This is a genomic window from Bacillus sp. WP8 (assembly GCF_000800825.1).
Classification (GTDB): domain Bacteria; phylum Bacillota; class Bacilli; order Bacillales; family Bacillaceae; genus Bacillus; species Bacillus safensis.
On sequence record NZ_CP010075.1, the window covers coordinates 3,451,384 to 3,566,726 of the forward strand.

Below are 115,343 nucleotides of genomic sequence, written 5' to 3' on the forward strand. Positions count from 1 at the left end.
ACTTTAATGGAGCCGTGCTCGACCAATTGAAATGTGACATCTGGATATTGCTGGCGGAATTCTCCCATGACATTCGGGAAGAAACTTGACCCAATCATCGGGGGCAGTCCGATTCGGATATGCCCTTTTTTCACATTCATTAAATCATTTAATTCGCTCGTTAAATTCTGAAATGACTGCGTGATTTCACTCGCCTGTGTATACATGGTTTGGCCGGCATCTGTCATTTCAACCTGCCGTCCATTTCGGTAAAACAACTGCACCCCCAGCTCATCCTCCAGGTTTTTGACCATCTTGGAAATGGTCGGCTGTGATACGTAAAGGGACTGCGATGCTTTCGTGAAGCTCTTTAATCTTGCCACTTCTAAGAAATATGTTAAATGTCTAATGTCCACATGCTTCATCCTTTCTATAGACAAAAGGAATAATTACTATTCGATATATGTATTTTACCTATAACTAAACGTGCTGTACACTTTAAAGTAAGCTCATCAATTGGAACGTTGTCATGTTTTTGTGAAATAGTGAACAATTTATATAGAAAAAGGAGTGAACAGAAAGTGAAATTGCTCAAAAAGCCGCTGATTGCTGCCCTTCAGATTATGGTCTTGTTTATTTTTGCGAAATTCATGAATGTGCTGGCGGCCTTTTTGCATTTAAGAATCCCGGGCACGATCTTAGGCATTCTTGTCATTTTCTTATTACTTCATTTTAAGATCATTCAATTAAAATGGATAGAACTTGGCGCCGTATGGCTGCTCGGAGAACTGCTGCTTTTCTTTATTCCATCAGCAGTTGGTGTCATTGATTATGGAAAACTGCTTTCTCAATCTGGCACAAGTATTATCCTTGTCGTCTTAATTAGTACGTTTGTGGTCATGCTCTCAACTGGTATCATGACGCAAATGATTGCGAAACGAAAGGAGCGAAAAAAGCTATGTTAGTTGGCGGACTATTTCTGATCTTAACAGTTCTTTTATATCTCGGATCAAAAGCGGTGTACAAACGGCATCCAAAGGTTTATGTCTCACCATTACTTGTCACTCCGCTTGTTCTTGTCGTCTTGCTGTTAATCGTCAACATTCCTTACGATGCTTACAATCAAGGCGGGAAATGGCTCACGAATATGCTGCAGCCTGCGACTGTTGCTTTTGCCATTCCTTTATATAAGTATTTTCATATCCTGAAGAAGCATGCAGTGGAAATTCTTTTGAATGTGGCTTGCGGCTCTATCATTGCGATTTTATCAACGGCATTTATCGCCAAGTTATTTCATCTGGACACAGGCCTTATTGAGAGCCTTGTCCCAAGATCGGTCACAACACCTGTAGCAATGAGTGTGTCAGAAATGATCGGCGGCATGCCGTCCGTTACGGCTGTCTTTGTCATTTTAACCGCACTGTTTGGATCGATTATCGGTCCAATGGTGATCCGTTACTTCCGCATCGATAATGACATTGCCATGGGCGTCCTGCTTGGAACAGGTGCACACGGTGCAGGAACATCGAAAGCCTTTGAAATGAGCTCCGTCTCAGGGACGATCTCAAGTGTATCGATGATTATTTCAGCCATTATTACATTATGTGCAGCGCCGATCCTCATGTCGTTTGCCTTATAAAAAAAGCTATTTCCCTTATAGGAAATAGCTTTTAGATTGTTGACAAAATGCTAAAATGTTCTTTATTTTAGCACTTTGTCTTCTTTTCAGCATGATAGAAAACCTTTGCAGCCCTAGGAAGGACGAGTACCGGAGCGGAGCGAATTTGACATTCGTGAGCACCGGAGCGCAGACCTGCGGGCGAATGCGAGGGTTTGTCTACACGCTGAAAGCCATTCCTTATCGGAAATGGCTTTTTCTTATGTTTGTATGAAGACAACCTTTAAATAGTTTCCTTCGGGATAATTCTTCGTTGTACGAAAATCCTCAGGAAGTGTATATTCTTCAAGAATCCGATAGGTTTTCCCTGATTCTTTAAAGGCCTGCGCAATAAATCCTTTGAACTTCTTCATGCCAAATGCACTGCTATTCGTTGATGCCACAATGACGCCATTCTCAGCTGTAATTTGGATGGCTTCTTTTAATAGCTTCTTATAATCCTTCGCCGCACTGAATGTGTGCTTCTTCGTCCGTGCAAAGGATGGCGGATCTAAGATGACGAGATCATAGGTCCAGCCTTTTTTCGCTGCAAACGGAAAATATTTAAAGACATCCATGACTTTGATATCCTGCCCGTCCACATCAATATCATTGACTTCAAACTGCTCAGATGTTTTTTTCAAGCTACGGTTTGCAACATCCACACTTGTCGTACGGCTCGCTCCACCAAGCGCAGCTGCTACTGAGAAAGCACCTGTGTAAGAAAACGTATTGAGCACAGTCTTTCCCTTTGCATAACGATCTCGAATCGCTTTTCTCACATGACGCTGATCAAGGAAAATGCCCGTCATCGCACCATCATTTAAGTAAACTGCTACGTTCATGCCGTTTTCTTTCACAATGAGAGGAAATTCACCTTTCTCTCCCTTCACAAAATCATCATCTTCTATATACTGTCCAGACGTATCAAATCGTTTCTTCTCATAAATACCTTTATAGTCTGGATATACTTGCTCAAGTGCAGCCAATACTTCTGCCTTTAATGTATAGACTCCTTCGCTATACCATTGGATGAGGTAGAATCCGTCATAATGATCAATCGTGACGCCGCCAATTCCATCCCCTTCTCCGTTGAACACACGAAAAGCAGTCGTCTGTGCATCACGAAATAAATGCGTTCTGCTTTTTGCTGCCTGCTCAAGCCTAGAGACAAAAAAAGCTTGATCTATTTTTTCGTTTGCATCAAAGGTTAGTACCCAGCCAATTCCTTTGTTTTGCACACCATAATACCCTTTTCCTAAAAAAGCGCCCCGCTCATCCACCCATTCAATGAGCTCGCCTTCCCGTACACCGTTCACATTCGATACTGCATCTTTGGAAATGAGCGGATATCCCTTTTTCACTTGTTCCGCAAATGTTTGTTTTAATGAGATTTTTTTCATTTGTGTCATCCTTATCCTAAATTGACTCTCTCTATCCTACCATATGAATGTATACGTTACTTCTATTATGATAAGATGAGGAGAAAAATATCAACATGACATAGAGGAGGCACTTCTTTTGACGACATTACGCTTAGATCATACAGGTATTATGGTTTCGAATATTGATCAATCGATTGATTTTTATGAAAAAGTGGTGGGGATGAAATTAAAGGACCGCATCACTCATACAAATGGAGTGATTGAGCTTGCATTTCTCGGTTTTAAAGATGAAGCAGAAACGGAAATTGAGCTCATCCAAGGCTACAGCAGTGACCTGCCATCTGAAGGGAAGGTCCATCATCTCGCCTTCACAACAGACAATATTCATGCTGAATTCAATCGTATTCAAAAGCTGCAAATTGAATTAATCGATGAAGAAATCACGACATTACCAAATGGATATTGCTACTTCTTTTTCAGAGGACCAGATCAAGAATGGATCGAATTCTTCCAGCGCTAATATTTCCTAGGAAATCGTGCCGCTAAATCTATCTTCCATTTATTCATAAAGAAAAGAGTAAGAGCATATACATGCCCTTACTCTTTTTATAACACCTTACTAAGAAATGATTTTGTACGCTCATGCTGTGGGTTTCCAAAGAGGGCTTCCGGTTTGTCTTCCTCGACAATATATCCGCCATCCATAAAGATGACACGGTCTCCTACCTCTCTTGCAAAGCCCATTTCATGTGTCACCACAATCATGGTCATGCCTTCGACAGCTAATTGTTTCATTACAGCTAATACATCACCCACAACTTCAGGATCAAGAGCTGATGTCGGCTCATCGAATAATAGTACTTTCGGGTCCATTGCCAAGGCTCTTGCAATGGCGACACGCTGTTTTTGTCCACCGGATAATTGGTTAGGGTAGCTTTGGGCTTTGTCTTTTAAGCCGACTTTCTCAAGCAAGTCTAACGCTTTTTCGGCTGCTGCCTTCTTTTCAATGCCTTTTACCTTTATCGGTGCGATCGTAATGTTTTCTAAAACGGTTTTATGAGGGAATAAATTAAAGTGCTGAAACACCATGCCTACTTCTTGTCGTACTTTATTGATATTCACCTTTGGGTCTGTAATTGTGTGTCCGTGGACAACGACTTCTCCAGCAGTGATATCTTCTAATTTATTGAGGCATCTAAGAAACGTGCTTTTCCCTGATCCAGAAGGTCCAATGACACACACTACTTCCTTTTCCTCGATGACTGCATTAATATCCTTTAAGACTTCGTGATCGCCAAAGGATTTCTTTAAGTTTTTCACCGTAATCATACTCATTTGATATCAAATCTCCTTTCTGCGTAGCTAGCCAGTAGAGAAAGTAAATAAATGATCACGAAATAAATGACACCGACAATGAGCCAGACATTCAATGGATCAAATGTAGCCGATGCTTGAACTTGTCCTCGCTGCATAATATCGGCAATCCCGATAATAGATAAGAGAGATGTATCCTTCAAGCTGATGATGGCTTGGTTTGTAATCGCTGGGAGCATGCGGCGGAAGGCCTGCGGAAGGACGATAAAGCGCATGTTTTGTCCCCCTGTAAAGCCTAATGAGCGCGCAGCTTCTGTTTGTCCTTTATCAATAGACTGAATCCCTGCACGAATAATTTCTGAGAAATAAGCCCCTGCATTAATCGCTACTGTAATAATCCCTGCGGGCACTCGATCAAGCGAAATGAATTCAAGTGTATTTAAACCAAAATAAATGAAGAATAGCTGTACGATAAATGGTGTACCTCGAATGGCATTCACAAAGACGAGTGCGATGAAATTTAAAATTTTAAATGGTGACAGACGGAATAAAGCCACAATTAACCCGATGATAAATCCTAAAATGATGGCAACAACAAAGATATATAAAGTGGTTTGCAAACCATCCATTAAATACGGAAATGCATTAATAATTGTATCCATGTTTCTCCCTCCCTAATTCACATACGGCTGACACATAAAGAAAGCGCGCTCGGAGCGCGCCTCGCTTGTGTTATGACTTCAAATATTTATCAATAATTTTGTCATATTCACCGTTTTTCTTTAGGTTCTCCAGACCTTTATTGATTTTCTTCAATAGGTCTTGATTTTTCCCCTTCATGACAGAGATACCATACTGATCTCCATTCAAGCGGTCTCCAACTGTTTTCAATTTTAAATCTTGTTGTGCGATCGCATACGTAATGACAGGATAATCCTCAATTAAGGCATCTGCATTTCCGTTTGATACTTCTTGGAACATAGATGGGCTGTCATTAAATTGAACGACTTCATACCCATATTTATCTGCGTTATCAGATGCAAACTTTGCACCAGTCGTCCCGTTTTTAACAGCTAGCTTTTTCCCCTTTAAATCATTAATTGATTTGATGCTGCTGTCCTTTTTCACAACAACTGTCAGCCCAGCGTCAAAGTAAGGATCTGAGAAATCTACTTTCTTCTTACGCTCATCTGTAATACTCATCCCGCCCATTCCAACATCAAGCTGTCCTGCCTGCATTGCTGGAATGATACCTGAGAAGTCCATAGCTTCCAGCTTCACTTTGAAACCTTGATCTTTTGCGATTGCATTAATTAAATCAACGTCTATGCCTTCATATTTACCGCCCTTTTCAAATTCAAATGGCGGATACGTTGTATCTATCCCAATTTTATATGTGCCTTTGCCTTCTCCCGAACCACTGTCTGATTTTGATCCACAGGCTGCCATGACAAGCACAACAATTAGTCCCATGATCAATAACATCGATTTCTTCATAAAACACGACCCCCATTGTCAGTTTTGTCTAAATATTCGCAATAACAATAATACTATAACACGCTAAAGCTATAGTGTGTGATATTTTTTATCAATACCAAAGATCCATACAATTCTAGATCAATAGTCTCTTTAAATTTTACTTTTTTGCGAATAACTCATTTTATTCTAAAAGAAGAGTCATTCACAATTATAATGTAAGATAATCTTACAAAAAAATGAGGCATCACCTTGATTAATGATGTTTTTTTCTAGTATACGAAAGCAAACTCAACAACCGGCTTCCTCGCTTTATTGATATTGTAATATATTTTTTTCAAAACCCTCTTTTTACCTAAAAACATGTAAGCGTATACACAATGTCGCCTTCTCCCTATTTCTTTCACTACTGGTTGAATTTACATCAAAAAACATGTTTTACAAACTGCATGAGAGAGCTTAAAATATAAGAATATACTGGAATATGGAAAGTTGATTCAAAAGAACGGTTTTTAATAGATGAAGAAAGGAGGATATGAATTGGCAGAAGCAGGTGTTTTGTCGTCCGTTGATGTAGCAAATATGCTCAATGATTGGTATGTCATGATGAAAAAAAGAGAGATACAAGGTGCCATCCAGTTAAAAGAAGACATTCTTCAAGCGTTTGATCGAATGGAAGAAAATCAAGACGTCTTACTTTACTATCAACTGCTAGAGTACCGTTTTAAAGATCTAATAGAAGATACAGCTTCGTTAGATCATAGTCTTTTTGTTGATGAAAATGCCATCCGTACGGATGATATGCTCAGCTATTATTTCTATTTCTTTAAAGGGATGTATGAAATGCGCAGAGGCAATCAGGATACGGCATTTCACCATTTAAAATTGGCCGAAGATAAATTAGATCTCGTGCATGATGACATTGAAAAAGCCGAATTTCATTATAAAACAGGGTGTCTTTACTATAATATCAGGTCCACGCTTCTCTCCATCCACCACTTAAAGAAGGCTTCATCTATTTACGATGCAGATCCATGTTATGTGAAAAAATCAATCAGCTGTCAAATGATGCTTGCTTTGAATTATGCGGATCAGTCGAAATATGATGAGGCAGAATCGTTGTTCGAAGAAGTAATTCATTCACTAGAACAGATGGAAGATCCAGATTTGCTTGGACACGCCTATTGCAATGCAGCCTTTATTAAAAGTCTAAGAAATGAATACAGTGAAGCTGTGCCACTCCTAGAAAAGGCTTTAATGATAGAAACATTCGAAACTTCTTCTCCAGGCGGCTATTTACTTGCCATGTACGCCTACACAAAAGCACTATTTAAGCTGAAAAAGCCAGGTTTGTTCCACTATTATGTACAGCTTTCACTTCAAAAAGCAGAAAATTTAAAACAACGAAACATTTCACTTAAATTATCCATTTTAGAAACACTTATGATTCAGCCAGACAACATGATTGAGCAAATCAAGTCTTATTGTGATCAATTAGAATCGATGAATTTCCTTGTTGATCTTGAAGCTATTTGTCAGGATGCAGCTGCTTACTTAATGGATCTTGGACTTCATGAAGAATCCTCTTATTTTAGAAACAAGGCATTATCCTTAAAAACTTGTTAAGAATATGGAGTGATGTATGATGAAGAAATGGCTTATCACAAGTGCGATTTTTACCCTATTGATAACAGGTGTTTCTATTGGTGCTTCCGTTCAAAAAGACAGCAAATCTGCACAATCTCAAGATATCATTCAAAAGAGGGATCGTGGAACCAACCCTTAATATGAAAAAAGCAGCTGTGATCAAAACAGCTGCTTTTTTATGTGTTAATCAATTTCTCGTTTGATATTTTGCATTTTTTCATCTAAGTAATGGGCAATATCTGCGGCTTCCTTCAGTTCATCGGTCAACTGATGAGGAACATCGTTTTGCAGTTTATAATAGATTTTATGCTCTAGACTCGCCCAAAAATCCATCGCTATGGTCCGTACCTGAATCTCAACCTTCACATACTCCACACGATTCGTTAAGTAGACAGGAATCTCAACAATTAAGTGAAGGCTTCTGTAGCCATTTGGTTTCGGATGTTGAATGTAGTCTTTCACTTCAAGGATCTTTAAATCCTCTCTTTGCCTCAATACATCCATAATGTTATAGATATCTTGAATAAAAGAACAGATGATGCGGACACCTGCGATATCATGGATATGCTCCTTGGCACATTGTGTCGTGATATCGCATCCTTTTCTTGCTAGTTTATTCACGATGCTTTCAAAGGATTTGATCCGTGATTTTGTATGCTCTATAGGGTTATGTCCATGGATTAAATTATACTCCTGACTGATAATCGAAAACTTTGTATCCATTTCATCTAATGCAAATTTATATACTAATAGTTCATTTTTCCAGTCTTCCATGACATTTTTCAAATCTTCAACATGAGTTGCTGACATATTCATTTTCTTTGTCATCTCCTTTTGGGAAACGGCAGCTGTACCGCTTTCCGTTTACTAGACGGAGAGAGGACTCGAATGGTTTTAAAAAATACGCAGTTAGCCTCTTTGTTTGTAATAGGTCAGCGCCAGTGCAAGAGCCAGCACAGAACCTTTCACAATATCCATTGCATAATAAGGAACAGACATCATCACAAGCCCATTTTGTAAGATCCCGATGAGTACAGCCCCGATAAAAGTACCAAATGCGTTTGGCTTACCTGCTCCCATGACGGAAAAGCCGATAAAAGCAGCCGCTACTCCATCCATTAAATATGGTGCACCAGCATTAATTTCTGCTGTCATCACCCTTGATGCCAGCACGATACCTCCGATCGCTGCAAATAACGCAGAAAGCAGATAGGCCGCAATTTTGTATTTGTTCACATGAATGCCAGACAATCGAGCCGCTTCCTTATTCCCACCGATGATGTACATGAATCGGCCGTGCTTTGTATAGGTCATGAAAACATGCGCAAATAGAACAATGGCAGCCATAATGAGAATGATATATGGCACCTGTCCGATTTTGCTGAAAAAGGCAGGGATCGTTCCTGTTGAAAACGTACCATCAGGCAGCACCATATTTTCAGAAATGGTCGCCCCTTTCGTATACGTTTGAGCCAGCCCTTGAATGATAAACATCATGGCTAATGTCATGAGCATATCTGGAATTTTCATTTTGACGATCATCCATGCATTTAACAATCCAACAATGATAGAAGCCGCTAGTGCAGAAAGGATTGCAATCAGTGGATTTTGCGAGAACCATACGAACATAGAAATGACAATGGCATTTGACAGCGTAGCGACTGATCCAACTGATAAATCAAAACCGTTTACTGCCAATGAGATGGTTAAACCTACCGCAATGATGGTCACTATTGAGATAGACCGTAAAATATTGATGATATTTCCCGATTGCAAAAACGCTGGATTCGCTGCCGCAAATACCACAATCAACACGACAATGGTTAAAATCGTCCCATATCGATAAAAGAAATCAAACAGATGAAAGGATGGCCGCTGTTTTTTGATTTGCTGCACAGGGGCTGGAATTTGTTGTTCGCTCATGATTGTCCTCCTGTTGAATGATATAAAAGCTCCTCTTCAGTCGTCGGTGCAGTCATTTCCCGGGCAATGCTGCCATCATATAACACGTATACTCGGTCAGCGATACCTGCAATCTCTGACAGCTCACTCGACGCATAAATGACAGATTTTCCGCGGGCGGCAAGCTCTGCAATCAAAGTGAAAATATCTTTTTTCGCTCCAACGTCTACACCTTTAGTTGGTTCATCAAAGAGATACACATCTGCCTCAGCCAGCAGCCATTTTCCGATGGCAACCTTTTGCTGATTTCCACCAGATAGGTGCTTCACCTTTGCTTCAAGAGACGGCGTTTTGACACCAAGTCGTTTGACGATGTCGCCTGCACCCTGCTTTTCCTTCGAGCGATGTAAGAAGCTGAATATCCGTGAAAATGAATGAAGACTTGCAGCCGTTAAGTTCCACCCCACGCTCTCTTCGGTCAGAACCCCTTCTTTTCTCCGCTCTTCAGGCACAAGGGCTATTCCAGCTCTCACAGCTTGATGAGGCGATGTGATGTGAATGGTTTGACCATGCAGCTGCACAGTCCCCGTCTTTTTTTCTGAGGCACCGAAAAGGGCTTTGCACAATTCTGTTTTTCCAGCACCGACAAGTCCTGCGATCCCGAGAATTTCTCCTTTTTTGACATAAAAGTGAATGTTGTTTAATTTGTGTTGATCGTTTAGCTCTTTCACTTCAAGCACAATAGGTGCATCTTTCAAAGGTTTGCGAGACGGGAATTGTTCCTCTAATGGCGCACCTAGCATTTCTTCAATGACTTGCTGCGGATTTGTGTCTTTGACAAGGTGGGCTGCAACATCCGTTCCATTTCGCATCACTGTCAGTTCATCACAGATGGTGAAAATTTCAGGCATGCGATGGGAGATAAACACGATCCCTGTCCCATGCTGTTTCAGCCGATCAATCATGGAGAATAATTTGCTTGTTTCTGCATGACTAAGCGGAGCTGTTGGTTCATCTAAGATTAAAATGCTGCATTGAATGGAAACGGCCTTAGCAATGAGCACCATCTGTTTTTCAGCAAGGGTCAGATCGCTGACCAGTCGTTTTGTGGAGATGTCGATGTCCATTTCTTTTAATAACTGAGCCGCCTTGCGATGCAGCTCTTTCCAGCTGACAAATGTTTTTTTCTCAATCTCATGCATCATCATATTCTCGCCAACACTTAAGTAGGGGACAAGAGCCGTATCCACTTCTTGATGGACCGTCTGCACACCATATGAGGATGCATCCTTTGGGGTTTGAATAGTTGCCGCCTGGCCATTGATGTGGATGGTTCCGTCGAAGTGGGAATGAGCGCCAGAAAGAACTTTCATTAACGTGGACTTCCCAGCACCATTTGCTCCAATTAGTGCATGGACCGTCCCTTTTTTTAATGTGAAATTCACTTGATCTAAAGCTTTGACCCCTGGGAATTCAATTGAAATATTTTTCATACGAACAAGCGGCGCTGTCATAGGTGTCCTCCTTCTCTTGATATCATCTGAAAAACGAAACACCCTCTATGGAAAGAGAGTGCACGTCACTTATTTTGTATAATGCTTCTTCAAGGTCTTCATCCAATCTTCCTCAAAAGCAGTCGATGAACCGAATCCCTTCACTTCGTCTGCAAGATTGACCATGTTAATGGCTTTTCCTGCTTGTTGAAGCTGCTTTTGTGAGATGAGAGAGGCCTCAAGGTCATAGGAAGATGGTGTTTTCTCACCAGCTATTTTCTTCGCAAGAATCCTCACGTCGACTGCGCCGATGAGCTTCGGATCAACCGCTGCTGTGTACTTCCATGGACTGTCCTTCGCTGTCATTTCTTGAAGATCAGCATTTGACACATCAATCCCATAAATCTTCACTTCTGTTCTTCCTGCTTCCTTTAACGCTCTTGCTGCCCCAATGGCAAAGGCATCCCATGTAGCAAAAATAGCGTCCAGTTTGCCCTTTGGATACTTATTCAGCATGGCTGCTACTGCATTTTGCGTTTGAACAGACGTATCAGAAGAGGCTACACCAAAGCGGTCAAGCTCCTTGATCCCTGAATGTTGTTTAAGCGTTTCTTGATAGACCTTGTTTCGTCTCACCATTGGCGGGAATCCATCTACCCACAGGTACGCAATATTTGCTTTTCCTTTAAAATCAGCCACGAGCGCGTCTAATGATTTTTTCGCTAATTGTTCGTCATCTTGAGACGTCACTGTGACCCCTTTGATGTCCTTTAGCTTAGGATTCGAATCAAACGCTACAACCGGAATGCCTTTCGCTGTGATCTTTTTCACATCAGCGACTGTCGCCTCGTCGTCCCCGTGAGAGATGATAAAGCCATCATAATTTTCTTCCAGCGCCTGAGAGATGGCATCATGAAACTTCGCTGTATCACCATTGGCGGTGTAGACATCTACCGTAAAGCCGAGTGCTTCACCTTCTGCCTTCGTTCCAGCTAAAAATTGAGCTGTATGATCGTCTCCTCCAATTTTGCGGATCACTTTAATTTTTGCCCCCTGTCCCTTTGCAAATCGCTTCGGTACATTGTCAAAAGAGACTTTTTCGTTTGCATTTGCCTTTGAGCCTGCACTTGATCCAGTGCCGCAGCCTGTTAATAGGACGGTTAATGCCGTTAATAAGACAAGAAATGATGTAAAATGCTTACGCTTCATTGCTGTTCCTCCTCAAGTTGTTTTTATTTTTCACATCGGAAAACTAGGTAAAAATGTGGTAATACGCCTGTAAAAACAGGCATTTGATTCGAAAAAGAGACGAAAAAAAGCCTCTCTTGGAAAGAGAGGCTTGATCACCGTTGCATGAAACATGTATCGGGAAGTCTTCCTCTCTTATCTGTCAAAGCTGTAACAGCTTTGCAGGAATTAGCACCAATTTCTACAATAGAAACGGTTGCTGGGCGTCATAGGGCCAGTCCCTCTGCCTCTCTTGATAAGAGATCCGTTATGAAATTTGTTTTCGTTGAAATGTCTTCTTTACTTTAATGTGATGTCACATCAATGTCAATGACTTTTTTGAAAATTTCTAAAATATCATCAACTTCCGATAATTTTCTTAGCAGGTGATGATTTCTTCAGACGGAAATCATATTTTTTCTCATTCACAAATTGTGGGTTGAGATGTGCTGATCCTTTATCTTGACCGCTTTTAGAGAGATAGGTTTTGTAGCCTTCCATCCATTTCCCGCGCCAAATCCACTGTGATGCTTTCGCACCTTTGCGGTCATCATAAACGTTCTTCTGGAAGGTATTCTTTTGGTTCACTTGATAAAGATTCACGACTAAATAATGCGAGGCGCTAGCCGTCATGATATTATTCGTAATTCGATTGTTCACTGCTTGATACTGCATCAGCAATTGACCGCCTTCTAAGCCGGCTGTGTCATTTTTGTACAAAATATTATGTGAAATCGTCGTATTGGTTGTACCGCCACGCTTCGTATCATAGCCGCCAATAGATATGCCTGTATAACGGTTTAAATATACTTGATTGTGTTCGATGCGGATGCGATCTGCCATTTTTCCTTTATGTTCGCTTGTGACTTCAATCCCCAGGTCATTGTGATGTGAGATGTTATGATCGATCACAATGTCTTTTCCGCCATCAACATAAATTCCGCCAGCGGAGATGTCGCTTCCATAGGCTGGGTTCCCTGCACTCGTAATCTCATATACCTTGTTTCTAGAGACGACTCCATTTCTAACTTGATCATACTTTTTAGAGGGTGCTACGTTCTCGAAACCAATTAAATCAATGCCAATATTATCAGTGTGCCGGACCGTGTTATGTGTCACACGGAACTTTTTGACGTTTCCATTTAGCACAAGCGCTTCACTGAAGCCCAGTTTTAATTTTTCAACGGTATTTCCTTTGATTTCAATGTCTTCTATTGCTGCAGGAGCTTTTGTCCCATAGACAGCAATTCCATGTGCATTTCCATTTTCATGTTTCGTCTGAATGTCATACACTCGGTTATTGAGCAGTTTTACGCCTTTACCGCTTCCTTTGATGAAAATACCAACTGGTGTTAAATCTTCTTTATTCGTCTTAAGATGTCCTACAGTGAGGCCTTTGAGGGTGATGTAGCTCTTTTGATCGACCGTGACAAGACCGCCATCGGCTTGATTTCCTTTAAGGGATGCCCCGCTAATCACAGGTTTTTCTTTTCCGTAAGCTTGAAAGACAACGGGTGCTTTCTTTGTTCCAGAATGACGGACAATCAATTTCTCTTTGTATGTACCGCCTCTCATGTAAATGGTTGTCCCAGCCTTCGCCATACTTGCTGCTTTTTTCAGCGTGCGGAAAGGTTTTTGCTTTGTTCCCGGGTTTTTGTCGTTTCCGTTTACTGCTACGTAATAAGCTGTGCTTTGCTTAGCACCAGCTTCCTCTGTCATCGCCTGACAGCCAAAGCTGATCATGGACATGAATACAATGAGTAAAATGCTTGGTATCGCTCTTTTCATCTTGTTGTTTGCTCCTTTCCCTTCTCTTCTTCCTTTATCGGTTAAAAAAAAGAGGATTAAAATATGACAATGTCCCTTGCAATGTACTAGTCAAAAGGTGTATGGTTGAAAGAATATCTTACAGGAAAACCATTCGTTTTTAAATTGTCAGATTAATCAGTTAATAAAGTATTTGGATTTTATTTCTTTTTTAAAAAGGGGGGAGATGAGCCAAACTGACAGCAGAGAGAAGGAAAGCGCTTTAACAGATTTTTCTTGTCTGAATTCCAGAAAACCTATTGCTAATATTTTGTGAAGGTATAGAATAGAATCATAATTATTTCATATTATTAGAATTTTCAAATAATCAAACAGCAAGGAGATTTACAATGCCAAAACAACCCATCCGCGTTGAACTTAGTTCAACAAAAAAACCAAAACCTCAATCTGATCAACTTGAATTCGGAAAAATCTTCACAGATCACATGTTTGTGATGGATTATTCAATTGATAAAGGCTGGTATGATCCAAGAATTATTCCTTATCAGGCTATTCCAATGGACCCAGCTTCGATGGTCTACCATTATGGTCAATCTGTTTTTGAAGGCTTAAAGGCTTATGTTTCTGAGGATCAAAAAATTCTCTTATTCCGTCCGGAAAAGAACATGGAACGCTTAAACAGATCCAATGACCGCCTGTGTATTCCGCAAATTGATTCAGAAACAGTATTAGAGGGCTTAAATGAACTCATTCGCATTGATAAGGATTGGGTACCTGATGCAGAGGGCACTTCCTTGTATATTCGTCCATTCATTATTTCCACTGAGCCGTATTTAGGCGTTGCACCGTCTAGCACGTATAAGCTGATCATTATCTTATCTCCAGTGGGATCATACTATAAAGAAGGCATTCATCCGGTCAAAATTGCTGTTGAAAATGAGTTTGTCCGTGCCGTTAAGGGTGGAACAGGAAATGCCAAAACAGCTGGAAACTATGCATCAAGCCTTAAAGCACAGCAAGTGGCTGAAACGAAAGGATTTTCACAAGTTCTTTGGCTTGATGGAGTCGAGAAAAAATACATTGAAGAAGTCGGCAGCATGAATATCTTCTTTAAAATCAACGGAGAAATCGTGACGCCTGAATTGAACGGCAGCATTTTAGAAGGCATCACACGTAACTCTGTACTTGAGCTGTTAAAGCATTGGGGAATTCCAGTCACAGAGCGCAAAATTTCAATTGATGAGTTAATTGAAGCACATCAATCTGGCGAGCTTGAAGAAATCTTTGGGACTGGAACGGCAGCCGTGATCTCTCCTGTCGGGGAATTAATTTATCATGATCAGCCATATGTGATCCAAAATGGTCAAACAGGCGAAGTATCCAAAAAATTGTATGAAGCCATTACTGGCATCCAAAAAGGAACACAGCCAGACATCTTCGGCTGGACAGTTGAAGTTGACTCGGTCGTCAAGCAAGCATAATCATGTAAAAGAACCTTTCATTCACGAAGGGTTCTTTTTTGTTTATTAACCTCTCCAATATACCTTATAATGGTAATAAATTAAGGAGGGATGGTATGTTTTTTACTTATCTATTAGCGTTCATTGGGATCTGTATCGGATCGATGATTGTCGCTACTGGTTTCGACGATTCACCGTTCCTCACCCGATTTCTATTTAAGGCGCTTGGGATTTCTATCCTTGCTCTTTCCATCTCTTTTGTAAAGGTTAGACGAAAGAAGTTACAGAAACAAAAGGCGAAAAAGACTTAGTTGACTCGTCTGCTTACCATCAAATCGTGCACCAAAACAAGACCGATACCCCAACAATTGCCCCGACGTATATCCACTGTTTCCCCTTGATGCTCCGCTTTCTTTCGATCAGTAAAAAAATCTCTGGCAAAAAGATGATCATGATTTCTAGGATAAAGACAAGATAGTAAACAAGCGGCATCGGCTGGAAATCAAACTTTCTTGCATCTCCTCCAATCGTTGCGAAATACATCAATAGGTTGGTCACTGGAATGGTGAAACAAACAAGCAGACGGAGAACATAGATCCACACATATTCCTTATGCCGAATGAGGCCAACAAATGAAGCAATAAGACCATACAAAAACAAGATTACTGTGCCATAACTCATGATAGGCTGTACGACAAACCCGTAAAGCATTAAACCAATTGCAACCATATTCCAACAGTCCTTTCTTTGAAGCCATACATGCTGTTTTTTCTATCATACACTTCTTTCTCCAGTTTCCATATGAAGAAATCATAAAAAATGACCCCATAAAAGGGGCCATTTTTTATGTGTTAAGCATTGACTGATTTGAAGAATTGCGGTAAATATTCACGATGCGCTTCAAGCATTTCATCTAAAATTTGCTTTGCAATCTCGTCAGATGGGACGAGCGGGTTGATTGTCATCGCAACAAGAGCCGTCTCGTAATTTCCAGTTACAGCCGCTTCAGCTGCCACACGCTCGAATGATTTGATTTGTTGAACGAGCCCTCTGACAGCTACAGGCAGATCACCTGTCGCGATTGGCTTTGGTCCGTCCTTCGTAATGATACAGTTTACTTCAACAGCTGATTCAGCCGGAATGCTGGCAATCGCACCTCTGTTCACTGTATTGACTGGTTGAATGTCGTGCTTATCATTATAGATGGAGCTGATTAAGTTACAAGCCGCATCGCTGTAATAGGCTCCGCCTCTTTTTTCGAGCTGCGGTGGTTTAATCGACAAATCAGGATCTTTATAAAGCTCAAATAGTTCCTTCTCGACCTGCTGTACAACTTCCGCTCGAGTTCCTTTTTCTTGAGCCGCCTTTTGTTCTTCTTCCAGCATATCTTTCGTTTTATAGTAATAGCGGTGATACGGACATGGGATGACCCCTAATCCTTTCACAAAAGAAGGCTCCCAGTTTTTCGCTTCAATGTTTTTCATGGACCACTGGCTGTTCGGATTTCCTAGTTCATCAAGCACTTGATCCATAATGCTGACCCCGTCTAAATATACGTCTAATCCATAGACCATGTGATTGAGACCGGCAAACTGCACCTCAATGCGTTCTACATCTACTTCAAGCGCCTTAGCGATTCCCATTTTGATCCCAATCGGCACATTGCATAGACCGACGACTTTTTTTAGATTCGTGTAGCGTAAAACAGCTTCTGTAACCATGCCGGCTGGATTCGTAAAGTTCACAAGCCATGCGTCTGGGCAAAGCTCTTCCATATCCTTTACAATGTCTAAAATGACTGGGATGGTCCGAAGGCCTTTAAATAAACCGCCTGGTCCGTTCGTTTCCTGACCGATGACGCCGTATTTAAGCGGTATTCTCTCATCCTTTGCCCGTGCTTCCAGTAGTCCTACACGAAATTGTGTCGTCACAAAATCTGCGTCCTTCAAGGCTTCCCGGCGGTCAAGAGTCAGGTGTACCTCAATCGGCAGACCTGCTTTTTCGACCATACGTTTCGCCAGAGCGCCCACGATGTTTAACTTTTCCTGACCCGCTTCAATATCCACAAGCCATAATTCCTTTACAGGCAATTCATGATATCGTTTAATAAAACCTTCGATGAGCTCAGGCGTATAGCTCGATCCACCGCCTATTGTGACAATTTTGATTCCTTCTTTCATGAATTGACACCTCCGAGTTGCTTCATTTTTTCATGGAGCTCAATGATTTCTGCTGCGAGCTCCTTAACGGTCATTGCGTTCATGAGATGATCCTGCGCATGAATCATGAGGAGGCTAATATCCGTCTTTTCGCCCCTGATTTCTCCTTGGATCAGCTCTGTCTGTGCGTGATGCGCCTCATTTAACGCGTCTTGTGCTTCCTGCATTTTTTGCTTCGCCTCATCAAAATTACCTTGCTTTGCACACGTAATGGCTTCCATCGCTGAGCTTCTGCCATTTCCGCCGTGCAGGATGAGTTGAAACACAATTTGTTCCATTTCCATCGGCCGCATCCCCCTTGTTCCCTCTATTACATGCTGACAACATTTTCATCAGTTGATGCTTTTGTTTCTAGTTCACTTTCTTCTTTCAATTTCTGCTTATCCCACATTCTAAAGAATGGGTAGTATAGAGCAAATGACAACGCAAGGTTAATCAGCTGCATGACAGCACCAGAGATTTTGCCTCCTGTGGCGAGATAGCCTGAAATGATTGGCGGCATGGTCCATGGAACAGCAATCCCTGCAGGTTTTGCCACAAGCCCTGTGCTCATTCCGATATATGTGGTGATGATCATCATGATTGGCGTAAGGATAAATGGAATGAGAAGCATTGGGTTCATCACAATCGGCATTCCAAAAATGATCGGTTCGTTGATGTTAAAGATGGCTGGCCCAATGGCAAGGCGGCCAAGCTGTTTCATTTGTTTACTTCTGGCACGTAAGATCATGGTCAGCACCAAAGCAAGCGTTGCACCGCTTCCGCCGACGTTGATGAAGATTTCAAAGAACTGCGCTGTGAAAATATTCGGCAGCACTTCTCCTGCTTGGAATGCAAGACGGTTCTCATCCATTGCACCGAGCCAAATTGGCCCCATGACGCCCCCGACAATGGTTGCTCCGTGAATACCACATGCCCATAGGAGCATTTGCACACCCATCGCAACGATACTGCCGCCTAAGCTGCCACCAAGAATGGAAAGCGGTGTGCCAATTAAGACGGTGATGATATTATGAATACTCTCAAAAGGTGTCATCTCAATCACAAGTCTAGCGACCCAGATCAGTGTGATGACCACAAAACCTGGAATAAGTGCAATAAACGATTTACTGACTGCTGGCGGTACACCATCAGGCATTTTGATGACGATATTCCGCTGTACAATAAAGCGGTAAATTTCGGTTGAAAGCATGGCAATAATCATGGCAACGAATAAGCCTTTACTGCCCATCAGTGTGACAGGAATGCCCCCGCCTACTAGGATAGCTTCTGTTGAGCCTTCAGGTGTGAAAGGTACTTGATATGGAGTAGCCAACAGGAAAGCCGCAACAGCGATCGCACCAGATGATAGTGCATCAACGGCATACTTTTCAGCCAGCCTGTAAGCAATCCCGAAGGTTGCAACAAGTGCCATAATGTCAAAGGTTGCATTAACAGGATAGGATAGTTTCGTGGCCCATTCTGCTCCGAAGATACTTGCCATAAAATCGCTGTATCCTGGGATCGGAAGGTTGGCTAAAATGAGAAACAGTGAACCGACAATAATGAGAGGCATCGTTAAAACAATTCCGTCACGCAATGCTTGTAAATGTCTTTGAGCGGCAATCTTCCCTGCAAACGGCATGACCTTCTCTTCTAGAAATCGGTTGAATCCATTCATCCCCTCCGCCCCCTTTATCCGTTCACTAGCTGTTCAGCAGATTTTAAAACCTCGGCGCCATTACATACGCCATAATGCACGGTATTAATTACGTCTACTGGTATTCCTTTTTCTTCTCCGAGCTTTTTCATTTGCGGTAATAAATATCGAACCTGAGGTCCTAATAAAAGCACATCGGCTTGATCAATATGATTTTTCGCAGAATCTCCAGATACTGCCCAAATACGATAATCTTTTCCTTGTTCTTGTGCGCTTTTCTCCATTTTTGTGACAAGTAAGCTTGTAGACATACCTGCTGCGCAAACCAATAAGATGTTCATGTGTAAACGCCCCCTTTTCAAAGTGTGAAGCTATTCTTTACACATTCATCATATTATGAAACCGCTTTCATAAACACCCATACTTTTTCCTTTAGGAAGCGGAAAAAGTTAATATCACACAGTTAGTTCTTGTACGAAGGAGCCTTTTTATACATGATATCAAGCATGTCTTCAAATGTATCACAGGCGATCAGGTGCTGAATGAATTTCACATTATGCACAAGCTCCCCCAGCAGGCGGTACATGCCTTTTAAATCTTTGGCATTCTCTTTTTCGACACAAAGCAGGCAGACAAATTGAACCTTTTTCTCTCCCCAAATGATTGGTTTTTCTAATGTACATATCGCCCAAAACGTCTCATCTGTCAGCGGTGTCATCGGGTGCGGAATCGCCGTATAATGTCCGAAAGAGGTAGGAGCAGCCTCTTCTCTTTCCATGACAGATGGTGTGAGCTCAGCTGGCGCTAATCCCATATCGATGACTTTTTGCGTTAAAAAGGTGATGACCTCTTCTTTTGTGTGAAAGGCGCGTTTTGTAAAAACCAATTCCTTTTTCATATATTGCGAGGCCAATGTCACCCTTGTTTCACTCGTCAGGGCTTCTTCAATTTTTAAAAAATCGCCGCCTCCCAAAATGGTGTTCACTTGAATGACTGGAACCGGTAATTCCATATGAATTGGAATGGTTGTAATAATTAAATCCAGTGCATGTAAAGAGACATGCGGAAGCGAATATAGCTCTGCTGTTCCTAAAATAGTCAGTTTTGATCCAAATTGTGAACGCAAACGATCCTGCAGCAGCCTTGCACTCCCTGCACCAGACGCACAAACAATGAGACACCGCTTCGGCGGGATCTCCATTTTCCTCCGCTCTAAAGCCGCACCAAAATGAAGCGCCATATATCCGATTTCGTTCTCATGAATACTCAGCCCCTCCTCTTCTTCAAGGACCCTGCTGGCGATAATCCCCGCTTCAAAGGCAAGTGGATACCCTGCTTTTATTTCATCAAGCATCGGATTTCTTAAGTTCATTCCATATTTACATCGGTTGATGGCAGGCTTTAAGTGCAGACTCAATCCAATCATTAGTTCCGTATCGCCGGCTAAATCAAGCTGCAATTTTTGATCAATGGCCTTCAGCATGAGCTGTACAAGCCGACTCGTGTCATCATCGACAATTTGTTTTTGACCGCTCGAGGAAAAGGACTGTACCATTTTGGCTGTTCCTAGTAAATGAATGGTGATATAGACGATTTCCTCTTGTGGAAATGAGACATCCATCAGCCCTTCAAGACGCTCCACCATTTTTTTAGCGACCTTGTATTCTTTTGCCCGCGGAATTTCGCTGATTTCCTCTGGAAGAACAGATACATAGTTTCCGTGTCTAATTCGTTTGCAGGCAATAGCAACATGAACGATTAAATTATTCATGCAAATGTCTGATAGATTCATGCCTTCCTCATTGATATAATCTATCATTGTTTTCTGAAGCAATTCGAGTTCATGCTTTGGCAAAATGGTGACCGCTGTATTCAGCATCGTTTGATAAGAACGACGTTCATTGAATAAATATTCTGACATGCAATAACGAATTTTCATCTCTGATCCCTTGATCCGGCAGCCTTTGCTCGGCTTCGCTTCCAGCTTCAGATCAAAGGGCTCCAGCTTACGTTTGACCGATTTCACATCGTTGCTCATCGTCGATTTACTAATAAACAGCTGCTCCTGTAAATCCTCCAGCTTCACATAGGATTCTGCCAAAAGAAGCCTTTTTAAAATAAACCGAACTCGCTCCTCTGGCAGCACAGCAAGCGGCTCTTCCTGCTCAACCTCCTCCTTCATAAAACGGCGAAAGGCATTCTCATCGTTGATCAACAGCTCATAGCCAGCTCCTCTTACAGCTGTTACAGCTGCTTGATAAGGGGCAAGACGGTCGTTCAGTTCCTTTATGTCTGTACGAATGGTGCGGCTTGTCACTTGTAAACTGGCAGATAGTGCAGCGCTTGTGAGCGGGGTCTCAGCTGCCATGAGCTGACTTAAGATGTGCGCCAGTCTTTTACTCAGCATCAGATCGGCCTCCTTATGTAGGGGTGGAGAATCTGCCTTGTCTGGACAGGTTGTATACGCTTGCAGTTCTCTTCATTACTCATATTCTACTGAAAAGAAATAAAAATTGCCAACTCATTTATATGACAAATGCCCCTATTTATACAACTAACCATATCTAATGTCCTATGAATCTTTTTGAAAGATACTTGCGAAAACCACGAAAAAAAGGCGTACACCATCGTGTATCCGCCTTGTTTATCAAGAGATCATCTGGGTAAAGACAACCAATCTTTTTTCATGCGTGCCTGCTGCATGATCAAATGTCCCTGTACAAGTGATTAAATTGAGATTCCGTGTAAAGGCGTATCCAAAAAACGCATTAGGCTTCTCTTCACGCGGATAGCTTCTAACTTTTATGACTTCAAAGCTTCGCTTTTTTCCCGATGAGGACGTGACGATCACCTTGTCTCCCTTTTTCAGCTCCTTTAATCGATAAAAAACCGATGGCCCCCATTTATTATCTACATGGCCATTCATGACGGCATTCCCTTTATCCCCCGGTTTTGGACCATCTTCAAACCAAGCCGTGTTGTCTGTATCCTGAGGGACACCCATACTGCCATCCTTTAATAAAGCTGTTTTCTCCACTTTTGCTTTGACATCAATAGCGGGAATGGCGATTTCAGTGGGTACTATACCAGATGGCTCGTCTTTTAATGTATCGTGCGAGTGGTTCTGTTCCTCAGCTTGATGTGTGGTCATTTCCTTAGAAGCTGATATGTTTTTTGAGGATGACGATTCATCCATTGACTGTGATGAACAGCCTGTGATGATAAGAAATGAAAGAATACTGAGCAGCCAATTCTTCATCTAAGCCGGCCTCCTTTTGAAGAAAGGAACGGCACGATTGTGCACGTTCCCGTCTGTCTTTATGAGTTAGAATTTGATGCCTTACGGCGATTAAGGAAGAATGCACCTGCCACGCCGCCTGCGAGGATCAAACTTGCGATCATTCCCACAAATGCTTCATAGGACATGCCTAAAGGACCGGCTGAGCCTCCCATACCTGTTTTCGGCATTTCATTAGGCATGTTCGATTTGAACAGCTCAGGATGCTGATCAACAATCGCTGCTGCGACATCCTGACCAACCATGAACATATGACCATAAGCCTCTCTCACTGTCGGATAAAGCTGATCATATTCACCATTATGGTAAGACGTATACGTTTTGATCAGCTCATCAATATGTGTTTTCAAACCAGCTTCTAAATCAGCTGCCTTCAAACGTCCATCTGTCGCTTGATCTAGGAATTTCGCTTGCTTCATTCGATACGCATCTAAATCTTTGACAGCCTTTTCTTTTGCTTGATGATCCCCTGATGCATCCGCTTTGACATAATCAACTAAGTAACCGATATGGCTTGACCAAATGTCTTTGAATTGTTTGCCTGCATCCTTACCATAAACAGATGCAATTGCAGCAGATAAATCATTTGTGTTTTCATTTAAAGCCGCTGCTGCTTGCTCAAAGTCCTTACTGCCATCATTTCCTTTTTGCATGGCAACTACTGCGAGTGCCAAATGCTCTGAAAACAAGTAGTTTAAATCTTCACGAAGATCCGCTGCTGGTGTATCCACTGACTTTTGATCAAATTTCCCAGGAAATTGATCTGTGATGGCCCATGACACGCCTTTTCCTACCTCAAACATATGATGAATGGATTTTCTCACCGTTTCATAGGTCGTATCAAAATCCTTTTCATTATAGCTGTCAAACGCTTTTAGCAGTTCGTTCACATGCATCTTCAAGCCCTCTTCAAGCTCACTTGCTTTCAGTCTGCCGTCTGTTGCTTGATCGAGCATATCGGCTTGTTTCATTCGATATTGGTCAAGCTGCTTGATCGCTTTCTTTTTACCTGCTTCGTCTTTTTTCGCTGTGGCTTGTACATAGTCAACAAAGTAGCCGATATGACTTGACCAAATGTCTTTGAATTGTTTGCCTGCTTTTTTACCATACACAGAGGCTATTGCATCTGATAAGTCATTCGTGTTGTCATTTAAAGCCGCCGCTGCTTGATCGAAGTCTTTACTGCCGTCAATTCCTTTTTGCATCGTGATCACCGCTAAATAGGCATGCTCTGAAAACAGCTGATCTAGTGCTGCTCGAAGATCTGTTGCTTTATTTGATACCTCTTGTGACGAAGACGTCTTCTTCGCCTCCCCATGCATATGTCCTTCGTGTGCACTTGCGCTATGAGCCGCTGGGAATAGTAACGCTGCGCTCAGTGGAATGGTTAACATTGCTTTCTTCATGTTCATCTTTTATTTCCTCCTCTTTCCGTTTGTTATGTACTTAACGGAGAGAGGGAGAAAATAGATCATTCGATTCTATTATTTTTTTACAACACAGGATCTGTATGTTTGCATAAAAAAAGCCGGATTATCCGGCTGATACGTTACGACGTTTAGATGCTTTTCGCTCTTTATATATTTTCCTCACCACTGGATAAATCACAGGTGCCCATTTGACAATTTGTTTCAGCCATTTTTTCATTTCTCCCGCGCCTCCTTATTGTCATTCTTAAAGGACGATTCCCCATCTTGTCATGAAATAAACAGGTGCGGGAGAGCAGGAGTTAAATCACGCCTTGTGCAATCATGGCATCTGCCACCTTACGAAATCCTGCAATATTTGCTCCAACCATGATGTTCCCTGAGTGTCCATATTCGTCCGCTGTCTCTGTACACTGACGATAAATAGACTGCATCATTTGTTTCAGCTGATCATCTACTTCTTCAAATGTCCAAGACATTCTTGCACTGTTTTGCGCCATTTCCAGTGCTGAGACACCTACTCCGCCAGCATTCGCCGCTTTTGCCGGCGCAAACAAAATACGATTCTCTTCAAATACTTTGACCGCCTTAAGAGTGGACGGCATATTGGCTCCTTCTCCAACAGCGATGACACCATTTGCCACAAGCTGCTGTGCATGCGCCTCTGATATTTCATTTTGTGTTGCACATGGCAGCGCAATATCACAAGGAACGGACCAAATTTGTTCACAATCTTCAATTAATTCAGCATGCGGGTGAATGTCTATGTATGCCCCAATCCGCTGATTCTCGACTTCCTTCAGCTGCTTAATGGTCTCAAGTGATATCCCTTGAGGATCATATATTGCTCCGCTTGAATCACTGCAAGCCACAACCTTACCGCCTAATTCCATTACCTTTTCCATTGCATAAATAGACACATTTCCTGAGCCCGACACAACAACTGAACGCCCTTCAAATTGGAGCCCATGTGCTTTCAGCATTTCCTCCATGAAGTACACCAGTCCGTAGCCTGTCGCCTCTTTTCTCGCTAAGCTGCCTCCGAATCCAGGGCTTTTCCCCGTGAGTACACCCGCTTCATAAGCACCGCGCATTTTCTTATACTGTCCGAACATATAGCCAATTTCGCGTGCTCCTACACCAATATCACCTGCTGGCACATCTTGATCAGGTCCAATATATCGGCCGAGTTCACTCATAAAGCTTTGAACGAAACGCATGATTTCTCCATCAGATTTTCCTTTAGGGTCAAAATCCGATCCGCCTTTCCCTCCACCGATCGGCATACCAGTCAGTGCGTTTTTAAAGATTTGTTCAAACCCTAAAAACTTGATAATGCTTGCATTGACGGTTGGATGGAAACGAATTCCTCCTTTATAAGGACCGATGGCACTATTGAATTGAACCCTAAACCCTCGATTGACTTGTACTTTGCCCTCATCGTCTACCCATGGCACTCGAAATATCACAAGCCGCTCAGGTTCAATGAGCCGTTCTAAAATGCCCTGTTTTTCATACTCTGGATGCTTCGCAAAAACTGGGACGAGTGATTCCAGAATTTCTTTTACCGCTTGCTGGAATTCCTCCTCGCCGGGATTTCGTTTTTCCACCTCTTCTAACACACGGTGGATGTAGCTTTGTGCTGTTTGTGCTGCTCGATCTAAGGTCAACATGTCGCATCTGCCTCCTTGTAGATATCTCCAGACTTTTAATTGTTAGATTTTCTAACGCATATTGAGATTAATTTAACACCAATTGTAAAATCTGATCAATATTGATAACAGATGAAAATGATGCCGAATTGAGATAGATCAAGCAGCCTCAGCATTTAACTTTAAAAATAAGCGCTCAAGGAATGACTAATGTGCTAGAAACGAACAAGCGGATGTTTCTCATCCCGTTTTCTTTGACAAATACATGAATCATGATGAATTTCTAGCTTGTTTTCCAACGAAAAAAGGGTCAAAAGTTTGATCGGATGCACTCAATCTTTTCGGAGCTTCCCGCCTCTTTTTCGATCAGGTAGCACGACACAAAGCCAATATAAAATAGAAGACGATGGAAAGTTAATGAGACCGACAATACCCCAGAACCACTTGTAACGCCCTCTTTTCTTTGCATCCATAAATAAAAGAAAGCCCTGTGCAAACAATAACGGCAAGACGCACAATAAGATGATCATTTCTGTCTGACTCATAAGGAAGACCCTCCTTTGATATGTTGATATTCCTTGTAGCCAACAATAAAGCAGATGGGTACGCTCACTATTTGGAGAAGAATGAAGATGATAGGCAAATGGGTAATGGCAGCTGCAAAGAGGGCCAGAATGGTCAAACTGATCAAAACGTATGCCAGCACTTCTTGTTTAAAACGCCTTTTCTCTTGTTCCTTCGCCTGTTTCAACATCATCATGACAGCCTGCTCACTTGGCTTTTCCACTTCAATTTGTTCATCTAGCTGCTGCAGCTCTTCTTTTAAACGTTCGGTCAAACGATCTTCCTTCATACATCCCACTCCTTTCGAATTTTCTTTAATCCATGATGAACCCTCGATTTCACAGTGCCTTCTCTCATTCCGAGCATTGAAGCCATTTCTGGGTAGGTAAAGCCATAATAATAGTGCAGAATAATGGGTGCCCGCTCCTGAGCCTTTAATTCATTTAAAGCATCCCACATGTCATGCCATGTGTTCCCCTTTTGCTGAACGTCCCATTTGAAACGGCGTATGGCCTCCTGATTCGCTTTTCCTTCTCTCAATTGTTCACGTTTTCTTTTCTTCTGGTGATCTAAAAATTGCCTAGATGCAATCGAAATGAGCCAGGTTGAAAATAAGGCTTCTCCTCTAAATGAAGAAAGTTTCATATACGCTTTCAGCATCGTTTCTTGCATGATTTCCTCTGCCAGCTCTTGTTGAAGGGTCAGCTTCAACATATATCGGTAAAGAAAGGAATAATGATGCCGATAAAGGGCCGTAAACGCGGCATCATCGCCCTGTTTTGCCCGCTGAATCAATAATGTCTCTTCTGTCTGCTCCAAACACGTCCCTCCTTCCTTTTCTTCTCTTACTCATGAGACGACACGAATGACAATACCGTTTAAAATAGACCTTATTTTTTAGCATAACTTCTATGAAACCCATTTTATATGCCATTTTTTCTTATGTAATGATTATGGCATTCCTTCTTCTCTAACAAAATGATGCGTTCGTAATCATCTTGATTTTCTACGAAACGGAGAGCCTCCTCTCCATAATCATGATGTCATCCACATACCTATCGACAATGGTCCTTATCTCATGAAGATGAAATAAAATAATCATTGGCTTAGCTTCCTAGAAAATCATGGAATACGCTGCGCCTATCCTTAGCCGATGATACCTTTTTGCATGCTATGCTCATCCTACATTCCGAAAGAAGCAATGCTTGTGAAGGAAGGAGGATTGGTTGAATCACAGCTTATTTTGGAAACGTTTTCATTAAAATAAAATAGAATGGAGATGTTGACTTTGAAGAGAAAAGTTCCAATGTTAGCCGGTGTATTAGCTGTCGGTCTCGTCACTTCATTATTTGCACCAAACGGGGAGGCAAAGGCAGCAGCCAAATATCCAGAAAGCCCTTCTATTATGGCCAACTTTAATCAACAAGGCTTCTCCACATTAAATGGCGGCACAACAGGCGGTGAAGGCGGTAAAACCGTCACAGTCAAAACTGGAAATGAACTATTGGCTGCCCTCAAAAATAAAGGAACAAACGAAAAATTAAAAATTGTTGTCGACGGGACGATTACCCCCTCTAACACATCAGCCAATAAAATCGATGTGAAAGATACAAATAATGTCTCGATCGTCGGTAAAGGGACGAACGGCGAATTGAATGGGATTGGCATTAAAGTATGGCGTGCCAATAATATCATCATCCGTAACTTGAAAATCCACCACAGCAAAATCGGTGACAAAGATGCCATCGGGATTGAAGGCGGTGCTAAAAACATATGGGTCGATCATAATGAACTGTACAACACATTGAATTCCGGGAAGGATGACTACGATGGTTTATTTGATGTAAAAAATGACTCTGACTACATTACCTTCTCGTGGAACTATGTACATGACAGCTGGAAAACAATGCTCATGGGCAGCTCCGATAACGATAACTACAATCGAAAAATTACGTTCCATAACAACCGCTTTGAAAACCTGAACTCTCGTGTACCGTCTATGCGCTTCGGGGAAGGACATGTCTATAACAACTATTACAAAGACATCCTCACAACAGCGATTAACTCGCGTATGGGCGCGAAGATGAGAATTGAACACAACGTATTTGAAAACACCAAAAATGCGATCGGAAGCTGGGACAGCCGTCAAGTTGGTACATGGCATGTCATCAACAACTCGTATATTAACAGCACAGGCAGTCTGCCAACGTCTTCAACAGGTACGTATAACCCTCCTTATAACTACTCTTTGCTTAACGTGAACAATGTGAAATCAGAAGTGATATCAAATGCAGGTGTTGGGAAAGTAAACCCTTAAACCACAAAACGTTCGGGCAGAGATTTCCTGTCCGAACGTTCTTGTCATTTCATTCATTTATATAGTAGAAAATGGACGATCCATTTCATACAACTTTTGATAACGCGGGTTTTCTTTTAGTAAATCCTGATGCTGACCCTGCATCTCAATGCGCCCGTCTTCAATAAACATGATGCGGTCACATGCCTCACAGCCAGTCAGGTGATGGGTAATCCAAATAACTGTTTTCCCTTTTAACACACGGAAGATGGTTTCAAGCAATTCACGCTCTGTCCGCGGATCAAGCCCGACGGTCGGTTCATCTAATATAACTACCGGCGTGTCCTGAAGCAATATCCGAGCTAACGCCATACGCTGTCTTTCTCCACCTGAAAATCGAACCCCTGTCTCCTGAACACCTGTGTGATAACCTTCTGGCAAAGACTCAATGTAATCATGCAACTGCACTTGTCTAGCTGCTTCTTTTACCTGCTCTTCTGTCGCCTCTGGAGATCCTAAACGAATATTGTTTAAAACAGTCGTATCAAATAAATAAGGCTGTTGATTGAGCACAGACACATAGGCAGACACCTTCTCTTGAATGCTTTGAACCGGTTTTCCTTGAATGCTGACAGCTCCTTGATTTGGAACGACTGCCCCTTCTAACAATTTTAAAATGGTCGATTTGCCTGCACCGCTTTTTCCTAATAGTGCGAGTGATTCCCCTTGCTTCAGAGAAAAGGACAGGTCTTGAAGTACATATTGATGCGTGTCATACCGAAAGGACACTTGATCGAAACAGACAGCTTCATCGTGAGAAAGGATTGACTGATCCATTGCCTCGCTCTCAGTTTCTCCTTCATATGACTGCTTTTCATAATGATGTAATCTGTTGACAGCATGCTGATAGACAGGGATATCACCTGCCGCATCTGACAGCGGAAGAAAGGCTTCTGTTAATGGAAACAGCACAAGCACAAAGGCTGCAATCAGGGTGTGTGACATGGATCCTGACTGAACGACCGAGCCGCTCCAATACACGAAAAGCACGACAGCTCCTCCAATCAAGAGCTGTGCAAAAAATTGGCGCAGGCGGATAAACCGGTGCTTGGCTGATTCAAGCGCTAACAGCTGCGCTTCTTTTTGTTCATAACCATCAACAAAATCTTTCTGCCTGCCGCTGAACAGCCAGTCACTAACGCCCATGACTGCATCTGTTAAATGGCTGTACAGTTCATTTCTGCCTTTTTTCATTTGAATTTGTCTTGCCCGGTTCACAAGCACTGTGACGTATGGGAAGACGAAGACGAGAAGTGCCATATAAAGCAGCATCAGTCCAGCAAAAGGCCATGAGAAAAGGCCAAGTGCTCCAATGGATGCGGCATATAAAAGCAGTGCACCGATGGATGGAAAGATGGTTTTTAAATAGGCATCCTGCAGTCTCTCTACATCATCTGACAAGAGACCAAGCATTTCACCTGTCCCCAGCTTTGTCTGTTTGGCACTTCGTTCAGCCATGTCATACAGACGCACACGCATTTTTTCAATCATTGTCAAAATGAGTTGATGGCTCGCCAGCCTTTCTGCATAGCGTGCAGCAGAGCGCGAAATTCCAAAGGTACGTACAGCCACGATTGGGACGTAGACCATGAGTATATTCTCAGGTCTTGTCGCGGCTTTTGAAATGAGAAAGCCCGACGTGTACATCAGCATAGAAGCAGAGAATACCGCAATGGCTCCTAAAAATAAAACCAAGGCAAACAGCTTTCGATTCTCCTTGATATAAGGTATAAACCAGCCTTTACTGATCATGTGTGACCGCCCCCATTTGCTCCTGTACCAATTGATAATACACGCCTTTTCTTTGCATTAATGATTCATGTGTCCCCATTTCTGCGACGGTTCCTTGATCCATGACAATGATTTCATCCATGTCCGGCATCCAATGGAGTCTGTGTGTCGCTAAGAACACAAGTTTATGTTCAAACAGTGGAAGCATTGTTTTTTTCAATTCATACTCTGTTTCAATATCGAGATGCGCCGTTGGTTCATCTAACAGCATAATCGACCGCTGGCCCAGCACAGTTCGAGCAAGGGCAATTCTTTGCGCCTGTCCGCCGCTTAGCCCTCTTCCCTGTTCTCCAATGACCTCATCCAGGCCATTTGGCAGCTGTGTGACAAGCTGAGTTAAACCAGCCTCATGCACAGCTCTTTCCACTTCTTCATCTGTTGCATTCGGTTCATAAAAACGAATGTTTTCTCTTAATGTCATGTGAAATAAATAGGGGTGCTGCGGCATATAGACAACTTCCTTTTGCCATTCCTTCATCTGTAAATGAACAAGCGGCTGGCCGTTTAGCGTGATTTCACCCGAAGACGGTTCAACAAAGCCGCCAAGGACATCGGTTAACGTCGATTTCCCTGAACCACTGGCACCAATAATGCCGATTTTTTTCTTTCCTTTGACAGTGAGATCTACATCCTGAATGGAATAAGGGGCATGTTCATCATGCTGGACACAAACATCTTGCAGCGTGAGCACGGATTGTGCATCCCACTTGCCTAGCTGCACAGATTGTGTCTCCTGCGTGCGAAAGCCCTTTTCTTCTAAAATGACCTGCATAGCTTCATTCGCTTCTTTTCCATTTAACGTCGCATGATAATCATTTCCTACTTCACGTACCGGCAGGAAATACTCCGGTGCCAGCATAAGCGCCGTCAAAGCCGGCAATAAGAGAAGCTCTCCTTCAATTAATCGCAAGCCAAGAAAAACAGCGACGGTTGCAATCGATAGCATGGAAAAGAAATCGAGCGCAAACGATGACAGAAAGGCGACCTTCAGTGTGCTCATGGTCGCTTTTCGATATCGCTTTGACACCTCTGCAATATTACGGGAGTGCTTTTTGCTGATACCTAAGTAACGAAGCGTCTCAAGGCCGCGGAGAGAGTCAGTAAAATGATTGGATAATTTCTCATACGATCTCCATTGTTTGGCCGCTTTACGCTGAGCAACAAGGCCTAGCAAAATCATAAAAATAATTAAAATAGGCAGCGTCACAATTAAAATGACGGCCGATGTTTCATCTAATGTCCACACATAGATCAGGACCATTGCCGGAATCACTGCCATGTTCACCATTTTCGGCAAAAACAGCTGTAAATACTGACGGTATTGAGCAATTCCTTCCATTGCTAATATGACAAGCTTACCTGTCCCCTTTTTCTTTGCGAAGGCAGGCCCTAATCGAAAGAGTTGGTCTAGCAGCTGCTTTCTGACGTCTGCTCCAATTCGGGAAGAGTACGTAAACATGACCTTCTCCCGAATCAAGGTGAGACCGTGCCGCACAAGAAAGGCAGCAAGAAATAGCAGGACATATGGCGTTGCCTGCGAGAGGCTTTTCCCGTCAAACAGCGTTGTAATGGCATGTGCCAGCCACTGTGCTTGGAAAATAATACTTGCTCCTTGGATGAGTGACACAATACCTAAGAGGGCAAGAAGCCCTCTCATTCCTTTTAGTTGAAGCAAACGTTTATCCATTAGTAGGTCATTGGCTCCTTACCGCTTACACGTTTACGGAAGACGTAATAGCTCCAAATTTGATACCCAAGCACAAAGGGCAGCAAAGAAATGGCCACAATCGTCATGACCGTCAGTGAATAAGATCCAGATGCAGCGTTTTGAATCGTGAGATCAAATGAATGGCTGATTGAACTAATCATGACGCGCGGGAACAATGCAGTGAACAGCATGGACACCGTCACCATGATGCCTGCGCCTGTGAATAAGAATGTCCAGCCATCACGTTCTTTTCTCATCAAAACAAGAGCAGCTATATAACAAGCCACAATCAGCACAGTTAACGGAATGGTGATGATCGGGCGTACGGTATAAATGTCTGTTTCTATGATGGACACACCGACAAAGATGACAAGAACAGGGAGTGCAATAAGCAGGACACGCTGGCCCAGTTTTCTTGCACGATCTCTTAATTCACCCTCTGTACGAAGTGTGACGAAAATCAAGCCATGCAACAGGCAAAGAACTGTCACAGCTACCCCGCCGATCACTGAATAAAGATTCACAAAGTCCGTAAAACCAGCGTACATGTTCATGTCTTGATCAATTGGCATCCCGCGTAAAATACTCGTGAATAATACACCTAGTAAAAATGGCGGAAGCAGACTGCCAAAGAAGATGACCCAGTCCCACACCTTGATCCAAGAGGCTTTCTCAACCTTCCCTCGGAATTCAAAGGCGACCCCGCGCCCAATGAGCGCTAAGAGGAGAACCGCAAACGGAATATAGTATCCGCTGAACATCGTGGCATACCAGTGAGGAAATGCAGCGAAAATAGCGCCGCCAGCTGTAATCAGCCAGACCTCATTCGCATCCCAGAAAGGACCAATCGTATTGATTAAAATGCGGCGCTCGTGCGCGTCCTTTCCAAGCAGCTGCATGGACATCCCGACACCAAAATCAAATCCTTCTAAGAAGAAAAATCCAACAAACAATACTGCGACAAGAATAAACCAAATCTCGTTAAGATATGCCATGATATGCGCCTCCATCAAATGGATCTGTAGACAGGTCCGTTTCATCCTTTTGATCTGTATCTTCTTCAGAATGTGCACCTTTTTTAATTTCTCGAATGAATAAGTAAGCGAGCACAATAGCAAGAATCAGATACATCGCCGTAAAGCTAATGACTGAGAATAACAGCATACCATACGATACGTTCGGTGAAATCGATTGAGCCGTCGTCATCATGCCAAAGACGGTCCACGGCTGACGCCCGATCTCAGTCATGATCCAGCCGGCTGAGTTCGCAATAAACGGGAACGCAATCATCCATACCATGAAGCGTAAATACCATTTGTTTGTTTCAAGTTTCTTTCTAAAGCTTAAGTACAAGCCAATCATACTAGCAAAAATCATCAGCATGCCTGCACCGACCATGATTCTAAAGCTCCAGAATGTTGTTTTCACTGGCGGAATGTAGTCTCCAGGGCCAAACTTGGCTTCATATTCTTTTTGAAGTGTCAGCATACCTGGAACGTCTCCACTGAACTTCGAATAAGCCAAATAACTTAAGGCAAACGGAATATTGATCTCCGCAGAGTTTTCTTTTTTATCTGTGTCAATGTTGGCAAATAGTGTCCAAGCCGCTGGATCTCCACTATCCTTCCAAAGGGCTTCACTTGCTGCCATTTTCATTGGCTGTGATTTCATTAAATGCTTCGCTTGATCGTGTCCAGAGAACGCCACACCTAAGCCAGAAATTAAAGCGAGGACCATCGCAATCTGGAATGACTTTTTGAAAAAGGCGATTTCTTGCTTTTTAATCATTTTATAGGCACTAACTCCTGCAATAAAGAAAGCTCCTGTTGCCAGTGCACCAAACAGAACGTGCGGGAATTCAACCCAAAGCTGCGGGTTCGTTACAAGAGCGCCAAAATCATTCATTTCTGCACGACCATTTTTAATGGCAAATCCAACTGGCTCCTGCATAAATGAGTTGGCGAGTAAAATCCAAAACGCCGAAAAGATCGTACCAAGGGAAACAAGCCAAATGCACAATAAATGAATCTTCTTCGGCAGACGATCCCAGCCGAATATCCAAAGTCCAATAAATGTAGATTCAAGGAAAAAGGCCAAAAGCGCTTCAATGGCAAGCGGTGCACCAAAGACATCACCGACAAACCTTGAATAATCTGACCAGTTCATCCCAAACTGGAATTCCTGCAGAATCCCTGTTACCACACCTACTGCAAAGTTAAGTAAGAACAGGTGACCCCAAAACTTCGCCATCTTTTTATAGATGTCTTTTTTCTTGACGACATAAAGGGTCTGCATCAATGCGACGATAAACACCAAACCTATTGACATAGGAACAAAAATAAAATGAAATAATGTCGTTGAAGCAAATTGAAATCTTGCTAAAAACAGCTCACTCACAGCCTTACATCCTCCCTTACTTTCACATGCCGAACGATTCATGCTCACCATTTCACAAAATGTTCACTATTTGTTCAATGTTTCACAAATAAAAGTCCATTTGAAATGGTTCACTCGGTGAAATTTTACTCTTGATTTTCATTCGGTTAGTTATTTATACCTGTACTTTACACCCATACGCTTCAAAAATAAAGTAAATTTTACCTAAAAATTGGATGGTATTGTGTCAGTTGTTTGAATACTTTGTCAAAAATATGTGACGGAAAATAAAAAAGCGAAAAAAATAGCGCTGCATGTGGGCCGCAGCGCTGTGTTTCTTTTTTAGGCTTTTTTCTGTAAAGCAGGTCTTGTCACTTGTACTTCATAGTACGTAATTTTGTTTTTTAATAGTCCTTCAGGTTTCGCTTTTCCATGAGCGTGTGCATCTCCAAATGCCTGAGATTTTGTCCAGTTCACAAAATCTTCTTTTCGATTCCAGCGGGTATGAATGGTCACTTCATCGTAATCGGTTGTCTGCTGTGTGACCCAGACTTCCATGCCTAAAAATCCTTCCATGAATTCTACTTGTCCCTGCTTGTTAAAACGCTTAACGAGGTGGTCTGCACTGCCTTTTTCTACTCTAACCTGGTTGTTTACAATGATCATGTTTGATTCATCTCCCTTTTGTTGTTGGATCGAAGCGATTGGGATAATGAGCGGATGCTCTCCATCTAAGTGAACCTCTGCCTGAATCCCAAAGACTTCTTTGAAAAAGTTTTCTGTTAATACTTCGTTCGGTGTCCCTATTTGGTAAACCTGACCACGCTTCATCGCAATCAGGCGATCACAATATTTTGCTGCCTGCTGCAGGTCATGAAGAACCATTAAAATGGTGATCCCATGCGTTTCATTCAGCTGTTTGAGCAGCTCCAGTAAATCAAGCTGGTGCGCAATATCTAAGAAAGTGGTAGGCTCATCCAGAATAATCGTCTCTGTCTTCTGAGCCAGTGCCATTGCAATATACGCCTTCTGCCTTTCTCCGCCTGACAATGTATGCAGCATCCTGTTTTCATTTACGCGGCTATTGGTCACATCAAGCGCCCACTCTATCGCTTCCTGATCTGTCTGCGAGCTCTTTTTCCAGATAGAACGATGCGGACTGCGTCCAAGTGCAACCAGCTCACGTACTGTCATCGATGGGATGGCAGTTCTCGTCTGCATTAGAACGGCGATTTCCTGTGCAATCTCCTGCGCTGTCATTTCTTTTTGCGGGATATCGTGAATATAAATCATGCCGCTTTCGATCGACGTAAGGCGTGCGGCCGCTTTAATAAACGTCGACTTCCCTGACCCATTCGGTCCAATAATTCCTGTTACACTCCCTTTAGGCACAGCTGCTGAAATAGACGACAGCCGAAAGCCTCCTTGACTGAGGCTCACGTCATCCATCGCAATCACATCCAACTTAACCCCTCCCTTTCTTTTTTAATAAATAGAGGAAGAAAGGTGCACCGATACAGGCAAGCAGAATACCCACAGGCAGTTCAACCGGTGTAAACCATACCCGTGCCGCTGTATCAGCAAAGACCACAAGTACGCCGCCGCCAAGCATTGAGATCGGAAGCAGGTACCGGTAGTCATCTCCAATTAAAAGGCGGATAAAATGAGGGACGACAAGACCGACAAATCCAATTAAACCGCTCACGCTTACCGCCGCACCCGCCAAAAGCGCCGCCAGTGCAATTAAGAAAAATCGGGTTCGCTCCACTCTAAGGCCAAGCAGCTGCGCTGAATCATCACCAAGCAAAAGGAGATTTGCCGGCTTGATTGCAAAAAAACAAAGACACAATCCAGCAAGCGCATAAGGTGACACAAAGCTCAGATGATGCCAGCTCCGTCCATTTAATCCTCCTGATAAAAAAGGCAGAACAGCCTGCACACGCTCACTATAAAGCACCATCAACCCATTCATGACCGCACCAAGCAGGGCATTGACTGCCACTCCCGCCAGAATCAATTTCAGTGGCGAAACCCCTTGGTCAAACGACAGGATATACACAACGAGTGCCGCTAATAAAGCGCCAAGGAAGGCAGCCGCTGGAAGCAGATACGTGAATTGTGGAAACACAATCATGCTGAGTACAGCAGCTAACCCACCGCCAGCGGTCACACCGATAATGCCAGGATCAGCGAGTGGATTTCGGACGACTCCTTGTAAAATCGCTCCTGATGCTGCAAGGCAGGCCCCAACGATGAAGCCTATGAGAACGCGCGGCAGGCGTAAATCCATGACGATTTTTTCATGGACAGGCTGGCCTGATCCCGTCAAAGCAGCGATCAAATCTGGCAGCGATAATTGAACAGAACCTAATGCAAGCCCTAGACATATGCCCACACCTAGCGAGAAAAGCAGTCCCGGTATCAGCCATCTTCTTCTCGACTGTCTTTTTTGAAAATCTAATTCTGCATTCACCTTCATGATGACAATCGCTTCAATCTCTTCTCTAATTCATCAATCGCCTTGATGACGTCTGCGCCTGGGTTCGTCCCGAATAAATCACTAGGCAGAATCTCCACGCGGCCATTTTTGACAGCTGATACATCGTGCCATGCTGCATTCTGTTTCATTTCACTCATAAAGCCCGCTTTCACATCTTCAGGATTGCTGTGTGTCATGAGCAGAATAAGATCGGGATCTGCTTCGATCACCTTTTCTGCATTGATTTGTGCGTATTGAGGGAATTTTTCGAGTGCTGGTTCATTCTCAGCGATGTTTGCACCCCCAGCGATGTGCAGCAAATCTCCGCTCAAAGATTGAGGAAGTGCCGCCATATATGTGCCGGGTGCACCGTACACAACGAGTGTTTTCACTTTTTTCTTAGGCTGCTTGACCTGCTTTGTCCGCTCATCAATTTGATCATTGAGTGTTTTAGCCTTTTGCTGCTTCCCAAGCAACTCCCCAAATAACGAGATTTGACGCTGGATGTCCTTCACAGAATTGGCGCTTGTCAAAAGAAGCTGTGAACCAATTCCTTCTATTGTCGAGATGTCCTTGCTGTTTAATTGTTCATTTCCAAGCACAACATCAGGGTTTAAGCTTGTGATCAGCTCTACATCAAATTGATGCGTTGTGCCAATCGTTTGTACGGACTTTGCCTTTTGTAAGCTGTCTGGTAACTCGGCAGTTGGCCTGCCGACCGCCTCACCGCCTAAAGCATATAGAATGCTCATGTCCCCGGTCGATAAGGCGACGATACGCTGAGGGGATTCATCAAACGACAGCGTTCTTCCGGTAAAATCCTTTATCTTCAGCGCTCCTGCCGCGCTTTCTTTCTCTACAGGTGCTGCCTGACTGCATCCGCCGAGGAGAAGCATCAAGACGAGTCCCGCCAAGATCACATGTGAAAATTTCAACCGTCTGTCTCTCCTTTTCTAGTAAACTTTCTTTAGCTTTGCCTGTACCACGAGACGCCCGTTTTTAGGTGCAAGTACATGATCACAGGTCGATAAGGTGAGGATGAGGTCATCTGTGGACACGTCTGTCTTCGTTTGATAGATTGATTTCTTTCGCACAGCTTGCAAGTAATGCGCATATTCGCCAAGATCCTGAAAATCGGTTTGAATATAATCGAAGTCAACCGTCGTTTCATACACAGCAAAAATCTCCGCTTCATAGCTTTGATACAGCGTATCGTACTGAAATGTCCGGTGCTCATGGAAGAAATCTTTTTTTAGATAGTTTGTGAGTCCAGCAAACATGGATCCATCCCTCATCCGATGGCCGTACACCACTGTATTTGGGCTTTCATGCAGGACATCATTACGATAATCCATAAAGATACTGCCTGCCCGGGTGTCGTTTTTTAAATAATTACGAGTTAAGTAGAACGCATTATCGCGAGATTGAACGATCGGATACTGAATCATCGTATCCTCCATATTGATCCAGCCGACAATGTCCTCATTCACCTTCCGCAACTCATCAAATGACGAACGGATATTTCCCGACTCCCGTTTTTCATTCATTTCTTCATGTCCATACATCGTCTGGGCCTTTGCAAGCACCTGGCGATTTTGATAATAACCGAAAAGCTCGAAGCCGATAGCTGTACCGCTATAAATAAATACGCCTAAACAAACAATCGTCAGCATCCGCTGCCAGAGCTTTTTTCCTCGTTTCACACTGTCTCACCTGCTTTTTACCCAGCTTATATGCCAACAGGCACGATGTACATTCCTGTTTCTGCATCCTGTCTAATCGTCACGGACACATCATAAATGTGCCGCACGTTTTCCTCTGTTAACACATCGTTTGGCTGTCCTTCACTGATAATCTGTCCATCCTTCATCGCTATGATGATATCGCTGTAGCGGACAGCCTGATTCATATCGTGGAGCACCATGACAATGGTTAATCCATGCCTGGCATTCAGCTCACGAATCAGCTCAAGAATGTCAAATTGATAGTAGATATCCAAATAAGTTGTCGGTTCATCTAAGAAAAGGATCGGTGTTTTTTGCGCAAGTGCCATCGCAATCCATACACGCTGCCGCTCTCCACCTGACAGTGAGGCGAGCGGCACCTTTCGTTTGTCCGTTAGCTTTGTACTGGACAGCGCCCACTCTATCGCTCTCTCATCCTCTTCCTTGTCTCCTCCGCGCATTGTCTGGTACGGCGTTCTGCCGAATGCCACGACCCGTTCGATCGTTACATCAAGCGGTGCTTCATTTTGCTGATGGACGACAGCCAGCTTTTTCGCCAGCTCCTTTGGCTTGAACGCATTCAGCGCTTGCCCGTCTAAGTGTATCTGCCCTTTATTTGGACAATGATTATTTGCCATTAAGGAAAGCAGTGTGGATTTTCCCGAGCCATTTGGACCGATAATGGTTGTGATTTTCCCCTTTTCAATCTGTGTTGTGACCGATTGAACGATGTCCTTCTGCTGGTCATATGAGAATGACACCTCACGAATGTCCATGGAGACGGTCCCCCCTTCTTAATAAAAAGATCAGAAACGGCCCGCCAATCACGGCCATGATCGTAGAAGCAGGAATCTCATTTGGCGCCACAAGCGTCCTGCCAAGCGTATCAGCCGTCAAAATAAGCAAAGCCCCGCTTAACGCAGAAAATGGAATCAGTACCCGGTGATCCGAGCCGACAAGCCTTCTTGAAATGTGCGGAATGAGCAAGCCGACAAAGGCTATTACGCCCGCTACTGCTGCTGTCACTGCCGCAAGTAAAACGGCTGTGATGGAAATCAAAAGGCGCATTCTAGTCACACGCAATCCTAAGTTTTTCGCTGTCTTGTCTTGAAGAGCCAACAGGTTACACCATCTGCTGAAGAAGAGTGCCACGACAAGGCCAACGACACCATAAACACCGATTAAACGGACATCTCCCCACGTTTTCATCGTGAGATTCGACTGTCCTGACTGATTAATTGTGATATTGAAATAGCTGCAAATGGTCACAAAAGCTTCAGCCATTCCAGTAAACATGGCATTGATGGCGATCCCAACTAAGATCATGCGGATCGGGCTTAAACCACCCTTCCAAGATAGAACGTATACGAGGAAACACGCAATCGCCCCGCCTAATACCGAAAATAAAGGTGAGTAGAAATAAAATTGAGGAAGCGCTGTAATCGCCATTAATGAAAAGAAGCTGGCTCCTGATGAAATCCCAATGACGCCGGCATCAGCTAACGGATTCCTCATGACCGACTGCAGCAGTACACCGGAGACAGATAAGGCGGCCCCTGTAAACATCGCGATGAGCACGCGGGGGATTCTCAAATCTTTAATGATTTCTACCTGTGCATGTTGACCGGTGATGAGCCCTTCTAATAATTCAATTGGGGTCACATGAATGCTCCCAGTAATGGCTGAATAAATAAACACGCAGACCAGTAAGAGACTGACTATCAAAAATAAAAATCCTGTTTTTTTCATCTTGAACGTCCTTTTATCATTAAGATTCGCAAACTTATGACGGATACAACATACGAGTCAATTCATCTAATGCCTCTGCTGCCTTTAAATTGCCTGTTGTCCCGAATAAGCTTTCTTCGAGGTCATACACCCGGTCTTGTTTGACTGCATTAAAATGTTTCCAGATGTCATTTTTTTTAAATTCTTGATCAAACATTTTGACGACTTCATCCGGCATCCCATGTGCGGCTCGGAGTATGATATCTGGATTCGCTTTTTGTAAATACTCCGTATTGGATTCCAAATACTCCATTTTCTCGCCTTCCACAATGTTCTTTCCTCCTGCGATACGTACAAGATCACCAATATATGAATTTTCTGTCGCCACCAAATAACTTCCTGGCACACCAAGCAAAATCAGAACGGACGGCTTGCGTTTTCCTTTTGTCTTCTCTTGTATGTCTTTCTTTTTTTGCTCAAACGCAGACACAATGCGCTCAGCCTGCTTCTTCCTGTCATACTTATCCCCAAGCTTCGTGATGGCCTTCTCCATGTTGGCCATACTCTCGAGATTTAAGTATGTGGCAGGGACACCTGCTTGCTGAAAGGGTTTCTCTAAATCATATTGAAGGGTTGTGACAGACAGGACATCTGTCGGTTGAAGTGATTGGATGATTTCCATGTCCGGGCTCATGGGATTGCCGACTTCTGGCAGTCCTTTGTAACGAGCTGGCAAGGATTTTTGACTTGTTGGCACCCCGACAAGATCAACCTCTAAAGCATCCATGATCTCCGCGGCAGCTACAGTCGTTGCTACAATACGCTCACTTGATTCAGCGCTTTTTTTGCCTTTTGCTGAGCTTTCAGCTGACTGTGAGCAGCCCGATAAGATCATGCACACACTGAAGGCAGCGATCAAGGTACATAACATTCGATGCTTCAAAAACAGAAGCCTCCTTTCGAAAAAAGAGAGTGGATGCGCCGAGGAAAAAGGCGCATCTCACTTAAAATAAAACGAACTATCTTGTCCGTGTTTGATATTTTCTGACGAGTACGAATAACGAACCGCCGAATAAAAGAATATACACCCAAAGAAGAGAAGTATCTCCCGTTTTCGGATTCAGCTGTCCAGACTCAGATTTGGTTTGGTCATCTGATGGCGTAAATGTCATCTGCTCCGCACCCGTTTCCTCTGGCGCTACATTCTCAAGTTGAGTTGTTTGAGAATCGTGATCATTTGGATTTTTGACAAATCCGATACTCTCATCGTCTCCAATGACCGTTGAAATTCCGCTTCCCTCACCGAGAGCGATTCCTTTTGTGTCATAGACAAGTTTGACATCGTACTGCTCATGATAGTTCGCAGCTGGAATATCAATTTTTACGCGTGCAGCCTGAGCACTGCTTAAACTTTTTGCTTCATATTGAATGACACGTGTATCTGCTTTTTGATCTGTTTTCGCGACAAGTGTCTCTTCAAATTTTCCGCCTGTTCCTACTTGGAATGACGTGATGGCTGAGCTGTTTTTCACTTTATATGAAACGAAATGGCGGCCATTTTTCACAACCAGTGTCGCAGGGCTCACGACGTAATCGTTCATGCGGGAAAGCTCATCCTTGTCTGCTTTCTTCATTGAGAAAGGAAGCTTGTATACACCATCTTTTAGCTGAGTAGTCTCTTGATCAGCTCCGCTGTTATTTGTTTCTGGTGATGGTGTATTTGGTTTTGGCGTTTCTGGTGTAGCTGGTGTTTCTTCCTCTACCACCTGCCCGTCCTTCACTGGAGCGATACTCTTTGAGTCAAATTGAAAACGAATATCGTAGGTTTGGTCATAGTTAGCGGCTGCTACTACAATGTGCACTTTTCCTTTCACCGCTTTTTTCAAATCAGCAGTATCAAATGAAACCACTCTTGTATTCTTCGCTTCATCTGTGCTCACTGTCTTTGCTTCTTGATAAGAACCGTTTTTCTCTGTTTTCAAAGAAGCGACAGACTTATGATCCTTCACTGTAAAGGAAATGGTCTGCTTTCCATTTTTGACGGTTAAGGATGCGGGATGTGAGAAGTATTGATTCATTCGAGATGCCTCATCCGTATCCCCTTTTAGCACACTGTAATTGATACGATATACGCCATCTTTTAATTGATTTTGCGCAGAATCATCTGGTTTTGTGCCATTGTTATTGCCTGGTGTTGTCGATTGATCGTCTGGTTTTGTACCGTTTTGATCATCCGGCTTTGTTTCGTTATCATCTGGCTTTGTACCGTTTTGATCATCTGGCTTTGTACCGTTTTGGTCATCCGGTTTAGTTTCATTGTCGTCTGGTTTTGTACCGTTTTGATCATCTGGTTTTGTTTCGTTATCGTCTGGTTTTGCAGGCGTAACGAGTGTTAAGCTGCTTTGATCGAATGCAAGCTGTACGTCATATGCTTCGTCATAAATAAAGCCGCCTAAATCCCAGTAAATTTTCACCCAGCCGTTTAATTTCGCTGATAAGTCGGCGACATCAAATTTGATCACACGTGTATTGGCTGTTTCGTCCTCACTGACCGTTTCAGTGGTAACGAGAGCACCATTTTGTTCAACCTTGAAATCTGTTATTTCTTTGCTTTGCTTCAGTGTGACATAAGCTGTTGTCTTGCCATTTTCCACAATCAGCTTAGCTGGCTTTTCTGTATAGGTATCCATCATAGACGCTTCTGAGGTACCATCTTTTAAAATGGTGAATCCGACTGTGTATTCCCCATCAACGAATGATGCCGCTTGAGCTGTTCCTTGAGGAATCTGAAACGCAGTCAACAAACTGAATAAAACAAGCAGAATGGCTGCCTTTAGATGAAAAAGACGTTTCAAATGGTGACACTTCCTTCCGTTAATGCTTGATGATCCACTTTCTTGCTAAAAACCCGCCAGAACATAAGACAAGCACAAGGAGCCACCCTGTTTGGCTTGTATCACCCGTTTGAGGATTTTCTTCTTGTTTCGTTGTGGATGAATCAGCTTTTTTCGTTGATTCTTTTGTTGGCTGCTTACTTTCTTCTGCACCCGTTGATTGATTTGCACTGTTAGACGAAAGTGACTTGATGCTGCTTTCATCGAATTTCAGCTGAATGGTGTAATCATGATCATAATCAGCAGATTTTACAGTGACATGAATTTTTGACTTGATCGGTTTAGACAAGCTCTGAGCTTGGAACTGAACGAGTCTTGTATTGGCTTTTTTATTTGTTGAGAGAACAGTTGTATCAACATAGCCGCCATTTCCCGGCACTTTAAATTCCGTTACCCAGCTGCTATTTTTAATCGTCATTTGTACTGTCAGGTTCCCATTTTTCGCTATCACTTTTGCTGGCTTAAGCCAATAATCATTTGCCATTGAGACCGCATTTCCTTCAGCTTTTAGCACTGTATAATTGACGGAGTATGTACCATCCTTTAATGCAGCAGCCTGTGCGTTTGAAAAAGGCAGCATAAGTGCCAGTAAAAAAACCGCCATGAAGACTGACAGCCTCATTCTTTTTTTCATCAAGCGAATTTCCTCCCTTTCTATTGAACAGATGGCGCATCAAACTTGAGGCGAATGTCGTAATTGCCTGTATATCCGATGGCTGGTACAGTCACACTCACTTTTGCTGGTAAGACCTCAGTCAGGCTGTTCACATTGAATTCTACGGTTCTCTTATTTGCAGCTGTATTTGTACTGATCACCTTCGCATCTTTGTAGACACCTTGATCGAGCGTTTTAAAGCTTGTGATCCAAGAGCTATTCGTTAACGTGACTTGCGCTTTGATTTTTCCATCCTTTACGACAAGCTTGGCTGGTTTTTCAAAATACGTATTCGCTGTTGAAGTCGAATCGCTATCTGCCTTCCATACCACATATTGCGCTGAATATTGACCATCTGCTAAGCCAGCTGCTGAGGCCGAGCTAACAGGAGCTAGAGCAAATAATAGAACAAAACTAAGGAATAATAATACGGGTGATGTTGAACGAATGACTTTCATGTGAACCCTCCTAAATGATATTGATAATTATTCTCAATAGATAATAAAAAAAATAACCTTCACAAGTGCTGGAACACACTTATAGATGATTATGATAATCATTATCAATTGAGTTAAAAAAATAAATCTTTGCTTCCTAAAAGTCAAAGATGTCTGCTTCTAAATGATGGATTGATACGAGTTTTAGGCAATCTGTCCCATTTATAATACCATGGCATAACCTCCATTCCATTACAGGGAAAAGAACCCTCTTCTCCTTGATATTATATAATGCATGAAATGATTGTCAACATCATTTTTCATACTATTGTCTTAGTTTTCTGGAAAATCACACAAAAAAATTTCGATCAGACACACTGATCGAAATGGATTAAGATGAAGCATGTTCCTCTATTTTGCTGTGTTTACGATCTAAAGACCAAGCATACATTTCACGAATAATCGGTTCAATTTTCTTCCCTTGAACTGTTAATTCGTATTCAATCCGTACTGGAATATCGGGGTATACTTTTTTCTCAACAAGTCCCTCAGCTTCTAAATCCTTCAGCCTTTCTGATAGTAATCTTCCGCTGATGTTCATTTCATTTTCAAGCTGACAAAAACGCTTAGGCCCTGTCAGAAGCTGATTGATGATGAGAATGACCCACTTCTTGCCTAGAATCTCCATGGCATCTGTAATTGGACAGCCATCTACTTGAGCCATATCTTACTCCCTCCTGCTTTTTTCTCTTTTTTTTATTATAACACAATTAATTACTTGAAATAAGTCACTAACTATTATATAGTTTAGTTACTAAAAGTAACAAGGTATTCATTTTTTATAGATTTTCAAAAACATTTGAACATGCCGATGCATATATCATGAAGGAGATGACCGAGCTTGAAGACAATTGAGCAGCTAAGGCTGGGTGTAACAGAATTACATGTGTCCAGCTTTGATCGTTCTTTACCTTTTTATACAGACATTTTAGGATTTTCTATATTAGAAAAGACAGATTCCACGGTGACACTTGGCAGCAATGCAAAGGAACCGATTCTTTTGTTAAAAGAAGATGCACAACTGAAAGAAAAGCCTGATCATGAGCCAGGACTTTATCATTTTGCTGTTTTATTACCTACCAGAAAAAACCTGGGCACATGGCTGGCACATGTAATCAAAAAAGGCTATCCTTTAATTGGAGCAAGCGATCACTTTTTCAGTGAAGCCATTTATTTAAGTGATCCTGACGGCATTGGCGTAGAAATTTATGCTGACCGTCCTCAGGACATTTGGGTCGGTGAGCATGGAGAACTGAAAGGTGGCGGAAATGCACCGCTTGATGGAGATGGACTCCTGCAAGAAGCTGCTGATACCACATGGGAAGGACTCCCTGCCGGTACAGTGATGGGACACTTGCATTTCCATCTCAACCCAGAAGAAGCGGATTCCTTTTATGTCAATACGCTCGGTTTTCATATCCGAATGGCTCCACCAGCAAGCGTATTTATCGCCGCTGGTGTGTACCACCACCACCTTGCCTTTAATGCATGGGGACGCGGACCAAAAGGAGCCATTGATCCACGTTTTTCAGGAATTAGAAGCTATACACTGGTTTTCCCAGAAGAAGCAGACAGACAATCCGTCGTCGAACGTCTGACAAAAGCAGGCACTCAAGTCAACACGACAGGAAAAAGCAGCGAATTTGTTGATCCATTTGGCGTTCTCGTTCGTTTACAGATTGAAGAAACAGACTAAAAAGAAGGTGCAGAATATGGACAAACACACAGAGCTTAAAACAGCCATATTAAAAGATAAAATCAATCGAGTACAGCAAGAAGACGGGTATATCTATATCACTGGACCCATTAAACTGCCAGTGAATTTAGACGGAAGAACCGTGATGTTTAACTGGTATTCATGGTTAAAAGACGATGGAAAAGAGCCACTGTCAGATGAAGCTTTAATTGAAAGCCTTTCGTCCCGCCAGCTGGCTGATCATCAGCAGTCAAGCGTTCTTGTGTATGGGGATTTCGAGCACGCTGACGAAGCTCTTATCCGTATGCATTCCATTTGCCACACTGGCGATATTTTCGGAAGCAAGCGCTGCGACTGTGGATTCCAATTGAAGCAGTCTATGCGAATGATTGAGGACAATGGCGCAGGAGCCCTGTTTTACTTAGCCAATCATGAAGGCCGCGGCATTGGTCTTTTCAGTAAAGCCATGGCTTATATTCTTCAAGAAAACGGCTATGATACAGTAGAAGCGAACGAAGCACTTGGTTTTGAAGATGACACACGTCAATACGAAGAAGCCATTGCTGTTCTTCAAACACTTCGTACAAAACCGGTCAGACTCATTACCAATAACCCGAAAAAGACAGATGCGATCAGCCATGCAGGTTTATCTCTTTCTGGACGCATTCCGCTTTGGGGAGATATCTCTGAATTTAACGAAAAATACTTGCAAACAAAAATCAACCGCTCAGGTCACATGAAGGCGGAGCAAGAGGTGCGTACGATTGCCACATCATGAGCGATATATGAAGCTAGCCCTTGATAATGCACGGGCAATGAAAGGTCAGACATCTCCGAATCCGCTCGTCGGGGCTGTGATTGTGCGAGAGAATGAGATTGTTGGAGTCGGCGCTCATATGAAAGCCGGTGAACCGCATGCTGAAATTCATGCACTCAACATGGCTGGAGACAAGGCAAAAGGAGCCACGATTTATGTGACCCTTGAGCCTTGTTCCCACCATGGGCGCACAGGCCCTTGTGCGGAAGCACTTGTGAAAGCCGGCGTCGAAACCGTTGTCGTCGCGGCACTTGATCCGAATCCACTTGTCGCTGGCCGCGGGATAGCCATTTTACAAGACGCGGGCATCCAAGTCATCACGGGCGTACTGGAACACGAATCCATACTGATGAATGAAGTATTTAATCACTTTATTACGAAAAAAACACCTTTCGTGACGCTCAAAGCGGGCATTACCTTAGATGGAAAAATCGCCTCTGCCACGTCTGACAGCAAGTGGATTACATCTGAGACATCCCGTTATGATGCTCACCATATCCGCAGTATCAATGATGCGATTTTGGTCGGTGCTCAAACCGTCATTCACGATGACCCTTCATTAACTGCGCGGATTCCAAATGGAAACAATCCGATTCGAATTGTCTTAGACTCTAAGCTGTCTACACCACTGACAGCAAAGATCGTCACAGATCAGATGGCACCTACATGGATTTTTACAACAAAGCAAGCCGATGAGGAAAAACGAGCGGCTTTAGAAGAAGCTGGCGTCCGTGTCTTTATGACTGACAGCGACACGCGGGTTCTCCTGCAGGAAGTGCTTCAAGTGCTGGGAGAAAAAAATATCTCCTCCCTCATGATTGAAGGCGGCGGCCAGATTAACGCCTCTTTCTTAGAACAGCAGCTTGTAGATAAATTGGTCATCTATATGGCGCCTAAACTCATTGGCGGACGACTTTCCCCTTCCTTTTTCGGAGGCGAAGGCATACGCCTCATGAGTGATGCCATTGAACTGGATCAACTCGCCGTGGAACCACTCGGGAAAGATATCAAAATGACGGGCTATCCCGTTTATCAATAACAAATAGGCTGTCGAGATTTCCTCGACAGCCTTATTTTTGTCTTCTAGTCTCTTCTCTCTAAAAACTCAATTCGATTCCCAAATGGATCTTCTACATAAAACCGATTGGCTCCCTCCAATGGCTCATCTTCTTTTATACTAATCTGATGCTTCAATAATACCTCTTTTAATTCTGATAGGCTCTTTACAAGAAAAGCTGGATGAGCTTTCTTTGCAGCTTGAAAATGTTCTTGAATGCCAATGTGAAGCTGATGATGACCGCATTGGAACCAGACACCTCCTCGTTTAGCTAAATTACTAGGCTTAGGTATTTCTTTCATCCCTAAAATTTCACCAAAAAACAAGCGAGCTTTCTCTTCACTGCCTTTTGGGGCAGCTAGTTGAACATGGTCGATTCCAACAAAGTTTGACATATTTCCCTCTCCCTTTCTGTTCTCAATTGGTTTTTCAATGTAGTGTTTCTTCAGTTTTTTGTGATGCTCAACAAATTTGATTGTTTCTTCATTGGTGGGCTTGATACTTGAAGATTTTCTTTGAGGTGTTTCATAAGATGTAGTGTTTGAATGCAGTATTTTTTTCAAAAACAGAACTCCCATGGTCATGAAAGTTCTGTCCATCTAAGTGTCTCTTGTCATGACATTTGAGACCAAGATATATCATGATTCATTTTGATGAAACTTGTCGTAAAATGTTTCATGTGAAACATTGATCGTTACTTCGCTTCAACCAGCCTGCCAAAGCTTTCTGGTGAAAGTCCCGGTGAAATGCGGATGCGGTGCAAGGACATCATGCCTTGTTCCTTCTTCGCATGTCCTGGTTCAGTGGTAACAGCCATTTGGTATCCGGCTTCCTTCGCCAGCTTCAACGTCTCTTCATTATAGCGCCCGACAGGATAGCTGACCATTCTCGTACGCTGAGAAAATCGCTGATCAAAGAATGTCTTTGATCCTTTTAACTCCTCTTCCTGCTGCTGCTTTGATAATTGATTGAGCTCTAAATGATGAATCGTATGACTCTCAATCGAGATCCCATGTGCGATCATCTCATCCATTTGCTCATCCGTTAAGTGATTCGGACGGCCAATGGATTGCTCAATCATGAAAATCGTTGCTTTCATTCCATACTGCTTTAAAATCGGAAATGCCTTTGTATAGTTATCCGTATATCCATCATCAAATGTAATGAGGACACTCTTCTTACTTGGCATCGAATTTGTTGTGAAAACGCGGTACACCTCTTCTGGCGACAGTGTGACATAATCGTTGTCCTTCAGCCATTTCATATGAGATGCAAATTCGCTCTTTGGCACACGTAACGAGTTACCGCTTGAGATGCTGTGATACATCAAAATCGGAAGCTCGACCGGCTCCTTTTGCTTCATCCAGTTTTGTGTCTTTATCACTGCCGTTTCTTTTTTCTGATGCATATCTTTTGTTTGTAATGGACCCTTTTCCTCTTTGACGACTTGCTGGCTTCCTTCCGCCTGCTCCTTCATTCCCATACAGCCCGAAATGAGCAGCAGCATAAGACCAACCGTCATCAGCATACATGTTTTCTTCATTCACCAATCCTGCTTTCTCTTTATCTACCGAATGATTATAACAGAAATTGGTTATTCATTGATATCTATTTTGACAGGGTATTCATTTTTTTACACATTTCGATCATCTCGATGGCGAGCAGATGAATGGTCTCTGTTGTGAGCATTTGATCTTCTGCGTGTATCAGCAGTAAAGAAAACGGAAGCTGTTCACCTGCCGCTTCTTTTTGAATCAGCGACAAGTGCAGGTTGTGGATGCTTCGAAACGCTTCCTCCCCTTTTTCGATCAACTGCTGCGCTTTTTCAAAATCATCAGCTCTTGCTAGGCGAATCGCTTCTACATAATGACTTCTTGCCTCGCCTGCATGGGCAATGATTTGAAAGGCTGCTCCCTGCATTTCCTCTAATACCGTCATCTGCTTCTCCTCCAATTACTCAAGATTCATTTGCTAGTTTCAGTGCATGATCTAGGATTTTTTCTCCGTTTGCTGTTCCGTATAACCTCACATTGACGACATCGATAGGGATTTGATAAGGTGCCGCTGTTTTTTCTGCTGCTTTTTTCATAAAACTTACTTGCGGTCCAAGTAAAATCGCCTTTACATCCTCTCCATGCTCTTCTAGTTCATCCGCAATGGCTCCTTCAGGTATAGCATAAATATAGTAATCCAGCCCTTTAGCTTCTGCGGCGGCCTTCATTTTCGACACCACAATGGACGTCGACATTCCTGCTGCACAAGCGAGAATGATTCGTTTCATATCCCATCACTCCTATTGATAAATGACTTCTGTTTCAACTGTCAGTTCCCTAGTTTTGATTAATGTCTGGTACCAATACGCAGATGCTTTCAGCTGTCGATTTCGTTCATTTTCCAGCTGGATTTCGACTAAGCCGTAGCGATTTTTAAAGGCATTCATCGGTGAGACATTGTCTGTAAATGCCCAAAGCATATAGCCCGTGCAATTTGATCCTTCTGCTTTCGCTTGAAGTGCCCGCTTCAAATGCTGGCTGATAAATGAAATGCGATACTGGTCATCAATGATACCGTCTTCTTTTTTAAACCGTTCTTCCTTTTCTACACCCATGCCATTTTCGGCCACAAACCACTCAATATTTCCGTATTCTTCTTTTATCCTCATCCCCATATCGTAGACAATCTTCGGGTAGATTTCCCAGCCTCTAAAAGGATTCATTTTTCTCCCTGGAAGCTCAAACATATCGTAATAATAGGATGGATGAAAAGGCGTCCCTTCGTTCCAAGCCTTACTCGGCGCCTTGACACGATGCGGATAGTACAAGTTAAGTCCGACGACATCTACCGTATGATTCTTGATGATTTGAAGCTCTTCCTCTGTGGAATCGAAAAGAATATCATGCTTTTTCAACACATCGATCAGTTCCTCTGGATACTCCCCTTTGATGGAAGGATCTAAGAACACTCGATTAAAAAACAAATCATACATACGTGCCGCTTCTTGGTCATGCGGAGCAGACGATCTTGCATACGTCACTTCTGGATTGAGAATCACCCCAATTTTGGCTCCTGTCGATTCCTTCAAACCCATCTCCTGAAACAGCTTCACCACTTTTGCTGTTGCCAGTGCTTTATGATAGTTCCACTGCATCCATTTCTTCGTATTTTGCTCATACGGATATCGGATAGCATCTAGATAAACGCGTGTCTGGACAACAATCGGTTCATTAAAACTAAACCAATGCTTGACCCGGTCTCCGTAGCGCTCAAACACTTTTTCTGCATAGAGAACAAACAGATCAACGACATGCTTTGATGACCATCCGCCGTACTTCTCAAGCAAAACGGCAGGAAGCTCATAATGCTCTAAGCAAAACATCGGTTCTACACCTGCTGCGATTAATTCATTGATCAGATCATCAATGTAACGAGCGTAGGCCTCATCCACTATCCCATTCTCGTAATCTATGAGAAATCTCGACCAATTGATCGATGTCCTGTAATGTGTCAGCCCAATCTCTTTCATTAAGGCTACATCCTCAGGATAGCGCTCGTAAAAATTCGTTGCACCAGCCGGCCCATAGCCTTCGTGCCATACGTGATACCCTTCCTTATACCATAAATCGATGTACGAGTCCTGATGCGCCCGCTTTCCCTTCCAGCCCTCCGTCTGCCATGCAGAAGCCGCAGCACCTAGGATAAAATCTCTTGGAATCTCAATGCTGTTCATGTTGCCGCCTCCCTTTTCTTTGTCTGAATGTTTATTCTGAATCTGGTGCTGCTTCTGGCTTGCGGTTAGACAAGAGAACAAACGGTAAATAGATGAAAACAGCAACCACAATGCAGATAAGCTGTGTGATGACGGCTCCCATGCTGCCAGCGGTTGACAGCCATGCATTCACAAGCGGCGGTGTCGTCCACGGCACCATCACGACCGCTTTTCCAGCGAATCCTGTAGCCGTCGCAATATAACCAATCGTACCTGTCACAAGCGGTGTGACGATAAATGGGATCGCCATCACAGGGTTTAGCATGACGGGTAATCCAAAAATAACGGGTTCATTGATGTTGAACAGTCCGGGTCCTGATGAGAGCTTGGCAATGCTTCGCATCTCTTCCCTTCTCCCAGCAATAAAAATCGCAATCAAAAGACCAATGGTCACACCTGAACCGCCGATGCTCATATACACATCCCAAAACGGCATCGTGATAATATTCGGGATCTCTTTTCCCTCTTGAAATGCAGTCATATTCACTGCAATTGATCCTAATAAGAGCGGCTCCCGGATCGGCTTAATCATCTGGTTGCCATGGATGCCGATCACCCAGAAAAATTGTGCCACAAACATCAACGTTAAAATCCCTGGCAGCCCCTGCACAACACTTTCTAGCGGACGCTGCACAACGTTATACACTGCTTCATGCAAATAAATGCCTGTCACACGATGAAATGCAAACCCGAATGAACTAATGATCGTAATTGTAATGATAGAAGGAAAAAGTGATGAAAAAGACGTTGCCACATTCGACGGAACCGAATCTGGCATCTTGATTTGCAGCCATTTCACCTCAGTCAGCTTACAAAAGATTTCCACAGATACGATCGCAATGATCATCCCTAAAAATAAGCTTTTTGGATCGGAAAATTGTCTTGCCAACACGTCTACAACCTCACGCATCGATCCATCAACTTCAAGAAGAAGTGTCGTTGGAATAACGGATATAAATGAAATCAACGCCATCAATCCTGGGAACAGCGACTTGTGCCCGTTGATTTTCCCAAGCTCAATCCCAATGAGAAACACAGCCCCAATGGTTAAAAAGTTCAGCGTGGCATAATTGATTGCCTTCATAATAGGCTGAAGCTCTGCTAAAAACCTGAATATCTCAAAATGAGCAAGCCCTGTTTCCGGGCTCATGATCATATTCGCCACCAGTACAGCAAAAGCTCCTGTAATGATGATCGGCATCAGTGTGACAAATGCCTGTTTAATCGCCATAATATATTTCTGATTGGTGATGCGATAAGCCACATGCCCCATGACATCTGCCGCTTTCTCCTTGAAGCTCATGATCCGTCTCCCCCTTTGCACAAACTCGTGATCATCCTCCTTTTTGATGTTATTTTAAAAGCGCTTTCATTAACATCTAATCTTTTTCCTCACAGATGCGGAAATGGGTGTCGCGTTTTTTCATTTGGCTGCTCCAATACTTGAAGAGCTGCTGTCAATTCTTCAAATGAAGAGGCTTTGATAAGCTGCTCCACCACTTCCTTCCGTTCTGTCAGCCGCACAAGAAATTGATAAAGCGACTGTAATTCTTTTTGATACGTCTTCTGGATGCTTAATAAGCAAACGACTTGTACTCGATCTTCTCCCCACAGCACCGGCTTTTTTAACGTACAGATTGCACAAAACGTGTCATCTGTTGCTGGTTTAATTGGATGAGGAATCGCAACCAAATGACCGAAAGAGGTGGGTGACACTTGCTCTCTTTCTAGCAATAATTGTTCAAACTCGTCTGGGATTCGATGCTGCTCCTTTAACACGTTCACGAAAAATTGAAGAACCTCTTCCCTTGATTGAAGGTCTTGCTGAAAAAATGTCAGCGCCGGACTCACATACCGTAAAACCCCTGTATCCTGTGAATTTTGCACAAATCGTTTCAGCCGGACAATATCATCGTCACTTAGAATCGTATGTACATCAATTACTGGTACCGGCAATGTATTCTGTAGCGGAATGGTACTAATAATAAAATCAATGCTTCTCAAATCATATGAAGGAAGTTCCCCGACACTTGCAGTTCCAGCGATCTCCAGTCTTCCGCTAAAAGCCGCCGTGAGCTTATGAAGAAGAAGCTGACTGCTGGCGACACCCGTCGCACACACAATAAGACATGTCTTTCTCACATGCTGTGTTTTTGTCCGCTCGATTGCAGCTCCAATATGAAGTGCCAAATATCCGATTTCATCCTCAGGAATCTCAACACCCTCTTTTTCCTTCAGCCACCTGCCCATATAAACACCCGCCTCAAACGCAATGGGATAGTGCCTTTTAATGTCTGGTAAATAGGGATTTCGAATATTCATATCGTATCTAAAACGATGAATGGCGGAACGCAAATGAAGACTTAAACCAACGATCAGCTCCTTATCAAACTGAATATCAAGTGACATATGCTCCTCCACATAAGCAAGCAATTGGTGAGTGAAACGAAAATGATCTTCGTCCAGCAGATGAAATAGCGTATGGCCAGCCTCTCCATATGCCATCATCTTTGCCCCCATTAAGTGAATTGCGATGTACGCCATTTCAGATAACGGAAAATCAATCGCTAATACGCGGCGAATATCTTCTGTCATTTGTTGAGCTATCTGGAAAACTGGCTGCACTTGAATTTCTCTCAATTCCGCTTCTGGCATCTTAACCAGCTTTTTTTCTTCTATTCGTTTGCATGCGATGGCAATATGGGTCACTAAATTACTTAAACCGATTTCTGATAAATGAAGCCCGGTGGCTTTTGTACGTGAACGCACGATGTCCTGAATCAGTTGATACGTTTCTTCAGGTAACAGTGCAGAGTTCGCTTGATCCTGCTGAAATACATGCTCTGCCATACAATATCTTAATTTCATTTCATCGCCTGTCAGACGCAGTCCATATTTAGGGCGGTGCGATATAGAAAGTCCATGCAATGAAAACAAATGCCTGACAGCTTTTAAATCATTTTTCACTGTGGATTCACTCACAAATAATTCCTCTGCCAATCCCTCTAATTTGATATAGTCTTCTGACAAAAGCAGCCTTTTCAATAGATAAGCCACGCGGTCCTCAGGCTGATTGGGAATGAATTGTTCCTTTTTCTCATTTCTTTCTCTCAATGATTTTTTCAAAAATGTACGAAATGCCCCATAATCTTCAACACTCAATGTATACCCTGCCCCGCGTTTAATATGCAGTGCGGCACCATGTTCTTCTAAGATTCTTTTAAGCGCTTTCATATCTGTGCGGATGGTTCGTGATGTGACTCCGATCACACGGGCAATTTCTTCACTTGTCAGTTCCTGCTCCGCTTGCATCAATCTTTTCAGAAGCTCCTCCTGACGTAGAGATAGCATGGGCTCTCCTCCCTTGGCATTTACTTTTGCCTATCATCATAAACGAAAATAGAACTCTTTGCCCAGTTTTTCTTTCAAATCGGGAACCTAGATATGGCTCATTCGTATGAATATGAAACTAGAGGAGGGATGCTTTTATGTTTGTTGTCATTATCATATTAGCTTTTTTAGGAGCCATCATTGCCAGCTTGTTCACACCAAAGGATAAACGTGCATCTGCTAAGCGTTCTGCACATCATAATTCAACGACAAGTACATATACTGATTCGTATACCCATCACGCTTCTGACGCCTCCTGCGGGAGTGATTCAGGTGATAGCGGCGGTGGTGGATGTGACTAAACAAAAAAACAGCCGCCCTTTAATGAGACGGCTGTTTCGTTTATGGTTTTAAAGAGCTTTCCAGCCCCGTTCAATCAAATGTTTAACGTCCTTTGCAAAATCCTCGCCCTTTTCCATCACGTCCTGAGCTCTTCCTGCAAAATTACTGGCAACGGCCAGCTCCATTTTTTTCAATTCAAAGTGTAAGATTTTTTGGTCAATCTCTGTTATATATTTTTCATATTCATCGTTGACGATGTCGTGCATCACGCTGTAAGCGTCTTTTCGGTGGCGATGAAAGTCGGTTCCTCTCTCGCCTTTCCATGACGAATCTAGAGCAGGCTTCTTGATTTCTTTGATATCTGACTGGGCAAGATCTTGTTCTGTTCGAATATTGCTTTTGGCTGTCTTTAACCGAGAGATCATTTCGTCAAATTCTGCACGTTTGTTCTCAATTCCCATATGCAGATGGTGCAGCATCTCGGATAAACTCATGTCATCCACCTCTATCTGACCTCATACGAAAGCACGGCGTGAGCACCTTTGGAAACCATCGACTCACTTGATTTTTCCAATCCTGACATTTCTATCGTTCTGCTTTCATTAAGTATAGTATAAGGTGAAAAGCCTCAGGCTTAAATAGGGAAAAGGTGTCCTTTTAGCGACGCGTTTGGAAGAAAAACGGAATAATACAAGGTCTTACACCCTGTATTTTATATGAGTCTTTGTAACTATAATTACTTCATGTAAATGATATCCATAAATAAAAGCGATTGTGCTGATTATTTTGCAGCAATCGCTTCGTCTTGTTCTTTTAATGTTTTCACGTTAGAACGTGTATCCTGAACGTTTTTGATTAGGGCTTCTTTAAAGCTTGAAACCATTTCGCTCACCTCTGCTTCACGTGCCGTCCACTTGCTTACAAATTCAAGGCTGTTTTCACCCGCTTTATCTGCTGCTTTTTTCATCGCTAAAGCTTCGACTGCTTGGGAGACTTCATCTAGTTTATCCATGACTGTTTGGTAGTTTAACTTAATTTGTCCCATTGTGATATCCTCCAGATTTGTTCAGCATGAAGCTTGCTTACAAGCTGCTCCATGCTTTTGAGATCAAGCGTTTTGCGTCCTCTACTGCGTCTTCTCCTTTTTCGGCAAGGCGTGCGGCGTCTCCAGCTAAGGAACTGGCAAAGGATAACGCAGCTTGTTCTGCTTCTAATGTACTGATTTTGAATTCGATACGGCTCACATAGCGTGGGTATTTATCGTTCACGATCGTTTGCAGCGCATCATGTGCTTCATTTCGGTCTGTTTTGAAATCCTGGCTTCGCTCACCTTTCCAAGAGGTCCCAAGCTTTGGCTGCTTGATTTGCTTTAAATCTGTTTCTGCCGCATCTTGTTCACGTTCAATCTTGCTTTTCGCCTTTTTGAGCCGAGCGATTTTCTCTTCAATTTCTGCTTTTTTATTTGAAATGCCACCGTTAAGGGCAGACAGCATATCCGATAAGCTCATATGGGTTCCTCCTCCTGTCAAAAAATAAAAACGCTGCTTAGAGTCCCTCTAAACGAGCGTAAGGTGAATAGCACTTTTTCCAATATTGTTATTATAAGGTTCAAAGACTCATGTTTGAATAGGGATTTGTGCCCTTTTTATGGGATAAATATGCTTTCACTCTGCTTCACACTCCCCCTTTTGACCTCTTTTATAGGAGGCCTAAATTCCTGTTCGTTTGCTATATGTCACATATAGTCTCTCGGTCCTAGGACAAACAAAGCCGCCCCGTGCAGGAGCGGCTTTTGCAAACGGCTTATGAGGCCGATTCTTCTCTTTCTTGTTGATCTTTCACGTACCAAATGAATTTGCCCGTATATCCGTAAATGATCGCAAGACCAATGGCGACAAAGCTCAACCACATAAATGGTAAATAAGAGAATGTCGATACGCCAAGAATTCCTGCCATGTAAATACCGTTATCTGACCATGGAACCATACCAGAAGTAAGCGTACCACCGACCTCAGAGTTTCTGGATAAAACTCGTCTGTCTAACTTTAATTTATCGTAGCTCTTTTCCATAATTTTTGGTGTAAGGATAATTGATACGTACATCGCACATCCAAAAATGTTAGCAAAGAATGCGACAAGAATAGTGGAAAGAGTAACATTTCCCGCATTGTGCAGTTTTTTCTCAAAGGTTGAGACAATGACTTTCAATACACCCAGATGTTCTAAAACTCCCCCGAAACCAAGCCCAAGGATAATCACTACCAAAGAGCCAAGCATGTTGACCATTCCACCACGATTGAGAAGCTGGTTTAGAAAGTCTACATCTGATTGAATTGAAAATCCATTGTATGCTGCACCAATTGCATCACTAGGATTCGCACCTTGAAAAGCAAAGGCCCAGATCGCCCCAAACAAAGCACCGATTGCAATAACCGGCAGAGCAGGCTTTTTCATGACAAGTAAAACGACAACAATTAGAGCTGGAATGAGCATCCATACATTAATATTGAATGTATCGAGCAACGCATTCTTTAAGTATTCAACCTTTTCTTGATCAATATTACGTCCTCCATAGATAAAGCCGGTGACCGTAAACATAATAGCTGTAATAACAAAGGCAGGTATGGATAACACCATCATTGCTCTTACATGCGCCAGAACTTCTACCTTTGATAAGGACGAGGCGAGAACTGTACTGTCTGACAGTGGAGAAAGCTTGTCTCCAAAATAAGCACCTGACAAGACGGCACCTGCAACGATTGGAAGAGGAATCCCTAAACCTTCACCAATGGCAATCATGGCAATACCAGCTGTACCAACTGTTCCCCAAGATGTCCCTGTTGCGACAGACATAATGGCACAAATAATGAGTGTTGCCAGTAAGAAGATATTTGGATGAATAAATTCAAGACCATAATAGATCAGTGTCGGTACGACCCCGCCAGCGATCCAAGTTCCAATTAAAGCACCTACAGCAAGTAAAATCAAAACAGCATCTAATCCATTTGATATCCCTTTTGTAATAGCACCCTGTAAATCCTTATATGAGTATCCTAAATGAAGACCAAGCCCAATTGCTAAAAACCAAGAAATAAATAAAGCCAGTTGAATATCCAAGTCAAAATAAATAGTAAATGATAAGACAATCGCCAAAAATAAACCTAGTACGGCGATGATCTCCACCATAGATGGCAAGCGAACCGATTTCAATGTTGTTTCCTCCCTTTGTGCGTGCGTTAAGCGTTTTCAAAATATTGTGAAAAAAGTGTGTCAATTCGAAAGAAAGTGAATTGCCTGTTTTTTCTCTTTTTCACAGGCAATTCCACATATTAATAAAATAAAATTTTTGATAATATTATCGCTCTAGGAGCTCTGCACCCGCAATGCCAGGCTTTGTCATCTCAAATGGATTTAAGATAATATCAAGTTCTTCTTCCGTTAAAACATCGTTCTGCAAGCAAAGGTCTCTGATCGATTGACCTGTTAAAATGGCTTCTCTTGCAATTCTAGCGGCTGCTTCATAGCCTAAGTGAGGGTTCACGGCAGTGATTACGCCTGCACTTTTTTCTACATATTCTTTCAAACGTATTTCATTTGCTTCAATGTCCACTAAGCAATGATCTGTGAATGAGCGGAATCCGTTATTCATTATACTAATAGACTGAAGCAAGTTAAAGACCAGAACTGGCTCCATCACATTTAACTCAAGCTGGCCTGCTTCAGAGGCAAGACAGATCGTGTGGTCGTTCCCAATGACCTGGAATGCGATTTGGTTAATGAGCTCTGCCATGACTGGATTGACTTTCCCAGGCATAATGGATGATCCAGGCTGACGAGCTGGCAATGCAATTTCAGCAAGACCTGCACGCGGACCAGATGCCATTAAGCGAAGGTCATTGGCAATCTTAGACATGTTCATCATACATACTTTTAAAGCGGCGGATACTTCTGTGTAAGCATCTGTATTTTGCGTTGCATCCACGAGATGCTCTGCCCCTACAAGAGGAAGACCAGAAATATCAGCGAGCTTTTTCACCACGATCTCAATATAACGAGGATCTGCGTTTAAGCCCGTCCCAACAGCTGTCGCACCCATATTGACTTCATATAAATGCTGCTTCGATTGGTTGATCCGCTTAATATCACGGCTCAGCACGCGGCTGTAAGCTTCAAATTCCTGTCCCAAACGGATTGGAACAGCATCCTGCAAGTGCGTACGGCCCATTTTGATCACATGATCGAATTCTTTTGCTTTCTTTTTGAAGACGTCCTGCATGGCTTGCATCGTTTCAAGCAGAATGTCTAATTGCTTGAGCACAGCAATATGAATCGCCGTTGGGAATGAATCATTCGTTGATTGCGACATATTCACATGTGTGTTTGGGCTTAAATGGATGTATTCACCCTTTTGATGTCCCATGATTTCTAGCGCTCTGTTTCCAATCACTTCATTGGCATTCATATTCATGGACGTTCCTGCGCCGCCTTGAATTGGATCGACAATAAAGTACTCGTGCAGTTTGCCTTCAATGACTTCGTCAGACGCTTGAACGATGGCATTTCCAATTCCTTCATATAAACGTCCGACTTCCATATTGGCTTGAGCTGCTGCTTTTTTCACGATGGCAAAGGCTCTGATTAGTTCCTCGTGCATCCGATATCCTGTAATCGGGAAATTCTCTTTCGCACGAAGGGTTTGAACCCCATAATACACGTCTGCTGGAATTTCTTTTTCACCAAGAAAATCCTTCTCATAGCGATAAGTTGCTTGAACCATCTCTTATGACCTGCTTTCTATAGAATAGTTAAATCACTAAATCTTCTGCGATTGGCGTTTCCATAATCTTTTTGACTTCTCTTGGATCTGTTGTTTTGCCTAGTGCCCACATCAGTTTCGGCACGATAGCTTCTGTATTCATATTTCTTGAACGTGCCACCAATTCTTGATTGATCTTGCGTCCTACCTCATACACACTCATGTCTTCGCCTTCTTCAAGACACTGAGTGGTGATGACAACAGAAATGCCTTCTTCCAGCAATTCGTTGATCTTTTCTAAAAGGTTTCTTCCTTCGAAAGGAATTCCGCCGCTGCCGTAGCTTTCAATGACAACGCCTTTGTACATGCTTTTGACTGCATCTAAAAACTCAGGCTTCAGGCCTGGGTGCAATTTTAACAGACACACATCAGTGTTCAAGGATGCATCTAATTTAAGCGGTTTCATTGGTGTTCTTTTTACTTTGCTATTGTATTCAATTTGATGGTTTTCAATTGATGCAATATATGGGTAGTTAATGCTTTCAAATGCATCATAGCTTTTCGTTCTTAGTTTGATCGCACGTGTTCCTTGGATGACTCTGCCATCAAACACGACATATACGCCGCCAACACCGTCACATGCAAAACGAATCGCATCTGTGATGTTTTTCTTCGCATCTGTTTTCTTAAAAGTAATCGGAATTTGTGAACCTGTAATCACGATCGGCTTATCAGGATTTTGCAGCATATAAGACAGCGCTGCTGATGTATAGGCCATTGTATCGGTTCCGTGAGTCACAACAAACCCATCATACTGATCATAATTCTCATAAATGGCTGTTGCGATATCAACCCAGTATTCAGGCTGCATATTTGTACTATCTATACTCATTAGGGACTTTGTGTCCATTGTATATTCTGCATTAATTTCGTTTAAATAGCTCAAAAGATCCTCAGCTTTAACACCTGGAGCTAATCCATTTTCACTCTCTACAGATGCTATCGTCCCACCAGTCGTTAAAAGCAATAATTTCTTCAACAGGTCCACCTCTTTCGTAAAATTACTTCGTTTGTCACACATATTATAAGCTAGCTTGTGCTATTCTATAATATACGCTTTACGCGTACCTTCATTGCCATTATAGTCACATAACGCGAATTAATCAAGAAATTGTTACGCATAACGCGTACATTCTATGCCAAAATATGATATACTGTTGTTGTAAATAAAGGAGCGTTCATGTATGATACTCGATCGTTTAACCACTCTTAGAAAAAAGAAAAAATGGTCTCTCCAGCATACGGCAGATCGCCTAGGTATCGCCAAAAGCACCTATGCCGGTTACGAATCTGGGTACCGACGACCTTCGCTTGAAGCAGTGAAGCTGCTGGCTGATTTGTATGATACGTCCATTGATTTTTTACTTGGTAGAACGGACGAGCCAGAGATACAACGCAAAATCTCTGATATCAAAATTGAACTGACGGAAGCAAAAGAAGGAACCATTCATGTAGACGGTGTTCCCCTAAATGATGAAGAAATCAAACAGCTTGTTGCCTTTATTCGGGCGAAAAACACTCTAAAAGTATAAACACAGAAAAGAGAGGCACCTATCAAACAGGTGCCTCTCTTTCCTTTTCCAATCTCAATATGGAGAAGACAGCTGGCTTAATTCCTCTAGCCGCCGCTTCGCTTCTTCTTTATTAAAAGAACTATAATAGCGATAATTCTCCTCATCTAAGATGCGGTAGTGCTGACTAAGTACATTTTGCTGAAGGCGAAACGTGCCTTTTTTGACAGCCGTCCTCCACCAAACCTTTCCGCCAATCGTACGCTCAACTGATAGATGTAATTCATCATGTGCCACAACTTCCAAAATCTCAAGCGGGTCATCCCCTAGTGTCCCTTTCAGAATGTCACTATCTCTGAATAATGCACATACGGCCGCGGATTGCGTCCAATTGAGACGCAGCCTGTTTTTTTCAACCTGCTGTAAATGCCGTTTCGATAGACCAAGTACCTCCGCCATGCGATCCTGCGTATAATCCTTTTCTTTTCGAATCCGTGCCATTTGTTCTGTGACGAGGTCGATTACCATCTCTTTATCCATATCTCATCACCTCTTTCGAGTGTTCAGTCTTTACTGACATCATACACGATTTTTTCGAAAAAGGGGCGCCTCATCCTATACAATTCTGATAAAACAGCTTAGTCGGTCTTCTCTTCTCCCTGGCCATGCTGCTGTCTCCAATTTTCTTGGGCTGCCTGATGTAAATATGGATAGATCTCCTGTTTGACGGTCTGCTCAAATACTTCTTCATCTAAAATGCTGTACGCCGGAATTTTGATCAATTTCCCATCTACTTTCCGAATGAGCACATCCATAAAAAGAAATCCTCTTATACTGTAACGATGCCTGCGCATGTCGATTGATTGAATATCTTGAAAAGGAATCGTTCGCTCCCGGTGCAGCACAGCACCATTCTCTCCGCGCTGAATGCGAAAAATCACATTTCCCCTCTTCGTAAAAGCAGGCAAAATCATCAAAAAGGAGATCCAGCCATAGACAATACCTAATAGTCCGCCTAAAAATAAAAACAATGTATAGTTCGATTCAAATGTAAGAGCTTCTGAAAATAACCAAATACCGATGATACCGAAGCCGCCCGTTGCTAAGAATGCCCATACTCTTAAAAAAGGTCTGCTCCTTACTTCTATTACTTCACTTGGATTCAAGCGTCATTCTCCTTTTCTCCATTAGAATATAGAACGGAACCCGTCTCGATGAGCCGTCTCAATGCGAAATTGATTTTCTTTTACTCCTGATACAAGCCAAGATCGGTTCTCACCTGGAATGACAAATATCATCGACTCCACATCAGGCGTATTATTTTTGTCATAGACGACCTTCATGAGGGAATCCATCTTTCCTTTTCTCTTCTGTACATCAGAAACAAATGCCTTCACGAGCTCTTGGTTCTCTGCTTGATTCAGAAAAGATGGCCACTCATTTTTTGCTTCGCTTGCTTGCTCTAACAGCATTTCAAATTCGTCTGCCTGGAGACTGATGACAGGTTCAGGGTGATCATTCATCTGTATATTGAAAAAGGCTGTCACTTGCTCTTCTGCCTGCTGATCGCCGCTCAGTTTACGAATTTGATGCACTTGTTGATCATAAAGCGTATGATGCGCATATACACCCGCCTGAGTTATGTGAAAGGAGGTGCTGATTTCTTCATCTAAATCTCCAAATCTAGACGCCTTGACGGTGTAAGAGGCATCATTCATCGCCTGGATGAAATGACGGTATTCGGCTTTATAACGGTATTGTCTGTTTCGAAATTCCAGTACACCTTTTGCGAGCAAAGAACGGCACGCAATTTCAAATAAAAACCCAAGGCGCTCATCCTCAACATCAGGATAATACGCTTCCTTTAAGGACATGCCTTGTTCAAAATAGCCTTCACTGTAAAAACTAAAGATGAGTTCCTCAATACTTAGACTTAGCTGATCCAACTTGATCTCTCCTTATCCAAAAGAAAATGCACCCTTAAAGAAATCGCCTGCACCCTTTATGAGCGAATCTGCGGTTTCTTTTGTTTTTTCTAACCCTTTATGTATCACCTGATTTGCCTGATCAATGGTATCATTGACAGCTTTCACACCTTGACCCGCCAGTTCGAATGCTTTTTTCCCTTTATCCACGACCGCATGAATCGGGTCCTTTAATTTCACTGCCATCTGTTCAGCAAAACCGGATGTCAGCTTGGCGACTTTTTCTCCAATAAATCCACCTACCGCTGAACCAATGGCTCCGCCAACAACGGTACCAATCGGGCCTGCGAAGCTTCCTAGAGCGCCGCCGACAACGGCACCTGCGACAGAACCGCCAGCGATAAAGACCGTATTGTTCACTGCATTTCCAACAGCTTTTGCATTTTCACGCTTAAGAACTTCTGGCTGATCACCGAATTCTGCATAGTTCTCGGCAATTTTCAATCCACAGCCCACTGTTTCTGTTGCACCAGTGACAACTGTTGCAATGATGGCATTTCCTTTCGCAAACCTTGCACCATTTTTCAGAACAGACTTGATCGCAGCTGTGTCCTTCCAATTAATACTTCCTTTTGTAAAATCACGGACACTGTTTGTGAACGCAACTGTATCGTCAGGATAAAATTTTGTGAATTTCTTATGGACCAAGTCAGCCATCGGCCAGTTCGATCGTTTTAATAATTCTTTTTTACTCAGCCAAATCCTTGCTAACCGGTCAAATCTCGTTCCTTCTACCCGGCTGGTCAGATCAAGCAGCAGCTTCGAATGCTGCGCTGCATATCGGCCATTTTCTTTAATGAAGGTCGTCATTCCAAGCCCGTAATATTTCGCCTGCATCATCACGATACCTGCTAAGCTCGTGAGTGTACCATATTGATCATAGATGCTGTACAATTTCCGCAATATATCATCTGCTTCGACCATTTTATCTGTTGCATGACGAATGGCAATATCATCGCTGCTCAATTTGCTGATTAACGCTTGTCCTGCTCCCCATGCATCCCCGACACCAGAAAAACAGCTTCTATACCGAGGATCGCAGCCTAAAATCAGCCCGTCCAGTTCACTATGTAAATCGCGGTGCTTCGTTTCAATGGCTGACAGCTCGCCTACAAAATCATTCGCCAACCCTGTCAGCTGATCTGGATCAACCACAATGTCACGTGCCATCACATCATCTCCCTTCTCTGTTTCTTTCTCTCCGTTCTTCTCGTCTCTTTCGCTCAAGCTCTTCCATTCTGGCAATTTCAGCTTTACGCTCCTCAATTTTGACCGCTGCATCACGCAGTTCCTGACTTGTTTCAAGCAAATCCTTTTCAAATTGATCATAGCGTGCCGTTGTTTCTTCAAAGCTTTGATCAAATTTATCTCTTGCTTCTCCCTGCCAGCCTGATCCTACTGCCTTCAGCCGATTTTCCAGCAGCTGCTTTGACTGCCGAATCTCATCAGCCGCTTCCTGAAACTTTTGAGCGAGTGCCAGCGTTTGACTAGAATCCAACTTTCGCACCCCTTTCTCCCAATTTAACGTACAAATGGATGATTTTATATGTCCTCATTATAAATAAAAAGACACCCAAAAAAATCACCCTAAAGAACCATTCAGCACATCACCTAATGAAAGTAGGCCTTTTTCCTCTCTAATTGCCAGAGAAAGCCTTTCTTGTTATGAAGCGCATTCAAGACGTGATAAAATGGACGTATTCTACAAAAGGAGTGACGTATAGATGAAAGAGGAAATGATTCAGCGTTTCACAAGCTATGTGAAGGTAGATACGCAGTCAGATGCAGAAAAGGAAAGCTGCCCATCTACTGAAGGACAATTGAACCTGGCGAGACAGCTTGTTGAAGAAATGAAATCCATCGGGATTCAAGAAGTGACAATGGATGAAAACGGCTATGTCATGGGAACGATTCCGTCTAACACAAACAAAGACGTGCCGACCATTGGCTTTTTGGCTCATATCGACACAGCCACTGACTTCACCGGCAAAAATGTAAAACCGCAGCTTCATGAGAACTATCAAGGCGGCGACATTACCTTAAATGAAGATCTACATATCGTTTTATCTCCACAACAGTTTCCAAATTTACAAAAGTACCAAGGACATACGCTGATCACAACAGATGGCACTACCCTGCTTGGTGCAGATAACAAAGCTGGTATCGCAGAAATTATGACAGCTATGCATTACCTAATTGAACACCCAGACATTAAGCATGGAAAAATCCGCGTCGCTTTTACGCCAGATGAAGAGATTGGCAGAGGGCCGCACAAGTTTGATGTTGATGCCTTTGGCGCTTCCTATGCTTACACAATTGACGGCGGACCGCTTGGCGAGCTGCAATATGAAAGCTTTAACGCAGCAGGTGCGAAAGTATCCATTAAAGGAAACAACGTCCACCCAGGAACAGCTAAGGACAAAATGGTCAGCGCTGCGAAAATCGGGATGCTCTTTCATAACAAACTTCCTTCTGACGAATCTCCGGAGTATACAGAAGGCTACGAAGGCTTTTTCCACCTGACGAAATTTGTAGGAGAAGTAGAAGAGGCGGAGCTGCAATATATTATCCGTGATTTTGATAAAGAGAAATTCAACAATCGCAAGGCATTGTTTGAAAAAATAGCAAATGACTTAAAAGCCACCTACGGAGAAAACAGCATCACCCTCAGCATTCAGGATCAATATTATAATATGAGAGAAAAAATTGAGCCGGTGAAACATATTGTGGACATAGCTCATGAAGCTATGGAAAATCGCTCAGTCACACCGGTCATTGAACCAATCCGCGGCGGCACAGATGGCTCCCAGCTTTCATATAAAGGTCTACCAACGCCAAACATCTTTACTGGCGGGGAAAACTTCCACGGTAAATATGAATTTATTTCCGTTGAAAACATGGTGAAAGCAACCGAAGTTATCGTTGAAATTGCCCGTCTATTTGAAGAAAAAGCATAGACATGTTTACAACCGTTCCTGTTCGGGAACGGTTTTTTAATAAAAGTTTACAATTTTCTGAAACTTTTATGACACTTATTCGTACTAATAGAGACAACCCCAGAAAAAATTCTTCTTGACGAGTGAAATAACTGGAAATATAATAGTTAAAAACAACCAGTATTTTAGACCTAAAATAGCAGATCGAATGAACCTTAAGGACTAAACCGATTCTGCTGCTTATTTTCAGTTATAAACATCACTCACCCTGTCTACACTTAAAGAATAGGATGAATTGGAGGAATGTCATATGATGATTTTATTGATTATCGCTTCACTTTGCTGCTACTTACTATTCTCTTTCAAAAAAGATAACCGCACCCAAAAAAGAAAAAGCGCAGAGCTTTCGGAGTTTGAAATCTTTCGTATGCGCCGCCACTACAACGGAAAACGCCGTCACCCACTAAACGAAGCACCTAAACAAGTATAAATCCAAATAAAAGAGCCTCATGAGAGGCTCTTTTTTGTGTTGGCATAGATAGCAAAAAACGACCAGATTCAGTGGTCGTTTTTCTTTTTATTTATATACCTTCGCAGGAACTTGAATCATAGGAATTCCAACATAATAAGGTGAAATTTCATATGGCTGGAAGACAACAGCAATTCCCTTTTTCGTGAAGTAATACTGTGTGTTGTAGTTGATTTCAATGTCACTTTTTTTCAGGTTCGCATAGAATTTGCTTTTATGTTTCTTTGTGTAGTTATAAATATAATCTCTTACTTTCGTACGCTTTTTCTTTGTTTTCACAACGTCAGTCAAGAACAGCTGCTTTGTTTTTTTCTTTGTTAACACATAGTTCATGCTGGAAACCATTGTGTCCCCGTGCATGCTGCCATCATTCATGTAGTCATAGTTTAAGATACTTAGTTTCTTCCCATTGTTAAATTTCGTTTTAAACGATCTCTCGTACGTGATCTTCCCAAAGCCTTCCTTTTTCGCTTCATCCTTTAAGAACAAGTAAGTAGAATAAGAGAAAGCAATATCTTCTTTTAAATCACGATTGATGGTTTTCATATGCGCCTTGCTTAGGTTTTTCACCTGTGCATATTTGAACGTTTTTTTCTTTTTATAATAGTGTGTACTTACTTTTGCTTTTTTGGCTTGTTTGGCATCCGCAGATCCAACTGGCGCAAACAAGGAAACAATCAGTGAGAAAATAAGCAGGCTGATCGTTAGGCCTTTTTTCATTGTCATAGTAAAAACCCCCATTTTTGTCTATTACCAGATGAGTATACCATGACAAAAGAACCAAAAGAAGTATTTTTTCCATATTATTCTTCATTTTTCCACATCTGGTTTGTTTACCGTTTTCATAAGTTCCTGTATGCTTAATGTAGAATGCTAGATGAAGTGTGGTGTTTATCATAGAAGAGAATATTTTTAGTCACATTCGGACGACGTTTCATAGTTTGTCCCCAACCCAGAAAAAGATTGCCAATTACATCTTACAAAACCCTCAAAAAGTTGTGCTTCATTCTATCAGTGCACTCGCTGCTGAATGCAGCACAAGTGAAACGACGATCTTTCGTTTTCTAAGAAAAATTGGCTATGAATCGTATCAAGTGTTTCGTGTCCATGTTGCACAGGATATCGCGACCAATACGCCTCAATCCATATACGGCGAGATCGAGGCATCAGATAGTGTAGCTGACATTAAGCATAAGGTCATAGAGTTAACAACAAACTCTATCCAAGATATGAAACATATTTTAGAGGATCATGCCGTCACACAATTCATTGAACACATGAAACAGGCACATAAAACCGTCTTTTTTGGAGCAGGTGCGTCCAGCTTTATTGCTGGTGATGCTTATCATAAGTTCCTGCAGCTTGGTTTTGAAGTGAGCCTCTGCAGTGATCCGCATATGATGAATATGATTGCAACACACGCCACGGAACACGATTTTATCGTCGCAATCTCCCATTCAGGAGAAAGCAGAGAAATTCTTGACGCTGTACAGTTTGCAAAAGAAAAAGGGGCAAGGGTTGCTTCTATTACCAGCTATCCGAAATCTGAGCTCGCAAAACGGTCTGATTTTCATCTGCTTAGCTCTTCCAGAGAGACAACCTATCGATCGGACTCCATGATCTCCCGTATCAACCAGCTTGTGATCATTGATGTACTATACGTCGCCGCTGTTTTAGAGCTAGGATCAAATGCCATTGAAAACGTGAAACGATCTCGATTAGCTGTAGCTAAAAATAAAACATGAACGCAAAAGACCGGAGCTGATTCCGGTCTTTTTTTGTGACTTTTTTCATATTTTCCGTTGACACGTTCCTATCACGTCATGTACATTAAATGAACAATAGTTTATTTCCTACTATTAAATTTAAAAGATAGTATATATACTAACAAAAAGAAAAGAAAGCGCTTTTTGTAAGGGTTTTCTATATAGGAGGCGGACAACGTGACAAAGAAGATTGGATTTATTGGACTAGGTATTATGGGAAAACCTATGGCACTCAATCTATTAAAAGCCGGTCATACTTTAACGGTTTTTGACCTAAATGAGGAAGCGATTCGATCGTTACAGAAAGCCGGAGCAAAAGGTGCTGTTTCAGCAGCTGAGGCAGCTTCTGAAAGCGATATCATCATCACAATGCTTCCTAAAGGAGAGCATGTAGAGGCAGTCGTTTCAGGTGATCATGGCATTTTAACGACAGCCGCACCTGGCACTGTCATCGTAGATATGAGCTCAATTTCTCCTGTAACCTCCAGGGCTTTAGCTGCTCTTGCCAAACAGCATCAGGTGGAATTTATCGATGCACCTGTCAGCGGCGGAGAACCGAAGGCAATAGACGGAACACTTGCCATCATGGCTGGCGGCGAAGAATCCATCTTTGAGCAAGTAAAGGATGTCCTGCTTGCGATGGGCACTGAGGTCGTATTAGTTGGGGCAAATGGCAGCGGGACAACAGCGAAGCTAGCCAATCAAATCATCGTCAACTTAAATATTGCGGCCATGTCCGAGGCGCTCGTTCTAGCTGCTAAATCAGGAATTGCCATTGATAAGATGTATGAAGCTATCCGCAGCGGACTGGCAGGAAGTGCCGTTCTCGATGCAAAAGTTCCTCTCATCTTAGAACGAAATTTTGAACCTGGTGGACGCATCGACATCAACTTGAAGGATTTAACCAATGTCATGGACACTGCTCATGATATCGGTGTTCCTCTTCCCCTTTCTAGCCAGCTGCTTGAAATCTTCCACGCCCTCAAAGCAGACGGAAAATCTGGGCTTGATCATGGCGGCATCGTTCAATATTACGAAAAAATGGCTCATGTCGAAGTAAAGAAAGGATGAGATGGTCATGAAGCAAAGTACTGACATATTGAATGCCATTCCGAAAGCAGATTCAAAGGCCATTCAATCAGCATACGAACAAGCAATCAGCAGCTTTCAACATAAAGTCATTGCATTAGACGATGATCCAACAGGGATTCAAACCGTACATGGCGTCTCTGTTTTCACCGATTGGTCAGAAGAAAGCATTGAGGCTGGTTTTCTTGAAGACAGCCGCATGTTCTTTATTTTGACCAATTCTCGCAGTATGACTGAGAAAGAAACTGCCGCTGCGCACGAAACCATTGCTGCAACCATTGTAAAGGTGGCTGAACGGCTTAATCAGGAATTCATCATTGTCAGCCGAGGAGATTCTACTCTTCGCGGACACTTTCCGCTTGAAACTGAGGTACTCAAAACGACCATTGAACAGCAAAGCTCCCGCCAGTTCGATGGAGAAATCATTCTTCCTTTTTTCCAAGAAGGCGGACGCTTTACGATCGACAATATTCATTACGTACAGGAAGGACACGAATTAATTCCTGCTGGTGATACAGAATTTGCAAGAGACCGTACATTCGGTTTTCAATCCTCTCATCTAGGAGAATGGATTGAAGAAAAGTCAGAGGGATTGTTCACAAAAGAGAACACGACCTACATTTCGTTAGCTGATCTGCGGGCTTTACGCATCGATCAAATCAAACAACAGCTCATGGGTGTGAAGGATTTCAAAAAGGTGGTTGTAAACGCAGTGGACTATGACGATGTCAAAGTCTTTGTCACCGCTCTCATTGAAGCCATTCAAGCAGGACAGCAGCTGATGTTCAGAAGTGCGGCGGCGCTCACAAAAGTACTTGGCGGTATAGGGGATCACGCCTTATTAACAAGAGGTGACTTGATACAAGAAGAAAGCCCTCATGGTGGTCTCATTATGATCGGTTCTCATGTGAAAAAAACAACAGAACAATTAAAAGCGCTTGAGCAAAATAAAGAGATGGCTTTTATTGAATTTAATACCCACCTCGTGTTAGAGCCTGATGCCTTTCGCAAAGAAATTGACCGTGTCATTCAGCAAACTGAAGCACTGTTGGCAGCAGGTCAATCTGTGGCTGTTTATACAAGAAGAGAACGGCTTGATCTTGGGGATGATCGCCAAGAGGAAGAATTAAAGCTCTCTGTACAGATTAGTGATGCTGTGACAAGTATTGTCCAGCGCCTCAACATTCGTCCTAAGTATCTCATTGCCAAAGGCGGAATTACTTCCAGCGATATTGGGACAAGAGGTCTTAGCGTGAGACGTGCGACCGTGGCAGGTCAAATCAAACCAGGGATCCCTGTTTGGCAAACAGGAGAAGAAAGTAAATTCCCTTTCATGTCTTATGTGATTTTCCCGGGAAATGTTGGGTCAAAGGATACGTTAAAAGAAGCTGTAGACATACTTGAAGGATAAGGCATAGGGGGTGTTTGCGCCCCCTTATGCACCACAAAGGAGGAAAGATCATGTCGTTAGTGTTTATTGGACTTGGCGTTTTGTTATTGCTTTTACTCATGGTTGTCTTTAAGTTAAACGCTTTCATTTCTTTGATTATTGTCTCTTTAATTGTTGCTGTGTTAGAAGGGATGACACCACTAGAAGCGATTGCTTCCGTCGAAAAAGGACTTGGCAGTACGCTCGGACACCTGGCACTCGTTCTCGGTTTTGGAGCGATGCTTGGGAAATTGATGGCTGATTCTGGCGGTGCTCAGCGTATCGCGATGACACTCATTGACCGATTTGGCATCGGAAAAATCCAATGGGCGACGATGCTGACTGGATTTGTGATTGGAATTGCTCTATTTTATGAAACCGGATTCATTATTTTAATTCCATTAGTCTTTACGATCGCTCAGGCTGCAAGACTTCCTGTGCTGTATGTGGGTATGCCGCTTGTCGCTGCTCTCATCACCACACATGGCTTCCTCCCTCCTCACCCAGGGCCGACTGCCATTGCGAATGTCTTTCAAGCAAACATGGGACAAACCTTATTGGTTGGGATTATTTTAGCGATTCCTGCTGTTTTAGTAGGTGGACTTCTGTTTACAAAACTATTTAAAAAAGACCAGTTGCACGCACATATCCCAAAGAACTTATTTAATCCAAAGGAATTCACAGAAGAAGAAATGCCTAGCTTCGGCATTAGCATTTTCACCGCTGTTTTGCCTGTATTGCTTATGACTTTCAGAGCATTTCTAGAAATTTTCTTCCCTTCCTCCCCATTGCTGCCTACCGCTGAGTTTTTAGGCGAACCGGCGATTGCACTATTAATCTCAGTGCTGCTTGCCATCTACACGTTTGGGCTTGGAAGAGGAAAGAGCATGCAGGACGTGATGAAGTCCATCACGGATTCTATCGGCTCCATTGCTATGATTTTATTAATTATTGCGGGCGGAGGCGCCTTTAAACAGGTGCTCATTGATAGCGGCGTCGATCAATATATTGCAGGTATTATGCAAGGAAGCACACTTTCTCCCCTGCTTCTGACTTGGCTCATTGCTGCTGTCCTTCGTGTCTCTTTAGGATCAGCGACTGTCGCCGGTCTCACGGCGGCTGGCATTTCTGCACCACTGATTGGCCTGACGGGTGTCAGCCCTGAATTAATGGTGATCGCAACAGGTGCCGGCAGTATCACGTTCTCTCATGTGAATGATGCGGGTTTCTGGATTTATAAAGAATACTTTAACCTATCAATGGCTCAAACCTTTAAAACGTGGACATTGATGGTCACCGTGCTTTCACTTGTCGGACTTGCTGGTGTTCTTGTTGCTGATTTGTTCATGTAGGAAATTAAATTGTAAAAACCATTGACTTTTCCCTAAAAACGTTGAATAATTGTGTTTATTAAGAAAATTGAATCAAAAGGTAACCTTATTAAGAGTGGTGGAGGGACTGGCCCTGTGAAACCCGGCAACCGCTGTTCCTAGGAACAGAATGGTGCTAATTCCTTAAGCAAGTAGATGCTTGTTTGAAGATAAGGCAGAGTTCTCACTGTATATGATGCTCTTCCTTATCCAAGGAAGAGCTTTTTTATTTGATTTTTTAACCTGAAGAAAGAAGGGATTCAGCATGACACAAGTACAAACCATTGGAAAGAAAACAACGAAACCGCCATACCGCGCAGATCAAGTAGGAAGCTTACTTCGTTCAGAACGCATCAAGGAAGCACGCAAGCAAAAAGCAGACGGTACGCTGACAGCAGAGCAGCTCCGACAAATTGAAAACGAAGAAATCACACGTATTGTAGAGAAGCAAAAAGAAATTGGGTTAGAGGTTGTCACAGATGGTGAGTTCAGACGTGCATGGTGGCATTTTGACTTTCTGGAAGGACTCGATGGGGTTGAAGGATTTGAAGCAGATCAGGGCATTCAATTCCATAACACGACAACAAAAGCAAGAGGGATCAAGGTAACAGGCAAGATCGATTTTACAGACCATCCAATGCTGGAGGATTATCGTTTCCTTCACAGCATCGCTGGTGATCATACGGCTAAAATGACGATTCCAAGTCCGAATATGCTCTTTTTCCGTGGAAAGCTTGAAGAAGGAGTGTATGACAGCTTAGAGGAATTCCACCATGATGTGGCACAGGCGTATAAGAAAGCCATCCGTGGTTTTTATGATGCAGGCTGCCGCTACTTGCAGCTAGATGATACGGCATGGGCCGTGTTCTTTTCTGAAAAAGGTCACGAGCAAATCAAAGCCTTTGGCCGTGAGGAAGATGAACTTCGTGAGTCGTTTGCGAAGACAATCAATGAAGCTGTTGCTGATCGCCCAGAGGATTTGGTGATCACGATGCACATTTGCCGCGGTAACTTTAGATCAACTTGGGCAGCTGAAGGTGGTTACGAAGCAGCGGCAGAAACAATTTTCGCCGGCTTAGATCTTGATGGTCTCTTTTTAGAATTCGACGACGATCGTTCTGGCGGATTTGAGCCCCTTCGATATGTGAAGAACCCAAACCTTCAAATCGTACTAGGCCTTGTCACTTCAAAATACGGTGAGCTTGAGCCAGTTGAACAGATTAAAAAACGCATTGAGGAAGCGGCTCAATATGTGGACATTAACCAAATTTGTTTGAGTCCACAATGCGGTTTCGCCTCAACAGAGGAAGGCAACCTGTTAACAGAAGAACAGCAATGGGAAAAGCTGCGTCATGTGATTGAGATTGCTGATCAAGTGTGGACTTCGTAGTTCCTCAAAGGACAAAAAAGACAAACCGCAGTATGAGCGGTTTGTCTTTTTCTTTTATGCATCCAAATGTTCACCATTCGTCGCAATCACTTGTTTATACCAATCGAAGCTTTTCTTTTTCTTTCTATCTAATGTACCGTTTCCTTCGTTATCACGGTCGACATAAATGAAGCCGTAGCGTTTTTTCATTTCAGCCGTTGATGCGCTGACTAGGTCAATTGGGCCCCAGCTTGTATAACCGATCAGGTCTACTCCGTCTGCGATGGCTTCTCTCGCCTCTAGCAAATGGCTTCTGAGGTAATCAATTCGGTAATCGTCTTGAATTGATCCGTCTTCTTCTACTTGATCGACAGCACCCAATCCATTTTCTACGATAAACAAAGGCTTTTGGTAGCGGTCATACAGCTGATTCAGTGTTGTACGAAGTCCTTTCGGATCAATTTGCCAGCCCCAATCACTTGCTTCTAGATAAGGGTTTTTCACACCTTCAAATAGGTTACCGCCAGTAACTTGTTCAAGAACCTTTGGATCTGTACTCGTCACAAAACTCATATAATAACTGAAGCCAATATAGTCAACTGTATGGTTTCTTAAAATGTCTTCGTCCCCGTCTTGGAACTCAATGTTGATGTTATTTTCCAGGAAATAACGTTTCATGTAACCTGGGTAATAGCCTCTTGCCTGTACATCTGAGAAGAACAATGTTTTACGGTCTTGCTCAATTGCAGCAAACATATCCTCTGGTCTTGAGCTGTACGGGTATGTGGTCATCGCTGCAATCATACAGCCAATTTTTGCATCTGGAATGATTTCATGTCCTGCTTTAACAGCCAGAGCACTTGCAACAAATTGGTGATGCGCTGCTTGATATTGAATGCTTTTCTCGTCTTCCCCTTCTTCAAATACAAGCCCGCCGCCAGTGAAAGGTGCATGTAACACGACATTGATTTCATTGAAGGTCATCCAATATTTCACTTTATCTTTAAAGCGAGTGAACAATGTTTTAGCGTATGTTTCATAAAGATCCACAAGCTTACGGTTTCTCCATCCACCGTAGTTTTTCACAAGTGCAAGCGGCATTTCATAGTGAGAGATCGTGACAACTGGCTCAATTCCATGCTTATGCAGTTCATCAAATACTTTTTCATAAAAAGCGAGGCCTGCTTCATTCGGTTCCGCATCGTCGCCATTTGGGAAAATACGCGGCCAAGATATGGATAGTCTGAAGCACTTGAATCCCATTTCTGCAAAGAGTGCAATATCTTCTTTATAGCGATGGTAGAAATCGATGGCATCATGATATAAGTTTAGGTCTTTCATTGATTCATCGAATGGGTGCATAATACCATTTGGCGATACATCAGCTGTCGATAAGCCTTTTCCATCTTTATTATAAGCGCCTTCAATTTGGTTGCCCGCAACAGCGCCACCCCATAAGAAACCTTTAGGAAATGTTTTTTCTAACTTGTTCATGTTGAATGCCCTCCTCTTTTTCTTCTACACTGACTGTAAGCAGTGTCTCTTTCACTGTAATCGCTCCATCTGTTTTCGCATCAACTTGAGCATAATCATTTGTGTTGGTAACAATAACAGGCGTGGTCACATCATAGCCTTCTTGCTGAATACCCTTGATATCAAATTCAACCAGCACATCCCCTGCTTGTACAAGATCACCGGACTGCACATGACTTGTGAAATACTTTCCGTCAAGCTTTACCGTGTCAATCCCGACATGAATAAGAAGTTCTGTGCCTTGGTCGCTCTTCAAGCCAATGGCATGTTTTGTGTGAAAAATGGTTTCAACCTTGCCGTTGAACGGTGCAACAACGCGTCCAACAGTTGGCACAATGGCTGTACCCTTGCCCATGATTTCATTAGAGAATGTTGCATCATTTACTTGATTGAGCACCTTTAATTGACCTTCAAGCGGGCTTTGTACCACTTCATTTTGAAGCGCTGCTGTGTCTTTTTTTTCTTCTGGTTTGTCTGCTTTTTTATCATCTTTCACTGGTACATCTTTGAATCCTAGAACAAGTGTCATGATTGATGCTACGACAAAGGCGATGATTAAGCCGATGATAGAGTAGACAAATGTTGGTCCAATGAATGTTGGGAGACCTGGGAGGCCTGCTGATCCAGATACCACATATGATTTTACTTTAAAGATCGACATGAACACGCCACCTGCTGCTGCACCAATGAGGGCTGCAAAGAACGGTTTTTTCAATCGCATGTTCACACCATACATAGCAGGTTCAGTAATACCCATTAAAGCTGTAATACTTGTAGACATCGCCAATGATTTGAATGTTTTGTTTTTTGATCTTAAGAAGACACCGAATGCTGCGCCTGCTTGTGCCATATTCGCTACAAACATCATTGGAAGAATAAAGTCAAAGCCGTTTAATGTAATGTTGTTAATCATGATTGGAAGCAGTGCATAGTGCATGCCCGTAATGATCAATGGTGACATGAACCCGCCAATCAAGAGTCCGGCCAGAATACCTGCATGTTTAAACAATAAATCAATTCCACCTGAAAGGCCATTACCGATAATTCCACCAAGTGGTCCAACCGCGATGAGCATAACCGGTACAACGACAAGAAGTGTAACTGTTGGAACAAGGATGATCTTTAATGATTTTGGACTATATTTTTCTGCGAATCTTTCAACATATGAGCCGAGCCAAATGGTAAGTAGAATTGGAATCACCGATGAAGAGTACACAACGGCAACCACTGGCAAGCCGAGAAATTCAGTATTTCCCGCACCCAGTAAAGCGGTTAACTGCGGGTGCAGCGCTGCTGCTGCAATGGCAGCTGCGATATACTGATTTGTACCAATTTTTTTGGCTACGCTTACAGCAAGTAGAATCGGTAAGAAGTAAAAGGCTCCATCTCCGATAGCTGTTAAAATCGCATACGTGCTGCTTTTATCTGATATCCACTGAAATGTGAGCATCAATGCCAAAATTCCTTTGATCATACCGGCTCCAGCGATGGCTGGAAGAATCGGTGTGAAGACACCAGAGATAAAATCGAATAGCTTTGATATCACATTTTGTTTTGACGCTTCTTCTGTACCGCCTGATTTTACATCTGTTGATAGTCCTGAGTCAGCAATCATCGCTTGATAGACGTTTGATACATCGTTACCGATAATGACATGGTATTGACCGCCGCTTTGATTCACGCCCATGACGCCGTCTGTTGATTGCAGCTTTTCTTTATCTGCCTTGCTTTCATCGTATAAGTTGAAGCGAAGTCTTGTCATACAATGCGTGACTTGCTTAACATTTTTTTCACCGCCGACAAGTTCTAGCACTTCTTTTGCTGTTTGTTTGTGGTTCATTGTGTTACCCTCCAATCGTTGATTTCATCTTGATATAGAAAAAACCTAAACATCCATTAATGTCCGAGAAATAGCGATTCAGACATTAATCGATATTTAGGTTTTGCCTGCTTAACCAGTAACAATCCTTCATAGCGATTGATCGTTATTTAATTTTTATAAGTCTTTAGATATAAAAAAACCTAAATCATGCCTTATCAAAGATAGGGACAATGATTTAGGTTTTGCCTGCTTGACCAGTAACAATCCTAAAAGATTGTGGGTTATTTAGTTTATAGTTATAAATTATCATGTTAATTTTGTGATGTCAACGCTTTCTTTTTGAATTTATTTTCTTTTTATTACTCTGTCTATATGCAAAGTTAAATATAGCATTTCATCTTCTATGAGACTTCGGTTGTATTCTTTTTGAACATACTCGTTAATTTTTTCTGCACATTGAAAAGCTGCAGTGTTTTTCTCTTTTACCACTTCATACAGAAACTCATTTTGATTTTCCATTTGAGTTTCGTTAAACAGACGCTGCCCAAAAAACTTCAAATGCGTCACAAAACGGAAATAATTTAATGATTCCTCGTCTAAATCAATTTGAAAGTGATATTTAACGATGTTTAAAATATCTTGAATGAGTTTGGTGATTTGAATCACGTTTGGCATTTCCTCATTGAGCTCTGCATTGACAATATGCATGGCAATAAAGCCGGCTTCATCCTCAGGAAGATGGATGCTCAGCTTGTCCTCAATGATCCGAATAGCTTCTAAACCACATCTGAACTCATCTTTATACAGCCGTTTGATTTCCCAGAGCAAGGCATTTTTGATGTCCATTCCTTTTTGATGACGTTCTATGGCAAAGGTGATATGATCCGTCAGCGTCACATAGATGCTGTCATTTAAATTTTTGTTAAGAGTCGTTCTCGCATGCTCAATAATCGCCTCGCACACTTGCATATACTCGATTGGAATATCATAAAGCAGGGTTTTGAATTTTTCTGATATATCTTTATTTTGAATAGAAAATACCTTCTCGATTCGTTCTTCGTCAATCGGGTCTCCGCTTTTCTTTTGAAACGCGATCCCTCTGCCCATAATGACCAGCTCATGCTGCTCGTCATCATACGCACTGACAACATTATTATTGATTACTTTCGAAATGATCAATTGATACCCCCCAGTACATTCCGCTTTTTCGAGCATTTTATCGTTGAATCATATGTCATGTTATTATTATTTTCAAAAAAGAGGACTTTAAGATGATTTTACATTTTTTTTTGATCCGGTCAACTAGTAAGAATGACATATTGCCTCTTAGAAATGACGAAATAGGGACAAAAAAGTCTAAAAACATACACAAAAAAACACTCTATAAAGAGTGTTTAAAGTGTGTTTTTTACAAAATCAGGAGCAGTCCCAATTATAGACAACATTCTCGAAATTTTTTCGTTTGAGGTCTTCTGGTTTGATAAAGAAGTTGGCAATACCGCAATCTCCCCACATCAAATCTACTTCATCATCTGAGTCAATTTGTAATAACAAAACAGTATGTTCTTGATCTACATAGGTACGCGGATCTTCTTGTGTAAACCCTGGATACCCGCCCAATTTGTGACCAAAGCCACTCTCTGTTTCATAGAATTCATCCAACAGGGTATCTGCTTCATCACCATTAACACCATCTGCATCTTCAAATAGGTTCCAGCTGTTCTTTCCTGTGACTTTTTCAAAACGGAAATCTCCTACACTGATCGTTTCGCTTGCTAATTCACCTGTAATTGCGCCTTCCTTCGTTACAGGAAAATAAAAATCGTCTGGAATTTTCACAAAAGAAAAATCAGTCAATAACTCTTCTTCTGCTAAGAAAGGTTCTTCAATAAATTTGATCCGGAAATCTTTTTGTTCTGTTTTATGGTCAATATTCATTCCATAAAGATCATCATGCACAGAAATAAAGACTTGCAAAAGTCCTGTTTCTGGATAATCTTTCAGCTTCGGAAGCTGGCCGAAATTAATTTGTGCCAAAAGTTTCATCGGATGTCCTTCGCCGTCAACTGGATATTCATCGTTTTTGGGGAAGTAAGGATCACCAGCTATTTTGCTGTCGTATGGTCCTGTTTTTCCTTGTTTCATCTGCAATTGAATCATTGGTTTTTCAGTTTTATCTAACAATGGACGGTAGGGTGCTAGTATTTCCTGCAGCTTCGGTGATTGTGTCACGATGATCTTCCTCCTTATGAATAAGTCTAATGACAAAACTAGTCTCTCTTTTTCTATCATACAGAAGTGTATCCTGCCTGTCAGCGATAAAACGGTCATAATTCTAACAAGTTTCTCACCTTGAAATGATAAAAAAACCTCCAATTCAGCTGGAGGTTTTGTCATTCTTTTATTTCACTTGATAGTTCACTAAGTCGTTTGCCAATGATTTCATTGTTTCGTTTGTTTCATGAAGACCTTCAATAATTTTTGTAAAAGTGCCAACAAGTTCTGCCTGATGCTCAGAGGAAGCGACAATTTGCGCAATTTCTTCTTCCATTCCTTTGATCGATCCCTGCACATCTTTTAGGGCTGTTTCAATATCAGTTGTCGCCTGTTTCGCGTGAGTTGACAGCTTTCTCACTTCTGTTGCGACCACTCCAAAGCCTGCTCCTGCTTCTCCCACTCTTGCAGCTTCTATTGATGCGTTAAGTCCAAGTAAGTTCGTTTGATCAGAGATACCTTTAATGAGATTAGACACTTGATTGATTTTAGAGGAATTTTCGACAGTGGTTTTCGTATTTTGTAGAATTTGTTCACTTGTCGCTTGTAGTTCCTCTGAATGTGCGGCAACCTGCTGTACCATTGCGACTAGTTTTTCGGAAGCCTCGTTGCTCTCCGTCATGATGTGCTCTAATCGTTGTTGATTGGTTTGGTCATAGGCCACACAGAAGGCAGCAACCACTTGACCTGATTCATCAGTAATTGGAACGGCTACGATATCCATTGGAATCCCGTATACTTCTTTCGGAATTTGGATAAACGATGGTTCTCTCCCATTTTTCAGCATCGCAAAGTTTTGGAATCCAGGATCTACTGTATCACCAGCTTTAAATCCTAAATCAATATTCCCATGTTGCTGATAATAAAGAACCTTCTCTTTCCCTAAAACAGAAAAGGTTAGCTGTTCTCTCATAGCAAGTCCAATGATTGGTAAAGCGTCTATTATGTTATCAATTCTCTGTGACATTCGCTTACGTTCATCCTCTCTTTTTCTCAGTACACCTTCTTTATCGGTTCGTTATATGATCTATTACAGCCTGTAATGTGTACTAATATCAATCAAATGACCTAAGGCATATAAAAAGCCCACATTCTATCAAGAGAATGTGGGTGTTTTTTAAACAAGGTAAATGCCTATAAAGACACTGATACCGATGAGAAAAAGATACATATAGTCAATCCATGAGGTGCTGATGATATGATAATACGTTCGCTCTCTCGTCCCTGTGAAGCCCCTGGCTTCCATCGCAATCGCTAAGCGCTCTGATTTTCGTACACCTTGTGTAAAAAGGGGTAATGCATAACGCATAAAGGCTTTCCAGCTGTTTTTTTGCTTGTAGCCTCTGATTTTATGTGCAGCCTTCATTTGTTTTAATTCACTTTGAAATAACGGAATAAACCGGAAGCCGGCAAGCATCCCATACGCCCATTTTGGGGACATTCGGCATTGGTGAATCAGACTCATCATAAATGCCGTCAAATCTGTTGTGGACGTAAAAAGGAGACCAAATGTCACAAATCCAAGCATTCTGAAAGCGATGGTGAGACCATTTCTTAAACTCTCCTCCGTGATATGAAACCACGCCCACTTCCAAACAGTATGATCCCCCTTGCCGAATGCCGCCATCATCCAAAAGACGAGAATAAAAAAGAGCAGATAAGGGACAAGCCTTGTGATGAGATACTTCATATTCCATCCACCTAAAACAAGTCCAATGCCAAGAGCAAACAGCCAGATGATAAAGGTTGTTTTAGGATCAGATATCGCCATGAGGCAGCCCATCGCAAGCAGGTGAGCGAGTAATTTCATGACTGGATTCACAGTAGAAAGAAAGGAATGATTACTTTGCAATTGTCAGCACATCCTTTCTTTCTGCCACATAGCGATAATGTAAGGGAGCTCTCAGCTGATAAGCATCGACAAGTTCCTGATTTGAAAATAGATCATAAGGGAGACCATCATATACATGCTTGCCTTGATGAAAAAGAAGCACTTGATCGGCACATTCATCGACAAGCTCCATATCATGTGTAACCATCACAATGGTCGTGCCTTGGCGTTGCCGTTCTTTTAAACGCCTCATTAATTCCTTCGCTGTTTTTTCATCCTGACCGAAAGTCGGTTCATCTAACAGCAATACATCTTGATCAAAAAGGAGCATCGTGGCAACACTCAATCTTCTTTTTTGCCCTAAACTTAAGGTGAAGGGATGTGCTTTTGCATGCTTCTCTAAACCGAACTCTTTCAGCAGCTGGGCCGTTTTTTCTTGTACGACTGATTCTGGCCAGTTTCGCTGTCTGCCGCCAAAGGCGATTTCATCGAATACTGTGTCTTGTATAAATTGAAGCTCCGGATTTTGAAACACAAAGCCTGCTTTTTCATAGAGTAGTCGGTCAGACCATTTTTTAAGGTCTGTTTCTTTTAAGAAAATATGACCTTTTTTAGCTGGCTCTAAGCGGATCAAATGTTTGAGAAACGTACTTTTTCCGCTCCCATTTTCTCCAATAATCGCCACCCAATCTCCTGCTTTGATATCAAGCTGAAGGTTACTCATAATCCTTTTTTTCCCGTAGCTTAATTGAAGATTTTCTGTACGAATCATTGTCTCTCGTTCGATTGACGGCACTTTTTCATGCTGCGCTTGTCTTGCTTCATAGGTTTGCATAAAGGTTTGACTCAGTGGATGAAATGGATCTTGAATAATCGTGGACCATTTCTCGGGAAATAATTTTGGCCGCCAAATTCCTGCCTCTTTCATTTCTTCCTCATATGTCACGAGCACATCTTTTGGAGCTCCATCTGCTAAAATGCTGCCTTGATCATCTAATAAAATCACCCGATCCATCCATTCGATGACTCCGTCAAGCACATGCTCTACAAAAATCATGGTTTGCTGCTGATCGGCTGCAAGCTGCTGCAGCAGTTGAAATATGTCCATTCTACCTGCCGGGTCAAGCTGTGCGGTTGGTTCATCAAAGAATAGAACATCCGGCTGTAATGCTAGTAAACAAGCAAGTGCCAATCGCTGCTTCATGCCGCCAGATAAAGTGTGAATCTCTGTATGCGGATCGACATCCAGTTGGACTTTTTGCATGAGCTGCTGAATGATGTCATCCATCTCTTCACGTGGGACGGAACGATTCTCTAAGCTAAAGGCAATTTCTTCATTGACGCGGTGCATACAAAACTGAGAGTCTGGATCTTGAAACATGACGCCTGTATGTCTTTGTAACACCACTTCGCCCTGCATGTCTGCTTCCACATGCTCTGGAATGATTCCAGCCAGAACCGAAATGAGCGTGGATTTCCCGCTTCCGCTCGGTCCTAAAATAAGCACCTTTTCCCCTTTTTGAATCGTAAGAGAGATTTGATGCAAAACTGGCTTAGGCTGTTCATAAAAACGGACAGTCAGATCATTGCACGCGAGAAATGAATTCATGCTGTTCACCTTTATTTCGTTTTTCTTTCATGATGGCATATTGATTGAGTACACCAGTTTTGGATAGTGCGTCCACCACCACTTTCGCAAGGCATCCGCCAAGTATCATTCCACTAATGATTTGAGTCACAAGCGTCATAAGTAAAACTTGAGGCGTATAATATCCGAAGCCATTTGCCACGAGACTGTACGCCATCGCTCCGATAGCGGCAAAGGCACCAGACAGCATCAGTGTCCACATGCGGTATCGTTTATACCCAAAAAGAGCGAAGGCGATTTCTGCCCCAAGCCCTTGGCATACACCAATCAGCAGAGCTGAAAGTCCGAAGTGGCTGCCTGTCAATAATTCCACAGCCGCGGCAGCTGTTTCCGCAATCAGGGCAGCCCCCGGCTTTTGAATGATATACGCAACGATTGGACTGGCAATGACCCATATTCCAAACATGATATTGCCTCCTGCTGGGCCAACAAGTGCTGTAATCGGTAAGTAAAGTGTGGACCATCCTAAATAGATCACACCGCACGCAACGGATAAAATCACGGCAAGGACGACTTCTTTCATCTTCCATGTCATGATGTATGCACCTCCAGTTGAACTGGCCACTCTTCAACAGTAAAGGCCATTTCCCAAAACTTGTATTCGAGCTGGCAACTTAAGATAAAATGCTGTTTCATTTTTTCCTTTTCCTTCTCACTTGCTGCTTCCGCCAATTGATCGAGCCGCTTGCAAAGCTCACCTGTGACAGAATCGGTTAATCCTCCATAAAACGTGATCCATTCATAAAACGGATGTGACGGGTCTGGCTGCACATCTGTGAGCATTCGTTTCCCTATTTCCCAATATGTCCAAGGACATGGAAGCAGGACAGCGATGATTTCACCAAGCGTACCTTCCTGTGCGACTTGCAGCATGTGATGAATATAGTGATGAGCACTCGGAGCCAAAGAAGCACCTTGGAGCCCATCATATGCTACTCCTGCCACTCGGCAAAGGTTTTGATGGGGGTGCGTTTCACTATCTAGTACAAACGCAATCTGCTGATGAAAAAACGCAATATCCTCTCTGTCTGTACATCTGCTGAGCGCTGCTGCATAAATTTTAATGAATGCTTGTAAGTATTCTGCATCCTGTTTGACATAATGAATGATCTGTTCCTTTTCCAGCTTTCCTGCTGCCAGGCCTCTGACGAACGGATGCTGATAAATGGCTTCAAATAACGGTTCTGCTTCTTTCCTTAATTGCGTAGAAAATGTCATAAAAAAAGCCTCCTCTTCTTCAGTTGAATAAATGAAAAAGCCACCCCAAATGGAGCGGCCTTCTTATCGATTCAATCATGAATAAGACAAGGTCCAGCTCCACTTCCCTCCGCTAGTACGAACTAGATCAGGTTCAAAGGGTCCAAGATTTTCTCTTGTCTCAGTCATACATGACTCCCCTAGTGGACTTTTGTCATTTAATTATCTTTACTCTACACATGTGGCGATTTGATGTCAACCGCCTTTCTTAATTCAACGTTCTGATTGTTGGCAGTTTCTCGATCCCTGCAGCATAGTAGAAATTCAACACACTGAAGAAATCGATCGGCTTTCCTGTTTTTAAATCTACAGCTAAAATATGATCACCGTAATTTGTCATATCATCAATATCTAAGCGTCTTGGTGTCGTCTTCCCAAGTGTATCAACAAAGCTACTATGGTAGTACTGCCCGCTAGCAAACGATGATTCATGATACATAAATAAAGTCTCCACATCTAAGTAGACGAGAATGGCCTCTGAGGAACTTGCGTATGGAGCAGAGTACGACACTGGTGCTGAAATACTTTTCACCTTCACACTGTCAACAGAATGAGTTCTCTGTTCATATTTTCCATCATATGAGAAGTAAAATACACGCTCCCATTTATAATCGGCGGTCTTAGATTGTTTGTTATATACTTTTGTACCATTTGCGAAAACATCCCCATTGGCATACGTAGCGACAAAGTATTGCAATGTTGATGACAGGGATTCAGCACCTGTGAAATTTGGTGGGTTTTTTGCATTCACCTGTAATGTATATGAGTCTCCAAAGTCTCCACCGCTGGTAATACCAAACGCATAATCACCCGCTGGTAAATTGCTTAACGCGAGCAGACTGCCTGCCGGTTGAATAAGATCCGTTGGGTAGGCTTGTCCTGTTTCATAATCAACAACAAACAATTGAACGAAATAATCAGGGTTTGAAGAGGTAATCCGGCTGATGAGTGCCTGAGGTGAAGATGTGCTTAAAAACCATAAATCAACTGGGTCGTCCTCTGTTAAGACAGCCGATTGATTTATGGCTAGTCCATCAATGGAGCGAACGGCAGACGTGCGCATTTTGCCATCTTTAGCAGCTTTTCGTTTGATGCTGATTCCTTTCTTCTTATCCACTTTAAATGATTTTTTCACTTGCTTCTGTTGGATAGCGGTTCCTTCATCCTGCTTTAAAAACGACTCTTGCACTTGCTGAATCGCTTTTTCTGTCAGTGGTGATCGTTTCCCACTTGATTTTGGTGCTTCTTCTGCTTTTAATGCTGGTGAAAACAAACCTGTTGCGACGAGTAAAACAGACAGTAAAGCTGCAGTGATTTTGACATAAAATGCTCTCACAGGAACATCCCCTTTTCCTCATTTGGGTTTTTTACCCTGTGATAATTTTACCATTATTCCAATCATTGTTTTGGTCTTTTTTGGGACATTTTTATAACAAAAAAACCAGCCGCATGAGTAACGGCTGGTTTTTGAACGTTTTATGCAATAGTTTTGACAAACAAACGTGCTGTTTCTGCACTTGATCCTGGGTTTTGTCCAGTAATGATTTGACCGTCAACGACAGCAAATGGCGCAAAGGCATCACCTTTTTCAAACGCTGCCCCTTGCTCACGAAGTTTTGTTTCCAATAAAAATGGAACCTTTGATGTCAGCTGCACGGCTTCCTCTTCTTCGTTGGTAAAGCCTGTGATTTTTTTGCCTTCGATAAATGATTTGCCATTTTTGTCCTTCACATCAACGAATGCTGAAACACCATGACAAACGGCTCCGATCGCACCCTTTTTATCTGAAACCGCTAAGATCGCATCCGCTACCAATTGATTAGACGCAAAGTCGATCATAGGGCCGTGTCCCCCAGCAAAGAAAATGCCGTCATAATCAGCTGGATTCACATCTGTAAGCGCCTTTGTGTCTTGAAGTCGTTCATACACATCTTGATATTGCGCTGGGACACCTTCAGGAATTGAATTTTTGTCAATTGGTACAGTGCCACCTTGAATAGAGACAATTTGTACTTCTAGTTCATTTTCTTGAAAAATATGAAATGGCTCTGCTAACTCTTCTAGCCATAAGCCTGTTGGATGTCCATTCATTTCTGGGCTGCTTGTCGATACTAATAACACTTTCTTACTCATCTTGATCATCCTTTCGATTTATCCTGTGGTTATTTTATATTTTGCACAATTAAATATCAAGCAATATGACTTCGGTTCAATTCTTTATGTTATACCCGATTTTCTAAAAAATATGGTATGACTCAAAATCTAATCAATATGTCACATTCTATTGGTAGGGAATTTCATGTAAAATTGTCATTGAGTGATATAATATGAGGAAAGATTGACAGATCTCTCGTGTCACATGAGGGGATTTTTAAAGGAGTGGAAAAAGAGATGAAAACCTATTCGATTGTGATGATCATCATCACGCTCTGTATTATATTGGCCGTCTTTTTAATGAACCTAACAGGGGTCATGTACGGAAAAATCATTTTGGCCGTTGCTGTTGCCCTTTGTCTGACATCCATTATTCGTTTGATGGGACTTCGAAAAAGATAAAAGCCGCCCTTTCTAGGGGCGGCTTTATTTTAAGATTAGATCGCCAGCATCAGTGCAATTAATGCAAGAAGCGCTGGTACTCCTTGTTTGATGATAATTGATTTATTGGATGTTACACCGCCAAATACTGCTGCGATGATGACACAAAGAATGAAAAATAGCTGAATCATATATCCAACGGTATTCGATCCAAGAATGAGTCCCCAAATGAGTCCTGCTGCTAAAAACCCGTTATAAAGCCCCTGATTAGCAAACATCACTTTGACATTTGGATCTTTTTGCAAGTGTTCTGGCAGCTTAAAAGATCTCTTCGCCATCTTTGATTCCATAAAAAACATTTCTAATAACATGATGACAATGTGTTCTAATGCGACAATTCCTACTAAAATCATTGCTAAAATATTCAATTTAGTTAATTCCTTTCTGATAGACGGTCACGAATTTCTATTTTATCCGTGTATAAATCAAAGTCTTGTATTAATTCTAGCGCTTCTGTAAAGCGACTTTGTGGAATGTCTTTCATTTTTCTCACGCCGAATTCCTTTTTAATAAAAGCCATGATGGTATTGATATGAAGCTTACCATGACCATCATACTCCAAATGGCTGCAAAAAGTCTGCATCGTCCCTCGAATCACCTTTAATTGCTTGGCAGTGACATAACTCATTGGTAACGCTCATCCTTTCCTTTGTTTTAACAGCTAAAAGAATCATGGTTGAAAGAAAATCTTCCAGGCTCTATTATATAATGGTTTCATTCGGATATCAAAATAAAAAAGAACAGACATTCGATTAAAAACCAAATCGTGTCCTTATAATCCTTTTCTCACATATCAAAAAGCCGAATTCAATAGTAGAATCCGGCTTTCTATTTAGTTACTTTTCGAAATTAACACCTTTCCAACAGAACGATCCTTACTTTGTCCAACGACTTTAAAGGATAATCCATAGTTCGGTACATCGCGTCCTGCATCTGGGTTATTTGGATTCACATAGTTCTTTTTATCACTAAATGTACGAGTCGGGCGAATGTAGCGATCTTGCAAAGTTAAGCCCGTTGTTGCTGTATAATCGATATTCAGCTTCGTACTTGGATTCAAAGAGAATGCTGCATCATGTACTTGGAAGCCTGTGGCGGCAATGGAACCGTCACTCCATTTTAATACTTGCTGATCTGCATCTACTACGCCAAGGAAGCCGTTCCCCGGATGCTTTCCAACCCAGTTATCACTGTACGATTGATCGACTAACCACACGACCAAACCGTTATTATAGCTCATCAGACTTGCACCGCGTTTAATATGCTTTAAGCCTTTATCGACATCAGCATAAGAGCGCCACTCTAGTAAATAGTATTGTGCTGCATATTGTTTTCCATTAGATTTTGAGAATCCATTAAAGGTAAAAGTAGATGTATCCTCGGCATCATCTGACCATACGTTCGTTCCATCTGCTTTGACGTTCAGATCATCTACAAATAAACCTGGAAGTGAATAGCCTGCATCGGTTGTGTAACGGAATTGCAGGTCGATTTTCTTCCCTGCATAAGCAGACAGGTCAAAGGATGCATCTACCCAGCCGTCTGATTTTCCATCGATGCCATTGCCTTCGTTTGCACCTGCTTCATTTCGATCATTCGTGATGTTACCCGCGATGGTCTTCCATTGATCAGTCCCTGTTTCACGCACTTCGACATACGCATAATCATAATCTTCTTCAATATCGTACCATGCTTTAAATGTCAGCTCTGCTTTGCTTCCTTTTGACAAATCAATACCTGTTGTCGTCATAGTTGCATTCAAATTGTCACCCGTTCCGCTGAAGTACGAATATTTTCCTTGAGCAGGTGTCGTAACGACAATCTCTTTATCTGGTAAATCGACTCGAACGGCGTCATGGTTCGTTCCTTTTGTTGCTGCTTCATCAATTAAGACGGTTTTGCTTTTCTTTAATGTTTTACCATCGATGGTTTGTCCAGAAAGCCAGTTGCCCCCATGCAGATTTTGAAGCATTTCTTTCGCATATGGGCTAAAGCCTGTTGGTTCCGTACCAGGCACTTTACCTGCCCAGCTTCCGCTTGACATGATCGACCAGTAAGAAACGGGCTCTCCGTTGCCTGTGTACTGTGTATCGTACTCGTCAGGAAGACCAAGATCATGTCCGAATTCATGTGTAAACACACCTGCTGCGCCATCTTCAGGCTCAATGGTGTAATCCAATGCGCCTATTTTCCCGCCTTGTCCGACTTCAGATTCAGTATCCGGAATTTCAAATACATCACCAAGTGACCAGCGGTGTGACCAAATCGCATCAGCGCCAAGTTGTCCGCCGCCTGCTTCTTCACCTACACCCGCGTGAACGACCATCAGATGGTCAATGATGCCGTCTGGCTCGTTATAAACACCGTCGCCATCAATATCATAGCGGTCCCATTGATCATACTCCCCAAGATCAACATTTGGATCTTTTGCTGCTGCTTCGAGTGCTTCTTTTACCAATTCGCGCGGTCTGCCGTCACTGCCTGAATCGTCAGGTACGTTCCCTCCGTAATAAGCTGCTTCATGCTTCGCTGTATACCATCCTGCAACTGTTCCACTGACTGTGTAACTGCCGCCGGACTGCTTTTCATAATATTGCTTCATGGATACTTTTCGTTTCCCATCTGGACCGATGTAGCCATTTTTTCCGAAAAGCATATCTTGATAATGCTGTTGATCAAACTTGTCATAATACATATCAGTCTCTTCTTTTTTGATACTATTATGCTTATAATCTTTAAAATCTACTAATAAAACCAATACCTTATCATTGCGGACGTCACCTTTATACTTTTCCTTTTTGACCGGTTTTACTTGATTGCCTTCTTTTCCTTTATGCTTCTTTAACTTTTTCTTTTTTGCAAGTTTGTTATGTACCTCTTGTTTGTATTCTTTCAGGAATTCAGGCTCTTCTGTTAAGGTGCTGGCACTTTGTTTCATTGCCGATTCTTCTTTTTTCTTTAGATAGTTCTTTAATGCTTTTTGGGTTTCTACCTCATTGGCATTCTTTTTGATCTTTCCTTGTTTTTTCAAGGCTTTGACGAGACGGTCTTCATTTACGACACTTGAGTCAAATGGAATACCTGAATAATGACCGCCATCAGAGGATGTTGATTTTTCTGTGGTGTGGGCAGATAGAGGGGTGCTGAAAGCTGTCAATGTTCCTAAACTTAGGACAGCGGTTAGTGCAATTTTCGTCCATTTCCCTTGTTTCATTTTGGTTCCTCCCTATTTTGGTAATAAATAATATCTAATTCTAGCATATTCCAATATAGTTAAGTCGAAAAACATTTTATTTTCAGAAATTTTGTGGAAAATGCACAATACGTGAATGAAATGGGTGGAACCATATGTCGAAAATAAAAGAACCCTAGGCGATAACCGCCTAGGGTGTTTGTTGTTTTTCTATGAAAGCTGCTGGCCTTGAAAGGCAACCACGTCAAGTGGAGCGGCTAAGAATTCTTTTGCCTTCGCTACGAACGCTTGGAAATGAGCACTTGCATTATGGCTTTGAACCGCTGCGTCATCTTTCCACACTTCTACCATTAAAAAGGTATTTTCCTTATCTGTATCCTTGAACAGCTTGTAGGAAACATTGCCTTCTTCAGCCTGTGAAGCTTTCATTAATTCATTGATTTCTTCTAAAAATACGTTTTCTTTTTCTGGATGAATGGTCATCCCTGCATGAATAATAATCATTTGATCGTCTCCTTTTGAAAAGATATTATTTCCACTCAGCAATACGATCAACCGGTAAACGGTAAGATGCATAGCCTTCGTCAGCTGCTTTCCCAATTGATAGCAGCATGACTGGTACATAACGTTCTTTATCCCAGCCAAATGTTTCAGCGATTACTTCTTTATCATATCCGCCAATTGGATTTGTATCATAACCGTGTGCACGTGCAGCAAGCATAAGCTGCATAGACACAATCCCACCGTCAATTAAAATTGTTTCGCGGTTCACTTGCTCTGGAAGAACTTCAAAGTGTGCAGTTAATGCAGCAATTTGTCTTTCTTTCACTTCTTGCGGCATGTAGCCATGCTCTACTGCTTTTGAGTAAATTTCTTCTAAGTATTCATCGCTTTTCATATCTGCAAATACTGCAATGACAGCTGCTGATGTTGACACTTGTGTTTGGTTGAATTTTGCAAGTGGTGCAAGCTTTTCTTTCCCTTCTGGGCTGTCAATCACCATGAAGCGCCAAGGCTGTGCATTCACTGATGATGGTGCAGTTGTTGCTTCTTCTAAAATCTCTGTCATTTCTTCTTTGCTGATTTTCACAGATGGATCATAGTTACGAATAGAGCGGCGCCCTTTCATAATTTCCATAAAATCGTTTGTTTTTAATGTTGTAGCCATGTGTAACACTCCTTTAGGTTGTTTGAATCTTTTCGATGTTTTGTTGTATACGGATGAGCACATCAGTGAGAAGCCTTCGTTCTTCTTCACTTACGTTTTCAAGCATTTCTGAGATAAATCGTTCTTTTTCTATTTTAGAAGCTTCGATTCTTGTTCTGCCTTCGTCTGTTAAGCGAACAAGTGTGACTCGATTGTCTTCTGGTTTTCTTCTGCGTGTGACCATTCCTTTTGTTTCTAACTGTTTCAAGTGACGCGTCACAGCTGCACTATCAATATTTACTTTTTTCTGCAAATCTGATTGGCTGATTTCATCGGCTTGGAATAACAGCGATAACAACTCAAGTCTTGATTGGCTGATGCCCGTGCATGCTTCGAACTTCACGCCCATCATACGGTTCACGCACTGCAAACGATATAATACCTCTGCCTCTTCAGAGCAAAATGCAGTCAATGCCATCCCCTCTTTTCTATTCAGAAATCAATTACTTGATATATCAATCATTGACTCGTCAATTAATATACACCCATTATTTGATGATTGCAAGAGGTTTGTTTCATAAAGTGAATTTTTTTATTTCAATAGAAAATGACGAGCATAAAAAAAGACAAAAGCGACGAATCACTTTTGTCCTTTTTCTTTATTCAGTAATGACCGTGTGGATCAAAGTTGGTGCATCGGCATGATCAGCGATGCGGATGTTGTCATAAATTTTCTCCATGACATTTGCAACATCTTCTCGATTCGCATGCAGAGTCACAAGTGAATCTCCTTTTTCAACACGATCGCCCACTTTTTTGTTCAGCATGATGCCGACAGATAGGTCGATATCATCCTCTTTTGTTGCGCGTCCTGCTCCAAGGATCATCGCTGCAACACCGATTTCATCCGCGACGATTTCAGCTACGACACCTGATTCTTTTGCAGGTACTTCGATTTTGTAAGGTGCTTGCGGCAGTTTTTCAGGCTGATCCACAATTGAGCTGTCTCCACCTTGGTTTTCTAAGAATTCCTTGAATTTCTCAAGTGCTTTGCCGTTTTTCATCACTTCAATCAGCTTTTCTCTTGCTTCATCAAGTGTGTCTGCTTTTTTCGCAAGAACGACCATTTGACTTCCTAATGTGAGCACAAGCTCGTTTAAGTCTTCAGGACCTTCGCCTCGAAGCGTATCAATCGCTTCTTTCACTTCAAGGGAATTTCCAATCGCTAATCCTAGCGGCTGGGACATGTCAGAGATGACCGCCATCGTTTGTCTGCCTACGTTATTTCCGATGCGCACCATGGCTTTTGCAAGCTTCTCTGAGTCTTCTGGTGTTTTCATGAAAGCACCTGCGCCTGTTTTCACATCGAGTACAATCGCATCTGCACCAGCAGCAATTTTCTTACTCATAATGGAGCTTGCAATAAGCGGAATTGAGTTAACAGTTCCTGTCACATCACGAAGAGCATACAGCTTTTTATCAGCTGGTGTCAGGTTGCCTGATTGGCCAATGACCGCTACTTTATGACGGTTCACGAGCTCGATGAATTCGTCTTTTGTAATTTCTACGTGGAAGCCTTTGACCGCTTCAAGCTTGTCCACTGTACCGCCTGTATGCCCAAGGCCGCGCCCAGACATTTTCGCAACAGGTACATCTAGTGCCGCAACAAGAGGAGCGAGTACAAGCGTAGTTGTATCACCTACACCGCCTGTTGAGTGCTTATCTACTTTAATACCCTCAATAGCAGACAGGTCAATTGTATCTCCTGAGTTCGCCATAGCGAGTGTTAAGTCTGCACGTTCTTGATCCGTCATATCTTGGAAGAAAATTGCCATAGCCAAGGCACTTGCTTGGTAGTCAGGAATTGTTCCGTCCGTATAACCTTTGACAAAGAAAGAAATTTCCTCTGAAGATAATTCTTTTCCGTCACGTTTTTTCGCAATGATATCTACCATTCTCATTGTTTTTCACCATTCCTTTTTTTAAATTAGAAAATTAAACCGACAACGCCTGCTGTTAAGAAGCTGACAAGAGTTGCACCGAATAACAGCTTTAATCCAAAGCGTGCGACAACGTTCCCTTGCTTTTCGTTTAAGCCTTTGACTGCTCCAGCAATGATACCGATAGAAGAGAAGTTCGCAAATGATACAAGGAATACAGAAATGATCGCTTCTGTACGAGCACTGAATTGGAAAGCATCACCGGATAGAATTTGCATTGCCACAAATTCGTTCGATACCATTTTGGTCGCCATAATGCTTCCTGCTTGTACCGCTTCGCTCCAAGGAACACCAACAATGAACGCAAATGGAGCAAAGACATATCCAAGTACATCTTGGAAAGAAACACCGATGGCAGCTGTAAAGATACCGTTAATCATCGCAATTAATGCAACGAATCCAATCAACATTGCAGCAACAACAATCGCTACTTTGAAACCATCCATAATGTATTCGCCAAGCATTTCGAAGAAGGATTGTCTTTCTTCCTCAACGACTTCAAGCATGTCTTCGTCCTTAGACACTTCATATGGATTGATGATCGATGCGATAATAAATCCACCAAATAGGTTCAGCACAAGTGCTGTAACCACGTACTCTGGTTTAATCATTTGCATGTACGCACCAACAATCGACATCGAAACCGTCGACATTGCAGATGCACATAATGTATAAAGACGCTGCTGTGGTAATAATCCAAGTTGTTTCTTAATAGAAATAAAGACTTCTGATTGACCTAAAATCGCAGACGCTACTGCGTTGTAAGATTCTAGTTTTCCCATACCGTTTACTTTACTAAGCAAATATCCGATTCCTCGTACGATAAGCGGAAGAATACGCCAATGCTGCAGGATACCGATTAACGCCGAGATAAAGACGATCGGCAGTAAAACATTGATGAAGAAAGTAGACGCTTTATCATTCATTAACCCGCCAAATACAAAGTTGATTCCTTCGCCGGCATAGCCTAGAAGCATTTGGAATCCTTTTGCAAAGCCTCCGACTAGGAAGTTTCCAACACCTGTATTGAGCAGAATATAACCTAAAATAAATTGCAGTACAATCATGACAATTACTGGACGGAATTTCACTCGTTTTTTCCCATTACTAGCCAGCCATGCAATGGCCAGAATCACTAGCAAACCGATGATACCAATCACGTATTTCATGTTTTTCCTCCTTGAATGAATTCGTTTACATTAATGCGCTTGTATGGAACAAACCCTATTTCGTAAACAAAACGCGGAAGAAATTCCCAGAAGAGAGGTCCTTCCGCATATGACTTTTTCATCATTTATGAGTCATGAATGTTATCCTACCATAGGATCGTATGAATTAATAGTCTTTCGAAGGAGATGATTGATCCCCTTTGATAATGGAAACGCCTGCACTTGCGCCAATACGGGTAGCACCTGCAGCTGTCATTGCCTCAACGTCTTCTTTTGTTCTCACGCCGCCTGATGCTTTCACACCGATGTCAGGTCCTACTGTTTTACGCATTAATGCGATGTCCTCAGCTGTTGCACCGCCTGTACTAAATCCAGTCGATGTTTTCACAAAATCAGCGCCCGCTTTCACTGAAAGCTCACAAGCTTTGACTTTTTCCTCATCAGTAAGTAAACATGTTTCAATGATAACTTTCACTAATGCTTTGCCTTTTGCTGCGTCTACAACTGCACGAATATCTTGTTCAACCACATCATATTCGCCGTCTTTCAATGCGGCAACATTGATGACCATGTCCACTTCTGTTGCACCGTTTTCAATCGCATCCTTTGTTTCGAATGCTTTCACCGCTGTTGTGTTAGCGCCTAATGGGAAACCGATGACTGTACATACATCAACACCTGTTCCTGCTAGTTCTTTCGACGCAAGAGATACCCAAGTTGGGTTCACGCAAACAGATGCAAATTGATGAGTCTTTGCTTCTTCAAGTAACTGCATAATTGCAGCTCTAGATGTATCTGGTTTTAGTGCTGTATGATCAATGAGCTTTGCTATCGTCATGCTTCACACTTCCTTTTAATTATGATACTTTCATCATATATGACGGATGAACAATTGTAAACATGGTTATGAAATTTTGTTCATCTATTTTGTGACATTTAAAAGAGCCCTCGCTGTGTGCTGATCGATGATCAATACATTCGCATATTTTCCTCTTAGTGCGCCGTGTATAGAAGCCACCTTTCGATGACCGCCAGCGACAAGAATGGATCGTTCTTTTTTCCTTAAATCATCTAACTCCACACCAATTGTGCGATTGTTAATGGCTTCACTGCAAATGCGTCCATCTTGATCATAAAAACGCGAGCAAATGTCTCCGACACTGGATGCCTTGAGGAGCGCTTTTTCTTCTTCACGGAAATAACCTAGTCTAAACAAAAGTGCCTCATCTCTTACCGTTCCAACAGTAAACACAGCGATATTCGCCTGCTTGCCCATTTCAATAATTCGCTGAATGTGTCTGTCCTGCTCAACCATTTCCTTGACAGCAGCACTATCAAATACAACAGGAAGCGGCAAATAGCGCGGTGCTGTTTGAAAGGCCTCAGCAAACAACTGAATGGTTTCCGCAGAATATGTATTCACATGAGAATGGCTGATTCCGCCCTTGAGCTGGACAACCTCTACACCTTTTACCTGTTTAGGTTGCATCTTTTGTGCAATTTGATACATAGTCGTTCCCCAGCTCACGCCAACGATATCACCGTCTTTCACCGTCTCTTGCAAGTAATCTGCACCAAATCGGCTCAAATAATCGGTGATGGTTGGATAGTCGTCCTTTGGCGAAAACACCACATGAGCTTCGAGCAGGTCATATTTTTCCTTGAGCAATGAAGAAAGCTCGTTTAAATCCTCAAACGGATCCATCACCGTAATCTGGACGTATCCCTTCTCTTTCGCATATTGAAGCAGCCGAGATACAGTCGGTCTCGACAAGTTGAGCTGCTTGGCAATTTCCTGCTGGCTGTAATCAGACAAATAGTAAAGCCTTGCCGCTTCAATACTCAGCTGTTGTTTCTCTCGATCCATTCATACGCCCCCTTTTTCTTCTATCATAACAAATTGTTCACCTCTTCATGCACAAATGTTCATTTGAAGAAAACGGTATAAGCGGCATGAAAGGTCTCATTCTTTTCTAACGTTTGAATGCCAAACTTCTCTTTATACTGCCCATTCGTCCCTTCCATATCGGCAATGCCATACCACGGCTCAATACAAACAAAAGGAGCCATCGTTCCTTTTTCTTGGTCATAAGGCGACCAAATGCCCACGAACGGAAAACCAGTGAGATCGACCTCAACTCCGTGACCTGCCCTAGAAGTCAAAGACACTCGATTGATATGGCTAAAGATCATCGCATCATGCTGAAAAAGCTCTGGTCGAAGCTGGATCGGCTCAATCTCAATGCCTTTTCCTTTCTCTCTGACAAGTGAATTCCGCAGTTCATATTGCACAGGGAGATGTTCAGTCGAAGGTGTCAATGTGAGTGAATAATCTGCTGCTTGCTCACCTTCAACAAGAGGAACACGAAATGCTGGGTGCCCTCCAATGGAGAAATACATCGTATCATCTCCGTCATGATCAATTTCCCAGGAAATCTTCAGTCCATTTTCTAATAGTTCATAACGAATACGTGCTGTAAATTCATACGGGTATTGCTTCATGTGTCGGCTTCTTGATTCATATTGAAAGGTCACCGTATGCTCCGTTTCTTCATATAAATCAAAATTGACATCACGCAAAAATCCATGCTGCGTGAGCTCGAAGGTTTGATCGTCCATCTTGTATTGATCATTCATTAATCGCCCAACAATTGGAAACAAGATAGGCGACACCCTGCCCCAATAAGCTGGATCACCAGACCACATATAGTGACGCCCGCTTTTCTTGTCAAGCACCTCCCTGACTTCCGCTCCCTTTTCATGAATCTGAACCAATAACTGATCATTTTCGATCGTTCTCATTCAGCACATCCCCTTTCCTTCTTCTTTTATTATGACAGGGATTTTGGTTTTGAGTATCAAATTCGACATCTCTTCACCCACCAATTCTTTTTTCGTATGAAAAAAATTTAAAAAAAGACAGAAATTCGCCAACAAAATGTAATGCTGATTCGTCTAATTTTATATAAAATAAAAGAATCGTTGCTCTTTTGAATGAACAACAAAAAGAAGCGTTTGACATTGATGGGGGATTCATTTTCATGAACAGCAAGGAAAATCGTTTTCGTTATATTTTAGGATTAGATGGACTAAGAGCCGTTGCTGTATTGGCAGTCATTGCTTATCACTTACATATCGGACCCGTAAGCGGCGGGTTTCTTGGCGTTGATTTATTTTTTGTCATTTCTGGTTACTTGATTACAACGATCTTGTTACATAAGCAGGATTTAGGCTATCAAGAGCTTTTGCCATTTTGGATGGGACGGATCAGGAGGCTTCTTCCAGCTGCTTACATCATGATTTTTATAACCGTCAGCTGGTGCGCGATTGCAGGTTCAAACGCATTATTGTCCATTCGTGGCGATGCCATATCGTCCTTTTTTTATGTCAGTAACTGGTGGTATATTTTTCACGAGCTTTCATATTTTGATAGCTTCAATGCTCTATCTCCACTGAAAAATTTGTGGTCTTTGGCAATTGAAGAGCAATTTTATATCATTTGGCCGGTCCTGTTGATTGCAGGGCTGAAATGGGTAAAAAACAGATCTCATCTGCCTATGATCACCTTTGGCCTAGCACTTGTCTCCGCCCTATGGATGGCGATTCTTTATTCACCAGATACCGATCCAAGCAGGGTTTATTATGGAACAGATACTCGTGCATTTGCGCTCCTGATTGGGTGCAGTCTGGCATTTGTGTGGCCTATGCAAAGACTATCCAGCAAGAAATTACTTCCTGTTGGCAGACGTATTTTACATATTGCCGGGTTCGGTTCGTTTGCGATTTTCCTACTTTGTATTTATGCAGTGGACGATTTCGATGCCTTTCTCTATCAGGGCGGCATGCTTTTATTCTGTCTGAATGCGGCCATCTTAATTGCGTGCGTCTGCCACCCTGCAAGTCTTATCGGGAAATGGCTGTCCTTTCAGCCGCTCGTCTGGCTTGGTAAGCGATCTTATGGTATTTATCTGTGGCATTATCCCATTATCGTTCTGACCACACCGGTCATTGAAATTGGACAGCCTTCCATCGCGCGTGTCACATTGCAGCTCATCGCCATTTTACTAGTTGCTGAGGCTTCCTATCGCTTCATCGAACAGCCAATCCGCCAGCATGGCTTCAGACAATATTTTGCCTCTTGGTCTATTTGGAAAAAAGGAATCAAACAATGGTCTACATCTAATAAGGTGTTCCTTGGAATCACTGCAGCTCTTTTGATCTTATTTATCATTGGCATGTCTAACTCGTCCACTTCCTCCCCACATGTGAAGGAAGTGACGCAAATTAAGACAGCACCGAAAAAAACAGCCGAACCTTCGGAATCAAAAGCGAAGAAAAAGAAAGAAAAGCACGAGAAAAAAGCAGCTGATCAAAAACAATTTCACCAAATTCTTGCCATTGGTGATTCTGTCATGTTAGACATTGCGCCGAATCTTGAAAAAGCATATAAACAGATCACCATCGATGGGAAAGTTGGCAGACAGATGAACGAAGCCATCAGCATCGCCCCTCAATACAAATCATTTAATCAATCTGATGCCGCTGTTATCATTGAACTTGGCACAAATGGTTATTTTACTGAGGACACGCTGACAGCATTCATTCAAAACTTTTCAAAGGCACATATTTTCCTAGTGAATACGAGGGTTCCGAGGTCATGGGAAAATGATGTGAATGCGGTAATTCAGCGAGTGGCCGATCAAGATCAAAATGTCACCTTGGTTGATTGGCATTCAGCCGCTAGTGGACAGCCATCCTATTTCCAGCCTGATGGTGTTCACCTTTCAAAAAAAGGTTCTGACACATTGACCCAGCTCATCACAGCGAGCATCAAGAAAAAAGGGGATGTGTCGACATCATCATAAAAAAACTAGCATCTGGATTGTCAATGTGAAGAAATTTGTTGAAGCAAAACGTATTTTTATAGAAGATGAAAAAAGACATGCTCTCCCATGATGGGGGGTCATGTCTTTTTTTGTGATGCAGCACGGAGCTGCATTATGTTTTACTTTTAAAGGACCAAACTATTACAGGTATGAGAAATAAAGATAAAATTCCTCCGCTTAAAGATAATGTAGCATAACTCGTATTCGCAGCTACCATTCCTGAAAGAGCACCGCCAGCAGCACCTGCTAACGCAATAAAAACATCGAGTGTTCCTTGGATTTTGGCCCGGGTTGATGGTTCTGTAGAATCAACTATTTGAGCCGTACCACTAATTAAACCAAAGTTCCATCCCAATCCAAGTAAAGACAGAGCAATGATTAATAGAATCATTGAATCACTTGGTGCGAATGCTGCTATTAAACCAGCAAGTAACAATGTTATGCCCGACGCTATGCTCATAGTTGTTCGTCCTAATTTATCTACAAGTACACCCGTGATAGGTGAAGGAAGATACATTGCACCTATATGAAAACCAATAACAATTCCCACTTCGGCTAATCCATAACCATGATGCTGCATATGTACCGGTGTCATGGTCATGAGTGCAACCATGACAATTTGAGTTAAGATCATAACCGTGGCACCTACTGTAATCCCTTTTTTATCTATTTTTTTATCAACAGCATCTGGTTGATTTCCATGCTCATGTTTTGCTTTGTACGCTGCTATTCTTTGTGCAATAACTAACGGATCAGGACGCAGCAGAATAAAAAGGACAAGACCTGCTACAATAAATGCTGCGGCTGATAAAATAAAGGGACCCGCAAGTGATGGAACACCAATTGATACAGCGAATTTACCCATCATTTCAACTAAATTCGGACCTGCTACAGCCCCAAATGTTGTCATGACCATTGTCATACTAATGGCCGTTGCACGTTGTTTAGAGTTCGCTAAGTCAGTCCCAGCATAACGAGCTTGTAAATTTGTGGCTGTTCCCGCACCGTAAATGAAGAGCGATGCAAATAATAAAATGACACTATTCATCATAGCTGCAATCACAACGCCAATTGCTCCGATCCCTCCAACAACAAAACCTGTCGATAAACCGATGCGTCGTCCATAACGTTGTGAAAGTTTTCCTACAATGAAAGCTGCCCAAGCCGACCCCAAAGTAAATAAAGCCATTGGAACTCCTGCATAGGCTTCAGTTCCAAGCATTTGTTTAGCTAAAAGGGCACCTACCGTAATCCCTGCGGCTAGTCCAGCCCCTCCAAATATTTGCGATAAACTAACAACGAACAATACTCGTTTATATAATTTTTTCAATTTTTGGGGTGAATCTATATAATTCTTAATGATATCTTGTTCTGTATTTAACACTTGTAAACACCCGCTTGAAATTTATTTGCAAAACGTAACCTTTTTATCATTCCCGTCTACAACCCTCCATTTGAATTACCCTATGTTCGTATTCTTTTATGCGGTTAAAAGGCTGGCTTTCAGCGCTAACACACGCTTTTCCTTTGTTTTTTGATCCACCAACGCAAATTCTCCATTCTCATACGCTAATGAAAATAATTGTTCGATATGAAACACACCTGTCTGAAACCGCCTGCTCAATAAATGTAGTGCTGCAGCAGAGGCGACTTGAGCTGTGGCTTGAGACTCATCATGCCCTTTTATTCCAAGCGCTGCTTGATGAATCTTGTTCCTCTCCATTCCTGTCGCCTCCACTTTCACTGCATATTGATCTGTTCCTATTTGAGCCGATTGAATCATGGAAATGGCTCTTCCCTTGATTTTCGGAACAGTGAGAAGTGACGTCATTCCAAGACTCCTTGTGAAGGCAAATGCCCGCGTTGCCGCGCGAGAATCAAAACAAAGCCTTGTCGTCACAGAAGGCACGCTGAGTGTCAAAGGCAATGTCTGCTGATCAGAGAAGGGGAACTGATAGGCTTTCCTCTTTCCAAGTTTCACCCCAAAATCTATACGCTTTCCTCCAGTAAAGCTTTTGACTCTTTTACGTTGATGATGCTCAGTAAGCACATAGTCAGTATGGACATTGTCAAGCGTCCATTCAATGGCGGCTTTTCCATGCTGATCACCCAATCCAAGCATAATCCCTATATCTATTTGATTCACTGATGAGAGCATAGATGATGCTTTTGCTGCCAATAAATTCGTAAGGCCAGGCGCAAGCCCAACACTGAGTAAAGCCGTTGCACCGATGTACTGCTGATCCAGCTTTGCCACCTGTTCCATGTACGCCCCTTTCGCAGAGATATCTATATAATCAATACCTGACTGCAGAACTGTTTCAGCAAATGACGTGTCTTCTTGATCGAGACACATGATCACCAGCTTTGTGTGATCCACCCAGTCCGAAAATAACGGCTCACTGACATCAAGTTGATAGGGAAGAACCTTCCCTTTTGTCTGGCGTGAAAATTTCTCTGCCTTCTCATAGCTTCTGCCTGCTGCAACAACTTGACCGGGATACACTTCACTTAGCTGAAGACATATTTGCTGTCCAACATGTCCATAGCCGCCTATCACCATCACCTGTGTTCTCATTTCTCATCCGCCTCTCTACGATTCCGCTTGCAAACAAGCCCTTTGATCATTCCTGCCTGAAAATAAGGTCTGATGTCTTCAAATCCTGCTTTGATTAATTGCGCTTTTATTTCTTCCTCGGGAACAGGGTGTGTCGTCTGTCCCAGCCTGTTTTTAAAGGACGTAAACACCTCTTTTTCTAGGCCTTGCCGCTGCATGAAAAGAGAGAGCATGTGAAGCTCCTGTTGAAATGCATGGGACTTCATCTCGCCTTGTATAAATGCCAACATAAACGGTGCTTCTGGTTGAATCCTGCGGGCAACCTCGTTTAAAAAGAGCTGGCGCTTTTCTATAAAATGAATGACAAGCAAGCTCACTGCTGCATCGTAAACAGGTTCAGCTGAAACCCTATCTAATGAGGCCTCATGCCATGTGACACGCGCCTCCATTTCCAGCTGTGCAACTCGTTGTTTCGCCATGTCCAGCATAGAAGGTGACGGATCGACCCCTTTGATGAGCCAGTCTTCTTTTCTTTGTAACATGTTGATGATCTCTTCGCCCCCACCTGCTCCGACAGTTAGAATACGAGAGCCCGCTTTCTTTATTTCAGTTTCTAATACATCTACTGTTAACTCATGCAAAAGGTGATAGCCGGGTACTTTATGTGAAATCGTCGCTGCATATGACTCAGCAACAGGATCGTGCCAATGCTGGTTTTCTTTCATGTCCTTCTCCTCCAGTTCCTTTCCGCTTTCCATCGTTTCCTGTACACTAACGATATGACATCTTTATTGTAAAAAGAGACACCAGAAAACACGATCCCTAAAAGTGGGGATTTTTGAGGAGGAGATCATGTGACCAATCCAGCCACTCATTTTCAGCAGCTGAGACAACACATTCGGGACGAACTTGCTGCCGTCCTTGATTTTGATGCCGCCTGTATCACGACCATTGATCCAGCCACTCTCCTCTCGACAGGTTCCTTCACAGATGAACCGATTGAAGAAATTCATGACCAGCTGTTTCAAAATGAGTTTTTAAAAAGGGACGTACATCAGCATGAGTTTCTAGCCAAAGGCCCTGTTCATGCTGCGAGCCTAGTCCAAAGCGGAGAATACCTTAGCAGTGAGCGCTATCAAAATATTTTGTTACCTAAAGGATGGTCTGATGAATTGCGGGCAGCTCTTGTGATTCAAGGGGAATGCTGGGGGATTGCCAGCCTCTATCGTCTAAAGGACAAGGAACCTTTTCAAGAAAAAGATATCCAAGCGGTCATCGAACAAACGCCCAGACTCGCAGCCAAGCTAAGAGATGAACTTTTCAAGAAAAGAGATACTGAAGAAGACACGGCGGCGGAACAACAAGGCTTCCTTATTCTTTCGCACGATTACAACCTTCTTTATGGAAATGAGACAGGTCTTCATTGGCTTCAGACGTTTCAAGCCTTTGAACAAATCCATGACAGGGCGATCATGCCACGCCCGTTTAGAGCATTAGGGGCAAAAATTTTTTACGGCGGTATTGAGCAAACACCGGCAAGCATGACGAGATTGCCTACGGGGTTGTTCCTCTCTCTTCAAGCCTTTCGATTAGCGCAGGCTGACAGGCAGGAGGAGGCTGTCATGATTCACATCAAACGAGCTCAAACAAATGATATCCTTCCTTATGCGGCGAAAACGTACAGACTGACAGAAAGAGAAATGAACGTCCTCGACTGCTTATTAAAGGGCCAGTCGACAAAGGAAATTGCGAGCACGTTATTTATTTCACCCCATACCGTTCATGATCATGTGAAAGCGATGCTGCAAAAGACGAATTTAAGCAGCAGACGTATGCTTGTTTACTTTTTCTCCAATATATAAAAAAGCGGCTACCGCACTGGTAGACCGCTCTCTCTTTTTATTTTCCTAAAACCAGCTCATGCAGCACATGTGCTACTCCGGCTTCATTATTAGATTTTGTTACAACATCTGCTACAGCTTTGACATCATCAATGGCATTTCCCATAGCGACGCCGCAGCCTGCAAACTCTACCATTGATATGTCGTTCCCGTTGTCACCAATGGCCATGACTTCTTCACGAGGAATTCCCAGCTCCTTCGCTAGAAGCTTCACAGCATTTCCCTTACTCACATCAGGATGCAAGATTTCAAGGAAGAAATCTGTACTTTTCACCATCATATACTTTTCCTTCACTTCAGACGGGATGGCTTGTATCGTTTTTTCCAAACGTTCTGGCTGATCAATATACATCATTTTCGGAAGTCTCATCGATGAATCTGCCTCTTCAACAGGCATATATTTCAGCGGCAGCTTTGTTAAATAGGCTTCATGCACTGTGTATTCACTAATATCGCGATTCGGTGTGTATAAATTGGCCGAATCGAAATAATGCATCGGTGTATCCAGCTGACGGCTCAATTCATATAAAGAAGTTAAGTCATCATAGGATAATGTCAGCTCTGACACCACTTCATTTGTATGGCTGTTTTGAACAAGCGCTCCATTATAGGCGATCACATAATCTCCCTCTTGATCAAGCTGAAGATCAGTTAAATAGCGATTTACCCCGCCAATTGGCCGGCCTGTACATAAAACAATTTTAATTCCTTCTGCCTTTGCCTGTTGAATGGCTTCAAACACTTCATCCGGCACCATATGTTGATCATTTAATAACGTACCATCCATATCAATTGCGACTAATTTATACATTCACTGGTCCCCTTTTCTCAGCAAAAACGTGCTGTCACTATTTTGAGCCACCATTCCCATGATGACAGGTTATTTCATTACTATTTACCTATTTTAGCCTATCGTTTTTTCTTCACGCTGTCTACTTGTTCATATCTGTAACAAATATCACATGAGTCTACTCTATTATAACGTATTCTATTCATCGTGCTGATCCCCCATTTACAACAAGTAAAATAGACCAATTGTTTAGCACTATAGAATGTTTTGAAACTAGCAAATCTAATTGTATGATGGATAGCAAAGAAAGGAGGTGCAGGGAATGATTACGTTTACGAGAGGTAAATTGTCAAAGATGTCTGGAGTACATATTGAAACCATTCGTTTTTACGAAAATGAAGGGGTGCTTCCAGAGCCCAAAAGAGCGCATAACGGCTATCGTCTATATGATAAAAAATATGTACTCATGCTATCATTTATCACCGAAGCGAGAAAGCTAGATTTCTCCCTTAAAGAAATTCGTGAAATTATCAAATCACTTTTCGAAAAACAGTCAAAAACAGAAGCTGAACAGCTGCTCGAGCAAAAAGTCGAAGATATTCAACACTCTATTCAAGAGTTAAAAAAAAGGAAGGCAGCTATTCAATTGTTAACAAAGCAAACATTAGCAAACATCAGCTGATTGTAAGGGCTACCAAAGGTGTGCCGGTCTTGGTCACTGGCACACCTTCGCTCAGGTATCTCATTACACGTCCAATGAGAACATCGGTTATACTAGAGACAGCTTAAACGAGTGGAAGGGGTTTTGGAGAATGAACATCGCAACCATTGGATCAGGTATCATTGTGGAAGGCTTCCTGCAAGCCATTGACCAGCTCGAAGGTGCTTCTTGCCACGCTGTCTATTCAAGAAAGGAAGAAACGGCAAAGAAGCTCGCAGACAAATTTGGGGTGCAGACAACTTATACGGATCTTACCGCTATGCTAGAAGATCCTCACGTAGAAGCCGTTTATATCGCGTCACCGAATCGTTTACATAGCGAGCATGCAACGGCTGCATTGAAACACGGAAAACATGTGATATGCGAAAAGCCTTTCACCTCAAATGTTAAAGAGCTGGAAGCCTTAATCGCTCTCGCAAAGGAAAAGCAGCTTCTCCTATTTGAAGCCATTACGACCGTTCATATGCCAAACTATCATTTAATCAAAAAGCATCTTCATCAATTAGGTAAAATCAAACTGGTTCAATGCAATTATAGTCAATATTCAAGCAAATATAATCAGCTGCTAGCCGGCGAAACGCCAAATGTCTTTAACCCTGCGTTCTCTGGAGGAGCGCTGATGGATATTAATATCTATAATGTCCATTTCATCATGAATCTCTTTGGATCACCAGAGCAGGTCCGATATCAGGCAAACCACCATCCAAACGGTATTGACACATCTGGTGTTTTGACGTTCACTTACAATGATTTTATTGCGACAAGTGTGGGCAGTAAGGATACAAGCAGCATGAACTTTGCATTGATTCAAGGAGAAAAAGGCTTCATTCATGTGAAAAATGGGGCGAATGGATGTGAGGAAGTGCTGCTGCATGTTGATGACAGGGTCGTCTCACTCAATGCACAAACGAATCCAAACCGTCTGTTTTATGAGGCTGAAGCTTTCCAGCATATTATTGAAACAGAAAATCACGAACAATGCTATGCATGGCTTGATGAAAGTCTCTCCGTGATGAAAGTCCTTGACGCTGCAAGAAAAGATGCAGGTATTGTTTTCCCAGCAGATCAATTTTAATGAAAAAACCGCCTTCGACGAGAGGGCGGTTTTTGACGATTAAATACTCTTTGAATACGCCACAAGACGCTGAGACATGTGATTCACTTCATCGACTGCAGCGTTCACCTGCTCTGTTAAAGCAGCCTGAGTTTGCGTAAGAGCTGTCATATTCGAGATATTTTCAAGAATTTCATCAATTTGTGTTTTCATATCCGTTAAACTAGATTCGATATTTTCCGTTGCATTGGCACTATGCAGCGCCAGCTTTCGCACTTCATCTGCAACGACAGAGAATCCACGTCCCTGTTCACCAGCTCTAGCTGCTTCAATCGCAGCATTTAGACCAAGCAGGTTCGTTTGGTTCGCCACTTCTTTGATTAAGTCAGAAATATTTTTCGTCTCATCTGCACTATTTTTTGCTAAGTGGGCGGCAGACGTTGACTGCTCTTGAGCAACAGCAAGCTCCTGTGCTTGATTTGTCACAGAGCTAATGCCCGATACCATCTCGCTAATAGAACTTGAAAGCTGTTCTACTTGTGAAGCCATTTCATCCGCTGTTTTCTCTTTGTTTTTTTCTAACGTGATGTCACGAATAGTTCCTGCCACACGAAGAGGAACACCTTTTTCATCACGAATGGTTTCACCACCCGCATGATACCAGCGGTACTCACCATTTTTACTCTGTAATCTGTAATCAATGTCGAATGGTGTGCGGCCTGAGTGGTCATTTAAATGATCTGCAAAAGCTTGGAGAGCCATTTCTTGATCCTCAGGATGCAGACGATCGCTCCAGCTGCTCAGAACATTCGGGAAATCTTTTTCATCCGTAAAGCCAAGAGTTGATCTGAACTGCGGAGACCACCAGAATTCGTTATTTGGATTGACTGGATCGCCGGCCTCTACCACCATGTCCCAAGGAGCTTCGACAAGCGCACGGTTGATTAAGTCATATCTTGTGACGAATGCTTGCAGCTCTTCTTCTTTCAATTTCTGATCATGAATATCAAAAAGTGCTCCCGCCACACGAAGAGGGACACCATTTCGATCACGAACGGTCGTTCCAGTTGCTTTGAACCAGCGATAATCTCCGTTTTTTAACTTTAAGCGATATTCGATATCATACGGCGTACGCCCCGAATGGTCCAATAAATGCGAAGCAAATGCATCTAATGTATATTCTTGTTCATCCGGATGTATTCGAGATGCCCAGCTGTCTAATAGATTTGGAAAATCGTGCTCATTTTGAAAGCCTAGCATTTTGCGGAATTCATCCGTCCATGTAAATTCATTTTTTGGATTGACCGGGTCTCCAGCGATGACGACCATATCCCATAAGCCAACTTTAATGGCTTTTGTCACTAATTCCACCCTCATTTGAATATTTTCATTTGCTTCTTGCATCTTTTGCAAAGCTTCATTAATTTGCGCTACCGCTTCTATCGTTTGGCTTGAAGAGAATGCAGCAGTGTCTAGTCTTGCTGAAAGGTCTCCTTTTTCGATTTTTTCTATTAATTGGCTGCTTTCACTCAGAAGGATTTCAGACGATGAATCATTTCCTTTTCTCTTAAACATCTTTCATAACTCCTTTCAACTCTTACATTTTTGAAATATTTTACAGTTATAAACAATTCTTTATTAGGACTTTAGTAATACAAAAGATATATCGACAAAAACAGACAATTGTTTATGTCATAATGAAGGCAAATGTTTATTTTTTCATGGGATTTCATATGTTGGATTTGGATGAAGGAAGTGTTTTATGGAGTTATGTGGGTAAAATGATAGAATCAACCTCTGTTTTTGTCTGAAAAATCTCTTTTTTTATATTGACACTGGCGTCTTGAAAAAAGAAAATGGAACATAAGCATTTTTAAAAAAGGAGAACGTCATGAGCGCGAATCAGGAGCAACAAGAATTAAAAAAGCTTTTATCACCGCGTCACATTCGCATGATTGCGATGGGCGGGGTCATTGGTACAGGAATCTTTAAAGGAAGTGCCGATACAATTGGTTTAGCAGGTCCTGGGGTGATCTTTTCCTATGTATTTGCCGGATTGCTGCTCCTCATTGTGATGGCAGCATTAGCCGAAATGGCCATTGTGTACCCGGGAAATAATCTACGCGACCTTATACAAATTGCGCTTGGTCAACGTTTTTCATTTGTCGTCGGCTGGGTTTACTGTTTTATGTGGCTCACTGTATGTGTCATTGAGATTATTGCAGCTGGCAGTCTGCTTCAATACTGGCTGCCGAACGTACCGCTATGGTCACTATGTTTACTTTGCTCACTCTTAGTCATCGGAATTAACTTAAATAATGTAAAATACTTTGGTGAAATTGAATTTTGGTTCGCTGGAATGAAGATTTTCGTTATTATTGTCTTTATTATTCTCGGTGCAGCATTATTATTTGGGATCATTCCAAACGAACAAAGCACACCAGCGCTTACCAACTATCAAAACTTCGTCCCGAACGGATGGGGAGCGATCTTTGCATCACTTTTAGTGGTTATTTTCTCTTATGGAGGCTCTGAATTGATCGGGCTGACCATTACTGAAACAAAGGATGCGGAGAAGGTCTTGCCTGGAGTAGTCAAAAGTATGATGTGGCGGATTATCTTATTCTACACATTGCCGATTTTGATCATCTGCGGACTCATTCCTTGGAATCAAATTGACCCAAATAACAGTCCTTTTGTCCAAGTCTTCTCTGCTGCTGGTATGCAAGGCGCCTCTCACTTCATTAATTTCGTCTTGATTACAGCCGTTCTATCTGCGGCGAATTCTGGAATTTATGGAACGACGAGAATGATTCATTCTCTTTCTAAATCAGATGGCGGGCCGAAAAAGCTGGCACAGGTCAACAAAAGAGGCGTACCCATTTTGAGTTTATGGGTCACCGTTCTATTTCTTCTCATTGGAACATTCTTTGCTTACTTATATCCGGACCAAATTTTCAGCTATATGCTGGCTATTCCTGGTTTTGCGGTTTCACTCATTTGGATCAGCATTTGTATGGCACATCTAAAGCTACGTCCAAAATATCCACAGGAGCCGTATTTCAAAGTGTGGCTGTTTCCGTATTTGACTTTATTTGCAGGTCTTGTACTCAGCTTGAGCTTTGTTTTGTTCCTATTCAGACAAGAAAACCTGCCTAGCTCCATTATCAGCATCGGCTTCTTAGTCGCTGCCATCATCGCTTCATTCTTAATGAAAAAGAAGGCTTAAACGCCAAAACCCGCCGAAATGGCGGGTTTTTTCATGAGCTGCTATCTTCTGTTACTTCAAAATCAACCGACGCTTTTGGAATGCCGTTGATGATAATCGTTAAAGTATGGATTCCCTCATAGTGCTTTCTCGTCGTCATATTTTGAAAGGACTGTGACCTGACGAATTCTCTATGTAACGCTGCACTTGTTTCAAACTCTGTGATTTTAAATACCTTTTGGTTGCGGGTACCCCGAGCTTTGACATAGTCTATGGCATACTCTACACGCAACTTTAGTGGCTTAGCAGCTTGAAGTGTAAATTGAAAGATCATTTTCTCTCCAATACGAATTGGATTTTGCACTACCTTCAAATCCGTTACTTGAACAGATGGATCGTCCCCATAACCAAACAAAGCCATGATATCTGGATCGCCTTTTTTTAGTAAGGTACGGGATGCATGTTTGATGATCCAGTTCGTATGTTCATTCGTTCCATACCAGCTTTTAGCCGTCTTCTTCATCAGATCAGGCTGAATTGCAGAAATATCATTTAAGTGGTTCGCTACACTTTTTTGCACATACCGCGCTGGGTCCGACTTCAAGTTTTCTAATATAGGGAACGTAACCGAAGGGTCTTTTTTAAGTGCAGGAACAGTTAATCCCCATGGCAAACGTGGTCTGCATCCTTCACTAGCAAGCCGCCGGATATGCTCGTTTTGATTCTGTGACCATACGAGCATTTGCGCCAGCATTTTGTCTTGATCCTGAATTAGAAAAGGCCGAACAGCAAATTCAGAAGTGGAAAAAGGCGTAAAGAATTCGAGCGCCTTGATCGAGATATCCCAATGTGTTAGACCGTACGTTTCGACGTAGTCTGGAAATACAAGCGCACTAAGTCCTGAAAAATGCGGGGCTGTCTGACGCAGCACCTCAATTGCCTGCTCATAATCCTTAGGTAGACAGGCATGCATTGATTCAGTGACTCTTCTCATTCTGCCTTTTAACTCCAGCTGCTCCCAATCCTTTTGGAGCACAAGCCGCTGGAATTCTTCAGCATCAAATCCAGTCGACGCTTGTGCAAGTTTCTCGGCTAATTCTGCAATAAATAATTCATGATAAACGTGTTTTAATGGTTCGATCTTGTCCGCCTCCCACTTCTCAATATCTTCATTTTACCCCAATCTGAAAAAGGTGGTATGGCTAAAAGCAAAAACAGCCCTATTCCGAAGAATCAGGCTGTTGCGTTTCACTATATAAACATATTAATGATCATAATAAATGCAATGGCACTAACAGAAATGATCGTCTCCATAGCCGTCCATGTCAAAAACGTTTCTTTAATGGTCATACCAAAATACTCTTTAATCAGCCAAAAACCAGAGTCATTCACGTGAGACAAAATCAACGAACCCGCCCCTGTAGCTAACACTAGAAGCTCTCTGCTCACATCCGGCATAGATGCAGCAATCGGTGCGACAATACCGGCTGCGGTCATCATGGAGACCGTAGCAGATCCTGTTGCCACACGAATAACCGCAGCAATCAGCCAGCTAAGCAAAATTGGCGAGATCGGCGAGTGTTTGGCTAAATCTGCAATATAATCACCGACACCTGAATCGATAAGCACATTATTGAAAGCCCCGCCTGCTCCAATGACAAGCAGAATGGAAGCGATCGGACCTAAGCACTCATTACTAAAGGAAAGCACCCGGTCACGGCTCATCCCTTGCACAAAGCCAAGACTGAAGAAAGAATACACGGTTGCAATCAGCAGTGCTGTAATTGGATCTCCAATGTACTTGAATATCTGAAACCATAAACTGTCCTCTGGTAAAATAATATCTGCCAGTGTGGCAAGAAGCATTAGAATCACTGGCACCAAAATCGTAAACATCGTATTTGCAAAGCCGGGAAGTTTTCGATCTTCATTGCGTTCAGTAAATTGCTTTCTCAGCAGCTCCGGAACTGGTTTATGAATCCGTTTTCCAATCCACTTTCCATACAGCGGCCCAGCAATAATAGCTGTCGGTAAACCGACAATAATGGAAAAGAAAATGGTTTTCCCCACGTTGGCATGATAGATGCCGACAGCCGCCATGGCAGCTGGATGAGGCGGCACAAGACCATGAACGACAGACAAGCCAGCAATGAGCGAAATCCCAATTGTCACGAGCGAGATGCCCGTTTCAATCGCAATCGTAAACAATAAAGGAATGAGAAGAACGAATCCGACCTGGAAAAAGACAGGTATCCCCACAATAAAGGCAACAAACATCATTGCCCAATGCACATTTTTTGTCCCAAACCGGCCGATTAATGTGTGAGCGATCCGCTCAGCTCCACCTGATTCAGCCATCATTTTCCCAAGCATGGTGCCAAGCGCTAGAACTATGGCCAATAATGATAACGTATTGCCTAACCCTGTTTTAATGGATTGAATGATTTCCTGCAGGTCCATCCCTGTGGCAAAGCCGACTAACATAGAAGTAATAATTAAACTCACAAACGGATTCAACTTAGCAACTGTTATGAGGATGAGTAAAAGGACAATTGCTGCAATCACGATGAATAAAAGCATGCTCTCCCACCTTTTCCCTGATGTTTAATGATTTTGTTTTAATTGCAGCGCACTGATGACATCAAATTCATCCTTCAGTTTGTCATAGAGGCGCTCATATAAGTAAAACAATTCTATGTATGTTTCATTGTTCTCCATATTTGGTTCATGACGGGCAGAGATTCGAATCCAATCTTGAACCTCTTCTATCTCTTTCATATAACCTAAACTATGAAGTGCGAGGACAGCCGCCCCAAGTGCTGATGCCTCGTAGCTTTCTGGAACAAGTACTTCCCTGCCCATCGTATCCGCTAAAATTTGCCGCCACAGCGGAGATCGCGCAAAACCGCCCGATGCCCTGACATCCTTTGCTGAACCGGTTAAATCCCTTAAGGCAACACCGATTGAGAAAACACTCATAATGACGCCTTCTAACACAGCTCTTATAAAATGCTCCCGCTTATGCTGAAGACCGATCCCAAAGAAAGTACCTCTCGCATTTGGATTCCAATAAGGTGCACGCTCACCCGTTAAAAATGGCAGAAACAGCAGCCCCTCTGAGCCGGCTGGAACTTTTTTCGCGATATCAATCATCAGATCGTAAGGATCCACTCCAAGGCGCTTTGCTACCTCCACCTCCGAGGATCCAAATTCATCCTTCAGCCATCTCAGCATGATTCCGCCATTATTCGTCGGTCCTCCAACCACCCAATGCTTATCAGTCAGCGCATAGCAGAACGTTCTTGATTGTTCATCTGTGATTGGTTTGTCCACGACCGTACGGACTGCACCGCTTGTCCCAATCGTGACAGCCACCTCACCTTTTCCAATCGCTCCCACACCTAAATTCGCTAGAACCCCATCATTCGCACCAACCACAAATGGTGTATCTTCCGCAATACCCATTCGCAGGGCGATCTCTGGCTGAAGACCTCTCAGCTGATGCGTCGTCGGAACAAGTTCAGACAATTGATTGGCTTTAATTCCAGTAATACGAAGCGCCTCTTCATCCCATTGAAGCGTTTCCAATCGGAACAGCCCTGTTGCTGAAGCAATTGAATAATCGACCACATACTGGCCAAAGAAATGATAAAGAATATATTCTTTGATGGAAATAAATTTCGCTGCCTTCTTGAAGACATCAGGTGCCATTTCCTTGAACCACCTTATTTTTGAAAGCGGTGACATTGGATGGATCGGTGTACCGGTTCTTTTATACACTTGGAAGCCATCCATGTCCGAAATGATTTGCTTCGCTTGTTCTGCACTTCTGTTATCTGCCCAAATGATACTGTTCGTTAACGCCTTGCCATCTTTATCCATCACAATCAAGGAATGCATCGCTGTACTAATTCCGATGCCTATGAGACGTTTTGCATCAAATTCTGCTTTCGTCAACACACCTCTTACACTTGCAATGACAGCTTCTAATATATGTTCAGGGTCCTGTTCAACCCATGCTGGTTGGGGCTGAATGAGATCATAAGGAACCGAATGCTTTGCTATCACTTTCCCCTGTTGTCCAAACAGAACCGCCTTTGTACTTGTTGTTCCAATATCCAAACCAATTACCGCCTGGTTTCCCTTCATCTGTATCACGCCCAATCATTGATTTGAAATCATATTTACTGTTTTCATATACCTGTTAAATCCCATTATAGGAATAATTTTTTCGACATTCAACGACTGAAAAGAAAATTTTTTTCACTTAAAAGCTCACAATCGTTACCACAACAGCATTTTTCATTAATAGAAAAATTTATTTTTGAAACCATTACACCCTTTTTTGTGAAATGGTTTCTCTCATTTGTTTTAAATTCGATAAAGTTTCCTGCTGCCTTAAGTGAGCAAGTGCAAAGTATAGTACGTCAATGACAGTGAGCTGAGCAAGTCTTGCAGACATCGCCTCTGTTCGAAAGGCCGTTTCCTGCGTCGATGTATACAATGTAACATCAGCAAGCTGGCTTAATGGAGAGCGCTGATAGCTTGTAATACCGATGGTTTTCGCGCCTTTTTCCTTTGCTGTTTTCATCGCATCGAGTAAATCTTTATTCCGGCCAGAATGAGATATACCGATCACTGTACTGTGCTGGTCGAGAAGACCGGCAGACATCGCTTGAAAATGAGAATCGGTGTGAACAATACAGTTGATGCCTGTCCTCATAAATTTATGAAAAGCGTCTGTTGCAATGAGGCCAGACCCGCCACTCCCATAAAACTCTAAGCGCTTTGCTTCATGAATGAGTTGTATGGCTTTTTCTACATCTTCTGGATTCAACAATTGAAAGCTATCCTTTAATGCGGATATATTCGCCTGAAAAACCTTTTGCATAAAAACGGCCGTATCATCATCAAGACTCATTTCTTCGTCTACATAATCAGGCTTTGTTTGATCTATTTCCTGGGCAATTGCAATCTTCAAATCTTGAAAGCCCTCAAATCCAAGCCTTTTACAAAGACGAAAAATCGTTGCCTCTGAGCTCGCTGTCTTTTTGGCAAGCTCGACAATAGATAAATGAATAATGTCGCCAGGTTCACTCGTAATATGTTCTGCTATTCCTTTCAGCTTTGGCGGCAACCCTCTGCTTGCTGCTCGTATTTTTTCAATACTACTTAAACTGACAGAAGCCAATTGACTTCACTCCTTCCTTTTCATGTGAGCGCATACATTTCCTCATGTTCCCATCTTATAAAAAAGAAGCCTGTTTGCACAGACTTCTTTTTTATGAATTCATCGTTTTGATCAATAAATCAAAAAAAGCTTCAGCATCTACATCCATACACACTTGGACATTGCGCTCCTTCTGCCATTGGTGCTGAAAATCACAGATCATTTGACCGTCACAAAACTCACTCTTCGTCTCCACTTCTACATGAAAAGCCTGTGTGCTTACAAGCTCCTTGTTAATGGCAAGACTTACAGCAAGCGGATCATGCATGGCACACGCCCACACACCATTGCGCTCAAAATAGCGCTGGCGGTAAATGCTTGTACTCTCTCTGATGTAAGCTGCCAACGTTTCATTTTGAATGGCATCGATTCTCCCATCTGTTAACAAGACCTGTCTCGTGACAT

At 42.4% G+C, this 115,343-nt stretch carries 114 protein-coding genes, 1 pseudogene and 3 riboswitches (2 of these 118 only partly in view); of the genes and pseudogenes, 26 read left to right on the forward strand and 89 right to left on the reverse strand.

Going from position 1 to position 115,343, the window contains the following annotated elements:
- A protein-coding gene (cidR, locus tag QR42_RS17465) for a cidABC operon transcriptional activator CidR (RefSeq protein WP_039182411.1) crosses the window boundary here: on the reverse strand, positions 1–395 show its beginning. Its footprint begins 493 nt before the window's first position; the window shows 395 of its 888 coding nt (coding positions 1–395); it begins with the start codon at positions 393–395; the stop codon falls past the left edge of the window.
- 165 nt (positions 396–560) lie between these two features.
- Between cidR and QR42_RS17470 the strand changes: the two genes are divergently transcribed.
- Complete coding sequence (locus tag QR42_RS17470; RefSeq protein WP_081258486.1) at positions 561–944, forward strand: CidA/LrgA family holin-like protein; 384 nt, start codon at positions 561–563, stop codon at positions 942–944.
- Complete coding sequence (locus tag QR42_RS17475; RefSeq protein WP_039182414.1) at positions 938–1,618, forward strand: CidB/LrgB family autolysis modulator; 681 nt, start codon at positions 938–940, stop codon at positions 1,616–1,618. Before QR42_RS17470 ends, QR42_RS17475 begins: the two co-directional genes overlap by 7 nt.
- Before the next feature lie 239 nt (positions 1,619–1,857).
- Here QR42_RS17475 and QR42_RS17480 read toward each other — a convergent pair whose 3' ends face one another.
- Positions 1,858–3,039 (reverse strand): class I SAM-dependent rRNA methyltransferase, encoded by a 1,182-nt coding sequence (locus QR42_RS17480; protein ID WP_039182418.1) that lies wholly within the window; start codon positions 3,037–3,039, stop codon positions 1,858–1,860.
- A 118-nt stretch (positions 3,040–3,157) separates the two neighbouring features.
- On the opposite strand from QR42_RS17480, the gene QR42_RS17485 reads away from it, so the two are divergent.
- The gene (locus QR42_RS17485; protein ID WP_039182421.1) at positions 3,158–3,541 is read left to right on the forward strand and encodes a glyoxalase GlxA; all 384 of its coding nucleotides are present in this window, start codon (positions 3,158–3,160) and stop codon (positions 3,539–3,541) included.
- An 86-nt stretch (positions 3,542–3,627) separates the two neighbouring features.
- Here QR42_RS17485 and QR42_RS17490 read toward each other — a convergent pair whose 3' ends face one another.
- From QR42_RS17490 to QR42_RS17500, 3 genes are all read right to left on the reverse strand, one after another.
- On the reverse strand, positions 3,628–4,356 hold the full coding sequence (locus tag QR42_RS17490; protein WP_039182423.1) for an amino acid ABC transporter ATP-binding protein: 729 nt from the start codon (positions 4,354–4,356) through the stop codon (positions 3,628–3,630).
- A complete protein-coding gene (locus QR42_RS17495; protein WP_024423856.1) occupies positions 4,353–4,997 on the reverse strand; it encodes an amino acid ABC transporter permease in 645 nt (214 codons plus the stop codon). Before QR42_RS17495 ends, QR42_RS17490 begins: the two co-directional genes overlap by 4 nt.
- A gap of 70 nt (positions 4,998–5,067) precedes the next feature.
- Positions 5,068–5,832 carry a transporter substrate-binding domain-containing protein gene (locus QR42_RS17500; protein WP_024423857.1) on the reverse strand — a complete coding sequence of 255 codons (765 nt, stop codon included), beginning with the start codon at positions 5,830–5,832 and terminating at the stop codon, positions 5,068–5,070.
- 519 nt (positions 5,833–6,351) lie between these two features.
- Between QR42_RS17500 and QR42_RS17505 the strand changes: the two genes are divergently transcribed.
- Together QR42_RS17505 and QR42_RS19510 are read left to right on the forward strand one after the other, a co-directional pair.
- Positions 6,352–7,437: a Rap family tetratricopeptide repeat protein gene (locus QR42_RS17505; protein ID WP_039182425.1), complete on the forward strand. Its 1,086-nt coding sequence runs from the start codon at positions 6,352–6,354 to the stop codon at positions 7,435–7,437.
- 19 nt (positions 7,438–7,456) lie between these two features.
- Positions 7,457–7,597, forward strand: coding sequence for a hypothetical protein (locus QR42_RS19510; RefSeq protein ID WP_180272453.1), 141 nt, complete (start codon positions 7,457–7,459; stop codon positions 7,595–7,597).
- 44 nt (positions 7,598–7,641) lie between these two features.
- On the opposite strand, the gene QR42_RS17510 is transcribed toward QR42_RS19510, so the two are convergent.
- The 5 genes from QR42_RS17510 to QR42_RS17530 form a co-directional block, all read right to left on the reverse strand.
- Positions 7,642–8,274: a GTP pyrophosphokinase YwaC gene (locus QR42_RS17510; RefSeq protein ID WP_039182427.1), complete on the reverse strand. Its 633-nt coding sequence runs from the start codon at positions 8,272–8,274 to the stop codon at positions 7,642–7,644.
- Between the two features lie 93 nt (positions 8,275–8,367).
- Entirely contained in the window at positions 8,368–9,381 is a 1,014-nt protein-coding gene (locus QR42_RS17515; protein ID WP_039182429.1) for an ABC transporter permease, read from the reverse strand.
- Positions 9,378–10,874 carry a sugar ABC transporter ATP-binding protein gene (locus QR42_RS17520; RefSeq protein WP_039182431.1) on the reverse strand — a complete coding sequence of 499 codons (1,497 nt, stop codon included), beginning with the start codon at positions 10,872–10,874 and terminating at the stop codon, positions 9,378–9,380. The genes QR42_RS17515 and QR42_RS17520 overlap by 4 nt, the downstream gene beginning before the upstream one ends.
- A gap of 69 nt (positions 10,875–10,943) precedes the next feature.
- Complete coding sequence (locus QR42_RS17525; RefSeq protein WP_039182434.1) at positions 10,944–12,062, reverse strand: sugar ABC transporter substrate-binding protein; 1,119 nt, start codon at positions 12,060–12,062, stop codon at positions 10,944–10,946.
- 171 nt (positions 12,063–12,233) lie between these two features.
- Positions 12,234–12,343: riboswitch (SAM riboswitch) on the reverse strand.
- 97 nt (positions 12,344–12,440) lie between these two features.
- Positions 12,441–13,868, reverse strand: coding sequence for a DUF1565 domain-containing protein (locus QR42_RS17530; RefSeq protein WP_039182435.1), 1,428 nt, complete (start codon positions 13,866–13,868; stop codon positions 12,441–12,443).
- Positions 13,869–14,236: 368 nt separating this feature from the next.
- Between QR42_RS17530 and QR42_RS17535 the strand changes: the two genes are divergently transcribed.
- Both QR42_RS17535 and QR42_RS17540 read left to right on the forward strand, forming a co-directional pair.
- A complete protein-coding gene (locus QR42_RS17535; RefSeq protein WP_039182437.1) occupies positions 14,237–15,328 on the forward strand; it encodes a branched-chain amino acid aminotransferase in 1,092 nt (363 codons plus the stop codon).
- Between the two features lie 95 nt (positions 15,329–15,423).
- Entirely contained in the window at positions 15,424–15,618 is a 195-nt protein-coding gene (locus QR42_RS17540; RefSeq protein ID WP_039182442.1) for a hypothetical protein, read from the forward strand.
- 19 nt (positions 15,619–15,637) lie between these two features.
- Here QR42_RS17540 and QR42_RS17545 read toward each other — a convergent pair whose 3' ends face one another.
- The 13 genes from QR42_RS17545 to sigY form a co-directional block, all read right to left on the reverse strand.
- Positions 15,638–16,036: a hypothetical protein gene (locus tag QR42_RS17545; protein WP_039182445.1), complete on the reverse strand. Its 399-nt coding sequence runs from the start codon at positions 16,034–16,036 to the stop codon at positions 15,638–15,640.
- A gap of 122 nt (positions 16,037–16,158) precedes the next feature.
- Positions 16,159–17,487 (reverse strand): 6-phospho-beta-glucosidase, encoded by a 1,329-nt coding sequence (locus tag QR42_RS17550; RefSeq protein WP_039182448.1) that lies wholly within the window; start codon positions 17,485–17,487, stop codon positions 16,159–16,161.
- Entirely contained in the window at positions 17,484–17,810 is a 327-nt protein-coding gene (locus QR42_RS17555) for a PTS lactose/cellobiose transporter subunit IIA (RefSeq protein WP_039182451.1), read from the reverse strand. The genes QR42_RS17550 and QR42_RS17555 overlap by 4 nt, the downstream gene beginning before the upstream one ends.
- A 26-nt stretch (positions 17,811–17,836) precedes the next feature.
- Positions 17,837–19,186 carry a PTS cellobiose transporter subunit IIC gene (gene celB, locus QR42_RS17560; protein WP_024423868.1) on the reverse strand — a complete coding sequence of 450 codons (1,350 nt, stop codon included), beginning with the start codon at positions 19,184–19,186 and terminating at the stop codon, positions 17,837–17,839.
- A 14-nt stretch (positions 19,187–19,200) separates the two neighbouring features.
- A complete protein-coding gene (locus QR42_RS17565; RefSeq protein WP_003214824.1) occupies positions 19,201–19,506 on the reverse strand; it encodes a PTS sugar transporter subunit IIB in 306 nt (101 codons plus the stop codon).
- A 122-nt stretch (positions 19,507–19,628) separates the two neighbouring features.
- The gene (locus tag QR42_RS17570) at positions 19,629–21,572 is read right to left on the reverse strand and encodes a BglG family transcription antiterminator (protein ID WP_039182457.1); all 1,944 of its coding nucleotides are present in this window, start codon (positions 21,570–21,572) and stop codon (positions 19,629–19,631) included.
- Positions 21,573–21,812: 240 nt separating this feature from the next.
- Positions 21,813–22,424, reverse strand: a complete 612-nt coding sequence (locus tag QR42_RS17575; RefSeq protein WP_039182460.1) for a class F sortase — start codon at positions 22,422–22,424, stop codon at positions 21,813–21,815.
- A gap of 59 nt (positions 22,425–22,483) precedes the next feature.
- Positions 22,484–23,875, reverse strand: a complete 1,392-nt coding sequence (locus QR42_RS17580) for a hypothetical protein (protein WP_039182463.1) — start codon at positions 23,873–23,875, stop codon at positions 22,484–22,486.
- A 121-nt stretch (positions 23,876–23,996) separates the two neighbouring features.
- Positions 23,997–24,110, reverse strand: coding sequence for a hypothetical protein (locus QR42_RS19675; RefSeq protein ID WP_223250414.1), 114 nt, complete (start codon positions 24,108–24,110; stop codon positions 23,997–23,999).
- 82 nt (positions 24,111–24,192) lie between these two features.
- Complete coding sequence (gdhA, locus tag QR42_RS17585) at positions 24,193–25,563, reverse strand: NADP-specific glutamate dehydrogenase (RefSeq protein WP_039182467.1); 1,371 nt, start codon at positions 25,561–25,563, stop codon at positions 24,193–24,195.
- A gap of 311 nt (positions 25,564–25,874) precedes the next feature.
- Positions 25,875–26,087 (reverse strand): hypothetical protein, encoded by a 213-nt coding sequence (locus QR42_RS17590; RefSeq protein ID WP_039182469.1) that lies wholly within the window; start codon positions 26,085–26,087, stop codon positions 25,875–25,877.
- Positions 26,084–26,395, reverse strand: a complete 312-nt coding sequence (locus QR42_RS17595; RefSeq protein ID WP_039182472.1) for a YxlC family protein — start codon at positions 26,393–26,395, stop codon at positions 26,084–26,086. Before QR42_RS17595 ends, QR42_RS17590 begins: the two co-directional genes overlap by 4 nt.
- A complete protein-coding gene (gene sigY, locus QR42_RS17600; RefSeq protein ID WP_039182475.1) occupies positions 26,392–26,925 on the reverse strand; it encodes an RNA polymerase sigma factor SigY in 534 nt (177 codons plus the stop codon). The genes QR42_RS17595 and sigY overlap by 4 nt, the downstream gene beginning before the upstream one ends.
- A 460-nt stretch (positions 26,926–27,385) precedes the next feature.
- On the opposite strand from sigY, the gene QR42_RS17605 reads away from it, so the two are divergent.
- Positions 27,386–28,423, forward strand: coding sequence for a pectate lyase family protein (locus QR42_RS17605; protein WP_039183378.1), 1,038 nt, complete (start codon positions 27,386–27,388; stop codon positions 28,421–28,423).
- 57 nt (positions 28,424–28,480) lie between these two features.
- On the opposite strand, the gene cydC is transcribed toward QR42_RS17605, so the two are convergent.
- The 15 genes from cydC to QR42_RS17680 all read right to left on the reverse strand — a co-directional run bounded on the left by cydC (position 28,481) and on the right by QR42_RS17680 (position 44,978).
- Positions 28,481–30,214 carry a thiol reductant ABC exporter subunit CydC gene (cydC, locus tag QR42_RS17610; RefSeq protein WP_039182478.1) on the reverse strand — a complete coding sequence of 578 codons (1,734 nt, stop codon included), beginning with the start codon at positions 30,212–30,214 and terminating at the stop codon, positions 28,481–28,483.
- Positions 30,204–31,940 carry a thiol reductant ABC exporter subunit CydD gene (gene cydD, locus QR42_RS17615; protein ID WP_039182480.1) on the reverse strand — a complete coding sequence of 579 codons (1,737 nt, stop codon included), beginning with the start codon at positions 31,938–31,940 and terminating at the stop codon, positions 30,204–30,206. The genes cydC and cydD overlap by 11 nt, the downstream gene beginning before the upstream one ends.
- Positions 31,940–32,956 (reverse strand): cytochrome d ubiquinol oxidase subunit II, encoded by a 1,017-nt coding sequence (gene cydB, locus QR42_RS17620; RefSeq protein WP_039182483.1) that lies wholly within the window; start codon positions 32,954–32,956, stop codon positions 31,940–31,942. The genes cydD and cydB overlap by 1 nt, the downstream gene beginning before the upstream one ends.
- Positions 32,943–34,358, reverse strand: a complete 1,416-nt coding sequence (locus tag QR42_RS17625) for a cytochrome ubiquinol oxidase subunit I (RefSeq protein WP_039182485.1) — start codon at positions 34,356–34,358, stop codon at positions 32,943–32,945. Before QR42_RS17625 ends, cydB begins: the two co-directional genes overlap by 14 nt.
- Before the next feature lie 321 nt (positions 34,359–34,679).
- Complete coding sequence (isdG, locus tag QR42_RS19760; protein ID WP_326996192.1) at positions 34,680–35,795, reverse strand: heme oxygenase; 1,116 nt, start codon at positions 35,793–35,795, stop codon at positions 34,680–34,682.
- 7 nt (positions 35,796–35,802) lie between these two features.
- The gene (locus QR42_RS17635; RefSeq protein ID WP_039182489.1) at positions 35,803–36,816 is read right to left on the reverse strand and encodes a FecCD family ABC transporter permease; all 1,014 of its coding nucleotides are present in this window, start codon (positions 36,814–36,816) and stop codon (positions 35,803–35,805) included.
- Positions 36,813–37,751 carry an ABC transporter substrate-binding protein gene (locus tag QR42_RS17640; RefSeq protein WP_039182492.1) on the reverse strand — a complete coding sequence of 313 codons (939 nt, stop codon included), beginning with the start codon at positions 37,749–37,751 and terminating at the stop codon, positions 36,813–36,815. Before QR42_RS17640 ends, QR42_RS17635 begins: the two co-directional genes overlap by 4 nt.
- Positions 37,752–37,769: 18 nt before the next feature.
- The gene (srtB, locus tag QR42_RS17645; protein WP_039182494.1) at positions 37,770–38,519 is read right to left on the reverse strand and encodes a class B sortase; all 750 of its coding nucleotides are present in this window, start codon (positions 38,517–38,519) and stop codon (positions 37,770–37,772) included.
- A gap of 26 nt (positions 38,520–38,545) precedes the next feature.
- Positions 38,546–39,316: an ABC transporter ATP-binding protein gene (locus QR42_RS17650; RefSeq protein ID WP_039182496.1), complete on the reverse strand. Its 771-nt coding sequence runs from the start codon at positions 39,314–39,316 to the stop codon at positions 38,546–38,548.
- Positions 39,303–40,289, reverse strand: coding sequence for a FecCD family ABC transporter permease (locus tag QR42_RS17655; RefSeq protein WP_039182499.1), 987 nt, complete (start codon positions 40,287–40,289; stop codon positions 39,303–39,305). The genes QR42_RS17650 and QR42_RS17655 overlap by 14 nt, the downstream gene beginning before the upstream one ends.
- Positions 40,290–40,323: 34 nt before the next feature.
- Positions 40,324–41,211, reverse strand: a complete 888-nt coding sequence (gene isdE / locus QR42_RS17660; protein ID WP_039182502.1) for a heme ABC transporter substrate-binding protein IsdE — start codon at positions 41,209–41,211, stop codon at positions 40,324–40,326.
- 76 nt (positions 41,212–41,287) lie between these two features.
- Complete coding sequence (locus QR42_RS17665; RefSeq protein WP_039182505.1) at positions 41,288–43,123, reverse strand: NEAT domain-containing protein; 1,836 nt, start codon at positions 43,121–43,123, stop codon at positions 41,288–41,290.
- Between the two features lie 19 nt (positions 43,124–43,142).
- Positions 43,143–43,796 carry a heme uptake protein IsdC gene (isdC, locus tag QR42_RS17670; RefSeq protein WP_039183381.1) on the reverse strand — a complete coding sequence of 218 codons (654 nt, stop codon included), beginning with the start codon at positions 43,794–43,796 and terminating at the stop codon, positions 43,143–43,145.
- Positions 43,797–43,816: 20 nt separating this feature from the next.
- Positions 43,817–44,275, reverse strand: coding sequence for an NEAT domain-containing protein (locus QR42_RS17675; RefSeq protein ID WP_039182509.1), 459 nt, complete (start codon positions 44,273–44,275; stop codon positions 43,817–43,819).
- A 370-nt stretch (positions 44,276–44,645) separates the two neighbouring features.
- A complete protein-coding gene (locus tag QR42_RS17680; RefSeq protein ID WP_039182512.1) occupies positions 44,646–44,978 on the reverse strand; it encodes a winged helix-turn-helix transcriptional regulator in 333 nt (110 codons plus the stop codon).
- A gap of 177 nt (positions 44,979–45,155) precedes the next feature.
- On the opposite strand from QR42_RS17680, the gene QR42_RS17685 reads away from it, so the two are divergent.
- From QR42_RS17685 to ribD, 3 genes are read left to right on the forward strand one after another with little or no spacing between them, the layout of a single operon-like run.
- A complete protein-coding gene (locus QR42_RS17685; protein WP_039182515.1) occupies positions 45,156–46,010 on the forward strand; it encodes a VOC family protein in 855 nt (284 codons plus the stop codon).
- Between the two features lie 16 nt (positions 46,011–46,026).
- Complete coding sequence (locus tag QR42_RS17690; RefSeq protein ID WP_039182518.1) at positions 46,027–46,788, forward strand: GTP cyclohydrolase II; 762 nt, start codon at positions 46,027–46,029, stop codon at positions 46,786–46,788.
- On the forward strand, positions 46,775–47,866 hold the full coding sequence (gene ribD / locus QR42_RS17695) for a bifunctional diaminohydroxyphosphoribosylaminopyrimidine deaminase/5-amino-6-(5-phosphoribosylamino)uracil reductase RibD (protein ID WP_039182521.1): 1,092 nt from the start codon (positions 46,775–46,777) through the stop codon (positions 47,864–47,866). The genes QR42_RS17690 and ribD overlap by 14 nt, the downstream gene beginning before the upstream one ends.
- Positions 47,867–47,910: 44 nt before the next feature.
- Here ribD and QR42_RS17700 read toward each other — a convergent pair whose 3' ends face one another.
- From QR42_RS17700 to QR42_RS17730, 7 genes are all read right to left on the reverse strand, one after another.
- Entirely contained in the window at positions 47,911–48,279 is a 369-nt protein-coding gene (locus QR42_RS17700; RefSeq protein WP_039183384.1) for a VOC family protein, read from the reverse strand.
- A 299-nt stretch (positions 48,280–48,578) separates the two neighbouring features.
- Positions 48,579–49,427: a polysaccharide deacetylase family protein gene (locus QR42_RS17705; RefSeq protein ID WP_039182524.1), complete on the reverse strand. Its 849-nt coding sequence runs from the start codon at positions 49,425–49,427 to the stop codon at positions 48,579–48,581.
- A gap of 65 nt (positions 49,428–49,492) precedes the next feature.
- Positions 49,493–49,822, reverse strand: coding sequence for a PTS sugar transporter subunit IIA (locus QR42_RS17710; protein ID WP_024423898.1), 330 nt, complete (start codon positions 49,820–49,822; stop codon positions 49,493–49,495).
- Positions 49,823–49,841: 19 nt separating this feature from the next.
- Entirely contained in the window at positions 49,842–50,165 is a 324-nt protein-coding gene (locus QR42_RS17715; RefSeq protein WP_039182527.1) for a PTS sugar transporter subunit IIB, read from the reverse strand.
- A gap of 12 nt (positions 50,166–50,177) precedes the next feature.
- Positions 50,178–51,611, reverse strand: coding sequence for a glycoside hydrolase family 1 protein (locus tag QR42_RS17720; RefSeq protein ID WP_039182530.1), 1,434 nt, complete (start codon positions 51,609–51,611; stop codon positions 50,178–50,180).
- Between the two features lie 31 nt (positions 51,612–51,642).
- A complete protein-coding gene (locus QR42_RS17725; protein WP_039182533.1) occupies positions 51,643–52,953 on the reverse strand; it encodes a PTS sugar transporter subunit IIC in 1,311 nt (436 codons plus the stop codon).
- An 89-nt stretch (positions 52,954–53,042) separates the two neighbouring features.
- The gene (locus QR42_RS17730) at positions 53,043–55,001 is read right to left on the reverse strand and encodes a BglG family transcription antiterminator (protein ID WP_039182536.1); all 1,959 of its coding nucleotides are present in this window, start codon (positions 54,999–55,001) and stop codon (positions 53,043–53,045) included.
- A 137-nt stretch (positions 55,002–55,138) separates the two neighbouring features.
- Here QR42_RS17730 and QR42_RS17735 point away from each other — a divergent pair, with 137 nt between their 5' ends.
- Positions 55,139–55,342 carry a hypothetical protein gene (locus QR42_RS17735; RefSeq protein WP_039182539.1) on the forward strand — a complete coding sequence of 68 codons (204 nt, stop codon included), beginning with the start codon at positions 55,139–55,141 and terminating at the stop codon, positions 55,340–55,342.
- Between the two features lie 48 nt (positions 55,343–55,390).
- Here QR42_RS17735 and QR42_RS17740 read toward each other — a convergent pair whose 3' ends face one another.
- The 6 genes from QR42_RS17740 to QR42_RS17765 all read right to left on the reverse strand — a co-directional run bounded on the left by QR42_RS17740 (position 55,391) and on the right by QR42_RS17765 (position 61,117).
- On the reverse strand, positions 55,391–55,816 hold the full coding sequence (locus QR42_RS17740; protein ID WP_039182541.1) for a YwqH-like family protein: 426 nt from the start codon (positions 55,814–55,816) through the stop codon (positions 55,391–55,393).
- Positions 55,817–56,103: 287 nt separating this feature from the next.
- Complete coding sequence (locus tag QR42_RS17745) at positions 56,104–56,367, reverse strand: YwqI/YxiC family protein (protein ID WP_039182545.1); 264 nt, start codon at positions 56,365–56,367, stop codon at positions 56,104–56,106.
- A gap of 37 nt (positions 56,368–56,404) precedes the next feature.
- Entirely contained in the window at positions 56,405–56,830 is a 426-nt protein-coding gene (locus QR42_RS17750; protein ID WP_039182548.1) for a YwqH-like family protein, read from the reverse strand.
- Between the two features lie 295 nt (positions 56,831–57,125).
- Entirely contained in the window at positions 57,126–58,532 is a 1,407-nt protein-coding gene (gene nhaC / locus QR42_RS17755; RefSeq protein WP_039182550.1) for a Na+/H+ antiporter NhaC, read from the reverse strand.
- A gap of 145 nt (positions 58,533–58,677) precedes the next feature.
- A complete protein-coding gene (gene aspA / locus QR42_RS17760) occupies positions 58,678–60,099 on the reverse strand; it encodes an aspartate ammonia-lyase (RefSeq protein WP_039182553.1) in 1,422 nt (473 codons plus the stop codon).
- 28 nt (positions 60,100–60,127) lie between these two features.
- Positions 60,128–61,117, reverse strand: coding sequence for an asparaginase (locus QR42_RS17765; protein ID WP_024427527.1), 990 nt, complete (start codon positions 61,115–61,117; stop codon positions 60,128–60,130).
- 205 nt (positions 61,118–61,322) lie between these two features.
- Between QR42_RS17765 and QR42_RS17770 the strand changes: the two genes are divergently transcribed.
- On the forward strand, positions 61,323–61,670 hold the full coding sequence (locus QR42_RS17770) for a helix-turn-helix domain-containing protein (RefSeq protein WP_039182556.1): 348 nt from the start codon (positions 61,323–61,325) through the stop codon (positions 61,668–61,670).
- A 54-nt stretch (positions 61,671–61,724) separates the two neighbouring features.
- Here the strand turns inward: QR42_RS17770 and QR42_RS17775 are convergent, their stop codons facing one another.
- The 5 genes from QR42_RS17775 to QR42_RS17795 form a co-directional block, all read right to left on the reverse strand.
- A complete protein-coding gene (locus tag QR42_RS17775) occupies positions 61,725–62,189 on the reverse strand; it encodes a helix-turn-helix domain-containing protein (RefSeq protein WP_039182560.1) in 465 nt (154 codons plus the stop codon).
- A gap of 98 nt (positions 62,190–62,287) precedes the next feature.
- A complete protein-coding gene (locus tag QR42_RS17780) occupies positions 62,288–62,815 on the reverse strand; it encodes a YfjD family protein (RefSeq protein ID WP_039182562.1) in 528 nt (175 codons plus the stop codon).
- A 21-nt stretch (positions 62,816–62,836) separates the two neighbouring features.
- Entirely contained in the window at positions 62,837–63,595 is a 759-nt protein-coding gene (locus tag QR42_RS17785) for a hypothetical protein (RefSeq protein ID WP_039182565.1), read from the reverse strand.
- Positions 63,596–63,607: 12 nt separating this feature from the next.
- Positions 63,608–64,804 carry a DUF6861 domain-containing protein gene (locus QR42_RS17790; RefSeq protein WP_039182567.1) on the reverse strand — a complete coding sequence of 399 codons (1,197 nt, stop codon included), beginning with the start codon at positions 64,802–64,804 and terminating at the stop codon, positions 63,608–63,610.
- A gap of 4 nt (positions 64,805–64,808) precedes the next feature.
- On the reverse strand, positions 64,809–65,132 hold the full coding sequence (locus QR42_RS17795; protein ID WP_024427532.1) for a WXG100 family type VII secretion target: 324 nt from the start codon (positions 65,130–65,132) through the stop codon (positions 64,809–64,811).
- A 226-nt stretch (positions 65,133–65,358) separates the two neighbouring features.
- On the opposite strand from QR42_RS17795, the gene pepT reads away from it, so the two are divergent.
- Together pepT and QR42_RS17805 are read left to right on the forward strand one after the other, a co-directional pair.
- Complete coding sequence (pepT, locus tag QR42_RS17800; protein WP_039182570.1) at positions 65,359–66,591, forward strand: peptidase T; 1,233 nt, start codon at positions 65,359–65,361, stop codon at positions 66,589–66,591.
- Between the two features lie 289 nt (positions 66,592–66,880).
- Positions 66,881–67,060, forward strand: a complete 180-nt coding sequence (locus tag QR42_RS17805; protein WP_039182574.1) for a hypothetical protein — start codon at positions 66,881–66,883, stop codon at positions 67,058–67,060.
- A gap of 87 nt (positions 67,061–67,147) precedes the next feature.
- Here the strand turns inward: QR42_RS17805 and QR42_RS17810 are convergent, their stop codons facing one another.
- On the reverse strand, positions 67,148–67,825 hold the full coding sequence (locus QR42_RS17810) for a DUF3298 and DUF4163 domain-containing protein (RefSeq protein ID WP_039182576.1): 678 nt from the start codon (positions 67,823–67,825) through the stop codon (positions 67,148–67,150).
- Between the two features lie 161 nt (positions 67,826–67,986).
- Here QR42_RS17810 and QR42_RS17815 point away from each other — a divergent pair, with 161 nt between their 5' ends.
- The 5 genes from QR42_RS17815 to QR42_RS17835 all read left to right on the forward strand — a co-directional run bounded on the left by QR42_RS17815 (position 67,987) and on the right by QR42_RS17835 (position 74,143).
- Entirely contained in the window at positions 67,987–68,844 is an 858-nt protein-coding gene (locus QR42_RS17815; RefSeq protein ID WP_175297110.1) for a MurR/RpiR family transcriptional regulator, read from the forward strand.
- A gap of 198 nt (positions 68,845–69,042) precedes the next feature.
- The gene (garR, locus tag QR42_RS17820) at positions 69,043–69,936 is read left to right on the forward strand and encodes a 2-hydroxy-3-oxopropionate reductase (protein ID WP_039182582.1); all 894 of its coding nucleotides are present in this window, start codon (positions 69,043–69,045) and stop codon (positions 69,934–69,936) included.
- Between the two features lie 7 nt (positions 69,937–69,943).
- Positions 69,944–71,365: a four-carbon acid sugar kinase family protein gene (locus QR42_RS17825; RefSeq protein ID WP_039183387.1), complete on the forward strand. Its 1,422-nt coding sequence runs from the start codon at positions 69,944–69,946 to the stop codon at positions 71,363–71,365.
- Positions 71,366–71,415: 50 nt separating this feature from the next.
- Positions 71,416–72,735, forward strand: a complete 1,320-nt coding sequence (locus tag QR42_RS17830; RefSeq protein WP_024423918.1) for a gluconate:H+ symporter — start codon at positions 71,416–71,418, stop codon at positions 72,733–72,735.
- An 82-nt stretch (positions 72,736–72,817) separates the two neighbouring features.
- Positions 72,818–72,930, forward strand: a riboswitch (SAM riboswitch).
- Positions 72,931–73,018: 88 nt separating this feature from the next.
- Positions 73,019–74,143, forward strand: coding sequence for a 5-methyltetrahydropteroyltriglutamate--homocysteine S-methyltransferase (locus QR42_RS17835; protein ID WP_039182586.1), 1,125 nt, complete (start codon positions 73,019–73,021; stop codon positions 74,141–74,143).
- Positions 74,144–74,197: 54 nt separating this feature from the next.
- On the opposite strand, the gene QR42_RS17840 is transcribed toward QR42_RS17835, so the two are convergent.
- The 11 genes from QR42_RS17840 to QR42_RS17890 form a co-directional block, all read right to left on the reverse strand.
- Positions 74,198–75,616, reverse strand: coding sequence for an aryl-phospho-beta-d-glucosidase (locus QR42_RS17840; RefSeq protein WP_039182589.1), 1,419 nt, complete (start codon positions 75,614–75,616; stop codon positions 74,198–74,200).
- Positions 75,588–77,495 (reverse strand): beta-glucoside-specific PTS transporter subunit IIABC, encoded by a 1,908-nt coding sequence (locus tag QR42_RS17845; protein ID WP_039182593.1) that lies wholly within the window; start codon positions 77,493–77,495, stop codon positions 75,588–75,590. Before QR42_RS17845 ends, QR42_RS17840 begins: the two co-directional genes overlap by 29 nt.
- A gap of 327 nt (positions 77,496–77,822) precedes the next feature.
- Positions 77,823–78,656 (reverse strand): BglG family transcription antiterminator LicT, encoded by an 834-nt coding sequence (gene licT / locus QR42_RS17850; RefSeq protein WP_024423922.1) that lies wholly within the window; start codon positions 78,654–78,656, stop codon positions 77,823–77,825.
- A 237-nt stretch (positions 78,657–78,893) separates the two neighbouring features.
- Positions 78,894–79,709 (reverse strand): YwqG family protein, encoded by an 816-nt coding sequence (locus QR42_RS17855; RefSeq protein ID WP_039182596.1) that lies wholly within the window; start codon positions 79,707–79,709, stop codon positions 78,894–78,896.
- A gap of 169 nt (positions 79,710–79,878) precedes the next feature.
- Complete coding sequence (locus tag QR42_RS17860) at positions 79,879–80,718, reverse strand: methyl-accepting chemotaxis protein (RefSeq protein WP_039182599.1); 840 nt, start codon at positions 80,716–80,718, stop codon at positions 79,879–79,881.
- 150 nt (positions 80,719–80,868) lie between these two features.
- Positions 80,869–81,603, reverse strand: a complete 735-nt coding sequence (locus tag QR42_RS17865; protein ID WP_039182602.1) for an energy-coupling factor transporter transmembrane component T family protein — start codon at positions 81,601–81,603, stop codon at positions 80,869–80,871.
- Positions 81,593–83,191 (reverse strand): ABC transporter ATP-binding protein, encoded by a 1,599-nt coding sequence (locus QR42_RS17870; RefSeq protein ID WP_039182605.1) that lies wholly within the window; start codon positions 83,189–83,191, stop codon positions 81,593–81,595. The genes QR42_RS17865 and QR42_RS17870 overlap by 11 nt, the downstream gene beginning before the upstream one ends.
- The gene (locus QR42_RS17875) at positions 83,166–83,765 is read right to left on the reverse strand and encodes an ECF transporter S component (protein WP_025093768.1); all 600 of its coding nucleotides are present in this window, start codon (positions 83,763–83,765) and stop codon (positions 83,166–83,168) included. Before QR42_RS17875 ends, QR42_RS17870 begins: the two co-directional genes overlap by 26 nt.
- Entirely contained in the window at positions 83,762–84,448 is a 687-nt protein-coding gene (gene tenA, locus QR42_RS17880) for a thiaminase II (protein ID WP_039182608.1), read from the reverse strand. Before tenA ends, QR42_RS17875 begins: the two co-directional genes overlap by 4 nt.
- Positions 84,449–84,535: 87 nt before the next feature.
- A riboswitch (TPP riboswitch) is annotated at positions 84,536–84,639 on the reverse strand.
- A 56-nt stretch (positions 84,640–84,695) separates the two neighbouring features.
- The gene (locus QR42_RS17885; protein WP_039182611.1) at positions 84,696–85,823 is read right to left on the reverse strand and encodes a hypothetical protein; all 1,128 of its coding nucleotides are present in this window, start codon (positions 85,821–85,823) and stop codon (positions 84,696–84,698) included.
- 140 nt (positions 85,824–85,963) lie between these two features.
- Complete coding sequence (locus QR42_RS17890; RefSeq protein WP_039182614.1) at positions 85,964–86,620, reverse strand: type 1 glutamine amidotransferase domain-containing protein; 657 nt, start codon at positions 86,618–86,620, stop codon at positions 85,964–85,966.
- A gap of 258 nt (positions 86,621–86,878) precedes the next feature.
- Here QR42_RS17890 and QR42_RS19515 point away from each other — a divergent pair, with 258 nt between their 5' ends.
- Entirely contained in the window at positions 86,879–87,043 is a 165-nt protein-coding gene (locus QR42_RS19515) for a hypothetical protein (RefSeq protein ID WP_003214630.1), read from the forward strand.
- Between the two features lie 35 nt (positions 87,044–87,078).
- Here QR42_RS19515 and QR42_RS17895 read toward each other — a convergent pair whose 3' ends face one another.
- The 11 genes and pseudogenes from QR42_RS17895 to QR42_RS17945 all read right to left on the reverse strand — a co-directional run bounded on the left by QR42_RS17895 (position 87,079) and on the right by QR42_RS17945 (position 97,393).
- Positions 87,079–87,450, reverse strand: a complete 372-nt coding sequence (locus QR42_RS17895) for a DUF1304 domain-containing protein (RefSeq protein WP_034281380.1) — start codon at positions 87,448–87,450, stop codon at positions 87,079–87,081.
- Positions 87,451–87,455: 5 nt separating this feature from the next.
- Positions 87,456–87,710: an ORF6C domain-containing protein gene (locus QR42_RS17900; protein WP_039182618.1), complete on the reverse strand. Its 255-nt coding sequence runs from the start codon at positions 87,708–87,710 to the stop codon at positions 87,456–87,458.
- 204 nt (positions 87,711–87,914) lie between these two features.
- A complete protein-coding gene (locus tag QR42_RS17905) occupies positions 87,915–90,296 on the reverse strand; it encodes an immune inhibitor A domain-containing protein (protein WP_039182623.1) in 2,382 nt (793 codons plus the stop codon).
- 189 nt (positions 90,297–90,485) lie between these two features.
- Positions 90,486–90,779 carry a putative quinol monooxygenase gene (locus QR42_RS17910; protein ID WP_039182626.1) on the reverse strand — a complete coding sequence of 98 codons (294 nt, stop codon included), beginning with the start codon at positions 90,777–90,779 and terminating at the stop codon, positions 90,486–90,488.
- A gap of 25 nt (positions 90,780–90,804) precedes the next feature.
- Positions 90,805–91,443 carry a nitroreductase family protein gene (locus tag QR42_RS17915; protein ID WP_039182629.1) on the reverse strand — a complete coding sequence of 213 codons (639 nt, stop codon included), beginning with the start codon at positions 91,441–91,443 and terminating at the stop codon, positions 90,805–90,807.
- A gap of 13 nt (positions 91,444–91,456) precedes the next feature.
- Positions 91,457–91,941: pseudogene (locus QR42_RS17920) on the reverse strand (MarR family winged helix-turn-helix transcriptional regulator).
- A gap of 140 nt (positions 91,942–92,081) precedes the next feature.
- Positions 92,082–93,383 (reverse strand): pyrimidine-nucleoside phosphorylase, encoded by a 1,302-nt coding sequence (locus QR42_RS17925; protein WP_039182634.1) that lies wholly within the window; start codon positions 93,381–93,383, stop codon positions 92,082–92,084.
- A 26-nt stretch (positions 93,384–93,409) separates the two neighbouring features.
- Positions 93,410–94,591, reverse strand: a complete 1,182-nt coding sequence (locus QR42_RS17930) for a NupC/NupG family nucleoside CNT transporter (RefSeq protein ID WP_039182637.1) — start codon at positions 94,589–94,591, stop codon at positions 93,410–93,412.
- Positions 94,592–94,757: 166 nt separating this feature from the next.
- On the reverse strand, positions 94,758–95,429 hold the full coding sequence (gene deoC / locus QR42_RS17935; protein ID WP_039182640.1) for a deoxyribose-phosphate aldolase: 672 nt from the start codon (positions 95,427–95,429) through the stop codon (positions 94,758–94,760).
- Positions 95,430–95,513: 84 nt separating this feature from the next.
- Positions 95,514–96,458 (reverse strand): DNA-binding transcriptional repressor DeoR, encoded by a 945-nt coding sequence (locus QR42_RS17940; RefSeq protein ID WP_039182643.1) that lies wholly within the window; start codon positions 96,456–96,458, stop codon positions 95,514–95,516.
- Positions 96,459–96,517: 59 nt separating this feature from the next.
- A complete protein-coding gene (locus QR42_RS17945; protein WP_039182646.1) occupies positions 96,518–97,393 on the reverse strand; it encodes an aldose 1-epimerase family protein in 876 nt (291 codons plus the stop codon).
- A 239-nt stretch (positions 97,394–97,632) separates the two neighbouring features.
- Between QR42_RS17945 and QR42_RS17950 the strand changes: the two genes are divergently transcribed.
- Positions 97,633–99,456 carry an acyltransferase family protein gene (locus QR42_RS17950; RefSeq protein WP_039183390.1) on the forward strand — a complete coding sequence of 608 codons (1,824 nt, stop codon included), beginning with the start codon at positions 97,633–97,635 and terminating at the stop codon, positions 99,454–99,456.
- Positions 99,457–99,589: 133 nt separating this feature from the next.
- On the opposite strand, the gene QR42_RS17955 is transcribed toward QR42_RS17950, so the two are convergent.
- The 3 genes from QR42_RS17955 to QR42_RS17965 all read right to left on the reverse strand — a co-directional run bounded on the left by QR42_RS17955 (position 99,590) and on the right by QR42_RS17965 (position 102,759).
- The gene (locus tag QR42_RS17955) at positions 99,590–100,861 is read right to left on the reverse strand and encodes an MFS transporter (protein ID WP_039182650.1); all 1,272 of its coding nucleotides are present in this window, start codon (positions 100,859–100,861) and stop codon (positions 99,590–99,592) included.
- A 96-nt stretch (positions 100,862–100,957) separates the two neighbouring features.
- Positions 100,958–102,055 carry a saccharopine dehydrogenase family protein gene (locus QR42_RS17960; RefSeq protein WP_039182653.1) on the reverse strand — a complete coding sequence of 366 codons (1,098 nt, stop codon included), beginning with the start codon at positions 102,053–102,055 and terminating at the stop codon, positions 100,958–100,960.
- Positions 102,052–102,759 (reverse strand): class I SAM-dependent methyltransferase, encoded by a 708-nt coding sequence (locus QR42_RS17965; protein WP_039182656.1) that lies wholly within the window; start codon positions 102,757–102,759, stop codon positions 102,052–102,054. Before QR42_RS17965 ends, QR42_RS17960 begins: the two co-directional genes overlap by 4 nt.
- Positions 102,760–102,888: 129 nt before the next feature.
- Here QR42_RS17965 and QR42_RS17970 point away from each other — a divergent pair, with 129 nt between their 5' ends.
- Positions 102,889–103,896, forward strand: coding sequence for a helix-turn-helix transcriptional regulator (locus tag QR42_RS17970; protein ID WP_039182658.1), 1,008 nt, complete (start codon positions 102,889–102,891; stop codon positions 103,894–103,896).
- A 37-nt stretch (positions 103,897–103,933) separates the two neighbouring features.
- Here the strand turns inward: QR42_RS17970 and yidA are convergent, their stop codons facing one another.
- Positions 103,934–104,746, reverse strand: coding sequence for a sugar-phosphatase (gene yidA / locus QR42_RS17975; protein ID WP_039182661.1), 813 nt, complete (start codon positions 104,744–104,746; stop codon positions 103,934–103,936).
- 301 nt (positions 104,747–105,047) lie between these two features.
- Here yidA and QR42_RS17980 point away from each other — a divergent pair, with 301 nt between their 5' ends.
- Both QR42_RS17980 and QR42_RS17985 read left to right on the forward strand, forming a co-directional pair.
- Complete coding sequence (locus QR42_RS17980) at positions 105,048–105,407, forward strand: MerR family transcriptional regulator (protein ID WP_039182663.1); 360 nt, start codon at positions 105,048–105,050, stop codon at positions 105,405–105,407.
- A gap of 130 nt (positions 105,408–105,537) precedes the next feature.
- Entirely contained in the window at positions 105,538–106,521 is a 984-nt protein-coding gene (locus QR42_RS17985; protein WP_039182665.1) for a Gfo/Idh/MocA family protein, read from the forward strand.
- A 39-nt stretch (positions 106,522–106,560) separates the two neighbouring features.
- Here the strand turns inward: QR42_RS17985 and QR42_RS17990 are convergent, their stop codons facing one another.
- Positions 106,561–108,075: a methyl-accepting chemotaxis protein gene (locus tag QR42_RS17990; protein WP_039182667.1), complete on the reverse strand. Its 1,515-nt coding sequence runs from the start codon at positions 108,073–108,075 to the stop codon at positions 106,561–106,563.
- Between the two features lie 316 nt (positions 108,076–108,391).
- Between QR42_RS17990 and QR42_RS17995 the strand changes: the two genes are divergently transcribed.
- A complete protein-coding gene (locus tag QR42_RS17995; RefSeq protein ID WP_024423951.1) occupies positions 108,392–109,729 on the forward strand; it encodes an amino acid permease in 1,338 nt (445 codons plus the stop codon).
- Positions 109,730–109,760: 31 nt separating this feature from the next.
- Here the strand turns inward: QR42_RS17995 and QR42_RS18000 are convergent, their stop codons facing one another.
- The 5 genes from QR42_RS18000 to QR42_RS18020 all read right to left on the reverse strand — a co-directional run.
- The gene (locus QR42_RS18000) at positions 109,761–110,849 is read right to left on the reverse strand and encodes a DNA alkylation repair protein (RefSeq protein WP_039182670.1); all 1,089 of its coding nucleotides are present in this window, start codon (positions 110,847–110,849) and stop codon (positions 109,761–109,763) included.
- 110 nt (positions 110,850–110,959) lie between these two features.
- Positions 110,960–112,288, reverse strand: coding sequence for a GntP family permease (locus QR42_RS18005; protein WP_039182672.1), 1,329 nt, complete (start codon positions 112,286–112,288; stop codon positions 110,960–110,962).
- Positions 112,289–112,312: 24 nt separating this feature from the next.
- Positions 112,313–113,857 carry a gluconokinase gene (gntK, locus tag QR42_RS18010; protein WP_039182674.1) on the reverse strand — a complete coding sequence of 515 codons (1,545 nt, stop codon included), beginning with the start codon at positions 113,855–113,857 and terminating at the stop codon, positions 112,313–112,315.
- A gap of 184 nt (positions 113,858–114,041) precedes the next feature.
- A complete protein-coding gene (locus QR42_RS18015) occupies positions 114,042–114,899 on the reverse strand; it encodes a MurR/RpiR family transcriptional regulator (RefSeq protein ID WP_039182677.1) in 858 nt (285 codons plus the stop codon).
- A gap of 91 nt (positions 114,900–114,990) precedes the next feature.
- Positions 114,991–115,343, reverse strand: partial view of a nucleoside hydrolase gene (locus QR42_RS18020; protein WP_039182679.1) — the end only. The gene runs 583 nt beyond the window's last position; the window shows 353 of its 936 coding nt (coding positions 584–936); its start codon lies off the right edge, out of view; it ends in the stop codon at positions 114,991–114,993.

Excerpts from the sequence above, each read along its gene's own strand:
- QR42_RS17910 (WP_039182626.1), bottom strand. The coding sequence starts at position 90,779 with ATGATTATTATTCATGCAGGGATGACCATTCATCCAGAAAAAGAAAAC.
- QR42_RS17575 (WP_039182460.1), bottom strand. The coding sequence starts at position 22,424 with ATGAAGAATTGGCTGCTCAGTATTCTTTCATTTCTTATCATCACAGGC.
- QR42_RS17995 (WP_024423951.1), top strand. The coding sequence starts at position 108,392 with ATGAGCGCGAATCAGGAGCAACAAGAATTAAAAAAGCTTTTATCACCG.
- QR42_RS17550 (WP_039182448.1), bottom strand. The coding sequence starts at position 17,487 with ATGAAAGAAGGAATCAAAATTGTCACAATAGGCGGTGGATCGAGCTAT.
- QR42_RS17725 (WP_039182533.1), bottom strand. The coding sequence starts at position 52,953 with ATGAGCTTCAAGGAGAAAGCGGCAGATGTCATGGGGCATGTGGCTTAT.
- QR42_RS17500 (WP_024423857.1), bottom strand. The coding sequence starts at position 5,832 with ATGAAGAAATCGATGTTATTGATCATGGGACTAATTGTTGTGCTTGTC.
- QR42_RS17540 (WP_039182442.1), top strand. The coding sequence starts at position 15,424 with ATGTTTTTTACTTATCTATTAGCGTTCATTGGGATCTGTATCGGATCG.
- QR42_RS17740 (WP_039182541.1), bottom strand. The coding sequence starts at position 55,816 with ATGAGTTTATCCGAGATGCTGCACCATCTGCATATGGGAATTGAGAAC.
- isdC (WP_039183381.1), bottom strand. The coding sequence starts at position 43,796 with ATGAAAAAAAGAATGAGGCTGTCAGTCTTCATGGCGGTTTTTTTACTG.
- QR42_RS17770 (WP_039182556.1), top strand. The coding sequence starts at position 61,323 with ATGATACTCGATCGTTTAACCACTCTTAGAAAAAAGAAAAAATGGTCT.
- QR42_RS18005 (WP_039182672.1), bottom strand. The coding sequence starts at position 112,288 with ATGCTTTTATTCATCGTGATTGCAGCAATTGTCCTTTTACTCATCCTC.
- QR42_RS17480 (WP_039182418.1), bottom strand. The coding sequence starts at position 3,039 with ATGAAAAAAATCTCATTAAAACAAACATTTGCGGAACAAGTGAAAAAG.
- QR42_RS17530 (WP_039182435.1), bottom strand. The coding sequence starts at position 13,868 with ATGAAAAGAGCGATACCAAGCATTTTACTCATTGTATTCATGTCCATG.
- QR42_RS17595 (WP_039182472.1), bottom strand. The coding sequence starts at position 26,395 with ATGAAGGAAGATCGTTTGACCGAACGTTTAAAAGAAGAGCTGCAGCAG.
- QR42_RS17520 (WP_039182431.1), bottom strand. The coding sequence starts at position 10,874 with ATGACAGCGCCGCTTGTTCGTATGAAAAATATTTCAATTGAATTCCCA.
- cydC (WP_039182478.1), bottom strand. The coding sequence starts at position 30,214 with ATGATCAGTAAAGGCTGGTTTATACCTTATATCAAGGAGAATCGAAAG.
- QR42_RS17525 (WP_039182434.1), bottom strand. The coding sequence starts at position 12,062 with ATGAAGCGTAAGCATTTTACATCATTTCTTGTCTTATTAACGGCATTA.
- QR42_RS17875 (WP_025093768.1), bottom strand. The coding sequence starts at position 83,765 with ATGACATGGAAGATGAAAGAAGTCGTCCTTGCCGTGATTTTATCCGTT.
- QR42_RS17580 (WP_039182463.1), bottom strand. The coding sequence starts at position 23,875 with ATGAACATGAAGAAAGCAATGTTAACCATTCCACTGAGCGCAGCGTTA.
- QR42_RS17805 (WP_039182574.1), top strand. The coding sequence starts at position 66,881 with ATGATGATTTTATTGATTATCGCTTCACTTTGCTGCTACTTACTATTC.
- QR42_RS17860 (WP_039182599.1), bottom strand. The coding sequence starts at position 80,718 with ATGTCACAGAGAATTGATAACATAATAGACGCTTTACCAATCATTGGA.
- QR42_RS17915 (WP_039182629.1), bottom strand. The coding sequence starts at position 91,443 with ATGGCTACAACATTAAAAACAAACGATTTTATGGAAATTATGAAAGGG.
- QR42_RS17905 (WP_039182623.1), bottom strand. The coding sequence starts at position 90,296 with ATGAAACAAGGGAAATGGACGAAAATTGCACTAACCGCTGTCCTAAGT.
- QR42_RS17925 (WP_039182634.1), bottom strand. The coding sequence starts at position 93,383 with ATGAGAATGGTAGATATCATTGCGAAAAAACGTGACGGAAAAGAATTA.
- QR42_RS19515 (WP_003214630.1), top strand. The coding sequence starts at position 86,879 with ATGAAAACCTATTCGATTGTGATGATCATCATCACGCTCTGTATTATA.
- QR42_RS17650 (WP_039182496.1), bottom strand. The coding sequence starts at position 39,316 with ATGGACATTCGTGAGGTGTCATTCTCATATGACCAGCAGAAGGACATC.
- QR42_RS19510 (WP_180272453.1), top strand. The coding sequence starts at position 7,457 with ATGAAGAAATGGCTTATCACAAGTGCGATTTTTACCCTATTGATAACA.
- QR42_RS17490 (WP_039182423.1), bottom strand. The coding sequence starts at position 4,356 with ATGAGTATGATTACGGTGAAAAACTTAAAGAAATCCTTTGGCGATCAC.
- QR42_RS17790 (WP_039182567.1), bottom strand. The coding sequence starts at position 64,804 with ATGGCACGTGACATTGTGGTTGATCCAGATCAGCTGACAGGGTTGGCG.
- cydB (WP_039182483.1), bottom strand. The coding sequence starts at position 32,956 with ATGGCATATCTTAACGAGATTTGGTTTATTCTTGTCGCAGTATTGTTT.
- QR42_RS17930 (WP_039182637.1), bottom strand. The coding sequence starts at position 94,591 with ATGAAATACGTGATTGGTATCATCGGTTTGCTAGTGATTCTGGCCATT.
- QR42_RS17635 (WP_039182489.1), bottom strand. The coding sequence starts at position 36,816 with ATGAAGGTGAATGCAGAATTAGATTTTCAAAAAAGACAGTCGAGAAGA.
- QR42_RS17730 (WP_039182536.1), bottom strand. The coding sequence starts at position 55,001 with ATGCTATCTCTACGTCAGGAGGAGCTTCTGAAAAGATTGATGCAAGCG.
- QR42_RS17705 (WP_039182524.1), bottom strand. The coding sequence starts at position 49,427 with ATGAAGAAAACATGTATGCTGATGACGGTTGGTCTTATGCTGCTGCTC.
- QR42_RS17900 (WP_039182618.1), bottom strand. The coding sequence starts at position 87,710 with ATGAGTTATGTCACTGCCAAGCAATTAAAGGTGATTCGAGGGACGATG.
- QR42_RS17535 (WP_039182437.1), top strand. The coding sequence starts at position 14,237 with ATGCCAAAACAACCCATCCGCGTTGAACTTAGTTCAACAAAAAAACCA.
- QR42_RS17835 (WP_039182586.1), top strand. The coding sequence starts at position 73,019 with ATGACACAAGTACAAACCATTGGAAAGAAAACAACGAAACCGCCATAC.
- yidA (WP_039182661.1), bottom strand. The coding sequence starts at position 104,746 with ATGTATAAATTAGTCGCAATTGATATGGATGGTACGTTATTAAATGAT.
- QR42_RS17775 (WP_039182560.1), bottom strand. The coding sequence starts at position 62,189 with ATGGATAAAGAGATGGTAATCGACCTCGTCACAGAACAAATGGCACGG.
- QR42_RS17960 (WP_039182653.1), bottom strand. The coding sequence starts at position 102,055 with ATGAGAACACAGGTGATGGTGATAGGCGGCTATGGACATGTTGGACAG.
- QR42_RS17980 (WP_039182663.1), top strand. The coding sequence starts at position 105,048 with ATGATTACGTTTACGAGAGGTAAATTGTCAAAGATGTCTGGAGTACAT.
- QR42_RS17715 (WP_039182527.1), bottom strand. The coding sequence starts at position 50,165 with ATGAAACGAATCATTCTCGCTTGTGCAGCAGGAATGTCGACGTCCATT.
- QR42_RS17570 (WP_039182457.1), bottom strand. The coding sequence starts at position 21,572 with ATGCTGAGTAAAAGACTGGCGCACATCTTAAGTCAGCTCATGGCAGCT.
- QR42_RS17545 (WP_039182445.1), bottom strand. The coding sequence starts at position 16,036 with ATGGTTGCAATTGGTTTAATGCTTTACGGGTTTGTCGTACAGCCTATC.
- aspA (WP_039182553.1), bottom strand. The coding sequence starts at position 60,099 with ATGGTTCAAGCAACTTATCGCTATGAGAAGGATTTTCTTGGTGAAAAA.
- deoC (WP_039182640.1), bottom strand. The coding sequence starts at position 95,429 with ATGACGATAGCAAAGCTCATTGATCATACAGCACTAAAACCAGATACA.
- QR42_RS17810 (WP_039182576.1), bottom strand. The coding sequence starts at position 67,825 with ATGACAATGAAAAAAGGCCTAACGATCAGCCTGCTTATTTTCTCACTG.
- QR42_RS17745 (WP_039182545.1), bottom strand. The coding sequence starts at position 56,367 with ATGGGACAAATTAAGTTAAACTACCAAACAGTCATGGATAAACTAGAT.
- QR42_RS17845 (WP_039182593.1), bottom strand. The coding sequence starts at position 77,495 with ATGAACCACAAACAAACAGCAAAAGAAGTGCTAGAACTTGTCGGCGGT.
- QR42_RS17675 (WP_039182509.1), bottom strand. The coding sequence starts at position 44,275 with ATGAAAGTCATTCGTTCAACATCACCCGTATTATTATTCCTTAGTTTT.
- QR42_RS17950 (WP_039183390.1), top strand. The coding sequence starts at position 97,633 with ATGAACAGCAAGGAAAATCGTTTTCGTTATATTTTAGGATTAGATGGA.
- cydD (WP_039182480.1), bottom strand. The coding sequence starts at position 31,940 with ATGGATAAACGTTTGCTTCAACTAAAAGGAATGAGAGGGCTTCTTGCC.
- QR42_RS17510 (WP_039182427.1), bottom strand. The coding sequence starts at position 8,274 with ATGAATATGTCAGCAACTCATGTTGAAGATTTGAAAAATGTCATGGAA.
- gntK (WP_039182674.1), bottom strand. The coding sequence starts at position 113,857 with ATGAAGGGAAACCAGGCGGTAATTGGTTTGGATATTGGAACAACAAGT.
- QR42_RS17965 (WP_039182656.1), bottom strand. The coding sequence starts at position 102,759 with ATGAAAGAAAACCAGCATTGGCACGATCCTGTTGCTGAGTCATATGCA.
- QR42_RS17605 (WP_039183378.1), top strand. The coding sequence starts at position 27,386 with ATGTTGACTTTGAAGAGAAAAGTTCCAATGTTAGCCGGTGTATTAGCT.
- QR42_RS17750 (WP_039182548.1), bottom strand. The coding sequence starts at position 56,830 with ATGAGCTTATCGGATATGCTGTCTGCCCTTAACGGTGGCATTTCAAAT.
- tenA (WP_039182608.1), bottom strand. The coding sequence starts at position 84,448 with ATGACATTTTCTACGCAATTAAGGAAAGAAGCAGAACCGTTATTTGAA.
- gdhA (WP_039182467.1), bottom strand. The coding sequence starts at position 25,563 with ATGTTGACCTTAGATCGAGCAGCACAAACAGCACAAAGCTACATCCAC.
- QR42_RS17565 (WP_003214824.1), bottom strand. The coding sequence starts at position 19,506 with ATGAACATCTTATTGGTTTGCGCAGCAGGTATGTCTACAAGCTTACTT.
- QR42_RS17475 (WP_039182414.1), top strand. The coding sequence starts at position 938 with ATGTTAGTTGGCGGACTATTTCTGATCTTAACAGTTCTTTTATATCTC.
- QR42_RS17700 (WP_039183384.1), bottom strand. The coding sequence starts at position 48,279 with ATGTCAAACTTTGTTGGAATCGACCATGTTCAACTAGCTGCCCCAAAA.
- QR42_RS17680 (WP_039182512.1), bottom strand. The coding sequence starts at position 44,978 with ATGGCTCAAGTAGATGGCTGTCCAATTACAGATGCCATGGAGATTCTA.
- QR42_RS17985 (WP_039182665.1), top strand. The coding sequence starts at position 105,538 with ATGAACATCGCAACCATTGGATCAGGTATCATTGTGGAAGGCTTCCTG.
- QR42_RS19675 (WP_223250414.1), bottom strand. The coding sequence starts at position 24,110 with ATGAAAAAATGGCTGAAACAAATTGTCAAATGGGCACCTGTGATTTAT.
- QR42_RS17990 (WP_039182667.1), bottom strand. The coding sequence starts at position 108,075 with ATGTTTAAGAGAAAAGGAAATGATTCATCGTCTGAAATCCTTCTGAGT.
- QR42_RS17870 (WP_039182605.1), bottom strand. The coding sequence starts at position 83,191 with ATGAATTCATTTCTCGCGTGCAATGATCTGACTGTCCGTTTTTATGAA.
- pepT (WP_039182570.1), top strand. The coding sequence starts at position 65,359 with ATGAAAGAGGAAATGATTCAGCGTTTCACAAGCTATGTGAAGGTAGAT.
- QR42_RS17710 (WP_024423898.1), bottom strand. The coding sequence starts at position 49,822 with ATGACGGTATTAGAGGAAATGCAGGGAGCAGCCTTTCAAATCATTGCC.
- QR42_RS17515 (WP_039182429.1), bottom strand. The coding sequence starts at position 9,381 with ATGAGCGAACAACAAATTCCAGCCCCTGTGCAGCAAATCAAAAAACAG.
- QR42_RS17890 (WP_039182614.1), bottom strand. The coding sequence starts at position 86,620 with ATGAGTAAGAAAGTGTTATTAGTATCGACAAGCAGCCCAGAAATGAAT.
- QR42_RS17840 (WP_039182589.1), bottom strand. The coding sequence starts at position 75,616 with ATGAACAAGTTAGAAAAAACATTTCCTAAAGGTTTCTTATGGGGTGGC.
- QR42_RS17720 (WP_039182530.1), bottom strand. The coding sequence starts at position 51,611 with ATGAACAGCATTGAGATTCCAAGAGATTTTATCCTAGGTGCTGCGGCT.
- QR42_RS17830 (WP_024423918.1), top strand. The coding sequence starts at position 71,416 with ATGTCGTTAGTGTTTATTGGACTTGGCGTTTTGTTATTGCTTTTACTC.
- QR42_RS17655 (WP_039182499.1), bottom strand. The coding sequence starts at position 40,289 with ATGAAAAAAACAGGATTTTTATTTTTGATAGTCAGTCTCTTACTGGTC.
- QR42_RS17590 (WP_039182469.1), bottom strand. The coding sequence starts at position 26,087 with ATGAGTCAGACAGAAATGATCATCTTATTGTGCGTCTTGCCGTTATTG.
- QR42_RS17735 (WP_039182539.1), top strand. The coding sequence starts at position 55,139 with ATGTTTGTTGTCATTATCATATTAGCTTTTTTAGGAGCCATCATTGCC.
- QR42_RS17825 (WP_039183387.1), top strand. The coding sequence starts at position 69,944 with ATGAAGCAAAGTACTGACATATTGAATGCCATTCCGAAAGCAGATTCA.
- celB (WP_024423868.1), bottom strand. The coding sequence starts at position 19,186 with ATGAATGGATTCAACCGATTTCTAGAAGAGAAGGTCATGCCGTTTGCA.
- QR42_RS17940 (WP_039182643.1), bottom strand. The coding sequence starts at position 96,458 with ATGGATCGAGAGAAACAACAGCTGAGTATTGAAGCGGCAAGGCTTTAC.
- QR42_RS17495 (WP_024423856.1), bottom strand. The coding sequence starts at position 4,997 with ATGGATACAATTATTAATGCATTTCCGTATTTAATGGATGGTTTGCAA.
- QR42_RS17555 (WP_039182451.1), bottom strand. The coding sequence starts at position 17,810 with ATGGAAATGGAACAAATTGTGTTTCAACTCATCCTGCACGGCGGAAAT.
- QR42_RS17945 (WP_039182646.1), bottom strand. The coding sequence starts at position 97,393 with ATGAGAACGATCGAAAATGATCAGTTATTGGTTCAGATTCATGAAAAG.
- QR42_RS17690 (WP_039182518.1), top strand. The coding sequence starts at position 46,027 with ATGGACAAACACACAGAGCTTAAAACAGCCATATTAAAAGATAAAATC.